We start from the raw sequence: 112597 nt of genomic DNA on the forward strand, positions 1-112597 counted from the left end.
TCCGCCCTGGTCGATGACAAGGTGCTGGTGGGCGAGCTGATCGGTGTCGACCCGAACCCCTTCACCCAGCGCATCCTGATCGACAAGGGCGAGAAGGACGGCGTGTTCCAGGGCCAGCCGGTGCTCGACGCCAGCGGCCTGATGGGCCAGGTGGTCGAGGTCATGCCCTACACCGCGCGTGTGCTGCTGCTGACCGACACTACTCATAGCATTCCGGTGCAGGTGAACCGCAATGGCCTGCGCGCCATCGCCGTGGGCACCGGCAATCCGGAGCGCCTGGAGCTGCGCTACGTCGCGGACACCGCCGACATCAAGGAAGGCGACCTGCTGGTCAGCTCCGGCCTGGGTCAGCGGTTCCCGGCCGGCTACCCGGTGGCCACCGTCAAGGAGGTGCTGCACGACACTGGCGGGCCATTCGCCACCATTCGTGCGGTGCCCACCGCCAAGATGAACCGCAGCCGCTACGTGCTGCTGGTGTTCACCGACAGCCGTACGCCCGAGCAGCGCGCCACCGACGCCGCTGAGGCCCAGGCCGAGGCGGACCGCAAGGCCGCCGAATCCGCGGCGCCGGCCCAGCCCGGAGCTGCAGCGCCCGCCACGCCGACGCAGAACGCTGCGCACCCAGCCACGCCGGCGGCTCCCGCCGCACAACCGGCACATCCGGCGGCAGCTAATGGCGCCGCGCCTGCCGCACCTGTCGCTCCGGCAGCCCCGGCGGCACCGCACCCCGACGCAAGGAATCGCCGCTGATGGCCACCCAAGGCTCGCGAAACGGCTGGGCGATCTGGCTCAGCTTGCTCCTGGCGCTGCTGCTGTCGGTGGCGCCGATGCCCAGCTTCATGGAAATCGGCCGCCCGCTCTGGCTGGCGATGTTCCTGACCTACTGGGTGCTCTACCTGCCGCACAAGGTCGGCATGCTCAGCGCCTGGGTGCTGGGCCTCGCCGAAGACGTGCTCTACGGCACCCTGCTGGGGCAGAACGCGCTGATCCTCAGCCTGATCATTTTCCTGGTGCTCTCGCTGCACCAGCGTTTGCGGATGTTCCCCATCTGGCAGCAATGCCTGGTGTTGCTGGTGGTGTTCGGCCTGGCGCAACTGGTCCAGCTGTGGATCAGCGCCCTGACCGGCAACCGTCCGCCGACCCTGGTGTTCCTGTTGCCGGCGCTGGTCAGTGGCTTGCTCTGGCCGTGGGTCTATACGCTGCTCCGGGCCCTGCGTCTGCGCCTGAACATCAACTGAGGCCCCGCTGCGGGGCGTTTCGTCGGGTCTGGCGCCAGTCGCGCCGGACCGGCTTCGGGAGTCTCTGATGTCCCAGCTGTACCTCGCTTCCAGCTCGCCGCGTCGCCGTGAGCTGCTGACCCAGATCGGCCTGCCGTTCCATATCGTGCCCGCTTCCATCGACGAGACGCCGCAAGCCGGCGAGTCGGCCGTGGCCTATGTCGAGCGCCTGGCGCGCGAAAAGGCCCTGGCGGGGCTGCATTTCCTGGCGCAGCGGGCGGACGTCTGCGTGCTGGGCGCCGACACCGCCGTCGTACTCGATGGGCGGATTCTCGGCAAGCCCGCCGATCGTGCCGAAGCGCTGGCCATGCTGCAGGCGCTGTCCGGTCGTGAGCATGAGGTGCTGACCGCAGTGGCCGTGGCCAACCGCGACCGCTGCGAGGCGAGGGTGGTGGGCAGCCGCGTGACTTTCCGCAGTGTTTCGATGGAAGAAGCCGAGCGCTACTGGGACACTGGCGAGCCCCATGACAAGGCCGGTGGCTATGCTATCCAGGGGCTCGCGGCGGTATTCGTCAGCCGCGTCGAGGGCAGCTACAGCGCCGTGGTCGGCCTGCCCCTGTGCGAAACTGCGGCATTGCTGGCTGACTTCTCCATCCCATGCTGGCAGTCTTGATCACGAAGTAGCGCTGCACGACTCCGGGCGCGATAAGGAAGGGCGCATGAGCGAAGAGATCCTGATCAATATCACGCCGATGGAATCGCGCGTGGCGGTGGTGGAGAACGGCGTCCTGCAGGAGGTCCATGTCGAGCGCACGCTGCGCCGCGGGATCGTCGGCAACATCTACAAGGGCAAGGTCGTGCGCGTGCTGCCCGGCATGCAGGCGGCCTTCGTCGATATCGGCCTGGAGCGCGCCGCCTTCATTCATGCGGCGGAGATATCCACCCGCGAAGGCAGCGCGGTGGAGAGCATCAGCGCACTGGTGCACGAGGGCCAGAGCCTGGTGGTGCAGGTCACCAAGGACCCCATCGGCACCAAGGGCGCGCGCCTGACCACCCATCTGTCGATCCCGTCGCGCTACCTGGTCTATATGCCGCGCACCAGCCATGTCGGCATTTCCCTGAAGATCGAAGACGAAGTCGAACGCGAGCGCCTCAAGCAGGTGGTGGCCAACTGCGTGGCGGTGGAAGGCATCGTCGAGCAGGGTGGCTTCATCCTGCGCACCGCGGCCGAAGGCGCCGGGGAGGACGAGATCCTCGCCGATATCCGCTACCTGCGCCGCCTGTGGGACCAGATCGACGCACAGATCAAGACCGTCGGCGCGCCGACGATGATCTATGAAGACCTGTCCCTGGCCCTGCGCACCCTGCGCGACCTGGTCAATCCACGAATCGAGAAGATCCGCGTCGATTCCCGGGAGAACTTCCAGAAAATCACGCAGTTTGTCGAAGAACTGATGCCGGAAATCGCCGATCGCCTGGAGCACTACCCGGGCGAACGGCCGATCTTCGACCTCTACGGGGTCGAGGACGAGGTGCAGAAGGCGCTGGAGCGCAAGGTGCTGCTGAAGTCCGGCGGCTACCTGATCATCGACCCGACCGAGGCGATGACCACCATCGACGTGAACACCGGCGCCTTCGTCGGCCATCGCAACCTCGAAGAGACCATCTTCAAGACCAACCTCGAAGCCGCCACCGCCATCGCCCGCCAGCTGCGCCTGCGCAACCTGGGCGGGATCATCATCATCGACTTCATCGACATGGAAGACGAAGAGCACCGCCGCCAGGTCCTGCGGACCCTGGAAAAACAGCTCGAACGCGACCATGCCAAGACCAACATCATCGGCATCACCGAGCTGGGCCTGGTGCAGATGACCCGCAAGCGCACCCGCGAGAGCCTGGTGCAGGTGCTTTGCGAGCCCTGCCCGAGCTGCCAGGGGCGCGGCATGCTGAAGACCGCCGAGACCATCTGCTACGAGATCTTCCGCGAAATCCTCCGCGAAGCCCGCGCCTACCAGGCCAATTCCTACCTGGTGCTGGCTAACCAGAAGGTGGTTGATCGCCTGCTCGACGAGGAGTCGGGCAACGTCGCCGATCTGGAAGTCTTCATCGGCCGCACCATCAAGTTCCAGGTCGAGGCCATGTACTCTCAGGAACAATACGACGTTGTCCTGCTTTGAGAGGCAGGTCCCAATGTCTTGGCTTCACACGAAATGCCGCTCTGGAACGGGCGGTTGCGGAGCTTTCGCTGACGCACACTGTCAGACGGGGTTCGCTACTGCATGGCTGGGAGCCAGCACGATGACCGTTTACCTTCTGCCACGAGCGCCTGACTGACATGGGGCGTCTGTTCACTGCGTCGTTGCGCGTGATCCTGGGGCTGCTGGCCCTGGGATTGGTGCTGCTCGCGCTGTACGTCAGCCTGGGGCGCCAACTGGTGCCGCTGGTGGCCGAGTACCGCGACGAGCTGGCGCAGAAGGCCAGCGCCCAGCTTGGCCTGCCAGTCACCATCGGCGGGCTCGAAGGCCATTGGCAGGACTTCGGCCCGGTCATCGTGGTCCGCGATCTGCAACTGGGCACGGGCGACGATGCGCTGCGCCTGGAGCGCGTGCACCTGACGCCGGATCTCCTCGGCAGTCTCATGACCCGCCAGCCAAGGATCGAAAGCCTTGAACTGCAAGGCCTGCAACTCACCCTGCGGGAAGACGAGCAGGGCCAGTGGCGCGTCGATGGCCTGCCCAGCCACGGCGAGACCGATCCGCGCAAGCTGATCGATCTGCTGCTGGCGCCACGCCGCCTGTCGCTGCTGGATAGTCAGCTGACCGTGCTGCCGCAGGGCGCGGAGCCTTTGTCGCTGAGTTATGTCGGCGTGACGTTGCACAGTGGTTTCCGCCAGCACCTCGACGCGCGCCTGACGCTGCCGGGCGGCCAGCCGGTGGCGGCCCGGCTGGATGCTCGCCTGAATCGCGACGACTGGAAGCAGAGCTCGGTGCAGGCCTACCTGAGCCTGCCGCAGGCGGAGTGGTCGAAGTGGCTGCCCGCGCGCCTGACCGGAGCCTGGAAGCTCTCCGAACTCAAGGCCGGCGGCGAGTTCTGGGCGAATTTCGAGAAGGGCGTGCCGGTGTCGGGTGTCGCGCGCCTCAATGCCCCGTCGATCAAGGCCGGGTTGGGCGAGCAGAAGCCGGTCGGCCTGACTGATCTGGGCGTGAGCCTGTATTTCCAACGCAATGGCGAGGACTTTGACCTGCGCGTTGCCGATCTCGCGGCCAACCTGGGCGATACCCGCTGGGGCGAGGTGGAGCTGTCGCTGACGCGGCGGATGAAGGGCGAGGAGCACTGGCAGCTGCAGGCCGACCGTCTCGACCTGACCCCGCTGGGCCCGATGATCACCGCCCTGGCGCCACTGCCGGACGCCGCCATCACCTGGCTGCAGGGCCTGAAGCCGCATGGCGTGCTGCACAACGTCAATTTCGACTACTGGCCGCAGCGCACCGGCGCCGAACGCATCGCCTATGCCACCAACCTGGAAAAGGTCGGGGTCAGCGCCTTTCACGATGTGCCGGCGGTCGCCAACGTCGACGGCACCTTCAGCGGCAACCTCGAAGGCGGCCAACTGGACGCTTCGGCCCAGGACTTCATGCTGCACCTGGCGACCCTGTTCCCCGAGCCCTGGCGCTACCGTACTGCCCATGCCCGCCTGTTCTTCCAGTTGAACGACGAGGCGTTCACCCTCGGCAGCCACCTGATGAAGGTGGAGGGCGAGGAGGGCACGCTGGCTGGTGACATGCTGATCCGCCTGATGCGCGACCCCGAGCAGGAGGACTACATGGACCTGCGCGTCGGCATGAGCAATGGCGATGCGCGTTTCACCAGCAAGTACCTGCCCACCGTCATCCCCCAGATGAGCAAGGACCTGGCCGCCTGGCTCAAGGGCTCGATCAAGAGCGGGCGCATCGAGCAGGGCTACTTCCAATGGCAGGGTTCGCTGCAGAAGGGGGCGGCGCCCGAGGCCCATTCGATGAGCCTGTATTTCAAGGTCCACGACGGCGTACTCGACTACCAGCCGGGTTGGCCGGGGCTGAGCAAGGCTGAGGGCGAGGTGCGGGTCGAGGACACTGGTGTGAGCATCACCGCGCAATCCGGCCAGATCCTGCAAAGCCAGGTGCGCGATGTGTCGGTGGAGATTCCCCATGTTCCGGATGGCGAGGTTTCCCACCTGCATGTGGACGGCGATATCGACAGCAGCCTCGCTGATGGTCTGAAGATCCTCCAGGACTCGCCCATCGGCGCCCAGCACACCTTCGAGGGCTGGAGCGGAGAGGGCAAGCTCGCCGGTCACCTCAAGTTGGATATCCCGCTTGCCAAGGAGCAGGCCCGGCAGGCGCGGGTGATCGTCGACTTCGCCACTGACTCCGCACGGTTGAAGATCGCCAGACCCGAACTCAATCTCGAGCAACTCAAGGGCAGATTCCGCTACGACACCGACACTGGCCTGAGCGCGCAGAATGTCTCGGCCCAGACGTTGGGAGCGCGAATTACCGGCAGCATCCGCGCTGAAGGTCGCAACGGCGACGCACGCACCCGGGTTCTGGTTGGCGGGCAGATGCCGATGAAGTCGCTGCTGGAATGGGGCAAGGTGCAGAAGCAGTTGCCTGTGGACGGTCGCGTACCCTTCCAGCTCGACGTCCTGTTGGCGGGCAAGGACAGCCAGTTGCGGGTCGTCTCCAACCTGCAGGGCGTCACCATCGATCTGCCAGCGCCGTTCGGCAAGTCCGCCAGCGAGACCCGTGACAGCGAATGGCGCATGACTCTCGATGGCGCCGAGCGGCGTTACTCGGCGACCTATGGCGACCGCGCCAGCCTCGCCTATGCCGCACCGGCGGAGAATCCGCTCGCCGGGCGGGGCGTATTGCGCCTGGGGAGTGATCCGGCGGTGCTGCCGAACTGGAATGGCGTGCAGGTGCGTGGGCGCATCGATGAAGTGGATGCCGATGCCTGGCAGGCGGTCCTGAAGAAGTACACCAACACCGGCGTTGAAGGTGCATCTGGTCTGCTGCGTGGCGCCGATCTGCAGATCGGGCACTTCAAGGGCTTTGGCCAGAGCCTGGATAATCTGGGCGTCAGCCTTGCGCGCGTCGACAGCAGTTGGCAGGTAGGGCTGGTCAGTGCCCTGGTGTCCGGCAAGATCACCTTGCCCGACGGCGGTGCCCGGCCAATCCAGGTCATGCTCGATCGGATCGACCTGCCCAAGGGTGAGGCGATCGACTCGCCGGGTGCGGTGGAAGCGCCTGACCCCATGATCAACATCGACCCGCGCTCGCTGCCGGCGATGGATGTGACGATTCGCCAGGTCAGCAAGGCCGGCAAGCCGGTGGGTGCCTGGAGCTTCAACCTGCGGCCGACGCCGACCGGCACCAGTTTCAACAATGTGGCGCTCGAGCTGCGTGGCCTGGCGCTCAAGGGCACGCTGCGCTGGGACGGCGTGGCAGGTTCTTCGCGCAGCAGCTTCGACGGGCGCCTGGATGGGGAGAACCTCTCCGACGTGCTCAAGGCCTGGGACTTCGCGCCCAGCGTCACCAGTGAGCGCTTCCGCGTCGATATCAATGGTAACTGGCCGGGATCGCCGGCCGCGCTGAATCTGCGGCGCTTCGGCGGCAAGATCGACGCCAGCCTGCGTAAGGGGCAGTTCGTCGAGGTCGAAGGCGGCGCCAACGCCCTGCGCGTGTTCGGCCTGCTCAATTTCAACGCCATCAACCGCCGGCTGCGCCTGGACTTCTCCGACCTGCTGGGCAAGGGCCTGAGCTATGACCGGGTGAAGGGCGTGCTCACGGCCACCGACGGTGTCTACTTCACCCGAGAGCCGCTGCGCCTGGACGGTCCGTCAAGCAATCTGGAGCTGAACGGTACGCTGGACCTGGCCCACGATCAGATCGACGCCAAGCTGTTGGTGACCCTGCCGGTGACCAACAATCTGCCGTTGGCGGCCCTCATCGTCGGTGCGCCCGCAATCGGTGGCGCACTGTTCGTCGTGGACAAGCTGCTGGGCGACAAGGTCTCGCGCTTCGCCAGCGTGCAGTACAGCGTGAAAGGCCCGTGGCAGAGCCCGGCCATCACCTTCGAGAAACCCTTCGAAAAACCCCGTTGAGCAGAGTGTCCAGGGTTCGGTTAGCATGAACCTGGGACACAGCCGGAGTTCTTCATGTCCATCGCAGTCATCCAGATGGTCAGCCAGGACGATGTCCTGGCCAATCTCGCCGCCGCCCGTCGCCTGCTTGAACAGGCTGCCCGTGACGGTGCACGCCTCGCCGTCTTGCCGGAAAACTTCGCTGCCATGGGGCGTCGCGATCTCGCTGTTCTCGGCCGTGCCGAAGCACTGGGCGAAGGTCCGATCCTGCCCTGGTTGAAAAGCACCGCCCGCGACCTCAGGTTGTGGATAGTCGGCGGGACCCTGCCGCTGCCCCCGGCCGGGCAGCCCGAAGCCAAGGCCAATGCCTGCTCGCTGCTGATCGACGATCAGGGTGAGGTGGTGGCGCGCTACGACAAGCTGCACCTGTTCGACGTGGACGTCGCCGACGCCCGCGGCCGCTACCGCGAGTCGGACGACTACGCCTTCGGCCAGCGCGTGGTGGTGGCCGACACGCCGGTCGGCCGCCTGGGGCTGACGGTCTGCTATGACCTGCGCTTCCCCGAGCTCTACACCGCATTGCGCGAAGCCGGCGCGGAACTGATCAGCGCACCGGCGGCCTTCACCGCAGTGACCGGCGCGGCGCACTGGGAAGTGCTGATCCGCGCCCGCGCCATCGAGACCCAGTGCTACCTGCTGGCAGCCGGGCAGGGCGGCACCCACCCCAAAGGTCGGGAAACCTGGGGGCAATCGGCGATAGTCGATCCCTGGGGGCGTATCCTGGCTGAACAGGCCAAGGGCGAGGCCGTACTGTTGGCCGAGCGGGACAGCGAGGAACAGGCGGCGGTCCGGCAGCGTATGCCGATTGCCCGGCACAGACGATTTTTCCCGCCGGTCGATCCACGACCGGCGCGTACGGAGTAGATATGAGCGAACTGTTGTCATCCGTCAGCCAGCACCTGCTGGCCCCCGGTGGTCTGGACATCGAACGGTTGTCTCCGGTGCTGCATGAGCTCAGCGGCCCGGGCATCGATGCGGCCGACCTGTACTTCCAGAGCCAGATCTCCGAGTCCTGGATGCTCGAAGACGGCATCGTCAAGGAAGGCAGCTTCCACATGGATCAGGGCGTCGGTGTGCGCGCGCAGTCCGGAGAGAAGACCGGCTTCGCCTACAGCAACGCGATCACCCACGAGGCACTGATTCAGGCCGCCCGCGCGGCGCGCTCGATCTCTCGCGCCGGGCAGAACGGCAAGGTGCAGGCGTTCAATGCCGTGGTGCCGCAACGCCTGTACGCCGGAGAGAACCCACTGGATGTGCTCAGCCGTGCGGAAAAGGTGGAGCTGCTGCAGAAGATCGATGCCGCAACCCGTGCCCTCGATCCGCGCATCCAGCAGGTCACCGTGAGCCTGGCCGGCGTCTGGGACCAGGTGCTGGTCGCTGCGACGGATGGCTCGCTGGCGGCGGACATCCGTCCGCTGGTGCGCTTCAACGTCAGTGTCATCGTCGAGCAGAACGGCCGCCGCGAGCGCGGCGGTCACGGCGGTGGCGGTCGTACCGACTACCGATACTTCCTGCAGGAAGACCGCGCCATGAGCTACGCCCGTGAGGCGCTGCGCCAGGCGCTGGTCAACCTGGAAGCAGTTCCCGCGCCGGCTGGCAGCCTGCCGGTGGTGATGGGCGCCGGTTGGTCCGGCGTGCTGTTGCACGAGGCGGTGGGGCATGGCCTGGAAGGCGACTTCAACCGCAAGGGCAGCTCGGCCTACAGCGGCCGCATGGGTGAGAAGGTCGCCTCGAGCCTGTGTACCATCGTCGATGATGGCACCCTGGCGGGCCGTCGCGGTTCGTTGTCGGTGGATGACGAAGGGACCCCCACGAACTGCAACGTGCTGATCGAGAACGGGATCCTCAAGGGTTACATGCAGGACAAGCTCAACGCTCGCCTGATGGGCGTGGCGCGCACCGGCAACGGTCGTCGCGAGTCCTACGCGCACCTGCCGATGCCGCGCATGACCAACACCTACATGCTGGCCGGGCAGAGCGAGCCGGAAGAGATCATCGCCAGCGTCGAGCGCGGTATCTACTGCGCGAACCTCGGCGGCGGCCAGGTGGACATCACCAGCGGCAAGTTCGTCTTCGCCACCAGCGAGGCCTACCTGATCGAGAACGGCAAGATCACCCGACCGGTCAAGGGCGCGACCCTGATCGGCAACGGTCCGGAAGTGATGAGCCGGGTGTCCATGGTCGGCAACGACCTGGCACTGGACAGTGGTGTGGGTACCTGCGGCAAGGACGGCCAGTCCGTGCCGGTCGGTGTCGGCCAGCCGACCCTGAAGATCGACGCGATCACCGTCGGCGGCACGGGCGCCTGAGGCCGTTGATGGTCAGGCGGGGATGGGGCGACGCGGCCACTCAACGCAGGCCGCGTTTGACCTCGTCCAGTTCGCGGATGTACTTGAAGATCTTCCGCGCCGCGGCCGGAGGCTTGTTGTGAGCGGCCTCGTGCTGGGCGTGGCGGATCAGTTGGAGCAGATGCTGGCGATCGCTTTCCGGGTATTCGCCGAAGAAAGCGGACAGCGCCGCGTCGCCGCCGGTGATCAGGTGGTCACGCCAGCGCTCCAGCGCGTGGAAGCGTTCGTTGTACTGGCGGGTCGAGGTGTCTACCTGATCCAGCAGCGCGACGATGGCGTCGATGTCCTGGTCGCGCATCAGCTTGCCGATGAACTGCCGGTGGCGTTTCTTGGCAGCGTTGGCCTTGTGCTTGGGTGCTTCTTCCAGTGCGCGGCGCAGCGGATCGGTGAGCGGCATGCGTTCCAGCAGGTCGGGCTTGAGCGTCGTCAGGCGCTCGCCGAGGTCCTGCAGGGCGTGCAGCTCGCGTTTGACTTGCGTCTTGCTCTTCTCTTCGAAGAGCGAGTCGTCATCGTGAATTTCAGCCATGGCGGGGGTCTCGTTGAAAACGCCGCCATGATAACGAGTCGAGGGCCGCTTGTCCGGCCCGGTCGGTCGTCGTCGCCGGAGAGCGATGCCGCCGGCACATGAACAGGAGAGGCAGCTAATGAGTGAACACAACCCGGCGGTCAGCCCGGACGTCCTTCCCGAACTGCGTGAGCAGGTCGAGCGGATCATTGCCGAGGCTTCCCGGCAGGGCGCCAGTGCCTGCGAGGTGGCGGTTTCGGTGGAGCAGGGATTGTCCACCTCGGTACGCCAGGGCGAGGTGGAGACCGTCGAGTTCAACCGCGACCAGGGTTTCGGTATCACCCTGTACGTCGGCCAGCGCAAGGGCTCGGCCAGCACCTCGGCGACCGGCGCCGATGCCATTCGCGAAACCGTGGCGGCGGCGCTGGCTATCGCCAGGCACGCGTCCGAGGACGATTGCGCGGGGCTGGCCGATCCGGCGCTGATGGCCCGCGACCTGCCTGACCTGGACCTGTACCACGGCTGGTCGATCACCCCGGATCAGGCCATCGAGCGCGCACTGGCCTGCGAGGCTGCGGCCTTCGCTACCGACAAGCGCGTCACCAAGGCCGACGGCACTACGTTGAACACCCACCAGGGCTGCCGTGTATACGGCAACAGCCATGGTTTCGTTGGCGGCTACGCCAGCACCCGGCACAGCCTGAGCTGCGTGATGATCGCCGAAGGGCAGGGCCAGATGCAGCGCGACTACTGGTACGACGTCAATCGCCGTGGTGACCTGCTGGCGAGCGCCGAGTCGATCGGTCGTCGCGCCGCCGAGCGTGCCGCCAGCCGTCTGGGCGCGCGTCCGGTGGATACCGCCGAGGTTCCGGTGCTGTTCGCCCCGGAAGTGGCGGTGGGCCTGTTCGGCCACTTCCTCTCGGCGATTTCCGGCGGCAGCCTGTACCGCAAGTCGTCGTTCCTCGAAGGCACCCTGGGGCAGCGCCTGTTCCCCGAGTGGCTGACCCTCGATGAGCGTCCGCTGCTGGCTGGCGCGCTGGGCAGCGCCTCGTTCGATAACGATGGCCTGGCCACCTATGCCAAGCCCTTCGTCGAAGGTGGCGATCTGGTCTCCTACATCCTCGGCACCTATTCCGGCCGCAAGCTGGGCATGCCGAGCACCGCGAATTCCGGCGGCGTGCACAACCTGTTCGTCAGCCATGGCGACGAGGACCAGGCGGCGCTGATCCGTCGCATGGGGCGCGGGCTGCTGGTGACCGAGCTGATGGGGCAGGGCGTGAACCTGGTCACCGGCGACTATTCCCGTGGCGCGGGTGGCTACTGGGTCGAGAATGGCGAGATCCAGTTCCCGGTGCAGGAAGTCACCATCGCGGCGAACCTGCGCGACCTGTTCCGCAACATCGTGGCCATTGGCAATGACGTGGAGTATCGCGGCAACTTGCACACCGGCTCGGTGCTGGTGGAGCGCATGACAGTCGCGGGCAACTGATCCGCCCGCCCATGAAAAAGCCCGCCATCTGGCGGGCTTTTTCATTCAGGGTGAGTCAACGCCGGGCGCTCACTCGCCCTCGTCGAAGTAGTTGTTGATCAGCTCGGACAGTGCGCTCAGCGCCTCGTCTTCCTGCTCGCCTTCGGCAGCGATATGCAGGTTGGTGCCCTTGCCGGCGGCCAGCATCATCACCGCCATGATGCTCTTGCCGTCGACGGTGCTCTCCGGGTTGCGTCCCACGCGAATCTGGCAGGGGAAACGTCCCGCCACGCCGACGAATTTGGCTGCCGCACGGGCGTGCAGACCCAGCTTGTTGATGATGGTGATTTCGAGGGCGGGCATCGCGAGGGGCTGTCCTTTGTTGTGTGTTGCTACTAGCTCAGGTCGCGGTGGCGAATCTGCACGTTGGTGAGGGATTCCTTGAGGGCTTTGCCAACTCGCTCGGCCAGGTAGGTCGAGCGGTGCTGACCACCGGTACAGCCGATGGCGACGGTGACATAGGCCCGGTTGCTCGCGGCGAAGCGCGGCAGCCATTTGTTCAGGTAGCCGATGATGTCCTGGTACATCTCCTCGACGTCGGGTTGTGCGGCCAGGTAGTCCTGGACATCCGCATCGAGTCCGGTGAGTTCGCGCAGTTCCGGTTTCCAGTACGGATTGGGCAGGCAGCGCACGTCGAACACCAGGTCGGCGTCCACCGGCATGCCGCGCTTGAAGCCGAAGGATTCGACCAGGAAGGCGGTGCCCAGTTCGGGCTTGTTCAGCAGGCGCAGTTTGAGCACGTCGCGCAGCTGATAGAGGTTCAGGTGCGTGGTGTTGAGCTTGAGATCGGCGAGGTCTGCGATCGGCGCCAGCAGATGGGCTTCGTCGGCGATGGCTTCGGCCAGCGAGCGACTGTCGCTGGTCAGCGGGTGCCGCCGGCGCGTCTCGGAGAAACGCTTGAGCAGGGTTTCATCATCGGCGTCGAGGTACAGCACGTCGCACTGGATATGCTTGTCGCGGGCTTCCTGCAACAGTTCGGGGAAGCGTTGCAGCTGGCTGGGCAGGTTGCGGGCGTCGATGGAGACGGCAACCTGCGGGTGCAGCAGCTCGGTGTGCAGCAACGCGCGCTGCGCCAGGTCCGGAAGCAGGCTGGCGGGCAGGTTGTCGATGCAGTAGAAGCCGTTGTCCTCGAGCACATTGAGCGCGGTGCTCTTACCCGAGCCGGATCGTCCGCTGATGATGATCAGGCGCATGATCAGTGGCCGTTCTGGAAGTCCACGACGATCCGGTACAGCGCCTCGCCGTTGGCGGCGTGGCGCAGTCGGTCACGGACGTCGGAACGGTCGAGCATGGAAGCGATCTGCCGGAGCAGCTCCAGGTGCTCTTCGGTGGCGGCCTCGGGCACCAGCAGGACGAATACGAGATCGACCGGCGCGCCGTCGAGGGCGTCAAAGTCGACCGGGGCGTCCAGGTGCAGGATGGCACTGATAGGGGATTTGCAGCCGGGAAGGCGGCAGTGCGGAATGGCGATGCCATTGCCGAATCCGGTGGAGCCCAGGCGTTCGCGGGCCACCAGATTTTCGAAAATGTCTTGCGCGTCGAAACCTGGCAGCTCGCGAGCTACCAGGTTTGCGATTTGTTCAAGGACGCGTTTCTTGCTGCCGCCCGGCACGTTCACCAGGGAACGGCCGGGGGTCAGGATTTGCTCGAGTCGAATCATAGGGAGGGGTTAACGAACACCAACACCCTGCTGGCGTTCGAGGTATTTTTCCTTGTGCTTGATCAGTTGGCGGTCGAGCTTGTCGGTGAGCAGGTCAATGGCCGCATACATGTCTTCATGTTCGGCACAGGCCACTACTTCGCCACCTGCGATGTGCAGGGTGGCTTCGATTTTCTGCTTTAGCTTTTCGACCTCCATGATGACCTGAACATTGGTGATCTTGTCGAAATGGCGCTCCAGTCGGCCGAGTTTTTCGCCGACATAGTCGCGCAGGGCGTCGGTCACATCCAGTTGATGTCCACTGATGTTGACTTGCATACCGCTTTCTCCTTATTGCCCGTGTATAAGTGGCAGGTTAGATGGCCTGCCGCCGGAACACTTTGGCGTGGATCAACGTCATACCAGTCGCTTGCGTTCGCTGGAGGGAGCAATCCCCAAGGACTCCCGGTACTTGGCGACGGTGCGACGTGCCACTTGAATGCCCTGTGCCTCCAGTAAACCAGCGATCTTGCTGTCACTCAATGGCTTTTTCGGACTTTCCGCCGCGACCAGTTTCTTGATGATCGCGCGGATCGCCGTGGACGAGCATTCGCCACCCTCGGAGGTGCTGACGTGGCTGGAGAAGAAGTACTTCAGCTCGAAGATGCCACGTGGGGTGTGCATGAATTTCTGCGTGGTGACACGCGAGATGGTCGACTCGTGCATGCCCACGGCTTCGGCGATGTCGTGCAGGACCAGGGGCTTCATCGCCTCTTCGCCGTATTCGAGGAAGCCGCGCTGGTGTTCGACGATCTGGGTCGCCACCTTCATCAGCGTCTCGTTGCGGCTCTGCAGGCTCTTGATGAACCAGCGCGCTTCCTGCAGCTGGTTGCGCATGAAGGTGTTGTCGGCACTGGAGTCGGCGCGGCGCACCAGGCCCGCGTATTGCGAGTTGACGCGCAGGCGCGGCACGGCTTCCTGGTTCAGCTCCACCAGCCAGCGTTCGTTATGTTTCCGGACGATGACATCCGGCACCACGTATTCGGCTTCACCGGACTCGATTTGCGAGCCGGGGCGCGGATGCAGCGACTGGATCAGTTCGATGGTTTCGCGCAGCTCGTCTTCCTTGAGCTTCATGCGCCGCATCAGCTGGCTGTAGTCGCGGCTGCCGAGCAGGTCGAGGTGGTCGGCGACCAGCTTCTGCGCCTCGGCCAGCAGGTAGGTGTTGGCCGGCATCTGGCGCAATTGCAGGAGCAGGCATTCGCGCAGGTTGCGCGCGCCGACGCCGGCCGGCTCCATCTGCTGCACGCGGCGCAGGACGACTTCCACTTCGTCCATCTCCACGCCCAGTTCGGGGTCGATGGAGGCGAGGATGTCGTCGAGGGATTCTTCGAGGTAACCGTCGTCGTTGATGCCGTCGATGATGCTCAGTGCGATCAGGCGGTCGGTATCGGACATCGGTGCCAGGTTGAGCTGCCAGAGCAGGTGGCTCTGCAGGCTTTCACCCGCGGAGGTGCGGGAGGTGAAGTCCCACTCGTCGTCATCGTTGCTGGGCAGGCTGCTGGCGCTGGTCTGGTAGATGTCTTCCCAGGCGGTGTCGACCGGCAGCTCGTTGGGGATGCGCTCGGCCCATTGGTCCTCATCGAGGCTGTCAGCACTGGGCGTGGTGCTTTCCTGGAAGCTGTCCTGGGAGCTGCTGGTGGCGCCGTTGGCGCCCGACTCGGCGCCGTCCGCCATGGGGTCGCTGTTGTCGTAATCCTCGCCCTCTTCCTGGCGCTCCAGCATCGGGTTGGACTCCAGGGCTTCCTGGATTTCCTGTTGGAGGTCCAGCGTGGAGAGCTGGAGCAGTCGGATGGCCTGTTGCAGCTGCGGAGTCATCGTCAGCTGCTGGCCCATCTTGAGGACGAGCGATGGTTTCATGGCTGGAACTAGGCACCTTGTTCGCTGGCGCAGCAAGCGCCATATCCACGACTACGGACGCCGGGGCGCCGCGAGGAAGCAAATTATATGCCTGAGTCTGGACGCTTTGCCTAGGGGCTGTCGACCTTTCGTTACAACCTGATTATCAGGCAACTACGAGACAGCCCGACGCGCGGCGCCGGATGCAGGTCCGGGCCGTCGGCGGAGGGAGGAGGAGCGCCGCCGGGAGGGCGGTCACCGGGTCAGAGACGGAACTCGTGGCCCAGGTAGACTTCCTTCACCAGATCGTTGGCGAGGATGGTCTCGGCGCTGCCTTCGGCGATCAGTTGACCGTCGTTGACGATGTAGGCGGTTTCGCAGATATCCAGTGTCTCGCGCACGTTGTGGTCGGTGATCAGCACACCGATGCCCTTGGCCTTGAGGTGATGGATGATCTGCTTGATGTCGCCCACGGAGATCGGGTCGACGCCGGCGAAGGGTTCGTCCAGCAGGATGAACTTCGGCGCACTGGCCAGGGCGCGGGCGATTTCCACGCGGCGCCGCTCACCACCGGACAGGCTCATGCCGAGGTTGTCGCGGATGTGGTGGATGTGGAATTCCTCGAGCAGGCCCTCCAGGGCTTCCTGGCGGCCGCTGCGATCCAGGTCGCTGCGGGTTTCGAGGATCGCGCGGATGTTATCCGCCACCGAGAGCTTGCGGAAGATCGAGGCTTCCTGCGGCAGGTAGCCGATGCCGGCGCGCGCTCGGCCGTGCATCGGCAGGTGGGTCACATCCTGATTGTCGATGCGGACCACGCCCTGGTCGGCGCGGACAAGACCGACGATCATGTAGAAGCAGGTGGTCTTGCCCGCTCCGTTGGGGCCGAGCAGGCCGACGATCTGGCCGCTGTCGATGCTCATGCTGACATCGCGGACCACTTGCCGGCTCTTGTAGCTCTTGGCGAGGTGCTGGGCGGTGAGCGTAGCCATTACTGCGCTTGATCCTGCTTTTTCTTGGGCTGGATGACCATGTCGATACGCGGGCGCGGGGTGGTTACCTGGGCGCCGGTGGCGCGGCCTGCATTGACGATCTGGCGCTGGGTGTCATAGACGATCTTCTCGCCTTCGAAGGTGTTGCCTTCCTGGATCACCTTGGCCTGGTCGATCAGTATGACGCGGTTCTGGGTGACGAAGTATTGGATCGTCAGGCCGTAGGCCTTGGTGATCTCTTTCTCCGGCGCGGGCTTCTGCTCGAAGTAGGCGGGCTTGCCCACCGAGGTCACGACCTCGATATCGCCGTTCTTGTTCTGCTTGAGCGTGACGGTATTGCCGGTCAGCTTCATGCTGCCCTGGGTTACCACCACGTCGCCACGGTAGACGGCAACGCCTTGCTTGTCGTCCAGTTCAGCGCTGTCGGCCTGGACGCGGATGGGCTGCTCCCGGTCGGTGGGAAGCGCCCATGCAGCGGAGCTGCCGATGGCGGCGGCGAGGCTGAAGAGAAGGGGGAGGGTGTTAACGAGCCTCATGCTGACCTCTTACGTTGGACAGCAGGAGCATCCGGCTGTCTTTCAGATACGCTTTCATGCCAACGGCCGTGGTCACACCGTTGGGTTCGGTGATTTTCACGGGCTGGTCAGTCTGCGCATAGTCCTTGTCCGGGAAAACCGTCATCCGGGTGGTGTTGAGCAGCAGCGTGCGCTGTTGCGCATCGGTGCGCGCCACGCGCACGTCGTCGATCAGCTCGACCTGCTTGCCCTCGGGGCCCACTTCGGCGCGAATGCTCTGGACGTGCCACGGCAGCGGCTCCTGTACGCGGTAGAAGTACAGGTCGGGCGTGGTCACCAGGGTCACGTCGGTCGCTTTCAGGTGTTCCAATTTGTCTGCGGTCATCTCGTAGGCGAGCGTTCCGTCGACGCGGTACTGCACGCTGTGGGCGTTGACCGCGTAGAAATCGATGGCGTCGTTGGTCTGCGACTTGAGCTGGCGCTCGTTGAAGTCCAGGCGGACGTTCCAGTAATAGCCGAGCGCGATCAGCAGGACGGCGAGCAGGGCGAACAACAGCTTCTGGCGGAGTGTCTTGGGCATGTTCGGCTCTAGAGGTACGCGTTCTGGGCGGCTTCGAGATTGCCCTGGGCGCGCAGGATCAGCTCGCAGAACTCGCGGGCCGCACCTTCGCCGCCGCGTGCCTGGGTGACGCCGTCGGCATGCTGGCGGACGAACGCGTCGGCGCTGGCCACCGCCATGCCCAGGCCCGCCTTGCGGATGGCTGGCAGGTCGGGCAGGTCATCGCCCAGGTAGGCGACTTCCTCATAGCCTAGACCGAGTTCGGCGAGCAGTTCGTCGAGGGCGACCAGCTTGTCTTCGCGGCCCTGGAACAAGTGGGTGATGCCCAGGTTCTTCGCCCGGCGCTCGACCACGGGGCTGGAGCGGCCGGTGATGATCGCGGTGCGCACGCCGGAGGCCATGAGCATCTTGATACCGTGGCCGTCCAGGGTGTTGAAGGTCTTGAATTCGCTGCCGTCGGGCAGGAAATAGAGCTTGCCGTCGGTCAGTACGCCATCGACGTCGAAGACCGCCAGGCGAACGGCCTTGGCGCGCAGCAGCAGGTCGGCGCTCATTCAGATCACTCCCGCGCGGGTCAGGTCGTGGATGTGCAGGACGCCCACCGGACGGTCCTGTTCGTCGACCACGACGAGGACGCTGATCTTGTGGTCATCCATGATCTTCAGGGCTTCGGCGGCGAGCATGTCCGGACGGGCGGTCTTGCCGTGCACGGTCATCACCTGGTCGATGGTCACCTGGCGCACGTCCAGGCCCTTGTCCAGGGTGCGGCGCAGGTCGCCGTCGGTGAAGAGACCGGCCAGCGTGCCCGCATCGTTCAGGACGATGGTCATGCCCAGGCCCTTGCGGGTCATTTCCAGCAGCGCGCCGCTGAGCGAGGTGCCGAGCAGTACCTGCGGCAGTTCTTCGCCAACGTGCATCACGTTTTCGACCTTGAGCAGCAGGCGACGGCCCAGCGCACCACCGGGGTGCGAGAAGGCGAAGTCCTCGGCAGTGAAGCCGCGGGCCTCCAGCAGGGCGATGGCCAGCGCGTCGCCGAGTACCAGCGACACCGTGGTCGACGAGGTGGGGGCGAGGTTCAGCGGGCAGGCTTCCTGCTCGACGCTGGCATCCAGGTTGACGACCGCGGCCTTGGCCAGCGGCGACTCCGGATTACCGGTCATGCTGATCAGGGTGATGCCCAGGCGCTTGATCAGGGGCAGCAGGGTGACGATTTCAGCGGTCGACCCGGAGTTGGACAGCGCGATGACCACGTCGTCCCGGGTGATCATGCCCATGTCGCCGTGGCTGGCTTCGGCCGGGTGTACGAAGAACGCGGGCGTGCCGGTACTGGCCAGGGTGGCGGCTATCTTGTTGCCGACGTGCCCGGACTTGCCCATGCCGACCACCACCACGCGTCCCTTGCAGGCCAGCAGCAGCTCGCAGGCGTGCGTGAAGTTCGCGCCGATGCGCTCCAGCAGTGAGTCCACGGCATCGCGCTCGAGGCGGATGGTACGTTGTGCCGAGTGGATGAAATCGTGTTTCTGGCTCATGTTCGAAAAGGCGTGGAGCGAAGTGAAGGGCGAGATTATAACGGGAAAAGCGCCAAAGGCTCATCACACACATTCTTAATGTGAACGTATTTTGCTGAACATTCCCTTAACGACCCCGGGGCGGGCCTTGGGGCGGCGCTTGCCGGAGTGCTATAGTTCGCGGCCGTTCGGCCTGTCGCGCCGCGCCGTACTCTTTGTTGGGGCGGGCCAAAGGGACAGTGCCGTGATGCAAGGAGTTCTATGAGCACGAACGACCAATACGCTGTCGAGTTGAAGGGGCTGACCTTCAAGCGCGGCCAGCGTGCGATTTTCGATAACGTGGATATCCGCATCCCGCGCGGCAAGGTCACCGGGATCATGGGCCCCTCGGGTTGCGGCAAGACTACCCTGCTGCGGCTGATTGCCGCCCAGCTGCGCCCGTCCAGCGGCGAGGTGTGGGTCAACGGGCAGAATCTCCCCACCCTGGGGCGCGGCGACCTGTTCGACATGCGCAAGCAGTTCGGCGTGCTGTTCCAGAGTGGTGCGCTGTTCACCGACCTGGATGTCTTCGAGAACGTCGCCTTCCCGCTGCGGGTGCATACCCAGCTCCCTGACGAGATGATCCGGGACATCGTCCTGATGAAGCTGCAGGCCGTGGGCCTGCGTGGGGCGGTCGAACTGATGCCGGACGAACTGTCCGGCGGCATGAAGCGCCGTGTGGCGCTGGCCCGCGCCATTGCGCTGGACCCGCAGATCCTCATGTACGACGAGCCGTTCGTGGGGCAGGACCCGATCGCCATGGGTGTTCTGGTGCGCCTGATCCGCCTGCTCAATGATGCGCTGGGCATCACCAGCATCGTGGTCTCCCACGACCTGGCGGAGACCGCCAGCATCGCCGACTACATCTATATCGTCGGTGACGGCCGCGTGCTCGGGCACGGTACGCCGGATCAGCTGCAGCAGCTCGACGATGCGCGTGTACGCCAGTTCATGAAGGGCATCCCCGACGGCCCCGTGCCGTTCCATTATCCTGCCCGCGATTATCGCGTCGATCTGCTGGGAGAACGCTGATGCGCAAGACTTCACCGCTCGAGCGAATTCGTCTGCTCGGGCGTGCAGGCCTCGATGTCCTCGAGTCGCTCGGCCGTTCCAGCTTGTTCCTGGTGCACGCCATCTTCGGTCGCGGCGTTCACAGCGGGGCCTTCCAGCTGCTGGTCAAGCAGCTTTATTCGGTGGGCGTGCTGTCGCTGGCGATCATCGTGGTGTCCGGGCTGTTCATCGGCATGGTGCTGGCCCTGCAGGGCTACAACATCCTGGTGAGCTATGGTTCCGAGCAGGCCGTCGGCCAGATGGTGGCACTGACTTTGCTGCGTGAACTGGGGCCGGTGGTGACAGGTCTGTTGTTCGCGGGCCGTGCCGGTTCGGCGCTGACCGCTGAAATCGGCAACATGAAGTCCACTGAACAGCTGTCGAGCCTGGAGATGATTGGCGTCGATCCGCTCAAGTACATCATTGCGCCGCGCCTGTGGGCCGGTTTCATTTCCATGCCTCTGCTGGCGACTATCTTCAGTGTCGTCGGCATCTGGGGCGGGGCGATGGTCGCGGTGGACTGGCTGGGCGTGTACGACGGCTCCTACTGGTCGAACATGCAGAACAGCGTGGTGTTCACCAAGGACATCCTCAATGGTGTGATCAAGAGCGTGGTGTTCGCCTTCGTGGTGACATGGATCGCCGTCTTCCAGGGCTATGACTGCGAGCCCACCTCGGAAGGTATCAGCCGCGCAACGACGCGCACCGTAGTCTATGCCTCCCTGGCCGTGCTGGGGTTGGACTTCATCCTGACCGCTTTGATGTTTGGAGACTTCTGATGCAAACCCGCACCCTGGAGATTGGTGTAGGCCTGTTCATTCTGGCCGGTCTGCTGGCCCTGCTGCTGTTGGCCCTGCGGGTCAGCGGCCTGACTATCGGCAATTCGGGCGACACCTACAGACTGTATGCCTATTTCGACAATATTTCCGGTGTCACCGTGCGCGGCAAGGTGACCATGGCGGGTGTGACCATCGGCAAGGTCACCGCTATCGATCTGGATCACGATACCTACCGCGGGCGCGTGACCATGGAGATCAATCGTCAGGTGAACAACCTGCCGGACGACTCCACCGCTTCCATCCTCACCGCCGGCCTGCTGGGTGAGAAGTACATCGGTATCAGCGTCGGCGGCGACGAAGAGTTGCTCAAGGATGGCGATACCATCAAGGACACCCAGTCCGCCCTGGTGCTCGAAGACCTGATCGGCAAATTCCTGCTGAATTCAGTCAACAAAGACGACTCGAAGAAATGAGGACTCATTCCATGTTGAAAACCCTGCGTCGTGGCCTTCTGGTCGTGCTCGCCATGCTGCCGCTGTTCGCTCAGGCCGAGCAGACCGCACAGCAAGTGGTACAGCAGACCGTCGACAGCCTGTTGAGTGACCTGAAAACCAACAAGGCCAACTACAAGGCCAATCCCCAGGCGTTCTACGACACCCTGAACCGCATTCTCGGTCCGGTGGTTGACTCCGAGGGCATCGCCAAGGGTGTGATGACCGTCAAGTATTCGCGCGGCGCCACTCCGGAGCAGATCAAGCGCTTCGAGGAAACCTTCAAGGGCAGCCTGTTCCAGTTCTACGGCAACGCCCTGCTCGAGTACGACAACCAGACCATCCGCGTGCTGCCGTCCACTGGCAAGCAGGACCCGGAACGTGCTGCGGTGAACATGGAAGTGGTCGGTACCAACGGTGCCGTCTATCCGGTGCAGTACACCATGGTCAACCAGGGCGGCAACTGGCGTCTGCGTAACGTGATCATCAACGGTATCAACATCGGCAAGCTGTTCCGCGACCAGTTCGCCGACTCCATGCAGAAGAACGGCAATGACCTGGAGAAGACCATTGCGGGTTGGGGTCAGGTAGTTGCCCACGCGCAGGAATCGGCCAAGGGCCAGAAGCCGGAAGGCGGCGCCCAATGAGCCAAGGCAGCGTCACGCAGCGCGCCGACGGTGAGCTTGCGCTGGCCGGTGTGCTGGACTACAGCACCGGCCCTGCGTTGCGCACGCAGGGCGGTTGCCTGATCGCCGCGAGCAAGGCCAGCGCAGTGCGTCTGGATTGCTCGGCGGTGGAGCGCTCCAGCAGCGTCGGATTGTCGCTGCTGCTGTCCTTCACCCGTGATGCGCGCAAGGCCGGTAAAACGCTGCAGATCGTTGGGATGCCCAAGGACATGCAGGAAATCGCCAAGGTTGGCGGTCTCCTGGAGATCCTGCCGTTACAGCATTGAAACATTGAGAAAGCCCTCCGTCCGCGACTTCCCCTGCCGGGGTTCGCAGGCGGGGGGCTTTTTTGTATCATGGCCGACCCGCGCGCGTAGGGCGCCGAACGAGGTTGAGCATGCAGGCCGTAGAAGTCAAAAACTTCCTGGAAGAGAAACTGCCAGGTACCCAGGTTGAAGTGGAAGGTGAAGGCTGCAACTTCCAGTTGAACCTGATCAGCGACGAGCTGGCCGGCCTGAGCCCGGTCAAGCGCCAGCAGCAGATCTATGCCCACCTGAACGAGTGGATCGCCTCGGGCGCCATCCATGCCGTCACCATGAAATTCTTCAGCCGCGCCGCCTGGGCCGAGCGTTCCTGAGCCCACGGGGAATATTGCAATGGATAAACTGATCATTACCGGCGGCACTCGTCTCGATGGCGAGATCCGCATCTCCGGCGCCAAGAACTCCGCGCTGCCGATCCTCGCCGCAACCCTGCTGGCGGACACCCCGGTGACCGTCTGCAACCTGCCGCACCTGCACGACATCACCACCATGATCGAGCTGTTCGGCCGCATGGGCGTACAGCCGATCATCGATGAGAAGCTCAACGTCGAAGTCGACGCCAGCACCATCAAGACCCTGGTGGCGCCCTACGAGCTGGTGAAGACCATGCGCGCGTCGATCCTGGTGCTCGGCCCGATGGTTGCCCGCTTCGGCGAAGCCGAAGTCGCGCTGCCCGGCGGTTGCGCCATCGGTTCGCGTCCGGTGGACCTGCACATCCGTGGCCTCGAAGCCATGGGCGCGCAGATCACCGTCGAAGGTGGCTACATCAAGGCCAAGGCTCCGGCCGGCGGCCTGGTTGGCGCGCACTTCTTCTTCGATACCGTCAGCGTGACAGGTACCGAGAACATCATGATGGCCGCCGCGCTGGCCAATGGCCGCTCCGTGCTGGAAAACGCCGCGCGCGAGCCCGAGGTCGTCGACCTGGCCAACTTCATCAACGCCATGGGCGGTGATGTCCAGGGTGCCGGCACCGACACCATCGTGATCAACGGTGTAAAAAGCCTGGGTGGCGGCGCCAAGTACAGCGTCATGCCCGACCGCATCGAGACCGGCACCTACCTGGCCGCCGCTGCCGCCACCGGTGGCCGCGTCAAGCTCAAGGACACCGATCCGACCATCCTCGAGGCCGTGCTGGCCAAGCTGGTCGAAGCCGGCGCACACATCACCACCGGCAGCAACTGGATCGAGCTGGACATGAAGGGCAACCGGCCGAAGGCGGTGAATATCCGCACTGCGCCGTACCCGGCATTCCCCACCGACATGCAGGCGCAGTTCATCTCCATGAACGCCATCGCCGAAGGTACCGGAGCGGTCATCGAGACCGTGTTCGAGAACCGCTTCATGCATGTCTACGAAATGAACCGCATGGGTGCGCAGATCCTGGTCGAAGGCAACACCGCCATCGTCACCGGCGTTCCGCAGCTCAAGGGCGCACCGGTCATGGCGACCGACCTGCGTGCTTCTGCCAGCCTGGTGATCGCCGCCCTGGTGGCCGAAGGCGACACCATGATCGACCGCATCTACCACATCGACCGTGGTTACGAGTGCATCGAAGAGAAACTGCAACTGCTCGGGGCGAAGATTCGCCGCGTGCCGGGCTAGGGCTGAGCCAGACCATGCTGACGATTGCCCTGTCCAAGGGCCGCATCCTCGACGACACCCTGCCGCTGCTCGCAGCGGCAGGCATCGTGCCGACCGAGAATCCGGACAAGAGCCGCAAGCTGATCATCCCCACCACCCTCGATGACGTGCGCCTGCTGATCGTGCGCGCCACCGACGTGCCGACCTACGTCGAGCACGGTGCCGCCGACCTCGGCGTGGCGGGCAAGGACGTACTCATGGAATACGGTGGCCAGGGCCTGTACGAGCCGCTGGACCTGAAGATCGCCAACTGCAAGCTGATGACCGCCGGCGCGGTCGGCGCGCCGGAACCCAAGGGGCGCCTGCGCGTGGCCACCAAGTTCGTCAACGTCGCCAAGCGCTACTATGCCGAACAGGGCCGTCAGGTCGACGTGATCAAGCTGTACGGCTCGATGGAGCTGGCACCGCTGGTCGGCCTCGCCGACAAGATCATCGACGTGGTCGACACCGGTAATACCCTGCGCGCGAACGGCCTGGAGCCCCAGGAACTGATCGCGCACATCAGCTCGCGCCTGGTCGTGAACAAGGCTTCGATGAAGATGCAGCACGCGCGCATCCAGGCCCTGATCGACACCCTGCGCGAAGCGGTAGAGTCTCGACACCGGGCGTAATTCCTAGCGCGGCTATCTGCCGCGCCCGCCTATCCGTGTCATAGCCAAATTTTCTCGGGTGCCCGCACGGTAGGCTTGGTAGTCTTGCGGCGCCCGAGAACCTGTCCCTGATCTACTGCACTCGATCAGGCGGCGTTGAAAACAGCCTCGGAATGCTCATTCACAGCACGTGAACTCCGCTTCCTCGCCTGTTTTCGCCTTGCCTGATCTTCGCTCGCGACGACCAGGGACAGGTCCTAATCACGCCAATTAAAGAGGCCAGCTATGACCGCACCCTTCGCCATCCGTCGACTCAACGCCGCCGATCCGGACTTCGCGCGTCATCTGGACCATCTGCTCTCCTGGGAAAGCGTGTCCGACGATGCGGTGAACCAGCGCGTGCTGGACATCATCGCCGACGTGCGCAGCCGTGGTGACGCTGCCGTTGTGGAGTTCACCCAGCGCTTCGACGGAGTCGACGCCAAGTCCATGGCCGACCTGATCCTGCCGCGCGAGCGCCTGGAGCTGGCCCTGACCCGCATCACCCCGGCCCAGCGCGAAGCGCTGGAAACCGCCGCCAATCGCGTGCGCAGCTACCACGAGAAGCAGAAGCAGGACTCCTGGCGCTACACCGAAGCCGACGGCACCGTGCTCGGCCAGCAGGTCACCCCGCTGGATCGCGCCGGCCTGTACGTGCCCGGCGGCAAGGCGTCCTATCCGTCGTCCGTGCTGATGAACGCCATTCCGGCCAAGGTCGCCGGCGTCGCCGAAGTGGTGATGGTGGTGCCGACTCCGCGCGGCGAGATCAACGAAATCGTCCTGGCCGCCGCCTGCATCGCCGGCGTCGACCGCGTCTTCACCATCGGTGGCGCCCAGGCCGTGGCTGCGCTGGCCTACGGCACCGAGAGCGTGCCGCAGGTGGACAAGATCGTCGGCCCGGGCAACATCTATGTCGCCACCGCCAAGCGCCACGTGTTCGGCCAGGTCGGCATCGACATGATCGCCGGCCCCTCCGAAATCCTCGTGGTCTGCGACGGCGGCACCGATCCCGACTGGATCGCCATGGACCTGTTCTCCCAGGCCGAGCACGACGAGGATGCCCAGGCCATCCTGGTCAGCCCGGACGCCAAATTCCTGGACAAGGTCGCCGCCAGCATCGAGAAGCTGCTGCCGACCATGGAGCGCGCCGAGATCATCCGCACTTCGCTGACCAATCGCGGTGCACTGATCCTGGTCGCCGACCAGGCGCGTGCCTGCGAGGTCGCCAACCGTATCGCTCCGGAGCACCTGGAGCTTTCCGTGGCCGACCCGGAAAGCTGGCTGCCGAAGATCCGCCACGCCGGCGCCATCTTCATGGGCCGCTACACCGCCGAGGCGCTGGGCGACTACTGCGCCGGTCCGAACCATGTGCTGCCGACTTCCGGTACTGCGCGCTTCTCCTCACCGCTGGGCGTGTACGACTTCCAGAAGCGCTCCTCGATCATCTTCTGCTCCGCGTCGGGTGCTTCCGAGCTGGGCAAGACCGCTTCGATCCTGGCCCGTGGCGAGTCGCTGACCGCCCACGCGCGCAGCGCCGAATTCCGCATCCTTGACGACAAGAGTGAGTAACGCATGAGCAAATTCTGGAGTCCCTTCGTCAAGGAACTGGTGCCCTACGTTCCGGGCGAGCAGCCGAAGCTGGCCAAGCTGATCAAGCTGAACACCAACGAGAACCCCTATGGCCCATCGCCGAAGGTGGTTGCGGCAATCCAGGCCGAGCTGAACGACACGCTGCGCCTGTACCCGGACCCGAACGCTGACCGCCTGAAGCAGACCATCGCCGAGTACCACGGCGTGAAGACCTCCCAGCTCTTCGTCGGCAACGGGTCGGACGAGGTCCTGGCTCATGCCTTCCACGCATTGTTCCAGCACGGCAAGCCGCTGCTGTTCCCCGACGTGACCTACAGCTTCTACCCGGTCTACTGCGGCCTCTACGGCATCGACTTCGAAGCGCTGCCGCTGGACGAGCAGTTCCAGATTCGCGTCGAGGATTACGCGCGCCCCAACGGCGGCATCATCTTCCCCAACCCCAACGCGCCCACTGGTTGCCTGCTGCCGCTGGAGGCCATCGAGCGCCTGCTGCAGGCCAGCCCGGACAGCGTGGTGCTGGTGGACGAAGCCTACGTCGATTTCGGTGGCGAGACTGCGATTTCCCTGGTCAATCGCTACCCGAACCTGCTGGTGGCGCAGACCCTGTCCAAGTCGCGCTCGCTGGCGGGCCTGCGGGTCGGCTTCGCAGTCGGCCACGAGGACCTGATCGAAGCGCTGGAGCGGGTGAAGAACAGCTTCAACTCCTATCCGCTGGACCGCCTGGCCCTGGCCGGCGCGGTGGCGTCCTTCGAGGACCAGGCCTATTTCGAGCAGACCTGCAACGCGGTTATCCACAGCCGCGAGAAGCTGGTCGCCGAGCTCAAGACCCTGGGCTTCGACGTGCTGCCGTCGGCGGCGAACTTCATCTTCGCCCGTCATCCGCAGCGTGATGGCGCCGAGCTGGCCGCAGCCCTGCGTGAGGAAGGCGTGATCGTGCGTCACTTCAAGCAGCCGCGGATCAACCAGTTCCTGCGCATCAGCATCGGCACCGAGGAGCAGAACCAGGCGCTGGTGGATGCGCTGCGTCTGAAGCTGTAAGGCTTTCGCAGTAAACGAAAACGGCGCCCTCGGGCGCCGTTTTCGTTTTCGGGTTCTGGCCTCAGCCGCCGTTAGGAGTCGGCGGCGGGCGCAGGCCGACTTCGGCGTTGAGCGTCACCGGTTTGCCATTGCGCAGCACCTGGATCTCGATCTTCTCGCCCGGCTTGGTGCGCGCCACCTGGTTCATCGAGCGGCGGCCATCGCCGGCGACCTCCCCATCGATGCTGAGGATGATGTCGCCCGGCAGCAGGCCGGCCTTGGCGGCAGGGCCGTCGCGATAGACGCCGGCGACGACGATGCCGGCCTTGTCCTTGAGGTCGAAGGATTCCGCCAGTTCCGGGGTCAGCGGCTGGACTTCCACGCCGAGCCAGCCGCGGATCACCTGGCCGTGCTCGATGATCGACTGCATGACTTCCAGGGCCAGCTTGGTCGGGATGGCGAAGCCGATGCCCTGGGAACCGCCGGACTTGGAGAAGATCGCGGTGTTGATGCCGATCAGGTTGCCGTTGGCATCCACCAGTGCGCCACCGGAGTTGCCCGGGTTGATTGCCGCGTCGGTCTGGATGAAGTCTTCGTAGGTGTTCAGGCCCAGCTGGTTGCGGCCGGTGGCGCTGATGATGCCCATGGTCACGGTCTGGCCGACGCCGAAGGGGTTGCCGATGGCCAGGCAGACGTCGCCGGTGTGGATACCGTCGGAACGGCCGAGCATGATCGACGGCAGGTCCTTGAGATCGATCTTCAGCACCGCGAGGTCGGTCTCGGGATCGCTGCCCACCAGCCGGGCGATGGTCTCGCGGCCGTCGCGCAGGGCCACGACGATCTGGTCGGCGCCGGCGGTCACGTGGTTGTTGGTCAGCAGGTAGCCTTCCGGGCTCATGATCACCGCCGAACCCAGGCTCGACTCCATGCGCTTCTGCTGCGGCAGGTTATCGCCGAAGAAGCGACGGAACAGCGGATCGTCGAGCATCGAGTTGTTCGGTTTGCTGACCATCTTGGTGGTGTACAGGTTGGCCACCGCGGGCGAGGAACGGGTCACGGCGTCGGCGTAGCTGACCGGGCCCTGCTGGAGACGGCTGAGCAGGGGCGCTTGCTGCAGATGCACTTCCTGTTGCGGTAGGCCGACCCACTGGGGGTTATGCTGGATGATCAGTAGCGCCAAGAGGACGCCAACCAGCACGGGCCAGCCGAGGAAACGCAGGGCCTTCAGCATCGAAGAAAATCCTTGGGGTTGCTTGGCCGGGGGATGGCCGATAGGGTGGCGGCCATTATACGGGCGGCGGGCCAAGAAAATAGACGTTCGCCGCCGTTGTTGGAGGAATTTCGATGGCTATCGCACTGAGTACGCTGGTCGAGGAAGCGGACCGTTTTCTCGATGCGGCGAAGATCCAGGATTACTGCCCCAACGGCCTGCAGGTCGAGGGGCGCCCACAGGTGCGCCGCATCTTGTCCGGCGTGACCGCCAGCCAGGCGCTGCTGGATGCCGCCGTGGAAGCCGACGCCGATGTGGTGCTGGTGCATCACGGCTATTTCTGGAAGGGCGAGAACCCTTGCGTGGTCGGCATGAAGCAGCGGCGCCTGAAGACCCTGCTGAACCGCGACATCAGCCTGCTGGCCTATCACTTGCCGCTGGACCTGCACCCCGAGGTGGGCAACAACGTGCAGCTCGGCCGCCAGCTCGGCTTTGAGATCGAGGGGCCGCTGGAGCCGGGCAATCCGCGCTCCATCGTGCTGGTCGGCTCGCTGCCCGAGCCCATGTTGCCGAGCGATCTGGCGATCCACGTGCGCGACGTGCTGGGGCGCGAACCGCTGTTGGTGGAAGGCGAGCGGCCGATCCGCCGCATCGCCTGGTGCACCGGCGGTGCCCAGGGCTATATCGACCAGGCGATCGCTGCCGGCGTGGACGCCTACCTGACCGGCGAGGTTTCCGAGCAGACCGTGCACAGCGCTCGGGAAAACGGCATCAGCTTCATTGCCGCCGGCCACCACGCCACCGAGCGATACGGCGTGCAGGCGCTGGGGGATTACCTCGCCAGGCGCTTCGCCGTTGAGCATCTGTTCATCGATTGCCCGAATCCCGCCTGAGAGCCTGATTACGATCTGCTGCGCGTCGGCACAACTGCGTTAAAAACAGGCTCGGAATGCTCATTTACAGCTCGTAAACTCCGCGTCCTCGCCTGTTTTTGCCTTGTTCTGCTCTAGCTCGCGAGATCGTAATCAAGCTCTAGGGCCGGCACGGCCGGCCTCGGCCGGAACGCTTACGGCGTCGTCGCGTAGCGCTGGCGCGCCTGGCCTACGGCCTTGCCCAGTTCCCACACGGCCATGGCGTAGTGGGTGCTGTGGTTGTAGCGGGTGATCACGAAGAAGTTCGGCAGGCCGTACCAGTACTGGTAGTTGCTGCCCATGTCCAGGCGCAGCAGGCTGGCCTGCTGGTGGCCGTTGAGCGAGCCCTGCGGGCGCAGGCCGACGGCGGACAGGGTGGCGACCGGGTACAGGGTCTGGAAGCCATTCTCCAGCGATGGCGCCTGGCCGCTGGCGGGCACCGCCACCATGTCGCCACTGATCCAGCCGTGCTGCTTGAAGTAGTTGGCCACGCTGCCGATGGCGTCGCGCGGGTTCCACAGGTCGATATGACCGTCGCCGTCGAAGTCCACCGCGTACTGGGTGAAGGATGAGGGCATGAACTGCCCGTAGCCCATGGCGCCGGCATAGGAGCCGCGCAGTGCCAGCGGGTCGTCGCCCTCCTTGCGTGCCTGCAGCAGGAACTGCTCCAGTTCGCCGCTGAAGAACTCGGCGCGGCGCGGGTAGGAGAAGGACAGGGTGGCCAGCGCATCGATGATCCGCGTCTTGCCCATCACGCGACCCCAGCGGGTTTCCACGCCGATGATGCCGACGATGATTTCCGGCGGTACGCCATAGGTACGGTAGGCGCGCATCAGGTCGCCCTCGTACTGGTTCCAGAACTGCACGCCATTTTGCACGTTGCCCGGAGTGATGAACTTCTTCCGGTAGCGCAGCCAGGCGCCGTTCGGCCCGCTGGGCGGCGTGTAGGTCGGTGCCTGGCGGTCCATCAGGCGGATTACCCAGTCCAGTTCCTGGGTCTGGGCGAACAGGTCATGCAGGTCCTGCCGGTTGAAGCCGTGCTTGCTCACCATCATGTCGATGAAGCGATTGGCATTGGCATTGTTGGCGTAATCGCCGCGCAGCGGGGTGATCGGCTGCACCGAGCCGAACGTCGGATGGGCGCTCGGGCTGATGAGCGTGGGGGCTTGCGGCTTGGCGGCGGCCTGTGGAGCGGGTGTGGGTTTGCTGCTGCACGCTGAAATCAGGACAAGCAAAGGCAGAGCGAAAGCGATGCGGCGCATGGGAAATCTTCTGGGGCGGGTAAAAGTGCTCGCTATGCTAGCGCAGCGCGCTTTCCAGGCAAGCGCAAGTCGCGAAGTACTGGCTCTCAATCTGTTGCAGGAAGCGTTTTCCGGATGATCGGCAGGGCGTATTCGAGGAGTCATTCGCGGCGCGTTCGGAGCTTCGTATCCCAGGTGCTGGAATGCCATGCAGGCCGGCAATCCCGCGGGCTTCACCAGTGAGCGCGGACGGCTATATGTGTATATTTTTTCGGTATAAAAGGCGCGCCGGTTAGAGTCTCGCGCTGTGTTAGAGTGCGCCCTCGTCTACGGCCCGAAGGCCGTCCATAAGCAATTCCGTGAGTAGCCATGGTCGACAAACTGACGCATCTGAAACAGCTGGAAGCGGAGAGCATCCACATCATCCGCGAGGTGGCCGCCGAGTTCGATAACCCGGTGATGCTGTACTCGATCGGCAAGGACAGCGCGGTGATGCTGCATCTCGCGCGCAAGGCCTTCTTCCCCGGCAAGCTGCCGTTCCCGGTGATGCACGTCGACACTCGCTGGAAATTCCAGGAGATGTACAGCTTCCGCGACAAGATGGTCAGTGACCTGGGCCTGGACCTGATCACCCACATCAACCCCGATGGCGTGGCGCAGGACATCAACCCCTTCACCCACGGCAGCGCCAAGCACACCGACATCATGAAGACCGAAGGCCTCAAGCAGGCCCTCGACAAGTACGGCTTCGATGCCGCCTTCGGTGGTGCCCGCCGCGACGAGGAGAAGTCCCGCGCCAAGGAGCGCGTCTACTCCTTCCGCGACAGCAAGCACCGCTGGGACCCGAAGAACCAGCGTCCCGAGCTGTGGAACGTCTACAACGGCAAGGTGAAGAAGGGCGAGTCGATCCGCGTCTTCCCGCTGTCGAACTGGACCGAGCTGGACATCTGGCAATACATCTACCTGGAACAGATCCCGATCGTGCCGCTGTACTTCGCCGCCGAGCGCGAAGTCATCGAGATGAATGGCGCGCTGATCATGATCGACGACGAGCGCATCCTCGAGCACCTCACGCCCGAGCAGAAGGCCAGCATCCAGAAGAAGATGGTGCGCTTCCGCACCCTGGGCTGCTACCCGCTGACCGGCGCGGTGGAGTCCACCGCCACCACGCTGCCGGAAATCATCCAGGAAATGCTGCTGACGCGGACTTCCGAACGCCAGGGCCGGGTCATCGACCACGATGCCGCAGGTTCGATGGAAGAAAAGAAACGTCAGGGCTACTTCTAAGGTTCTCGCACCATGTCGCATCAATCCGATCTGATCAGCGAGGACATCCTCGCCTACCTGGCCCAGCACGAGCGCAAGGAACTGCTGCGCTTCCTCACCTGCGGCAATGTCGACGACGGCAAGAGCACCCTGATCGGGCGCCTGCTGCATGACTCCAAGATGATCTACGAGGACCACCTCGAGGCCATCACCCGCGATTCGAAGAAAGTCGGCACCACCGGCGATGACGTCGACCTGGCGCTGCTGGTGGACGGCCTGCAGGCCGAGCGCGAGCAGGGCATCACCATTGATGTGGCGTACCGCTACTTCAGCACCGCCAAGCGCAAGTTCATCATCGCCGACACTCCCGGCCATGAGCAGTACACCCGCAACATGGCCACCGGCGCGTCCACCTGCGACCTGGCCATCATCCTGATCGACGCCCGCTACGGCGTGCAGACCCAGACCCGCCGGCACAGCTTCATCGCCTCGCTGCTGGGCATCAAGCACATCGTCGTTGCCATCAACAAGATGGACCTCAAGGACTTCGACCAGGGCGTCTTCGAGCAGATCAAGGCCGACTACCTGCAGTTCGCCGACAAGATCAACCTCAAGACCAATTCCCTGCACTTCGTGCCGATGTCGGCGCTGAAGGGCGACAACGTGGTCAACAAGTCCGAGCGCTCGCCGTGGTACACCGGCCAGTCGCTGATGGAGATCCTCGAGTCGGTCGAGATCGCCGGTGACCGTAACCTCGACGACATGCGCTTCCCGGTGCAGTACGTCAACCGTCCGAACCTGAACTTCCGTGGCTTCGCCGGTACCCTGGCCAGCGGCATCGTGCGCAAGGGCGACGAAGTCGTGGCCCTGCCGTCGGGCAAGGGCAGCAAGGTCAAGTCCATCGTCACCTTCGAGGGTGAGCTGGAGCAGGCCGGTCCCGGCCAGGCCATCACCCTGACCCTGGAAGACGAGATCGACGTTTCCCGCGGCGACATGCTGGTGCACGCCGACAATCGTCCGCTGGTGACCGACGGCTTCGACGCCATGCTGGTGTGGATGGCCGAAGAGCCGATGCTGCCGGGCAAGAAGTACGACATCAAGCGCGCCACCAGCTACGTGCCGGGCTCCATTCCGAGCATCGCCCACAAGGTGGACGTGAATACTCTGGAAGAGACTGCCGCCAGCGAACTCAAGCTCAACGAGATCGCCCGCGTGAAGGTCAGCCTGGATGCGCCGATTGCGCTGGACGGCTACGGTCAGAATCGCACCACCGGCGCCTTCATCGTCATCGACCGCCTGACCAACGGCACCGTCGGTGCGGGCATGATCATCGCCGCGCCGCAGGCGGGCCATGGCACTTCCACCCACCACGGTGCCAACGCCCACGTCGCTCGTGAAGAACGCGCTGCACGCTTCGGCCAGCAACCGGCCACCGTGCTGTTCAGCGGCCTCTCCGGCGCTGGCAAGAGCACCCTGGCCTACGCCGTGGAGCGCAAGCTGTTCGACATGGGCCGCGCGGTCTATGTGCTGGATGGCCAGAACCTGCGCCATGACCTGAACAAGGGACTGCCGCAGGATCGCGCCGGCCGCACCGAAAACTGGCTGCGCACTGCTCACGTGGCCAAGCAGTTCAACGAAGCCGGGCTGCTCAGCCTGTGCGCCTTCGTCGCCCCGAGCGCCGAAGGCCGCGAGCGCGCCAAGTCCCTGATCGGAGCGGAGCGCCTGATCACCGTCTACGTCCAGGCGTCTCCGCAGATCTGCCGCGAGCGTGATCCGCAGGGCCTGTATGCCGCCGGCCAGGACAACATCCCGGGCGAGTCCTTCCCCTACGACGTGCCGCTGGATGCCGATCTGGTGATCGACACCCAGACCCAGTCGGTGGAAGACGGCGTCAAGGCAGTCCTCGACCTGCTCCGCCAGCGCGGCGCGATCTGATCGCATGGCGCTGAACTGAAAAAGCCCCGCACCTGCGGGGCTTTTTCTTTGGTGATGCCCAACTTTTCCTCTGCGTAGTACGGAAGGGGCTGCTTTCGTAGGAGCGGACCTTGTCCGCGAAATCCGTCCATCCCACACGAGGATGTCCGGCTATGTCCCATCCTGCTTTTCCCTATGTGCCTGGCAACCGCGCTTTGCGCAAAGGGCGTTCGTCGATTCCAGGCAGTGTGTACCTCATTACAGTCACCACTGAGCATCGAGCTGCTGTCTTTATCGACTTCAATCGTGCCTGCGTCGCTTCATCGTCGTTTACACGACCGTCGGTGCTCGGCCGAAACAGGCTGCTCGCCTGGGTTTTGATGCCGGATCACGTCCACTGGCTGCTTCAGCTGGGCAATGGCGAGGACTTGGCCAAATCGGTTGGACGAATGAAGGCTGTCAGTGCGCGAGAGGTGCGCCGCAAGCGGGGATGGCAGGACGCCGTATGGGCGTCCGCTTTCCATGACCGGACGCTACGAAGGGAAGAGGATTTAGTCGCGATTGCACGATATGTCGTAGCCAATCCGTTGCGTGCGGGATTGGTCAGAGCGGTGAGGGAGTATCCCTTTTGGGATGCGGTGTGGTTGTGAGGATTTCGCGGACAAGGTCCGCTCCTACAAGAGCGCTGGCCACGATGCACAAAAAAGCCCCGCAAATGCGGGGCTTTTTCTACGGAACGGAGACTCAGTACTTGCCTTTCAGCCCATATGTCTCGTCCAGCGTGCCCGGGCCTTCACTCGGCTTGGGCGCGTAGTCGCGCGGTGCTTCGTTGTTCGCCGGCGGGGTCAGGCGCTCGCGGCGCTCGGGGTATTCGTCGGCGTGCAGGGCGGCCAGCAGGCGCTGCTTGGTCTGCTCGTCCAGGGCCAGACGTTCGGCGCCCTCGGACAGGTGATCCTGAACGTCCTGATAGCTCTGGGTGAGCTTCTTCATCAGGCTGGCGGAGGTGTTGAAGTGGGTCACCACTTCGCGCTGGTAACTATCGAAACGATCCTGCATGTCATCCACCTGGCGCTGCAGCTTGTTCGGCGCGGCGTTGGGGAGCAGGCGGGCGATCAGGAAGCCGATGGCGCCCCCGACGATCAGGGCGAGTAGCGGCAGCAACCAGGTGGTGAGGGACTGTTCCACGCGAATCCTTCCTCTATAGACGGCTTTGCTTTACGTTAGCGGCTTGCACCTGTGCTTGTATACCGTGGCGAACGCTTCGCCGCCTGCGCAGGTATTGTGCTAGACGAGACGACCCGCCACGGGGTCACGGAGTTGTTGTTTGACCACCCGCGAAATCCCTCTGTTCCTCGATGGCCCCGACGGCCAGCTGGAAGCCCTGCACCTCGCCACAGCTGACGCCAACGGCGTCGCGCTGATCTGTCATCCGCACCCGCTGTTCGCCGGCACCATGCAGAACAAGGTGGTCGCTACCTTGCAGCGCGCCGCACGGGATGCAGGATACGCCACGCTTCGTTTCAATTTTCGGGGCGTGGGTCAGAGCGGCGGCAGTTATGCCGAAGGCCGTGGCGAGATCGATGACGCACTGGCTGCCGCGCGCTGGCTGGCCGAACAGCATCCGGGCCTGCCGCTGACGCTGATGGGCTTTTCCTTCGGCTCCTGCGTGGCTGGCAACGCCGCCGAGCGCCTGGAAGAGGAGGGCGCCGCGCTGACGCAACTGTTCATGCTGGCGCCGCCGGTGGAGCGTTTCGATGTCGACCTGCCCGAACGCTGCCCGCTCACGGTGATCCAGCCGGAGGCCGACGAAGTGGTCACGCCCGAGCGTGTCTACGCCTGGAGTGCCGAGCTGAGCAAGCCGCACGAACTGATCCGCATCCCCGAGTGCAGCCATTTCTTCCACGGCAAGCTGATCGAGCTCAAGGACCTGATACAGGCCCGGCTCGCCTAGGCCGCCGAGCCGCGTTACCATCCGGCCCGCCATTTCATTTGTGTTGATTCCTGGATTCCCATGACGACCCGTATCCTGACCGGCATCACCACCACCGGTACTCCGCACCTGGGCAACTACGCCGGCGCCATTCGCCCGGCCATCGTCGCCAGCCGCGATCCGCAGGCAGATTCCTTCTATTTCCTGGCCGACTACCACGCGCTGATCAAGTGCGATGACCCGGCGCGCATCCAGCGTTCGCGCCTGGAGATCGCCGCCACCTGGCTGGCCTGCGGCCTGGATGCTGACAAGGCGACCTTCTATCGCCAGTCCGACATTCCCGAAATCCCCGAACTGACCTGGCTGCTCACCTGCGTCAGCGCCAAGGGCCTGCTCAACCGCGCCCACGCCTATAAGGCCTCGGTGGACAAGAACGTCGAGGCCGGCGAAGACCCGGATGCCGGCGTCACCATGGGCCTGTACAGCTACCCGGTGCTGATGGCCGCGGACATCCTGATGTTCAACGCGCACAAGGTGCCGGTCGGCCGCGACCAGATCCAGCACGTGGAAATGGCCCGCGACATCGGCCAGCGCTTCAACCACCTGTTCGGCAACGGCAAGGAACTGTTCACCCTGCCCGAGGTGGTGATCGAGGAAGACGTGGCGACCCTGCCGGGCCTGGACGGTCGCAAGATGTCCAAGAGCTACGACAACACCATCCCGCTGTTCGGCAGCGCCAAGCAACTCAAGGACGCCGTGGCCCGCATCGTCACCGACTCCCGCGCGCCGGGCGAGCCGAAGGACCCGGACAACTCGCACCTGTTCACGCTCTACCAGGCCTTCTCCACCCACGAGCAACAGGCGGCGTTCCGCGCCGAGCTGCTCGGCGGCCTGGCCTGGGGCGAAGCCAAGCAGCGCCTGTTCGAGCTGCTCGACAACGAGCTGGGCGAGGCCCGTGAGCGTTACCACGCGCTGATCACCCGTCCGGCTGATCTGGAAGACATCCTCCTGGCCGGCGCCGCCAAGGCCCGCCGCATCGCCACCCCGTTCCTCGGCGAACTGCGCGAGGCCGTCGGCCTGCGTTCGTTCCGCGAGCAGGTGCAGGTGGCGACCGAAGGCAAGAAGAAAGCCGCCAAGGCCGCGCGTTTCGTCAGCTTCCGCGAGGACGACGGCTTCCGCTTCCGCCTGCTGGATGCCGCGGGCGAGCAGCTACTGCTGTCCATCGCCTTCGCCGATGGCAAGGCCGCGGGCCAAGTGACCAAGCGCCTGCAATCCGAGGCGCTTGACCTGCACGCCGAGCTGAATGCCTTCAGCGTGCGCCTGGATGGCAAAGCCGTGGCCTACAGCCCGGAATTCTCCACCGACGCGGAGCGCGACGCCGCCATGCAGCGTCTGCGCGAGGCCCTCGCTCCCCAGGAGTGACGGCTCTGGCAGGCCGGTCCGACTACCGGCTAATTGCCAAGCAACGGGGGCGCCGCTAAAGTGTGCGCCCCCGTTTTCGTTACCTTGCTACCGATCATGACGCCTCTTCAGCGCTACCAGGAAGATCTGAAACGCCCCGATTTCTTCCACGACGCCGCGCAAGCGAACGCCGTGAAGCATCTGCAACGCCTCTATGACGATCTGGTCGCCGCCGAAAAAGGCAAGACCGGGCTGTTCGGCAGATTGCTGGGCAAGAAATCCCAGGAGCCGGTGAAGGGCCTGTATTTCTGGGGCGGCGTCGGCCGTGGCAAGACCTACCTGGTGGATACCTTCTTCGAAGCGCTGCCGTTCAAGCAGAAGATGCGCACGCACTTCCACCGCTTCATGAAGCGCGTCCACGAGGAAATGAAGACCCTCAAGGGCGAGAAGAACCCGCTGACCATCATCGGCAAGCGTTTCGCCGACGAGGCCCGGGTGATCTGCTTCGACGAATTCTTCGTCTCCGACATCACCGACGCGATGATCCTCGCGACCCTGCTGGAAGAGCTGTTCAAGAACGGCGTCAGCCTGGTGGCGACCTCCAATATCGTGCCGGACGGCCTGTACAAGGACGGCCTGCAGCGCGCCCGCTTCCTGCCGGCCATCGCCCTCGTCAAGCAGTACACCGAAGTGGTCAACGTCGACAGCGGCGTGGACTACCGCCTGCGCGCCCTGGAGCAGGCCGAGCTGTACCATTGGCCGCTGTCCGAGCAGGCCGAACAGGCCATGACCCGCGACTTCAAGGCGCTGACCCCGGAATGTGCCGCGGCGACCCGCGATGACGCGCTGATGATCGAGAATCGCGAGATCCGCGCGCGCATCACCTGCGACGACGTGGCCTGGTTCGAATTCCGCGAGCTGTGCGACGGTCCGCGCAGCCAGAACGACTACATCGAGCTGGCGAAGATCTTCCACGCCATCCTGATTTCCAACGTCGAGCAGATGAACGTGGCCAAGGACGACATGGCCCGCCGCTTCATCAACCTGGTGGACGAGTTCTACGACCGCAACGTCAAGCTGATCCTCTCCGCCGAAGTGGAGCTCAAGGACCTGTACACCGGCGGCCGCCTGGAGTTCGAATTCCAGCGCACGCTCAGCCGTCTGCTGGAAATGCAGTCCCACGAATACCTGAGCCGCCCGCACCGTCCCTGACGGTTCTGCGAACGAAAAAGGCTGCCCGAGGGCAGCCTTTTTTGTTTTGGGAAATGCTGGGCGCTGCCTGTAGGAGCGAGCTTGCTCGCGAACCGCCCAGCGCCGGAGTTGGCGGGGAGATGTTCGCGAGCAAGCTCGCTCCTACGAAAAGCCCTCCGGCGTGGATGGTAGCGATCAGCGCTGCGCCATCTCCTGCTGCGCCTTCTTCAGCAATTGCTGGGCATGGGCGACTTCCAGCGCCTCCATGGCGTTGATCGGCTGGATCGCCACGGCTTTCTTCAGCTGCTCCAGCGCCTTCTGATCCTCATCTTCTCCGTACACATAGGTCAGCGCGTTGGCATATTCGTAGTGCCCGATCGGCAAGTCGCTGGCGGCACGGAAGGAGCGGGCGAAGTACTGCTCCATCTGGTCCGCGCTGACCCCGTAGGTCATCTTGCCCACCAGCTTGCCGACCTTGCGGATCACACCGGCTTCGTAGCCACCATAGAGCGCCAGGGCGAACGGTTGGTTGGGCTGCTTGGCCAGCAGTGCATCCAGCTCCTTGGGAATCTGGCCGGTGTAACCGCGCTTGAGCACCACTGGCACGGGCAGGTCTTCGGCCAGGCGAGCCTTGGCGTAGGCGCGGCCAAACTGGGCGATGGGGTCGGCATTGAGCAGCGGGCCGGCCTGGTCGGTGTAGCTGATCACTTCTTCCAGCAGGCGCTGTTTCTCTTCCTGGTTCGGCGCCAGGAACAGGGCGTAGAGGGTCTGGGCGAACATCGCCGGTACCTGGCCGCCGACGTCCAGCGCCAGACCGTCCTTCTTGGCCTGGGCGAAGTCGCCGCGGAACACCTTGCGCCACACGTCCTGCAGCTTTTCTGCGTAGACCTGGGCTTCCTCCGGCTTGCCGCTGAAACCGGTGCCGGCGGCCACGGTTTTCTCCAGGGCGTCGGGATGCCGGGTGGCCATGGTCACCACCCAGTCGGCATCGGGGAAGGGGTAGTTGCCGAAGCCGCGGGTCAGCTTCGGCCAGGCGGCGCGCAGCTTGTCGCCGCTGTAATCGAAGGCGCTCTGGTCATAAGGGAAAGGTTTCCAGGTGTCGTCCGCCACAGCGGTGAGGCTGAAGGCGGCCAGCAGGGCAAGCAGAAAGCGGCGCATGGCGATATCCCGTCGGGTTCTTGTTGTCGAAACTGCTCTTGAGCGAGTCAGCCGATCATAGGACGCACCCCACGTCCGCGAACCCATCCTAGGAATGGCGTGTTTCAGCCTTCCTTCTGTTCGTACTGGCGTCGGTAATGGTTCGGAGACAGCCCGGTGTGCTGGCGGAACAGGCGAGCGAAAAAGCTGGCGTCGTCGTAGCCGACTTCGTAGCTGATGGTCTTGATGCTCTTGCGGGTGGTCGACAGCAGGTTGCGCGCAGTCTCGATGCGCAGGCGCTGCAGGTAATGCAGCGGCTTGTCGCCGGTAGCCGCCTGGAAGCGCCGCATGAAGTTGCGGATGCTCATGCCGTGATCGCGGGCCACGTCCTCGAAGCGGAACTTGTCGCAGAAGTGTTCTTCCAGCCAGTGCTGGATCTGCAGGATCGTCGGGTCATGATGCAGTTTCTGCCCGCCGAAGCCCAGGCGCCCCGGCGTGTAGGTGCGCTGCACCTCGTAGAGGATGTCGCGGGCAACGCCCTGGGCGACGGTGGCGCCGCAGAAGTGCTCGATCAGATAGATGTACAGGTCGCGCACCGAGGTCAGGCCGCCAGCGCTGTAGATGTTGTCGGCGTCGACGATGTGCTTGTCCTGGTTCAGCAGCACCTTGGGGTAGCGCTCGGCGAATTCGCGGAAGAAGCGCCAGTAGGTGGTCGCTTCCTTGCCATCGAGCAGGCCGGCCTCGGCCAGCCAGAACACGCCGGACACCTCGCCGCAGAGCACGCTGCCGGCAGCGTGGCGTTCACGCAGCCAGGGCAGTACTTCCGGGTAACGGCTGAAGAGTTCGTCGAAGTCGCCCCAGAAGGCGGGAAGGATCACCAGCTCCGGTTCGTCCAGCGCGCCCTGCACCGGCAGTGTGTCGCCGCTGAAGCTGATCACGGGCTTGCCGTCCGGGCTGATGATGCGGATTTCGAAGCCGGGTTGCAGGCCCAGGCCTTGCTGACGGCCGTGACGCAGGCTGGCCATGTGGAAGAAGTCCTTGGCCTGCATCAGCGTGGAGCCGAAGACCCCATGGGTGGCGAGGATGCTGACGCGGCGCAGCACGCTGGAAGCTGGAGTGGGCATCGATTCTTGTGCTTCTTATGGATGTCTTGGCATGACGCTAAAGTGGTCATGATGCGGCGGGATCGTCTTATTTTTTGGCGAAAGTGTCCAGTGCAGAGCGGTTCGCGCTGGCCTACAGTCGGCCTTCCAATAATTCCTACAACCGATCCGCAGGTGCGCCGCATGATTCCAAGAACCCTGTTCAGTTCCGACCACGAGCTGTTTCGCGACAGCGTCCGCAAGTTCCTCGAACAGGAGGCGGTGCCCTTTCATGCCCAGTGGGAAAAGGACGGTCATGTCGACCGTCAGCTGTGGAACAAGGCCGGCGAGGCGGGGATGCTTTGCTCGCACCTGCCCGAGGCCTACGGCGGCATGGCAGCGGATTTTCTCTACAGTGCCGTGGTGATTGAGGAGATCGGTCGTCTGGGGCTGACCGGTATCGGCTTCTCCCTGCATTCGGACATCGTCGCGCCCTACATCCTTCACTACGGCAGCGAAGAGCTGAAGCAGCGCTACCTGCCCAGACTGATCTCCGGTGAAATGGTCTCGGCCATCGCCATGACCGAGCCGGGCGCCGGCTCCGACCTGCAGGGCGTGAAAACCACCGCCGTGCTGGATGGCGACGAGTACGTGATCAACGGTTCCAAAACCTTCATCACCAACGGTTGGCTGGCCGACCTGGTGATCGTGGTCGCCAAGACCGATCCCAAGGCCGGCGCCAAGGGCACCAGCCTGTTCCTGGTGGAGGCGGGGACGCCGGGCTTCTCCAAGGGCAAGCGCCTGGAAAAGGTCGGCATGAAGGCCCAGGACACCTCCGAGCTGTTCTTCCAGGACGTGCGCATTCCCAAGGAAAACTTGCTGGGCAAGGAAGGGCAGGGCTTCATCTACCTGATGCAGGAGCTGCCCCAGGAGCGCCTGACCGTGGCCCTCGGCGCACTGGCGTCGGCTGAGGCGGCGTTGAAGTGGACGCTGGATTACACCCGCGAGCGCAAGGCTTTCGGCAAGTCCGTCGCGGACTTCCAGAACACGCGCTTCAAGCTGGCGGAAATGGCCACCGAGATCCAGGTGGGTCGCGTCTTCGTCGACCGCTGCCTGGAGCAGCACCTGGAGGGCAAGCTGGACGTGCCTACCGCGGCGATGGCCAAGTATTGGACCACCGACCTGCAGTGCAAGGTGCTCGACGAGTGCGTGCAACTGCACGGTGGCTACGGCTTCATGTGGGAATACCCGATCGCCCGCGCCTGGGCGGATGCGCGGGTGCAGCGCATCTATGCCGGCACCAACGAGATCATGAAGGAGATCATCGCCCGCGCGCTGTGACCGGCGTGGATGAAAAAAGCCCGGCATTGCCGGGCTTTTTCGTTTCGCAGGAGCGATCAGGGGGCCGGGTTCGGCTGGTCCTTGTGGATCGCCTCGATGCCGGCCAGCACCTCATCGGAGAGCTTCAGTTCGAAGCTGCCGAGGTTGGCTTCCAGTTGTTCGAGGTTGGTGGCGCCGATGATGTTGCTGGTCACGAACGGCTGGCGGGTGACGAAGGCCAGGGCCATCTGCGCCGGGTCCAGGCCGTGCTCGCGGGCCAGGGTCACATAGCGGTCGCTGGCGCTCTCGCTCTGCGGGTTGGTATAGCGGGTGAAGCGATTGAACAGGGTGATCCGCGCATTGGCTGGGCGCGCGCCGCCGAAGTACTTGCCCGAGAGCATGCCAAAGGCCATCGGCGAGTAGGCCAGCAGGCCGATCTGCTCGCGGATGGCGATCTCTGCCAGGCCCACTTCGAAGCTGCGGTTGAGCAGGTTGTAGGGGTTCTGGATCGACACGGCCCGGGGCCAGCCGCGCTCCTGGGCGATCTGCAGGAAACGCATGGTGCCCCAGGGCGTCTCGTTGGACAGGCCGATGTGGCGGATCTTGCCGGCGCGCACCTGCTCGTCGAGCGCTTCCAGGGTGTCTTCCAGCGCCGTGAAGCTCTCATCCTTGTGCTGGTAGCCCAGTTGGCCGAAGAAGTTGGTGCTGCGCTCGGGCCAGTGCAACTGGTACAGGTCGATCCAGTCGGTCTGCAGGCGCTTGAGGCTGCCGTCGAGCGCTTCGACGATGTTCCGGCGATCGTGCTTGAGCTGGCCGTCGCGGATATGGCTGATGGCGTTGCCAGGGCCGGCGATCTTGCTGGCGAGAATCCAGTCGGCGCGATCTCCGCGCTGGCGGAACCAGTTGCCGATGATCTGCTCGGTGCGGGTGTAGGTTTCCGCGCGCGGCGGAACCGGGTACATCTCGGCGGTATCGATGAAATTCAGACCGGCGGCCTTGGCCCGTTCGATCTGGGCGAAGGCTTCGTCTTGCGTATTCTGTTCGCCCCAGGTCATGGTCCCCAGGCAGAGCGCGCTGACGTTCAGATCGGTGCGGCCGAGCGGACGGTACTCCATGCAGGTCTCCTCATGAAAACAAGTGCGTGACACAGTTGAAAATTCTGCCGGAATCTGCATAATTCCGCAGCCTTTCATCGGTGGGGGATGCCAAGCCTGCCGATCGATACATCTAGTCGTTACGGACGCACACCGACCCGAGCCCCAATTCGTGTCTGTCTTCGGCTGTCCTTGACTTGTCAAGGCAACCACTGTCCAGTAAGATTCGCCGTCTTATTTTCAGGCGGCCCCTGAGGCTATAACGAATGAAAACTTATACCGCGAAACCAGAAACTGTTAAGCGCGACTGGTTCGTCGTCGACGCTGCTGGCCTGACCCTGGGTCGTCTGGCTACCGAGATTGCTACCCGCCTGCGCGGCAAGCACAAGCCGGAATACACCCCGCACGTTGACACCGGCGACTACATCGTCGTGATCAACGCCGAGCAGGTTCGTGTCACTGGCGCCAAAGCTACCGACAAGATGTACTACCATCACTCGGGCTTCCCGGGCGGTATCAAGTCGATCAACTTCGAGAAGCTGATCGCCAAGGCTCCTGAGCGTGTTATCGAGACTGCCGTAAAAGGCATGCTGCCGAAGAACCCGCTGGGCCGCGACATGTACCGCAAGCTGAAAGTGTACAAGGGTGCCAACCACCCGCACACCGCTCAGCAGCCTCAAGAACTGAAGATTTAACGGGATAGCTCATTATGTCGGCGACTCAAAATTACGGCACTGGCCGTCGTAAGACCGCTACCGCTCGCGTCTTCCTGCGTCCGGGCACTGGCAAGATCTCCATCAACAACCGCAGCATCGAGCAGTTCTTCGGTCGTGAGACCGCTCGCATGGTTGTCCGTCAGCCGCTCGAGCTGACCGAGAACACCGAGAAGTTCGATATCTACGTTACCGTCGTTGGCGGTGGTGTGAGCGGTCAGGCTGGTGCGATCCGTCACGGTATCACCCGCGCTCTGATCGAATACGACGAGACCCTGCGCAGCCCGCTGCGTAAGGCCGGCTACGTAACTCGCGATGCTCGCGAAGTTGAACGTAAGAAAGTCGGTCTGCGTAAAGCGCGTAAGCGTCCGCAGTACTCCAAGCGTTAATACGACGCTTCGAAAAAACGCCCAGATCCTTTGGACTGGGCGTTTTTTTATGTCTGTAATTTGTTCGTGCGGCAAGGTGTCGCATCCGTGTGAGCCCCGTCGTGCAAGGCTTTCGCTAACTTCGTATCTGGCTATTACCTTGTCAGCACAAGGGCTTTTCTTTACCATTTGGCGAATTTTTTGCGCGGCTCGAATTTTTACTTAAAAGCCTGAACTGAACAGGCTTGAAGCTGATGGGAGACGACTGAATGAGTAATGACGGCGTGAATGCAGGCCGGCGTCGCTTCCTTGTCGCGGCCACCTCGGTGGTTGGTGCGGCAGGAGCGGTCGGAGCTGCGGTCCCGTTCGTGGGGTCATGGTTCCCCAGTGCCAAGGCGAAGGCTGCTGGCGCGCCGGTGAAGGTCAACGTAGGGAAGATCGAGCCGGGCCAGCAGGTTATCGCTGAGTGGCGCGGCAAGCCGGTGTTCCTGGTGCATCGCACCAAGGAAATGCTGGCTGCCCTGCCGACCCTCAACGGCCAACTGGCTGACCCCGAGTCCAAGGCTTCGGATCAGCCGGCGTACGTCGATCCCCAGCTGCGTTCGATCAAGCCGGAACTGGCCGTGATCGTCGGCATCTGCACCCACCTGGGCTGCTCGCCGACCTTCCGCCCGGAAGTCGCTCCCGCGGACCTCGGTCCGGACTGGAAGGGGGGCTACTTCTGCCCTTGCCACGGCTCTCACTACGACCTCGCCGGCCGCGTTTACAAGGGGCAGCCCGCTCCGATGAACCTGCCGATTCCGCCCTATACGCTGGATGGTGACGAGCTGACCATCGGTGTGGACCAGGAGAAAGCCTGATGAACAAGTTCATGGCTTGGGTCGATGCCCGCTTCCCCGCGACCAAAATGTGGGAAGACCATCTGAGCAAGTACTACGCCCCGAAGAACTTCAACTTCTGGTACTTCTTCGGTTCGCTGGCGCTGCTGGTCCTGGTCAACCAGATCCTCACCGGTATCTGGCTGACCATGAGCTTCACCCCGTCGGCGGAAGAGGCCTTCGCCTCCGTCGAGTACATCATGCGAGATGTGGATTACGGGTGGATTATCCGCCTGATGCACTCCACCGGTGCGTCCGCATTCTTCATCGTGGTCTACCTGCACATGTTCCGCGGCCTGCTCTACGGTTCCTACCAGAAGCCGCGCGAGCTGGTGTGGATCTTCGGCATGCTGATCTACCTCGCCCTGATGGCCGAGGCCTTCATGGGCTACCTGCTGCCCTGGGGCCAGATGTCCTACTGGGGTGCCCAGGTGATCATCTCGCTGTTCGGCGCCATTCCTGTCGTTGGTGAAGACCTGGCCCAGTGGATCCGTGGTGACTTCCTGATTTCCGGCATCACCCTGAACCGCTTCTTCGCCCTGCACGTGATCGCCCTGCCGATCGTCCTGCTCGGCCTGGTCGTGCTGCACATCCTGGCGCTGCACGAAGTCGGCTCGAACAACCCGGACGGCGTGGACATCAAGAAGAAGAAGGACGAGAACGGCGTACCGCTGGACGGCATTGCCTTCCACCCGTACTACACCGTCAAGGACATCGTCGGTGTCGTGGTCTTCCTGTTCATCTTCTGCACCGTGATCTTCTTCTTCCCGGAAATGGGCGGCTACTTCCTCGAGAAGCCCAACTTCGAGATGGCGAACCAGTTCAAGACCCCCGAGCACATCGCTCCGGTGTGGTACTTCACTCCGTTCTACGCCATTCTGCGTGCCGTTCCGGACAAGCTGATGGGTGTCATCGCCATGGGCGCCGCCATCGCCATCCTGTTCGTGCTGCCGTGGCTGGACCGTAGCCCGGTTCGTTCGATCCGCTACAAGGGCTGGCTGAGCAAGATCTGGCTGGTGATCTTCGCGGTGTCCTTCGTGATCCTCGGCTACTACGGCTCGCAAGCGCCGTCGCCGCTGGGTACCACGCTGTCCCGCCTGTGCACCATTCTGTATTTCGCCTTCTTCATCCTGATGCCGTTCTACACCCGGATGGAGAAAACCAAACCGGTTCCGGAAAGGGTGACTGGCTGATGAAAAAGCAATTCGCTGCATTTGTTCTAGCTCTGCTGCCTGTCTTCGGCTTTGCCTCCGAAGGCCATGGACCGGCCCTGGATCGCGTCGATATCGACCTGACCGACAAGGCTGCCATGCAGGATGGCGCACGTACCTTCGCCAACTACTGCATGGGTTGCCACAGCGCCAAGTTCCAGCGTTATGAGCGTGTCGGCCGTGACCTGGGTATCCCGGAAGAGCTGATGATGAGCCACCTGGTGTTCACCGGTGCGAAGATCGGCGACCACATGGATATCGGCATGAAGCCGGCTGACGCCAAGGTATGGTTCGGTGCTGCTCCGCCGGACCTGACCCTGGTCGCCCGCGTTCGCGGTGCTGACTGGCTGTACACCTACCTGCGTTCGTTCTACGAAGATCCCAAGCGTCCGTGGGGCGTGAACAACAAGGTCTTCCCGAACGTCGGCATGCCGAACGTGCTGGTGAGCCTGCAGGGCCGCCAGGTCATCGGTTGCAAGCAGGTTCAGGTCGTCGAGGATGGCAAGAAGCAGTACGATCCGCTGACCGGTACTCCGATCACCCACGAGGCCTGCGACCAGCTGACCATCGTGCCGAAGTCCGGCCAACTGACCGAAGCTCAGTTCGACGAAAAGGTGAAGAACCTGGTGACCTTCCTGTCTTATTCGGCTGACCCGAACAAGCTGGAATCCCACCGCATCGGTACCTACGTCCTGCTGTTCCTGGCCTTCTTCTTCGTGTTCGCCTACCTGCTCAAGCGTGAGTACTGGAAGGACGTGCACTAAGCACTGCCAGCTGTAACAAGCGCGCGCCCTACGGGGCGCGCGCGTCTTTCTACCTCCCACCGCGAGGAGGCGCGCGGCATGGCCGCAATCAATAAGCTCACCTGTTTTTCCGACCCTTCCTGCCATTACAGCCATCGCGTGCGCCTGGTGCTGGCCGAGAAGAGCGTCGTCGCCGACATCATTGACGTACCGGCCGGCAATATCCCGGCCAAGCTCGCCGAAGTGAATCCGTATGGCAGCCTGCCGACCCTGGTGGATCGCGATCTTGCGCTCTACGAGTCGACGGTGGTCATGGAATATCTCGATGAGCGTTATCCGCACCCGCCGCTGCTACCGGTCTATCCGGTGGCTCGTGCCAATAGCCGGCTGCTCATTCACCGCATCCAGCGCGATTGGTGCGCCCTGGTGGATCGTATTCTCGACTCGCGGCAGAAGGACGCCGAGCGTGCCTTGGCGAGAAAGGAATTGCGTGAGAGCCTGACAGGTGTGTCGCCGCTGTTCGCCGACAAGCCGTTCTTCCTCAGCGAAGAATTGAGTCTGGTGGACTGCTGCCTGTTGCCGATTCTCTGGCGGCTACCGGTCCTGGGCATCGAGCTGCCGCGCCCGGCCAAGCCGCTGCTGGATTACATGGAGCGGCAGTTTGCGCGGGAAACTTTCCGTGCAAGCCTGTCCTCTATCGAACGTGATATGCGCTAAGGAGCCTGATGATGAACTCCAGTCGTCCCTACCTCGTGCGAGCCCTCTATGAGTGGATCGTCGATAACGGCTGCACCCCGCATATCCTGGTCAATTCCGAGTATCCGGGCGTACGAGTGCCGCCGGGCTATGCCAGCGACGGCCAGATCGTGCTCAACGTCTCGCCCACGGCGGTGCGTCACCTGCAAATGGACAACGAGGCAGTCAGCTTCGAAGGCCGCTTCGGCGGCGTCGCCCAGAGCCTTTACATCCCGTCCCAGGCCGTGATGGCCATCTATGCGCGGGAGAACGGCCAGGGCATGGTCTTCGACCTGGAGCCGCCGGTGCCGACCGATGACGAGGATCTGCCGGACGATGGCCCGTCCGACGAGCCGCCGCGCCCCAGTGGCCGGCCAAGCCTCAAGGTGGTGAAGTAATAAAAAAGGCGACCCGAGGGTCGCCTTTTTCATGCCTGCAATCCTGCAGTAATTGGCTCGCTCAGTCGATGTACTCGAACAGGCGGACGATCTTCTGCACGCCGTCCACGCCCTGTACCACCTGGGTGGCCAGGTCGCCTTCGCGCTTGGTCACCAGGCCCAGCATGTAGACGATGCCGTTCTCGGTCAGGACCTTGATGCGAGTGGAGGGAACATTGGCATCCGCCAGCATCTGGCTCTTGATCTTGGTGGTCAGCCAGGTGTCGTTACTGCGTGCGGCCAGGGAGGAGGGCTGCAGGATCTGCAGCTCGTTGTGCACGGTCTTGACCTTCTGCGTTTCCCGGGCGGCCTGTTCGGCCTTGTTCTTCAGGTCTGCGCGCGGAGTCTGGCCGGCCAGCAGTACCACGCCGTTGTAGCTGATCACGACGATGTGGGAGTCGCGGTCGAGGGCTGGGTCCGCCTTGGCGATGTTCACCGCCACCTTGGTTTCGATCAGCGAGTCGTCGATCTTGCTGCCAAGGGTGCGGGTGCCCTTGTCATCGTCGATCGGTTTGTCGCGGGTGGCGCTGACGAAACTGGTGCAGCCACCCAGGGCCATGGTCACGGCCAGCATGGCCGCGATCAGAGGGGTACGGGTCATTCTTCACTCCCGAACAGTTGACGGTCGATTAGGTCGCACAGGCAATGGATGACCAGCAGGTGGACTTCCTGGATGCGTGCGGTGACCTTGGCCGGGACGCGGATTTCCACGTCTTCGGGCAGCAGCAGCGATGCCATGTTGCCGCCGTCGCGGCCGGTCAGAGCTACGACAACCATTTCGCGATCATGTGCGGCCTGGATCGCCTGAATGACGTTCGCCGAGTTGCCGCTGGTCGAGATCGCCAGCAGTACGTCACCCGGTTGACCCAGGGCGCGGATCTGCTTGGAGAAGACTTCGTTGTAGCTGTAGTCGTTGGCAATCGAGGTGATGGTGGAGCTGTCGGTGGTCAGGGCGACCGCCGGCAGGCTCGGACGCTCGCGTTCGAAGCGGTTCAGCAGCTCGGAGGAGAAGTGCTGTGCGTCGCCGGCGGAGCCGCCGTTGCCGCAGGAGAGAATCTTGCCCTCGTTCAGCAGGGCGTTGACCATCACCATGCTGGCCTGCTCGATATGCGGGATGAGCACCTCGGTGGCCTGTTGCTTGGTCTCGATGCTGGCATGGAAGAGCTGGCGGATACGGGATTGCATGTCCATCAGGGATGACCTTTCGTCGGGCGTCTGATCAGGTGTCAAAGGCGTTGGGGATCCAGTTCAAATGCCCTGCGGAGCCTGGGGTTCGACGGTCGATGGCGACGATGTCGAACCGGCAGGGGTGTCTGCTCCAGCGGGCGTTCTGTTGCAGGAAGTGTTCGGCGGCGGCGGTCAGGCGCTGACGCTTGCGCGAGTCCACACTTTCCAGCGCTCCTCCCCAGGCATCGTGCCGGCGGGAGCGAACTTCGACGAATACTACTGTATCGCCGTCCAGCATGACCAGATCGAGCTCGCCGCGGCGACACGTCCAGTTCTGCGCCAGCAGGCGCAGTCCATGCTGTTCGAGATGGGCGCGGGCGCTGGCTTCCGCCTCGCGCCCGGCCTTCTGGGAAGGGCTGTTGCCGATCAAATACCGCTGTTCTCCAGCGGTTGCACCTGGCCGTTCTTGAACTCGGCCCAGGGCAGGTGACGCTCGACGCGCTGGCCTGCGTTTACGCTCAGGGTGCCGGTCAGGCCGTCGAGCTGCATGCTCGGCACGGCTTTGAGCTCCGGCAGGCGCGGGGCCAGCTGGTAGGCGTCGGCACCCATGGCGTAGAGGCGACCGAGGCTGCCGTTGGCGGCCGGCCATTGTGCCGCGACCTGTTGGCGCAGCGCGTTGTTCGGCTCCAGCAGCCACGGGGTTTCGCAGAAGCGGATGCCGTTCAGGTCCTGGTCCTGTGCCGGGTTGTTCACGCCGCTGTACAGGTTGGAGGTGGCGTAGACCGGCAGGTCGCCCGCGTACTGGAAGGCCAGGGTCGGCTTGATCTGGCGAGCCTGTTGCGGAGTGGCGGCGAGGAAGATGAAGTCGATGTCCTGGCGGCGCGACGGCTGGGTGTCGACGCTGCTGTCGAGCACGCCCTGCAGGCGCTTGGCGCGCCCTTCGCTCTGGCGCAGTTGCAGCAGGTCGGCGATCTGGCGGGCCAGCTCTACCGGCTGGTCGACGTGTTCGGCGGCGATCAGGGTGCCGCCGGCGGCTTGCCAGTTGCGGCTGAAGGAGGCCAGTACACGGTCGCCCCATTCGCCACGCGGCACCAGGGCCACGGCGCGGCGCATGCCGTCGCTCCAGGCGCGATTGGCGACTTCGCGGGCTTCGTCCTCGGCGGACAGACCGAACTGGAACAATTGGGCCGGGCCTTCCTGGTTGCCGTCGCTGTAGTTCAGGGCGAGGGTGGTGATCGGCAGTTGCTGCTGGCTGTTCAATTGCTTGACCAGGTTCTTCTCCAGCGGGCCTACGACCAGCTGTACGCCGTCGGCCTGGGCCTGGCGGTAGAACTCATCCAGCGAGCGAACCTGGCTGCTGTCGTAGATCTTGATCGCCGGCTGTGCCTGACCGCCTTGCTGGGCCTGATAGTGGGCGGCCAGGAAGCCGTCCTGCAGGGCGCGGGCCACGGAGGCCAGCTGGCCTTGCTGCGGCAGCAGCAGGCCGATGGTGTTCAGCGGCTGGGCGGCCAGGGACTTCAGCTTGGTCAGGGCGTCCGGCAGTTGCTTGGCGGCCGGGTGGTCGGGGTTCTGGGCGACCCACTTGTCGATGTTGGATTGCTGTTCCTTCAACGTCGACGAGGTCTTGGTGATGCGTGCCAGCTCCAGCCAGCCGTTCAGGTCGCCTTCGTTGGCGGTGGGCTGCAATTGCTCGACCGGCAGGCCGGAGACCAGGGTCCAGATGGCTTCGTGGTTGCTCTTGCTGGCTTCGGCGTTGAGCAGCGGGTCGATGAACACGCGCTCGCGGGCAGCGCTCAGGGCCTGGCCGTCGGCGGCCAGTGCGAGGGCCTTGACCATCCCGGCGCGGGCCTGCAGGTCGGTCGGCATTTCACCCAGGCGCTGGAAGTTGGGATTCTCGAAAGCCTTCAGCGCTGCCTTGGGTTTGTTGCGGGCCAGTTCGAGCTGGGCGCGCAGGGTGCTGGCGAAGACCTGCTGGGCCGGCTTCAGGCTGTCCATCGGCGTCTGGTCGAGGATCTGGGTGGAGCGGCCGAAGTCCTTTTGCTTATAGGCAAGGTCTGCTGCGGAAAGACGCAGCACGGCGGCTTCGTCAGGCTTGGCGGTGGAGGCCTGCTGTAGCAGCTGTTCGATGCTGGCATCCGGGGTGCGCGGCAGTTCGCCGAGATTGGACGACGGGGAAGTGGCGCAGGCGGTGAGCAGACCGGCAAGGAACAGAGCGGAAAGCGGACGCAGGCGAGCGATCATATCGGGCTTCTCGTGACGCATTCAAAGAACTGGCGATTGTACCCAAGCGGCGAGGGTGACGCGATGGCGGCAGGCGGAAACGGGATACAATGCGTCTTTTCCGACACTCCCGGCGAGGTTCTCCCGCGTGACCTTCGGCACTCTCTATGTAGTGGCTACCCCCATCGGCAATCTGGACGACATCAGCGCCCGCGCGCTCAAGGTGCTGCGCGACGTGTCGCTGATCGCCGCCGAAGACACCCGTCACTCGGTGCGCCTGCTGCAGCATTTCGGCATCGAAACGCCGCTGGCTGCCTGTCATGAGCACAATGAGCGCGAGCAGGGTGGCCGCTTCCTGACCAGGCTGCAGGCGGGTGATGACGTGGCGCTGATCTCCGATGCGGGCACTCCGCTGATTTCCGATCCGGGTTATCACCTGGTGCGCCAGGCGCGCGCCGCGGGCGTCCAGGTGGTTCCGGTGCCGGGCGCCTGTGCGCTGATCGCCGCGTTGTCCGCAGCCGGGCTGCCGTCGGACCGTTTCGTTTTCGAGGGCTTCCTGCCAGCCAAGGCGGCTGGGCGTCGTGGTCGCCTGGAGGGGCTGCTGGAGGAGCCGCGCACCTTGATCTTCTATGAGGCGCCGCACCGACTGCTGGAATGCATCGAGGACATGGCGTCGATCTTCGGCAGCGAGCGCCCGGCGGTGATGGCGCGTGAGTTGACCAAGACCTTCGAGACCCTGAAGGGGCTGCCGCTGGGCGAGTTGCGCGAGTTCGTCGCCGCCGACAGCAACCAGCAGCGCGGCGAGTGTGTGTTGTTGGTGGCGGGCAAACCGGCGCCAGAGGGGGATGAGGTGGTGGATGCGCAGACATTGCGCGTGCTCGACCTGCTGCTGGCCGAACTGCCGGTGAAGCGTGCGGCAGCGCTGGCGGCGGAGATCACCGGAGCGCGCAAGAACCAGCTGTACCAGATCGCGCTGGAGCGCCAGGGCAAGGCTTGAGCTTGTTCTGCGCCTCGCCAACCGCTAACCTTACGAACTGAGAGTTGGTTGGACAGTCGCTGTTTCGTGGTGTTCCATCACGGGGTGGAGGAAAGTCCGGGCTCCATAGGGCAGAGTGCCAGGTAACGCCTGGGAGGCGCGAGCCTACGGAAAGTGCCACAGAAAATAACCGCCTAAGCGCATCAGCGCCGGTAAGGGTGAAAAGGTGCGGTAAGAGCGCACCGCACGGCTGGCAACAGTTCGTGGCTAGGTAAACCCCACTCGGAGCAAGACCAAATAGGAATCCATTGGCGCGGCCCGCGTTGGATTCGGGTAGGTCGCTTGAGGCATACAGTGATGTATGTCCCAGAGGAATGGCTGTCCTCGACAGAACCCGGCTTACAGACCGACTCTCACCACTTTTCCCCCACTTCTTCCCACCATGACCATTTGTCGCTGATTGGAAGAAGTTACAAACTTAAGAAATCACTTTAAGTGTGAAAGCCCAGTGTTTTGAAAACACTGGGCTTTTCTCGTTCCAGGCGCGTCAAATTTCCTCCCGAAACCTTCCAAAAGCACGCTAAATCTCGGTCCTGTAAGGATTTTTCCCCTCTGGCTCGCCTTGACGGTGGGGAGCGCGGATTTCTATAGTGTGCGGAAGTGGTACGAAGTGGGTAAAAGTGGGATCAACAGGCATGGATAGCCAACCACAGGGGAAGCGCTGACGTGTTTCGCGGAGCTAACGCCATCAGTCTCGACGCCAAAGGGCGCCTCGCGATGCCGAGTCGGTATCGTGACGAGCTCGTTTCGCGTTGCAATGGCCAGCTCATCGTCACCATCGATGCCGTCGACACCTGCCTCACCGTATACCCCCTCCCTGAATGGGAGCTCATCGAAGCCAAGCTGCGTGAACTGCCGTCGCTGCGTGAAGAAACGCGGCGCCTGCAGCGTTTGCTGATTGGCAATGCCGTGGACATCGAGCTGGATAGCGCCGGGCGCTTTCTCGTTCCGCCGCGGCTTCGCGAATACGCCGGCCTGGACAAGCGGGCGATGCTGGTCGGCCAGCTGAACAAGTTCCAGCTGTGGGACGAAGACAAGTGGAATGTGGTTGCCGAGGCCGATCTCGCAGCCATCAAAGAGCCCGGCGGCCTGCCGGATGAACTGCGCGACCTTATTCTGTGAGCCTGCCTGTGACCAGTACCTTCCAACACATCACCGTTCTACTCGAGGAGGCCGTCGAAGCGCTGGCCCCCGTGGCGGACGGCCGCTATGTGGATGGAACCTTCGGAAGGGGAGGGCACAGCCGCGCCTTGCTTGGCAAGCTCGGGCCGGGCGGTCAACTGCTCGGGTTCGACAAGGACCCCCAAGCGATCGCGACGGGAAAAACACTGGCGGCCGAAGACGGCCGCTTCGTCATTGTGCAAAGGTCCTTCGCCGAGATGGCCGAAGAGTTCACCGCGCGCGGCCTGCAAGGCAGCGTGAACGGCGTGCTGCTGGACCTGGGCGTGTCCTCGCCGCAGCTGGATGATCCGGAGCGCGGCTTCAGCTTCCTCAATGACGGCCCGCTGGACATGCGCATGAATCCGGACCAGGGCGTCAGCGCCGCGCAGTGGATCGCCACTGCCGCGGAGGACGAGATCGCCCGTGTGTTCAAGGATTACGGCGAAGAGCGCTTCGCCAAGCGCATGGCGCGCGCCATCGTGCAGCGCCGTGCGGAAAAGCCGTTCGAGCGCACTGCCGACCTGGCTGCCGTGATCACCGAGGCCAATCCGGCCTGGGAGAAAGGCAAGAACCCTGCGACCCGCGCCTTCCAGGGGCTGCGTATCTTCATCAACAACGAGCTGGGCGATCTGGAGCGTGGTCTCGACGCCGCGCTGGAAGGCCTGGCCGTGGGCGGTCGCCTGGTCGTGATCAGCTTCCACTCGCTGGAAGACCGCATCGTCAAGCAGTTCATGCGCAAGCAGGTGAAAGGCGAGGCGGACAACCTGCCGCGCAACCTGCCGATTCAGGTCAAGCCCTTCGAGCCGCGCCTGAAACTGGTCGGCAAGCCGGTCTACGCCTCCGAGGCCGAGCTGAAGGCCAACCCGCGCTCCCGCAGCGCGGTCATGCGCATTGCGGAGAAGCTGAGATGAGCCGCCTCTTCGCCAAGCGCCTGCCGACCGGCAGCTTCTTCATGCTGCTGTTGTTCATCGGCGTGCTGCTGTCGGCGATCTCCGTGTCCTACAGCGCGTACTGGAACCGCCAGTTGCTCAACTCGCTGTACACCGAACTCAACGTGCGCGACAAGGCGCAGGCCGAGTACGGCCGGCTGATCCTCGAACAAAGCACCTGGACCGCGCACAGCCGCATCGAGGCTCTGGCGACTGACCAGCTGAAGATGCGCGTGCCCGATCCGACCGAAGTCATCATGGTGGCGCCATGAAGCATCTGCCCGGAGCCCGCTATCCCTGGCGCTTCCGCGTCGTCATCGGCCTGCTGCTGGCGATGGTGGCGGCCATCGCCTGGCGTATCGTCGACCTGCACGTCATCGACCATGACTTCCTGAAAGGCCAAGGCGATGCGCGCAGCGTGCGCCACATTTCCATTCCCGCGCACCGTGGCCTGATCACCGACCGCAACGGCGAGCCGCTGGCCGTCAGTACCCCGGTCGCCACGCTCTGGGCCAACCCCAAGGAGCTGGTGCTCGAACGCGACAAGTGGGGCTTCCTGGCCGAAGCGCTGGGTCAGCCGCAAGCCGCCCTGGCCGAACGCCTGGATCAGAATGCCGACAAGGAGTTCATCTATCTGGTCCGTGGCCTGACGCCCGAGCAGGGCGAAGCCGTGATGGCCCAGGTGAAAGCCCATCGCATCCCGGGCGTCTACTCGGTCGAGGAATTCCGTCGCTTCTATCCGTCCGGCGAAGTTGCGGCCCAGGTCGTGGGCTTCACCGACGTGGATGATCGTGGTCGTGAAGGCGTTGAACTGGCCTTCGACAGCTGGCTGGCCGGTGTGCCGGGCAAGCGCCAGGTGCTCAAGGATCGCCGCGGTCACCTGATCCGCGACGTGCAGGTGACCCGCAACGCCAAGGCCGGCAAGACCCTCGCCCTGTCCATCGACCTGCGCCTGCAGTACCTCGCCAACCGCGAGCTGCGCAACGCGCTGGTGGAGAACGGCGCCAAGGCCGGCAGCCTGGTGATTCTCGACGTGAAGACCGGCGAAGTGCTGGCCATGGCCAACCAGCCGACCTACAACCCGAACAACCGTCGCAACCTGCAGCCGGCGATGATGCGCAACCGCGCCATGATCGACGTATTCGAGCCGGGTTCGACCATGAAGCCGTTTTCCATGAGCGCGGCGCTGGAAACCGGCCGCTGGAAGCCCACCGACAAGGTCGAGGTCTACCCCGGTACCCTGCAGATCGGCCGCTACACCATTCGCGACGTATCCCGTACCGAAGGCCCGGTGCTGGACCTGACCGGCATCCTGATCCGCTCCAGTAACGTGGGCATGAGCAAGGTCGCCTTCGATATCGGCGGCGAAGCCATTTACACCCTGATGCAGAAGGTCGGCCTCGGCCAGGATACCGGCCTGGGCTTCCCCGGCGAGCGCGTCGGCAACCTGCCGAACTACCGTGAATGGCGCAAGGCCGAGACGGCAACCCTGTCCTATGGCTATGGCCTGTCGGTCACTGCCATCCAGCTGGCCCATGCCTACGCGGCACTGGCAAACAATGGCCGCAGCGTGCCGCTGACCATGGTCCGTGCCGATCGTCCGGCCGATGCTACCCAGGTCATTCCCGAGCCGGTTGCCAAGACCATGCAGGGCATGCTGCAGCAGGTCATCGAAGCGCCCAACGGCGTGTACCGCGCCCAGGTCCCGGGCTATCACGTGGCTGGCAAGTCCGGTACTGCACGTAAGGCACAGGTCGGCACCAAGGGTTATGCCGAGAACTCCTACCGCTCCCTGTTCGCCGGCTTCGCGCCGATGAGCAATCCGCGCTATGTCGCCGTAGTGGTCATCGATGAACCCAGCAAGGCCGGCTACTTCGGTGGCCTGGTGTCCGCGCCGGTGTTCAGCAAGGTGATGTCCGGCACGCTGCGCCTGATGAATGTGCCGCCAGACAATCTGCCTCCGGCGGCTCCACAGCAGCAAGCCGATGCTGCGCCCGCTACCAAAGGAGGGCGTGGCTGATGCCGATGAGCCTGAACCAACTGCTGCCGCAAGCTGAAAGCGGCGAGCTGATCCGCGAGCTGACCCTGGATAGCCGCACCGTGAAGCCGGGTGACCTGTTCCTGGCCGTGCCGGGTGGTCGCCAGGATGGCCGCGCGCACATTGCCGCTGCGCTCACGCAGGGTGCCGCTGCCGTCGCTTACGAGGCCGAAGGCGCTGCAGATCTGCCGCCCAGCGATGTGCCGATGATCGCCATCAAGGGCCTGGCCAGGCAGCTCTCCGCCATCGCCGGGCGCTTCTATGGCGAGCCGAGCCGCGGCGTCGACCTAGTCGGCGTGACCGGAACCAACGGCAAGACCAGCGTCAGCCAGCTGGTTGCCCAGGCGCTGGACCTGCTGGGCGAGCGCTGCGGCATCGTCGGCACCCTCGGCACCGGTTTCTACGGCGCGCTGGAAAGCGGCCGTCATACCACCCCGGACCCGCTTGCGGTGCAGGCGACCCTGGCGCGCCTGAAGCAGGGCGGTGCCAAGGCGGTGGCCATGGAAGTGTCGTCCCACGGCCTGGAGCAGGGGCGCGTCGCCGCGCTGGGCTTCGACGTGGCGGTGTTCACCAACCTGTCCCGCGACCATCTGGACTACCACGGTTCGATGGAAGCCTACGGCAACGCCAAGGCCAGGCTGTTCACCTGGGAAGGCCTGCGCTGCCGGGTGATCAACCTGGACGACGACTTCGGTCGTCAACTGGCCGCCCAGTCTCACGAATCCCGCCTGATGGGCTACAGCCTGGTCGACCCGTCGGCCTACATCTATTGCCGCGAAGCCACGTTCAGCGATGCGGGCGTACAGGCGCAGATCGTCACTCCGCAAGGCGAGGGCCTGCTGCGCAGCTCGCTGCTGGGCAAGTTCAACCTGAGCAACCTGCTGGCTGTGGTCGGCGCGCTGCTGGGCCTGGATTACCCGCTGGGCGAAGTGCTCAAGGTGCTGCCGCAACTGGAAGGCCCGATCGGCCGCATGCAGCGCCTGGGTGGCGGCGAGAAGCCGCTGGTGGTGGTCGATTACGCCCACACCCCGGATGCCCTGGAGAAGGTCCTGCTGGCCCTGCGCCCGCACGTGCACGGCCAACTGCTCTGCCTGTTCGGCTGTGGCGGCGACCGTGACAGCGGCAAGCGCCCGATCATGGCGCAGATCGCCGAGCAGCATGCCGACCGCGTGCTGGTGACCGACGACAACCCGCGCACCGAGAAGAGCGACGCGATCATCGCCGACATTCGCGCCGGTTTCGCTAAGCCCGAGTCTGTCGAGTTCGTTCCTGGTCGTGGCGACGCGATTGCTCGCCTGATCGCCTCCGCCGGCGTCGATGACGTCGTGCTGCTGGCCGGCAAGGGCCATGAGGATTACCAGGAGATCGACGGTGTTCGCCATCCGTTCTCCGATCTGGATCAAGCCGCCAAGGCGCTGGCTGCCTGGGAGGTGAAGCGTGCTTAAGCCCCTGTCGCTCAACGAAGTCGCCGGCGCGCTCGAAGGCCGTGTGGTTGGCGCGGACGTCGCCTTCGACGCCGTGAGCACCGACAGCCGTGCCATCGTGCCGGGCCAGCTGTTCATCGCCCTGACCGGTCCGCGATTCGACGGCCATGACTACCTGGCCGACGTCGCCACCAAGGGTGCCGTTGCCGCGCTGGTGGAACGTGAAGTGGCTGGTGCGCCGCTGCCGCAGCTGGTCGTGAAAGACACCCGTATCGCGCTGGGTCGACTGGGCGCGCTGAATCGCGATGCCTTCACCGGCCGCGTCGCCGCCGTCACTGGTTCCAGCGGCAAGACCACCGTGAAGGAAATGCTCGCCAGCATCCTGCGTACCCAGGGCGATGTCCTGGCAACCCGGGGCAACCTGAACAATGACCTCGGCGCGCCGCTGACCCTGCTGCAGCTGGCACCCGAGCACAGGAGTGCAGTCATCGAGCTGGGTGCTAATCGTGTCGGCGAGATCGCCTACACGGTCGCGCTGACCCGTCCTCAGGTTGCCATCATCACCAATGCCGGCACCGCCCACGTGGGCGAGTTCGGCGGGCAGGACAAGATCGTCCTGGCCAAGGGCGAGATTCTCGAAGGGCTGGCCACCGACGGCGTGGCCATCCTCAATCGCGACGACAAGGCCTTCGACACCTGGCAGGCCCGCGCCGCCGGTCGCCGCGTTTCCAGCTTCGGCCTGCACGACGTCCGCGCCGACTTCCGCGCCAGCGACGTGCAGCGCGATGCCCGTGGTTGCCCGGGCTTCACCCTGCACGGCCCGGCGGGCGAGGCGCACATCCAGCTGAATCTGCTGGGTGAGCACAATGTCACCAATGCCCTGGCCGCCATCGCTGCCGCCCACGCCCTTGGCGTGCCGCTGGTCGGGATGGTTTCCGGCCTGCAGAACCTGCAGCCGGTCAAAGGCCGCGCCGTAGCCCAACTGGCGACGAACGGCATGCGTGTGATCGACGACAGCTACAACGCCAACCCGGCTTCAATCTGCGCAGCGATTGATATACTCGCCGGCTTTTCCGGCCGGACCGTCCTGGTCCTTGGGGACATGGGCGAGCTGGGGGCTTGGGCAGAGTCTTCCCACCGTGAAGTGGGGGCTTATGCCCTGGGCAAAGTCACCGCGCTCTACGCCGTCGGACCGCTGATGAGCCACGCCGTGCAGGCGTTCGGTTCCGCGGGCCGGCACTTCGCCGATCAGGCCAGCCTGATCAGCGCCCTGGCCGACGAGGCCTCGACAACCACCATTCTGATCAAGGGTTCCCGCAGCGCGGCGATGGACAAGGTCGTCGCGGCGCTGTGCGGTTCCTCCGAGGAGAGTCACTAAATGCTGCTGCTGCTCGCCGAGTACCTGCAACAGTTCCACAAGGGCTTCGGCGTCTTCCAGTACCTGACCCTGCGCGGCATCCTGAGCGTGCTGACCGCGCTCGTCCTGTCGCTGTGGCTGGGGCCGTGGATGATCCGCACCCTGCAGATCCGCCAGATCGGCCAGGCCGTTCGCAACGACGGTCCGCAATCGCACCTGTCGAAGAAGGGCACCCCGACCATGGGTGGGGCGCTGATCCTCACCGCCATCGCCATCAGTACCCTGCTGTGGGCTGACTGGTCGAATCGCTACGTCTGGGTCGTGCTGGCCGTGACCCTGCTGTTCGGCGCCATCGGCTGGGTGGATGACTACCGCAAGGTGATCGAGAAGAACTCCCGCGGCCTGCCGAGTCGCTGGAAGTATTTCTGGCAGTCGGTATTCGGCCTGGGTGCTGCGATCTTCCTTTATATGACGGCCGAGACGCCGGTCGAGACCACCCTGATCGTGCCGCTGCTGAAGAACATCGAGATCCCGCTGGGCATCTTCTTCGTGGTGCTGACCTACTTCGTGATCGTCGGCTCCAGCAACGCGGTGAACCTGACCGACGGCCTCGACGGCCTGGCCATCATGCCCACCGTGATGGTCGGCGGCGCGCTGGGCATCTTCTGCTATCTGTCGGGCAACATCAAATTCGCCGAATACCTGCTGATCCCCAGCGTTCCGGGGGCGGGCGAGCTGATCATCTTCTGCGCCGCCATCGTCGGCGCGGGCCTGGGCTTCCTCTGGTTCAACACCTACCCGGCGCAGGTCTTCATGGGTGACGTCGGCGCTCTGGCGCTTGGCGCCGCGCTGGGCACCATCGCCGTGATCGTCCGCCAGGAAATCGTGCTGTTCATCATGGGCGGCGTGTTCGTCATGGAAACCCTGTCGGTGGTGATCCAGGTCGCCTCCTTCAAGTTGACCGGCAAGCGGGTGTTCCGCATGGCGCCGATCCACCACCACTTCGAACTCAAGGGCTGGCCTGAGCCGCGCGTGATCGTGCGCTTCTGGATCATCACGGTGATTCTCGTGCTGATCGGCCTGGCCACGTTGAAACTGCGTTGAGGACTGATCGAGCATGAGCCTGATCGCTTCCGACCAATTCCGCATCGTTGTCGGCCTCGGCAAGAGCGGCATGTCCCTGGTGCGCTACCTGGCGCGCCAGGGTGTGTCCTTTGCCGTGGCCGATACGCGCGCGAATCCGCCGGAGCTGGCGACCCTGCGCGAGCAGTACCCGCAGGTCGAGGTGCGCTGCGGCGACCTCGACGCCGATTTCCTCTGCCGCGCCTCGGAGCTCTACGTGAGCCCGGGCCTGTCGCTGCGCGTCCCGGCGCTGGTGGAAGCCGCCGCCCGTGGCGTGCGCATGTCCGGCGACGTCGACCTGTTCGCGCGTCACGCGAAGGCGCCGATCGTCGCGATCACCGGTTCCAACGCCAAGAGCACCGTCACCACCCTGGTGGGCGACATGGCCAAGGCGGCCGGCAAGCGTGTCGCCGTCGGCGGCAACCTTGGCACCCCGGCGCTGGACCTGCTGGCCGACGACGTCGAGTTGTACGTGGTGGAGCTGTCCAGCTTCCAGCTGGAAACCTGCGAGCGCCTGGACGCCGAAGTCGCCACCTGCCTGAACGTCAGCGAAGACCACATGGATCGCTACGACGGCATGGCCGACTACCACCTGGCCAAGCACCGCATCTTCCGCGGCGCCAGGCAGGTCGTGGTGAACCGTGCCGACGCTCTGAGCCGTCCGCTGATCGCCGACAACGTGCCGTGCTGGACCTTCGGCATCAACAAGCCTGACTTCAAGGCCTTCGGCCTGATCGAAGAAGACGGCGAGAAGTGGCTGGCCTTCCAGTTCGACAAGCTGATGCCGGCCCGTGAGCTGAAGATTCGCGGTGCGCACAACCAGTCCAACGCCCTGGCTGCGCTGGCGCTCGGCCATGCCATTGGCCTGCCGTTCGAGCCGATGCTGCAGACCCTGCGCGAGTTCGCCGGTCTCGCCCACCGCTGCCAGTGGGTGCGCGAGCGCAACGGCGTGAATTACTACGACGACTCCAAGGCCACCAACGTCGGTGCGGCCCTGGCCGCCATCGAAGGCCTGGGTGCCGATATCGACGGCAAGCTGGTGCTGATCGCCGGTGGCGATGGCAAGGGTGCCGACTTCAGTGACCTGCGCAGCCCCGTGGAACAGCATTGCCGTGCGGTGGTGCTGCTGGGCCGTGATGCCGAACGGGTCGGTGCGGCCATCGGCAATGCCGTGCCCAAGGTTCGCGTGAATACCCTGGACGAAGCCGTCGAGCATGCCGCCGACCTGGCGCTGCCGGGCGATGCCGTGCTGCTATCGCCGGCCTGCGCGAGCCTGGACATGTTCAAGAACTACGAAGAGCGCGGCCGTCTGTTCGCCAAGGCCGTGGAGGAGCTCGCCTGATGTTCTCCTTCCTGCGCCCCTATCCGTCCCCGCTGATCAGCCGCCATGGCATCGACATCGATTTCCCGCTGCTGGCGGGTTGCCTGGCGTTGCTCGGCCTGGGGCTGGTGATGGTCACTTCGGCGTCGTCCGAGGTGGCGGCGGCGCAGTCCGGCAACCCGCTGTACTTCTCGGTCCGTCACCTGATCTACCTGGCCATCGGCTTCGTCGCCTGCGGCCTGACCATGATGGTCCCGATGGAAACCTGGCAGCGCCTGGGCTGGAAGCTGCTGGCCATCGCCTTCGGGTTGCTGGTGCTGGTAATCACCCCCGGCATCGGCCGCGAGGTGAACGGCTCGATGCGCTGGATCGGCTTCGGCCTGTTCAACATTCAGCCCTCGGAGATCGCCAAGGTCTTCGTGGTGATCTTCATGGCTGGTTATCTGGTGCGCCGCCAGGAAGAAGTACGCGAAAGCTGGCTCGGGTTCTTCAAGCCCTTCGTGGTGCTGCTGCCGATGGCCGGCCTGCTGCTGCGCGAGCCCGACTTCGGTGCCACCGTGGTGATGATGGGCGCCGCTGCCGCCATGCTGTTCCTCGGCGGTGTCGGGCTGTTCCGCTTTGGCCTGATGGTGGCCCTGGCCATCGGTGCGGTGGTGCTGCTGATCCAGACCCAGCCCTACCGGATGGCGCGCCTGACCAACTTCACCGACCCCTGGGCCGACCAGTTCGGCGCTGGCTACCAGCTCAGCCAGGCGCTGATCGCCTTCGGCCGCGGTGGCTGGACCGGCATGGGCCTGGGCAACAGCATCCAGAAGCAGTTCTACCTGCCCGAGGCGCACACCGACTTCGTGTTCGCCGTGCTCGCGGAGGAGCTCGGCATCGTCGGTGCCATGGCCACCGTGGCGCTGTTCGTCTTCGTCAGCCTGCGCGCGCTGTACATCGGCATCTGGGCCGAACAGTCGAAACAGTACTTCTCCGCCTACGTGGCCTACGGCCTGGCCTTCCTGTGGATCGGCCAGTTCCTGATCAACGTGGGCGTGAACGTCGGCCTGCTGCCGACCAAGGGCCTGACCCTGCCGTTCCTCAGCTACGGCGGCAGCTCGCTGGTGATCTGCTGCGCCCAGCTGGGAATGCTGCTGCGCATCGAATGGGAACGTCGCACCGTGATGGGTAGCGAGGAATATGAATTCAGCGAAGAGGACTTTGCCGATGAAAGGTAACGTCCTGATCATGGCAGGCGGCACCGGCGGGCATGTGTTCCCGGCCCTGGCCTGCGCCCGCGAGTTCCAGGCGCGCGGTTACAGCGTGCACTGGCTGGGCACGCCGCGTGGTATCGAAAATGACCTGGTACCCAAGGCCGGCCTGCCGCTGCACCTGATCAACGTCAGCGGCCTGCGTGGCAAGGGCCTGAAGTCCCTGCTGCGTGCGCCGTTCGACCTGCTCAAGTCGCTGTTCCAGGCCATCGGCGTAGTTCGTCAGTTGAAGCCGGTCTGCGTGCTCGGCCTGGGTGGCTACGTCACCGGTCCGGGCGGCCTGGCCGCCAAACTGTCCGGTGTGCCGCTGGTGATCCATGAGCAGAACGCCGTTGCCGGCACCGCCAACCGCAGCCTCGCGCCGCTGGCCAAGCGGGTCTGCGAAGCCTTCCCGGACACCTTCGACGCCAGCGCCAAGCGCCTGACCACCGGCAACCCGGTGCGCGCCGAACTGTTCCTGGAAGAGGGCGCCCGCGCGCCGCTGCCGGGGCGCCGCGTCAATCTGCTGGTGCTGGGCGGCAGCCTGGGCGCCGAGCCGTTGAACAAACTGATCCCCGAAGCGCTGGCGCAGATTCCCGCCGACGCTCGTCCGGCGATTCGCCATCAGGCCGGTCGTCAGCATGACCAGGTCACTGCGGAGCGTTATCGCACCGCGGGTGTCGAAGCCGACGTCGCTCCATTCATTGCCGACATGGCCGCCGCCTATGCCTGGGCTGATCTGGTGATCTGCCGCGCGGGTGCGCTGACCGTCAGTGAGTTGACCGCCGCCGGCCTGCCGTCCTTCCTGGTGCCGCTGCCCCACGCGATCGACGACCACCAGACCAAGAACGCCGAATTCCTGGTGCGGGAGGGCGCTGCCCACCTGCTGCCACAGAAATCTACCAGCGCCGCCGACCTGGCCGCGCAGTTGTCCGAGGTATTGATGCATCCCGATTCCCTGACCCGCATGGCCGACCGCGCACGCAGCCTGGCCAAGCCCGAGGCTACCCGTACGGTAGTCGATGCCTGCCTGGAGGTGGCCCGTGGTTAAAGAACCCACCGGCGTTACCCGCACCATGCGGCGCATCCGTCGTATCCACTTCGTCGGCATCGGCGGTGTGGGCATGTGCGGCATCGCGGAAGTGTTGCTGAACCTCGGTTACGAAGTCTCCGGTTCCGACCTCAAGGCTTCGCCCGTGACCGAACGCCTGGAGAAGTTCGGCGCCGAAATCTTCATCGGCCACCGTGCGGAAAACTCCGACGGCGCCGACGTGCTGGTGGTTTCCAGCGCGGTGAACAAGGCCAACCCGGAAGTCGCCGCAGCGCTGGATCGCCGCGTGCCGGTCGTGCCCCGCGCCGAGATGCTCGCCGAGCTGATGCGCTACCGCCACGGCATCGCCGTTGCCGGTACCCACGGCAAGACCACCACCACCAGCCTGATCGCCTCGGTATTCGCCGCCGGTGGCCTGGACCCGACCTTCGTCATCGGCGGCCGCCTGAACGCCGCCGGCACCAACGCGCAGCTGGGCACCAGCCGCTACCTGGTCGCCGAGGCCGACGAGAGCGACGCCAGCTTCCTGCACCTACAGCCGATGGTCTCGGTGGTCACCAACATCGACGCCGACCACATGAGCACCTACGGCGGCGACTTCAACAAACTCAAGCGTACCTTCGTAGATTTCCTGCACAACCTGCCGTTCTACGGTCTGGCCGTGCTCTGCGTGGACGACCCGGTGGTGCGCGAGATCCTGCCGCAGGTCGCCCGTCCGACCGTGACCTACGGCCTGAGCGAGGACGCCGACGTCCGCGCCATCAACATCCGCCAGGAAGGCATGCGCACCTGGTTCACCGTGCTGCGCCCCGAGCGCGAGCCGCTGGACGTTTCGGTGAACATGCCCGGCCTGCACAACGTGCTGAACTCCCTGGCGACCATCGTCATCGCCACCGACGAGGGCATCTCCGACGAAGCCATCGTCCAGGGCCTGTCCGGCTTCCAGGGCGTGGGCCGGCGCTTCCAGGTCTATGGCGACCTGCAGGTGGAAGGCGGCAGCGTGATGCTGGTCGACGACTATGGCCACCACCCGCGCGAAGTCGCCGCGGTGATCAAGGCCGTGCGCGGCGGCTGGCCGGAGCGCCGTCTGGTGATGGTCTACCAGCCGCACCGCTACACCCGCACCCGCGACCTGTACGACGACTTCGTGCAGGTGCTGGGCGAAGCCAACGTGCTGATGCTGATGGAGGTCTACCCGGCCGGCGAGGAGCCGATCCCCGGTGCCGACAGCCGTCACCTGTGCCACAGCATCCGCCAGCGCGGCCAGTTGGACCCGATCTACCTGGAGCGCGGTGGCGACCTCGCTTCGCTGCTGGGGCCGCTGCTGCGTCCCGGCGACATCCTGCTCTGCCAGGGGGCCGGCGATATCGGCGGCCTGGCGCCGCAACTGATCAAGAATCCGATGTTCGGTGCCGCCGATGCCGGCGCCGAGGGGAAGAAGCCATGAGTGACATCCTCAAATCCGCCCTCGAACCCAGCGCCTTCGGTCGCGTCGCCGTGCTCTACGGCGGCAAGAGCGCCGAGCGCGAGGTGTCGCTGAAGTCCGGCGCCATGGTCCTGCAAGCGCTGCAGGCCGCTGGCGTGGATGCCTTCGGCATCGATGTGGGCGATGACCTGCTGCAGCGCCTGATCAGCGAGAAGATCGACCGCGCCTTCATCATCCTCCACGGCCGTGGCGGTGAGGACGGCAGCATGCAGGGCCTGCTGGAAGTCGCTGGCATTCCCTACACCGGTAGCGGCGTGCTGGCCTCTGCGCTGGCCATGGACAAGCTGCGCACCAAGCGCGTGTGGCTGAGCCTCGGCCTGCCGACGCCCCAATACGCCGTGCTCAGCAGCGAGGCCGATTGCCGTGCCGCCGCTGCGGAACTGGGCTTCCCGCTGATCGTCAAACCGGCCCATGAAGGTTCCAGCATCGGCATGGCCAAGGTGAATGGCGTGGAAGAACTGATCACCGCCTGGGAGGGTGCCGCGAAGTACGACTCGCAGGTGCTCGTCGAGCAGTGGATCAGCGGCCCCGAATTCACCATCGCCGTCCTGCGTGGCCAGGTGCTGCCGCCCATTCGCCTGGGCACCCCGCACACCTTCTACGACTACGACGCCAAGTACCTGGCCAGCGATACCCAGTACCAGATTCCCTGCGGCCTCGACGCCGCCAAGGAAGAAGAGCTCAAGGACCTGACCGCGCGCGCCTGCGATGCCCTCGGCATCCAGGGCTGGGGCCGGGCCGACGTGATGCAGGACGCCCAAGGGCGTTTCTGGCTGTTGGAAGTGAACACCGCACCGGGCATGACCGACCACAGCCTGGTGCCCATGGCCGCGCGCGCGGCCGGCCTGGATTTCCAGCAACTGGTGCTGGCGATCCTCGCCGACAGCGTCGAGGCAAGGGGGTAAGCCATGAACGGCGCTCAGCTTCGTCATCAGCAACCTGGTATCGGCCGTGTGCCCGCACGCAAGCCGGCGGCCCGTGGCGCAAGTCGCCTGGTGGCCAAGGAGCCGCTGAGCGCGCGCATGCCCAAGCCGAGCTTCGGCTTCCTCAAGGTACTGCTGTGGCCGCTGGTACTGGGCGTACTGGGCGTTGGCACCTATTACGGCGCGCAATACGCGCTGCCCTATGCGGACCGCCCGATCGCCAAGGTCAGCGTGGAAGGTGACCTGAGCTACATCAGCCAGCAGGCGGTGCAGCAGCGGATCAGCTCCTACGTTTCGGCGAGCTTCTTCACCATCGACCTGGCCGGCATGCGCCAGGAGCTGGAGCAGATGCCCTGGATCGCCCATGCCGAAGTGCGTCGCGTATGGCCCGACCAGGTGGTGATCCGCCTGGACGAGCAACTGCCGATCGCCCGCTGGGGCAACGAAGCGCTGCTGAACAACCAGGGCCAGGCCTTCGCCCCGCGCGAAGTGGCCAACTACGAGCACCTGCCGCGCCTGTCCGGCCCGCAGCGTGCTCAGCAACAAGTGATGCAGCAGTACCAGATTCTCAGCCAGATGCTCCGTCCGCTGGGCTTCACCATCGCCAGCCTGGACATGAGTTCGCGCGGCGCCTGGACCCTGGGTACCGCGCAGGGCGTGGAGATCATGCTGGGCCGCGATCACGCGGTAGAACAGATTCGCCGGTTCGTGACCATCTACGACAAGGCGCTGAAAGATCAGATTTCGAAAATTGCGCGCATCGACATGCGCTACCCCAACGGCCTGGCCGTGGCGTGGCGCGATCCGGTGCCGGAAGCGACGGTGGCACAGACCACCGCCGTGCAGTGAGTTGAGGAGACTTCGATAAACATGGCAAGCGTGCAGAGCGGCAAAATGGTCGTCGGCCTGGACATCGGCACCTCCAAGGTGGTGGCGCTGGTGGGTGAGGTGGCGGCCGATGGCAAGCTGGAAATCGTCGGTATCGGGACGCACCCGTCGCGCGGCCTGAAGAAGGGCGTGGTGGTGAACATCGAGTCCACCGTCCAGTCCATCCAGCGTGCTATCGACGAGGCCCAGCAGATGGCGGGCTGCCGTATCCACTCGGCCTTCGTCGGCATCGCCGGCAACCATATCCGCAGCCTGAATTCCCACGGCATCGTGGCGATTCGCGACCGCGAAGTCAGCGGTGCGGACATCGAGCGCGTGCTGGACGCGGCCCAGGCCGTGGCCATCCCGGCTGACCAGCGTGTGCTGCACACCCTGGCCCAGGACTACGTGATCGACAACCAGGAAGGCGTGCGCGAGCCGCTGGGCATGTCCGGCGTGCGCCTGGAAGCCAAGGTGCACGTGGTGACCTGTGCGGTGAACGCCGCGCAGAACATCGAGAAGTGCGTGCGTCGCTGCGGCCTGGAAGTGGACGACATCATCCTCGAGCAACTGGCTTCGGCCTACTCCGTGCTCACCGAGGACGAAAAGGAGCTGGGCGTGTGCCTGGTGGACATCGGCGGCGGCACCACCGACATCGCCATCTTCACCGAAGGCGCCATCCGCCATACGGCAGTGATCCCGATCGCCGGCGATCAGGTCACCAACGACATCGCCATGGCGCTGCGTACCCCGACTCAATATGCCGAAGAGATCAAGATTCGATATGCTTGTGCCCTAGCCAAACTGGCCGGTGCGGGCGAAACCATCAAGGTGCCCAGCGTAGGGGACCGGCCGCCGCGGGAACTGTCGCGCCAAGCGCTTGCCGAAGTGGTCGAGCCTCGTTACGACGAGCTGTTCACTCTGGTTCAGGCGGAATTGCGCCGCAGTGGCTACGAGGACCTGATTCCTGCGGGAATCGTCCTGACCGGTGGCACTTCCAAGATGGAAGGCGCGGTCGAGCTGGCCGAAGAGATCTTTCACATGCCGGTGCGCCTGGGCGTACCTCACAGCGTCAAAGGACTGACCGACGTCGTGCGCAATCCAATCTACTCCACGGGCGTGGGCCTGCTCATGTACGGGCTGCAGAAGCAGTCCGACGGCATTTCCATGTCCGGCAGCAGCTTCAGCAGCGACGAACCCAAGACACCGGTACTGGAAAAGCTTAAACGCTGGGTCCAGGGCAATTTCTGATTTACCACCGCGGTAAACGTAGGCGACACAACTAGAAAGGAAGGAGAGGGGAAATGTTTGAATTGGTAGATAACGTCCCGCAAACAGCAGTCATCAAGGTTATCGGCGTAGGTGGCGGCGGCGGCAACGCCGTGAACCACATGGCCAAGAACAACGTTGATGGCGTCGAATTCATTTGCGCCAACACCGATGCGCAGGCGCTGAAGAACATCGCCGCGCGCACCGTGCTGCAACTCGGCCCGGGCGTGACCAAGGGCCTGGGCGCTGGCGCCAACCCTGAAGTAGGCCGCCAGGCCGCCATCGAGGACCGCGAGCGCATCGCCGAAGTCCTGGAAGGCGCCGACATGGTCTTCATCACCACCGGCATGGGTGGCGGTACCGGTACCGGTGCTGCGCCGATCATTGCCGAGGTTGCCAAGGAAATGGGCATCCTCACCGTGGCCGTGGTCACCCGTCCGTTCCCGTTCGAAGGTCGCAAGCGCATGCAGATCGCCGACGAAGGCATCCGCTCGCTGGCGGAAAGCGTCGACTCGCTGATCACCATCCCGAACGAAAAACTGCTGACCATCCTGGGCAAGGACGCGAGCCTGCTGGCCGCCTTCGCCAAGGCCGACGATGTACTGGCCGGTGCCGTTCGCGGTATCTCCGACATCATCAAGCGCCCGGGCATGATCAACGTCGACTTCGCCGACGTGAAGACCGTCATGAGCGAAATGGGCATGGCCATGATGGGTACCGGCTGCGCCAGCGGCCCGAACCGCGCTCGCGAGGCAACCGAAGCCGCGATCCGCAACCCGCTGCTGGAAGACGTCAACCTGCAGGGCGCCCGCGGCATCCTGGTGAACATCACCGCAGGTCCCGACCTGTCCCTGGGCGAGTACTCCGACGTGGGTAACATCATCGAACAGTTCGCTTCCGAGCACGCCACCGTGAAGGTGGGCACCGTGATCGATCCGGACATGCGCGACGAGCTGCACGTCACCGTGGTCGCCACCGGTCTGGGCGCTCGCCTGGAGAAGCCGGTGAAGGTCGTCGACAACACCGTGCAGACCCAGGCTGTCAGCACCCAGGCTCCGGTTCAGCGCGAGCAGCAGTCGGTGAACTACCGTGACCTGGACCGTCCGACCGTCATGCGCAACCAGTCCCACGGCGGCGCTGCCACCGCGGCCAAGCTGAATCCGCAGGACGATCTGGACTACCTGGACATCCCGGCCTTCCTGCGTCGTCAGGCCGATTGAGTCGATTTATCAGGAGTATGAATGTGATTGGTGTTCAGCAAAGGGCGGTTCTGCTATCATCGCCGCCCATTGTTGAAAACAGTTCGCAACTTGCGCGAAAGCGGCCAAAGCCATGATCAGACAACGCACCTTGAAGAACATCATCCGGGCGACCGGTGTCGGCCTGCATTCCGGGGAGAAGGTTTACCTGACCCTGAAGCCGGCTCCCGTCGATACTGGCATCGTGTTCTGCCGGACCGATCTCGACCCGGTAGTGGAAATCCCCGCTCGAGCTTCGAACGTGGGTGAAACCACCATGTCGACCACCCTGATCAAGGGTGACGTCAAGGTGGATACCGTGGAGCATCTGCTGTCGGCCATGGCTGGCCTGGGTATCGACAACGCCTATGTCGAGCTGTCCGCATCGGAAGTACCGATCATGGACGGCAGCGCGGGTCCCTTTGTATTCCTGATCCAGTCCGCTGGCCTGCAAGAGCAGGAAGCGGCGAAGAAGTTCATCCGCATCAAGCGCGAAGTGAGCGTGGAAGAGGGCGACAAGCGCGCCACCTTCGTTCCCTTCGATGGCTTCAAGGTGAGCTTCGAGATCGACTTCGATCACCCGGTTTTCCGTGGTCGCACCCAGAAGGCCGTTGTGGACTTCTCCAGCACTTCCTTCGTCAAGGAAGTCAGCCGCGCCCGTACCTTCGGGTTCATGCGCGACATCGAGATGCTGCGTTCGCAGAACCTGGCGCTCGGTGGCAGTGTGGAGAACGCCATCGTGGTCGACGAGTATCGTGTGCTCAACGAAGATGGTCTTCGTTATGAGGACGAGTTCGTCAAGCACAAGATCCTGGACGCCATCGGAGACCTGTACCTGTTGGGTAACAGCCTCATCGGCGAGTTCATCGGCTACAAGTCCGGTCACGCCCTGAACAATCGTCTGCTGCGTACCCTCATCGCAGACAAGGACGCTTGGGAAGTGGTGACCTTCGAGGACGCCAAGACCGCGCCGATCTCCTATATGCGACCCGCTGCGGCCGTATAAAGGAACCTCCTTCCTTCAGTAATAACTTCAAAGGCCACCCCAGGGTGGCCTTTTTTTTATGCCAGCAGTTTTGCGCCCCTGGATTATTCCTTCGGCTTGCGGCTGCGGCTGGCAAGGCGCTCCAGGGCGGCCTTGAGCTGCGGATTGTCGATGCCTTCGGCGGCTTCATGGAGTGTAGCGGCGGCCGACTCCGTCAGCGTGACGGTGCGCGCCGGGGCGCTGGCCTGGCTGAGCGGCTGCACCTTGAACAGGATGCGCGCAAGCCCGCGGAACTCCTCATAGGCAGCGAGTTGCCGAAGCAGGCGATTCTGCTGGTAGCGCAACCGGGTGGCCCAGTGGCCGTCGGTGACGATCAGCAGCAGGCTGCCTTCGCGCCAGGAGGCGATGCGGCAATAGGGGCGTGCGGCGGGCTGCAGCTGCGAGTCGAGCAACTCTTGCAGGTGCGAGAGACGCTGGGCCTCGGCGAACAGCGATTGCAGGGGCTTGGCTTCGCGCAGCAGCTTGGTCGATGCCTGGGCGGGCAGGGGGCGGAAGGCCATGGTGAAAACCCGAGGGTGAATAAAGGGCGATGGTAGCAGATGGAGGATTCATCCGGTTGCAGGATGCTTGTCGCGGCGCAACCTTGAAGTTGCGCGTCTGCGTCACCATATCAACCACACGGATTAAAAGTTATTCGTCCACGCATTGCCCGAAATGTCATGGAGTGCGAAGCTTCCAAGGATGACTTCGGCACTTTTTTCATACACGTTTCCGGGTAGAATGCCCGCTTCGTTGCCGTTCCGCGCCGCGGCCAGCCAGTCGGGCAGCCCTCCAATTCTCCAGTTCGGATGACCCAGTCGATATGTTTGCGCCTTTGTTGAAAAAACTCTTTGGAAGCAAGAACGAGCGTGAAGTAAAGCGCATGGTCAAGCAGGTCCAGGCCATCAATGCGCTCGAGCCCCAGATGGTGGCGCTTTCCGATGAGCAACTGAAGGCCAAGACCGAGGAGTTCAAGGCGCGCGTCGCCAAGGGCGAAACCCTCGACCAGATCCTCCCCGAAGCCTTCGCCGTGGCCCGTGAGGCCGGCAAGCGCGTAATGGGCATGCGCCACTTCGACGTCCAGTTGATCGGCGGCATGACCCTGCACGAAGGCAAGATCGCCGAGATGCGTACCGGTGAGGGCAAGACCCTCGTGGGTACCCTGGCCGTTTACCTGAACGCCCTGGCTGGCAAAGGCGTGCACGTGGTCACCGTGAACGACTACCTGGCCCGCCGCGACGCCAACTGGATGCGTCCGCTGTATGAGTTCCTCGGCCTGTCCGTCGGCATCGTCAGCCCGTTCCAGCCGCCGGAAGAGAAGCGCGCCGCCTACGCGTCCGACATCACCTACGGTACCAACAACGAATTCGGTTTCGACTATCTGCGCGACAACATGGCGTTCAGCCTGGAAGACAAGTTCCAGCGCGAGCTGAACTTCGCCGTGGTCGACGAAGTGGACTCCATCCTCATCGACGAAGCGCGGACTCCGCTGATCATCTCCGGCCAGGCCGAAGACAGCTCCGAGCTGTACATCAAGATCAACAAGCTGATCCCGCGCCTGAAGCGTCACATCGAGGAAGTCGAAGGCCAGGTGACCCAGCAGGGCCACTACAGCATCGACGAGAAGACCCGCCAGGTCGAACTCAACGAGCAGGGCCACGCCTACGTCGAGGAACTGCTGACCCAGAACGGCCTGCTGGCCGAGGGCGAGAGCCTCTACTCGGCGCACAACCTCAGCCTGCTGACCCACGTCTACGCAGCGCTGCGCGCCCACACCCTGTTCCACCGCAACGTGGAATACATCGTTCAGGGCGACCAGGTCCTGCTGATCGACGAGCACACCGGTCGTACCATGCCGGGCCGCCGCCTCTCCGAGGGCCTGCACCAGGCCATCGAGGCGAAGGAAAACCTGCCGATCCAGGCCGAGAGCCAGACCCTGGCCTCGACCACCTTCCAGAACTACTTCCGCCTCTACACCAAGCTGGCCGGCATGACCGGTACCGCCGACACCGAGGCCTTCGAATTCCGCCAGACCTACGGCCTGGACGTGGTGGTGATCCCGACCCACCGTCCGGTCGCCCGTAAGGACTTCAACGACCTGGTCTACCTGACCCAGGACGAGAAGTACGCCGCCATCATCACCGACGTGCAGCAGTGCCAGGCACTGGGCCGTCCGATCCTGGTCGGTACCGCTTCGGTCGAAACCTCCGAATACGTCTCGCAGCTGCTGCAGAAGGCCGGCATCGAGCACAAGGTACTGAACGCCAAGTACCACGAGAAGGAAGCCGAGATCATCGCCCAGGCCGGTCGTCCGGGCTCGGTCACCATCGCCACCAACATGGCCGGTCGTGGTACCGACATCCTGCTGGGCGGCAACTGGGAAGTGGAAGTCGCCGCGCTGGAGAACCCCACCGACGAGCAGGTCGCGCAGATCAAGGCCGACTGGCAGAAACGCCACCAGCAGGTCATCGAAGCGGGCGGCCTGCACGTGATCGCTTCCGAGCGTCACGAATCCCGCCGTATCGACAACCAGCTGCGCGGCCGTGCCGGCCGCCAGGGCGACCCGGGCTCCAGCCGCTTCTACCTGTCGCTGGAAGACCACCTGATGCGCATCTTCGCCTCCGACCGGGTGAAGAACTTCATGAAGGCCCTGGGCATGCAGCCGGGCGAGGCGATCGAGCACCGCATGGTGACCAACGCCATCGAAAAGGCGCAGCGCAAGGTCGAAGGCCGCAACTTCGACATCCGTAAGCAACTGCTGGAGTTCGACGACGTCGCCAACGAGCAGCGCAAGGTGATCTACCACATGCGCAACAGCCTGCTGGCGGCCGACAACATCGGCGACACCATCGTCGAGTTCCGCGAGGAAACCCTGGCCAACACCATCAGCCAGCACATCCCGCCGCAGTCGCTGCCGGAGCAGTGGGACATCGCCGGCCTGGAAGCTGCCCTGTACAGCGACTTCGCCCTGAAACTGCCGATTCAGCAGTGGCTGGACGAGGACGAGAAACTCTACGAAGAAACCCTGCGCGAGAAGATCCTCGCCGAGCTGGTGGCCGCCTACAACGAGAAGGAAGACCTCGCCGGCGAAGAAGCCCTGCGCACCTTCGAGAAGCAGATGCTGCTGCGCGTGCTGGACGACCTGTGGAAGGACCACCTGTCCACCATGGATCACCTGCGCCACGGCATCCACCTGCGCGGCTATGCGCAGAAGAACCCGAAGCAGGAATACAAGCGCGAGTCCTTCAACCTGTTCCAGGAGCTGCTGGACTCGGTCAAGCGCGACACCATCCGCGTGCTGTCCTTCGTTCAGGTCCGCCGCGAGGACCCGGCCGAGGAAGAGGCCCGTCTGCGCCGCGAAGCCGAGGAAATGGCCAAGCGCATGCAGTTCCAGCATGCCGCCGCGCCGTCCATGGATCAGGCCACCGACGAGCCGGAGGAAGACGGCGAACAACCGCCGATCCCCGCCAACGTGGTGCCGATGGAGCCTGTTCGCAACGAGCCGAAGATCGGCCGCAACGAGCCGTGCCCCTGCGGTTCGGGCAAGAAATACAAGCACTGCCACGGTCAGGTGGAATAACCTCCTCCGACCCTGACACCAACGCCGCGACCGGCCCAGCCGCTCGCGGCGTTTTTCTCATCTGATCCACTGACTTGATAGGAGCGCGTCACATGGCTGTTGGTCTCGGCCCCATGTCCACCCTGCACCCGGTCCCCGGTTTCGAACTCGGCATCGCCTCTGCCGGCATCAAGCGACCCGGCCGCAAGGACATCGTGGTGATGCGATGTGCCGAGGGCTCCACCGTGGCCGGCGTGTTCACCACCAACGCCTTCTGCGCAGCGCCGGTGATCCTGGCGCGCAAACGTTTCCTGGGTCCGGTGCGCTACCTGCTGACCAACACCGGCAATGCCAACGCCGGCACCGGTGAGCCGGGCCTGGTCAACGCCACCCGCACCTGCGCCAAGCTGGCCGAGCTGGCCGGTGTGCCGGAAAACGCGGTGCTGCCGTACTCCACCGGCGTGATCGGCGAGCCGCTGCCGGTCGAGAAGATCGAAGCTGCGCTGCCCGCCGCGCTGGCCAACCTGTCCGTGGACAACTGGGCCGATGCCGCCGCCGGCATCATGACCACCGACACCCTGCCCAAGGGCGCCAGCCGCCAGTTCCAGCACGACGGCGTGACCATCACCGTCACCGGCATCAGCAAGGGCGCCGGCATGATCAAGCCGAACATGGCCACCATGCTTGGCTACATCGCCACCGACGCCAAGGTCGCCCAGGGCGTGCTGCAGGACCTGCTGCGCGATGCCGCGAACAAGTCCTTCAACCGCATCACCATCGACGGCGATACCTCCACCAACGACTGCTGCATGCTGGTCGCTACCGGCCAGGCCGCGCTGCCGGAAATCACCGCCGCCTCCGGCGCGCTGTTCGCCGCGCTGAAGCAAGCCGTGCTGGATGTCTCCATGGAGCTGGCCCAGGCCATCGTCCGTGATGGCGAAGGCGCTACCAAGTTCGTCACCGTGCAGGTGAACGGCGGCGCGACTCACCAGGAGTGCCTGGATGTCGGCTATGCCGTCTCCCACTCGCCGCTGATCAAGACCGCGCTGTTCGCCTCCGACCCGAACTGGGGCCGCATCCTCGCCGCCGTCGGCCGTGCCGGCGTGCCGGACCTGGACGTGAGCCTGATCGACGTGTACCTGGACGACGTCTGCATCGCCAGCCGTGGTTGCCGCGCCGCCAGCTATACCGAGGACCAGGGCGCCAAGGTCATGGCCCAGGAAGAGATCACCATCCGTATCGATCTCGGTCGCGGCACCTGCAGCGAGACCATCTGGACCACCGACCTGTCCCACGAGTACGTGAAGATCAACGCGGAATACCGCACTTGATCGTACTGTAGGGCTCTGGGCCGGCCTCGCGCCGGCCCCTCGCTTCACTCGGATTCCCGATTTTCATCGATGGATGAAAATCGGGAATTTGTTTTCATGGCTCCCGCGCTCTAAGGTCTCCTGACTGACCTTCAAGAGCATTCGCACCATGTCCCTCACCCTGGTAATCGGCAGCAAGAACATCTCGTCCTGGTCCCTGCGCGGCTGGCTGGCCATGCAGCTCACCGGTGCCGACTTCGAGGAAATCCTGATTCCCCTGGGCGGCGTGGATACCGCGCGACGCATCCGTGAGCATTCGCCCACCGGCAAGGTGCCGGCGCTCAAGTGCGAGCATGGGGTGATCTGGGACTCCCTGGCGATCGCCGAATACCTCGCCGAACGCTTCCCGGAGGCCCATCTCTGGCCCCGTGGCGAGGCTGCTCGCGCCCTGGCGCGCTCGGTCTGCGCGGAGATGCACAGCGGCTTCATGGCACTGCGTTCGCACATGCCGATGGACATCCAGCGCAACCAGCCGCTGGCGCAAGTGCCGGAAGCGGTCGAGGCGGACATCGCCCGCGTCGTCGAACTCTGGGCCCTGTGCCGCAAACAGTTCGGCCAGGATGGTCCCTTCCTGTTCGGGCACGCCAGCATCGCCGATGCCTTCTACGCGCCCGTGGCCACGCGCCTGCGCAGCTACTGCGTGACGCTGCCCGTCGAAGCGCAGAACTATGTCGATGCAATCTACGCCTGGCCGGCCTTCCGTCCCTGGCTGGAGGCGGCGATGGTCGAACGTGCTTGATCCTGACGGTAGAATGCCCCTCTGCGCGGGCCCTGCCTGAATCGGATTGAGGAGTAGCACTGTGAAACGAGTACATGTCGCCGCCGCCGTGATTCGCGGACTCGATGGCCGGGTTCTGATCGCCCGCCGTCCGGACGACAAGCACCAGGGCGGTCTCTGGGAGTTTCCCGGTGGCAAGGTGGAAGAGGGCGAAGCGGTGCAGGTCGCCCTGGCCCGTGAGCTGAAAGAAGAACTGGGCATCGAGGTCAAGCAGGCGCGCCCGCTGATCCGTGTGCAGCACGACTACAGCGACAAGCATGTGTTGTTGGATGTCTGGGAAGTCTCCGCTTTTTCTGGCGAGCCCCACGGCGCCGAAGGCCAGCCGCTGGCCTGGGTCGCCCCGCGCGACCTGCCGGACTATGAGTTCCCGGCAGCCAACGAGCCCATCGTGCATGCCGCACGCCTGCCGGATCGCTACCTGATCACGCCGGATGGCCTGGAGATCCCGCAGCTGGTGCAGGGCGTGCGCGCTGCCGTCGCCAACGGTATCCGTCTGATCCAGCTGCGCGCGCCGAACATGTACAGCCCCGAGTACCGCGACCTCGCCGTCGATGTGCAGGGTCTGTGCGCCGGCAAGGCGCAGTTGATGCTCAAGGGCCCGCTGGAGTGGCTGGGTGACTTCCCGGCGGCCGGTTGGCACCTGACTTCCGAGCAACTGCGCAAGTACGCGCCCAATGGCCGCCCTTTCCCGCGTGAACGCCTGCTGGCGGCTTCCTGCCACAGTGCCGAGGAGCTGGAACTGGCGAGCCGCATGGGCGTGGATTTCGTCACCCTGTCGCCGGTGCAGCCGACCGAGAGCCATCCGGGCGAACCGGCGCTGGGCTGGGAGGCTGCGGCTGAGTTGATCGACGGCTTCAATCAGCCGGTATTCCTGCTCGGCGGTGTCGGCCCGCAGGACGTGGAACGTGCCTGGCAAGCGGGTGCGCAGGGCGTGGCAGGGATTCGCGCGTTCTGGCCGAAAGCCGAGGGCTGATCGGGGCTTGTGCGTGGGGCTGCGATGGGTATCGCTTCGCTCCACGCCATCCTGCGAAAGACGTTTCTCGGCCAGCGTAGGAGCGTACTTGTCCGCGATCAGCCTCGCTGCGGAATCTATCGCGGACGGAGTCCGCTCCTACAACGCCGACGTTCCTCTGTAGGAGCGGGCGATGCGCGCGATCGCACGCGTGGCGTGCATCTACAGGTCCGGTTCTGGTCGCTCAGACGGGCTTTTCCGCCGCCTGCCAGAGAATCTCATCCACACCCTGGCGCCGGGCTATGAAGCGCGCGGCGACGAACAGCAGGTCGGATAGCCGGTTCAGGTAGCGCAGGCCGGCGCCTTCCAGCGGCTCCTCGGCATTGAGCTGCTGGCAGCGCCGCTCGGCGTTGCGCGCCTGGGCGCGGCACAAGTGGGCCAGCGCCACCAGGCGCGAGCCACCGGGCAGGATGAAGTTCTTCAGCGGCCCGAGTTCTTCGTTCCAGCGGTCGATCACCTGCTCCAGGCGCTCCACTTCGGCGTCGTTCAACGCGCGGTACTCCGGCATGGCCAGCTCGCCGCCAAGGTCGAACAGACGATGCTGGATCGGCGCCAGCACGCCGATCACTTCCTCCAGCGCGCTGCTGCGGGCTTCGTTCAGCCCCGCGAGCAGCAGGCCGAGGTGGCTGTTCAGCTCGTCTACCGCGCCCATGGCTTCCACCCGCGGATGGTGCTTGGGTACCCGGCGGCCATCGGCCAGGCCGGTTTCGCCGTTGTCGCCGGTGCGGGTGTAGATCTTCGATAACCGGTTGCCCATGACTCAGTGCTCCTTATCGCCGCCCTCCAACAGGGGCGTGGGGGAAGTGACTTCGGCGCCCAGGGGCAGCCGCAGGGTGAAGCAGGTGCCCTGGCCGAGTTCGGACTGCACCTCCATCTGCCCCTTGTGGTTGTTGGTGATGATGAAGTACGACACCGACAGGCCCAGCCCGGTGCCCTGGCCGACCTCCTTGGTGGTGAAGAACGGCTCGAAGATGCGCTTGCGGACCTTCTCCGGCATGCCGCAGCCGTTGTCTTCCACCTGGATTTCCGCCCACGGCGGGTTCAGCCGGGTGCGCAGGGTGATGCGGCCGAGCTCGCCTTCTTCCTCGTCGTCGCGCTGGTGGATGGCCTGGGCGGCGTTCTTCAGCAGATTGAGCAGGACCTGCTCCACCTCGTTGGCGATCACTGGCACCGGCCCCAGGCGCGCATCGAACTCGTGGACGATATGAAGCGACTTGAAGTCGAAGCCGCCGGTGAGGTCGAAATCGTTGCCGGCGATCTCCACCGCCTGCTCCAGCAGCGCCGGCAGTTCGCAGGCGGTCATCTGGCGATGGCTGCGACGGCTGAAGGAGAGCATGTGGCTGACGATCTTCGCCGCCCTGGAGCCTGCGTACTGGATGCCGTCCATCAGCTTGGGAATTTCCCGCGCTTCCAGGTAGTGGTTGAGATCCCCCAGGTGCACGCCGACTTCCCCGGCGACCTCCAGGTTCTTCGGCAGGTCCGGCGACAGGCGCCGGCGGATGTTCTGTACATTGTGCAGGATGGCGCCCAGCGGGTTGTTGATCTCGTGGGCCATGCCGGCGGCCAGGCCGCCGACGGAGAGCATCTTTTCCGACTGCACCATCATCTCTTCCATCCCCAGGCGATCGGTGATGTCGTCGATGCGGATCACCGCGCCGCGCCCGGTGCCGCCCATCAGCGGGTAGAAGGTCAGGGCGTAGTGGCGCGGGGCGTCGGTGAGCGCCCAGGTGACCCGCTCGACGCGCTCGACCTTGTGTTGTTCGGCGGCGCGGGTGAGTTGTGGCAGGAAGTGCTTGAGCGAGGGGAAGGCGAGGAATACCGGCTGGTTCACCGCGTCATCCAGGCTGGTGCCCGAGAGCCGGCTGGCCTCCTGGTTCCACTGGGTGACGTAGAGCTGTTCGTCCACCGCGATCAGCGCCGAGGGCATCGAGTCGATGATGCTGTTGAGGTAGTGCTGGAAGCCGGTGAGCTTCTTCTCGATCTTGCTGCGGACCTGGACTTCCAGCTCCAGCTTGCGGTTCGAGCGGCGGGTTTCCTCGGCCAGTGACTGCGCCTGTTCCACCGCTTCCTGGGCGTCGTCGCGGGCGCGCTTGAGCTGCTGTTCGCGGGCCTCGATGCGGGTCAGCATGGTGTTGAAGGCGTCGGCCAGGCGGCCGATCTCGTCGGCGTTGCCGCGCTCGGCGCGCAGGGCGTAGTTCTCCTCGCGGGTGACCTGCCGGGACAGTTCTTCCAGGCTGCGGATCGGCCGGGTGATCAGGCGGCGGATCTGCTGGGCGATGAGCAGCCAGAGCAGCACGGAAACGGCGAGGATCACCAGGCTGGCGGTGAGGGTGCCGGTGTAGAAGGCGCCGGGCAGCTCGCTGCTGGCCACCAGCAGCAGAAAGCCGCGGCTGCCGTCGGGCTGGGGCAGTTCGAAGAGGGCGTTGAGGCGGTACTCGTGCTCCCGCCAGCGCTCCAGGTGGTCCAGCCGCTCGGGCAGGGCGACGGGGCCGTCCGCGGGTGTCTGGGCGATGCGCTCGCCGTCCTTGTCATAGAGCGCGGCCGCGCGCAGCGGCTGGTAGTCGTCGAGCTGGCGCAGCAAGACCTGAGCCTGGGTAGGGGAGGTCAGTGCCGGCGCGCTGAGTGCCGGGTTGGCGATCAGCCGGCCGATGGTCTGCAGGGCCTGGGGCGCCACGCTGTCCTGGGAAATCCAGTAGGCCGCGCTGATGAAGGCCAGGTTGGCCACCAGCATGACGGTGGCCAATAGAACCAGCAGGGCGGCGAGGACCTTCTGGCCGACCGGCAGGTCTTCCAGGCGCTTGCGCAGGTTCAGGGGTGAAGGCATGGGCGGAACCGCAGTGAAACAGGGAGGCGGGCAGGGTAGCCCGCCATCAGGTGTCGGGCAATCCGCGCGCGCGCAGATACTCGCGTAGCCGCTCGTGCAGCGCGCGCAGTTGCGGCAGGGCCAGGTGCAGACGGTCGCCCTCGCGGCAGGCATGGCCGAGCAGGTAGGCGATTTCGCTACGCCGGCCGTTGGCGACGTCCTGGTACATGGAGGAAAAATTCGCGGCGGTGGCGGCGATCACTCGCTCGACGTCGCCCTGCAGTTCCCGGGCGGCGCCTGCGAAGCCGCTGGCGTGCAGTAACTGGCCCAGTTCGTCGCAGAGCCCGGCCACTTCCGCCGGATGGGCCGCCAGCTCGCCGTTGCGGCACTGGTGCAGCACGGTGAGCGGATTGATCGCGCAGTTCAGTGCCAGTTTGCGCCACAGGCGTTCGAGGATTTCCCCGCTCCACTGCGCGGGAATCTGCGCGCTGTGCAGCTCCGTCAGCCATTCCGGCTCGGGGCCGCCGAGTTCGTCGCCCAGCCAGGTCTGCCCCTTGCCGGCGAACACCACGCGAAAGTCCGAGGCGCGGAACGCACCTTCGGTGCTGGAGGCGTACAGGCAGCGGGCGCGGGGCAGGTGGGCGGCGACCGCCTGCTGACTGCCCAGGCCGTTCTGCAACAGGATCAGTTCGGCGCCCGGGGCCAGCCGGGAGGCGATGCTGGCGGCGGCAGGCTCTGCGTCGTAGGCCTTGCAGGCGAGCAGCAGGCGCTGGATCGGCCCGCCCTGGGCGACGGTTTCCGCTGGAATCGGATAGAGGCTTTCCTGGCCGTCTTCCACCAGGGTGACGCCACCCAGGGCGCGGTAGGCGTTGAGTCGCTGGCGGTCGCGCAGCAGCAGGCGCACCGGCAGGCCGGCGCGGGAGAGGCGGGCGGCCCACAGGCAGCCGAGACTGCCGGCGCCGAGGATGTACCAGGTCATGGGGAGGACTTCGCGAACGTCGGGGGCTTACTGCGAAGTTTAGCGCAGCCCGGTCAGGCGACTGGCGTTGATTCGTCCGCTGGCGTAGGCATCGGGCAGCAGCGCACGGGCCTGCTGCATCAACTGCTCGGCATCCACCGGCAGCGCCTTGGCGTCCAGGCCCACCAGGCCGATGCCGGCCTTGAGGGTGATGAAACCTTCGCTGGTCTTGAACGCCTTGAGGTTGAGGCCGTCGTGCAGGCGGCGGAAGCTGCTCGGCGAGCATTCCTGCAAATCTTCGAGCAGGGTGATCAGGGCGAAGTGCTGGTCGTCCACGCGCGTCAGCACGTCGAGTGGGCGTACCAGTTGTTGCAGTCGGCGGGCGACGCCGTGCAGCAGTTCGCCATGGAACGCCGGGCCGTGCTGGTGACCCAGGGCGGCCAGCTCCGGAATGCCGATCAGCATGTAGCACACCGCGCCGCCGCGCGATTCCACCTGGCGGATGCTGTCGGCCAGCTTCTGCCGCAGGTAGCGCAGGTTGCCAAGGCCGGTGGCGCTGTCTACCAGGTTGCGTTCTTCCAGGATGGTGATGTTCTCGGTGAGCAGGCGCTTTTCCATCAGCAGGCGCAGCAGGGTGTTGCTCAGGCGGTCGGCGGCCAGGACGCGGGGCACCAGCTGTTCGTTCATCGCCGATTTGCTGACGAAGTCGTCCACCCCACGGTCGAAGGCCTCGGCCAGGGCGTTGTCGCCTTCCTTGCCGGTGAGCAGGATGATGTAGGTGTAGTGGTCGCCGCTCTCGTCGAGCTGGCGCACCCGGGCGGTGAGTTCCAGGCCGTCCATTTCGGGCATCAGCCAGTCGGCGAGGAGGATGCTCACCGGTTCCTTCTCCAGCAGTTGCAGGGCTTCGCTGGCGCTGCTGGCGAAGCGCACGTTCTGGTAGCCGGCCTGGCTCAGCGCGCGGCCGATCATGGCGCTGGAGAACTTGGCATCGTCGACCACCAGGATGCTGAGATGGCTAGTAGGCATTGAAGGGCTCGCAAGCGGGTGGGAAATGCCGACTCTCTCTGTCGGAACCTGTTTACGATCTGCTGCGCGTCGGCATAACTGCGTTGAAATCGATCTCGGGATGCTCATTTACTGCAAGTAAACTCCGCTCCCTCAACCGATTCCGCCTTGTTCTGCTCTAGCTCGCGAGATCGTAAACAGGTTCTCAGAGGTCGGGCGCGGTCTTGTCTGTCAGTTATAATGACCGCGCATTTTTATCGTCAAGCCAGGTGCGATCACGTCTGTGAACCGGGTCGCGCCGTCCATCTGGAGAGATGTCATGCCTTCGTTCGACGTGGTGTCCGAACTGGACAAACACGAACTGACCAACGCCCTGGACAACGCCGCCAAGGAACTGGACCGCCGTTTCGACCTGAAGGGCAAATGCAGTTTCGAGTCCAAGGACAAGTCCGTCACCCTGACCGCCGAGGCGGAGTTCATGCTCGAGCAGATGCTCGACATCCTTCGCGCCAGCCTGATCAAGCGCAAGATCGACAGCCAGTGCATGGAGATCAAGGATGCCTTCCCGTCCGGCAAGGTGGTCAAGCAGGAAGTGAACTTCCGCGAGGGCATCGACAAGGACCTGGCGAAGAAGATCGTCGCCCTGATCAAGGACAAGAAGCTCAAGGTCCAGGCCGCCATCCAGGGCGAGCAGGTGCGTGTCACCGGCAAGAAGCGCGACGACCTGCAGGAAGCCATCGCGCTGCTGCGCGGCGAGTCGCTAGGGATGCCGCTGCAGTTCAACAACTTCCGCGACTGACGCGAAGGGAACCCGACACGGGATTGCGTCGTCTCAGGTTACGGCGCAATACCGGTTCAAGCCGCCATGGCCCAGGCCATGGCGGTTTCGTTTCCGGTAGTCGGATATCGGCCGGCGCCTTGCCGGCCAATTGAAAAAGGGGAATCAATCCATGGATATGAATTACGACACTCTGGTGAAGTCGGCCGAGGCCTGGCTGCCGGTGGTGCTCGCCTACAGCGGACAGATCGTCCTGGCGCTGCTCACGCTGCTGATCGGCTGGTGGCTGATCAATACCCTGACCACCCGCGTCGGCGGCCTGCTCGCCACCCGCCACGTCGACCGCACGCTGCGCGGCTTCGTCGGCAGCCTGGTGAACATCATCCTGAAGGTGCTGCTGCTGGTCAGCGTGGCCTCGATGATCGGCATCCAGACCACCAGTTTCGTCGCCGCCATCGGCGCCGCCGGCCTGGCCATCGGCCTGGCGCTGCAGGGCAGTCTGTCGAACTTTGCCGGCGGGGTGCTGATCCTGTTGTTCCGCCCGTTCAAGGTGGGCGACACCATCGAGGCCCAGGGTGTCACCGGCACCGTCGACACCATCCTGATCTTCCACACCGTGCTGCGCACCGGCGACAACAAGCGGGTGATCGTGCCCAACGGCGCGCTGTCCAACGGCACCATTACCAACTATTCCGCCGAGCCGACCCGCAAGGTGGTGTTCGATGTTGGCGTCGATTACGAGGCGGATCTCAAGCGTGCCCAGTCGGTCCTCCTGGAACTGGCCGACGACCCGCGTGTGCTGCGTGATCCGGCACCGGTGGCGGTGGTGAGCACGTTGGGCGAGAGCGCCATCACCTTGTCCCTGCGCGTATGGGTGAAGAACGCCGATTACTGGGATGTGATGTTCCTGTTCAACGAAACCGCTCGCGACGCACTGGGCAAGCACGGTATCGGTATTCCCTTCCCGCACCGCGTGGTGAAGGTGGTGAAGGGCGAGATGGTCGGCATCGACTGAGTCTTCCTGCGTTCCATGAAAAAGGCCGGCATTCGCCGGCCTTTTTCATGGTGCCTGGTGACGCTCCGCGCTGGGTTGCGCCTGGGGCTCCGGCGGCTGCTCAGGCGCGCCGTTGGTCATGTCGCCGCGATTGCGCAGCCAGAGCCAGCCGATCAGCAGCAGGGTCGGTACACCGAGCAGGGCGGTGAAGAAGAAGAACCGCTCGTAGCCCATGCCTTCGACCATGGTCCCCGAGTAGCCACCGATGAAGCGCGGCAGCAGCAGCATGGTGGAGCTGAGCATGGCGTACTGGGTGGCGGAGAACTTGAGGTTGGTCAGGCTCGACAGGTAGGCGACGAAGGCCGAGGTGGCCAGGCCGCCGCTGAAGTTGTCGAGCATGATGGTCACCACCAGCATGGTGACGTGGGGTTCGAGTACCTTGAGCAGGGCGAATACGTTCTGCCCCATCAGGTGCGGATCATCGATCGCCCCCATCTGCGCCAGCATGGCGAACAGCAGGTTGGTCGCCGCCGAGGCGGCACCGCCGACGAACAGGATGGGCAGGATGCTGAAGCGGGCGATCAGCACGCCGCCGGCGGCGGCGCCGACCAGTGTCATGACCACGCCGAACAGCTTGCTCACCGTGGCGATGGTGTCCTTGGTGAAGCCCATGTCGATGTAGAACACGCTGGCCATGGTGCCCATGACGGTGTCCGACATCCGGTAGGTGGAGATCAGGCCCAGCAGCAGCAGCGCCTGCCAGCGATAGCGGCGGACGAACTCGGTGATCGGCGTGAGCACCGGCGCCATCAGCAGGCGACCCGGTGCCGAGATGCAGCTCAGGGAAATCAGCAGGTACAGCGAGGCGAGCCACCACTTGCCGGCGCTGGCCATAGCGTAGAACGCGGTGCTGGTCACCAGCAGGATGATCAGCACCATCACCGACACCGCCTGGTGGACGAAGTCGAACTGCGGCAGACCCTTGCCATGCACGGCGAGCAGCAGTGGGCGGCGTACCTTCGACAGCAGCTCGCGCACCGGACGGATCTGCCGGCGGCCGTGGGGAGTCATGCAGATGCCGATGAAGATGGCGTAGAGCGCGGCGCGCGGCCAGGCCTGGTTGGTCAGCGCGGTGAGCATCGCCGGCACCGAGATCAGCAGCACCAGCAACTGCAGCACCGAGAGCAGCTGGTGGTTGAAGGCGAACGCCGAACTTCCGGCCTGCGGCTGTACGTTCACCGGAGGCTCGCTCATCAGCAGGGTGGTGATCAGGCCGGGCAGGATCAGCAGGGCGCACAGCCCGTAGGTCAGCCCCCAGGCCGCCTGGCTGTAGTGCAGCGCACTGGAGCCGGCCCATTCGGCGAAGAACAGCACGCCGGCGGTGGCCGTCAGCACGGCGACCCGGTAGCCGGTCATGTAGCAGGCGGCGAGGGCGGCCTGGCGGGTGTTCTCGGCGATCTCCAGGCGATAGGCATCGATGGCGATGTCCTGGGTGGCGGAACCGAATGCCACCACCATGGCCAGGCAGATCAGCCAGTTCAGGTGCGCTTGCGGGTTGCACAGGGCCATGCCGAGCAGGCCCAGGGCGATCAGCCCCTGGCAGAACACCAGCCAGGAGCGGCGGCGTCCGAGGCGGCCGATGATGGGCAGGCGCCACTGGTCGAGCATGGGCGACCACACCCATTTGAAGGCGTAGACCAGGCCGATCCAGCTGGCGAAGCCGATGGTTTCCCGAGCGACACCTGCCTCACGCAGCCATACCGAGAGCGTCGAAAGCACCAGCATGTACGGAAGGCCGGCGGCGAATCCCAGAAGCAAAAGCGCGAGGCTGGCGGGAGACTTGTAGGCAATCCATGCCTCTCGCCAGGAATGCTCTTTCATGGGGGTTGTATTCCAGCAGATCGAAAATTACGCGAACTCTACTAGGACTGCTCGCTGCTAGGCCAGCCGTGCCGACGTATGTCCACCCTATCGTTATGGATTCTGACACCCTCCGCACGCAATCGTGCGCGCTGCTCGTTTCCCGACGGGGTACCTTGCGCAAGGCTGATGCGCCCACCAGCGGCGATCACCCGGTGCCAGGGCAGGCGGGTATCGGCCGGCAACTGCCCGAGGATGCGTCCGACCAGGCGTGCCGCACGCCCCAGGCCGGCGAGGCGGGCCAGTTCGCCGTAGCTGACGACGCAGCCCTCGGGCACCTGGGCGAGTACCAGGAAGATCGCCTCGCGGCGCACCTGCAGGCTTTCCAGGCCGAGATCGGCGGGGGGAGCGGGGGAATCGGTCTTGCGCTTGGGCATGGTGTGCTCACGTTTCGCGGCTTACCGGGAGCATATCGGTATGTCGGCGGCGGGCAAATCATCGCGGGCTCGAAGACCCATCTGTCAGTGCGGATGAACTTCCCCGCGCAGGGGCCGGTCAGTCGTTGCTCAAGCGTCGGGTAACTGGATAATGCCCGGCTTTTTTGCCCACTGAGCCCGTTGAACCTGACTCATGCTGTCCAGAAACCTGCTGTTCGTTGCACTTGCCAGTTGTTCCATTTCCGCCGTTGCCGACACCGTCTGGCTGAAGAACGGCGACCGCCTCACCGGCACGATCAAACTCTATGACGGCGGCAAATTGCTGCTCAATACCGACTATGGCGGCGAGATCACCCTGAAGGGGGATCAGATCGCCACCCTGGAGACCGAGCAGAACCTCCTGGTCAAATACGACGAGGAAACCGGCGAGCATTCCAAGGGCCTCAAGGCCTCCGAACCCGGCAAGGTCACCCTGGTCAACGGTTCGCCGCGCACGGTGGACGTCGCCAGTATCGAACAGATGATGCCGCCCAAGCCGATCCTCGAAGACTGGGTGTGGACCGGCAACGTCGACTTCTCCCTCGACCACAAACAGGCCGAGAACGATGTCGAGGACTACGACATCGACTTCAAGACCAACGCCCGTCATGGTCGCTGGCGGCACAACCTGCAAGGCGAATACAACCGCGAGAAGAAGGACGACTCGGTCAGCACCAACAACTACTCGGCCGAGTACGCGCTGGACCGTTTCCTCGACGAACACTGGTTCTGGCAGGGGCAGGCACAGTACAAGCGCGACTGGGTCGAGGACCTGCAGAAGAAGCGAACCGTCGGTACCGGCCCCGGCTACCAGTTCTGGGATAACGAGTTGGGCGCGTTCTCCCTGGCCACCCTGATCAACCGCAACGACTACGAATTCACCGATAACGAGAAGGATCACTTCTATTCCAGCAGCCTGAAGTGGGACTACAACCGCTTCCTGCTGGCCAAGAAGTTCGAGCTGTTCACCAACGGCGAGGTCAGCAAGCCGCTGGAGTCGAATGTGGAATATGAGCTCGATAGCGAGGCGGGGGTGCGCTACAAGCTGACTTCCTGGGCCTCCCTGAGCATGAAGGCGGAATGGGACAAGCTCAGCGGCCATGACGGTGACGTCAACGAGCGGCGTTACACGCTGGGGCTGGGTGTCGGCTGGTAACGCCGTCTCCCGGCTGAGGTGGTGCGGGCGGGCTTCAACTCCGGCACGGGATGCTTTCGTAGGAGCGGAGCTTCTCCGCGAAATCCCGGCGAAGCCGGGACGGACGTTGTGGCCGGCCTTGCGGCCGGATCGCGGATAAGATCCGCTCCTACGGGAGCTGAAAACAAAAAGCCCCGCGCTTGGCGGGGCTTTTATTGGCAGGGCGGATTACAGACGCAGACCGCCGTCCAGCTCCAGCACACGTCCGGTGTAGTAGTCGTTCTCGAGGATGTAGGCCACCGAGTGAGCGATTTCCATCGGCTTGCCCAGGCGCTTGAGCGGAATGCCGGAGGTCATCTTCTCCAGGGCCTCGGGCTTCATGCTGGCGACCATGTCGGTCTCGATGAAGCCGGGCGCAACGCCCGCCACGCGGATGCCGTAGCGCGCCAGCTCCTTCGCCCACACCACGGTGTCGGCGGCGACGCCGGCCTTGGCCGCGGAGTAGTTGGCCTGGCCCATGTTGCCGGCACGGGAGATGGAGGAAATGTTGACGATGGCGCCTTCGTTCTTCAGCTCGATCATCTTCGCGGCGACTTCGCGGGTGCAGAGGAACACGCCGGTCAGGTTCACGTCGATCACCGCCTGCCACTGCGCCAGGCTCATCTTGCTCAGCTCGCCGTCCTTGACCTTGATGGTCAGGCCGTCGCGCAGGATACCGGCGTTGTTGACCAGGCCATTGATGGCGCCGAAGTCGCTGGCGACCTGGGCCACCATGTGGGTAACCTGTTCCTCATTGGCGACGTTGCACAGGTAGGCACGGGCGTCACCGCCGGCGGCCTTGCAGGCGGCCACCGCTTCGTCCAGTTTTTCGGCGTTGAGGTCAACCAGCGCCAGACGGGCGCCCTTGGCGGCGAGGTACTCGCCCATGGCGCGCCCCAGGCCCTGGCAGCCGCCGGTGATGATGATGACCTTGTCTTTCAATTGCATCTGAAGAACCCCACGAGCAGTTTCTGGTGAGAGGCCTCGCCGGCGGCTGAGAACAGAGTCATCCTGCCCGTCCGTTTGGTGACGGATTCTTTGCGAGGAGTCATAAAGGTGAGCGTGAAAGCCGCTAAGAATGCCCGAGAATTGCTGCTCAAGGAATACCGGGCAGTCCTCTCCACCCACTCGAAAAAGTGGCCGGGATTCCCCTTCGGCTCGGTGGTGCCGTATTGCCTGGACCAGGCGGGCCGGCCGCTGATCCTGATCAGCCGCATCGCCCAGCACACCCACAACCTGCAACAGGACGGCAAATGCTCGCTGCTGATCGGCGAGCGCAGCGCCGCCGACATCCAGGCCGCCGGCCGCCTGACCCTGCTGGCCGAGGCGCGGCTGATCGAGGACGTCGATGCCATCGCCGACGCCGCCGAGCGCTACTACCGCTATTTCCCCGGCTCGCAGGACTACGACATCGTCCATGACTTCGATTTCTGGGTCCTGGAGCCGGTGCAATGGCGCTACATCGGCGGTTTTGGCGACATCCACTGGCTGGGCGCCGACAGCGTGCCGCTGGCCAATCCCTTCGTCGGCGAGGTGGAGCGCAGCATGGTCGGGCACATGAACAGCGACCATGCCAATGCCATCGCGCACTATGTCGAACTGGCCGGACTGCCGGGCGAGGCGACGCCGGAGCTGGCGGGAATTGATACAGAAGGTTTCCACCTGCGCATCGGCCAGGTCCTGCACTGGCTGCCGTTCCCCGCGCCGTGCGGCGAGCCTGGCGAGGTCCGCCAGGCGCTGGTGCAGCTGGCGCGGGCGGAAGCCTGGCCGGGCAATGAAGTGATCCAGGCCTGAGCCATCCCTTGAGCTTATCCCTTGAGCCATCCCTTGAAATCGGGGCGGGGCGTCGCCACCTAGCCTTTACCCGGGCAATTGTCCCGCCAAGGATTCACCGATGCGAGTTCCCCTGTTCCTGATTCTGTTGTTCCCGCTGATCGAGCTGGCCGTGATGATCAAGGTCGGTAGCGTGATCGGCGTGGGCTGGACCCTGCTTTTGATCATCGCTGGCGCCTTCATCGGTGCCGCGGTGCTGCGCGTGGCTGGCTTCGCCACCGCGATGCGCGCCCGTGAGCGCCTGAGCCGCGGCGAGCTGCCCGAGCAGGAAATGCTCGAAGGCCTGGTCATCGCCGTTGGTGGCGGCCTGCTGATGCTGCCGGGCTTCATCAGCGACATCATCGGTCTCCTCTGCCTGATTCCCTTCACCCGTCACCTGATGCTCAGTCGCGTGCGCCAGCGCATGCAGGAGCAGGCTATGCGCCGGCGTGCCTTCGCCGACGACCCCGCTGCCCAGCAGCGTGGCGGTCCGAACGTGATCGAAGGGGAATACCAGCGTCGCGAGGAAGACCGCGACCGTCTGCGTTGAGCCTTGGGTGGCCCTGGCTGCCCAAGACAGCCGTCCGAGCAAAAATTTTTTCTTCACACCCTTGAAATGCCTTGCAGCGACCTTATGTTCCGGACACCGCAAGGTCCCTGTCACACGGACAGGCTGCTCTTTACGCGACTCGCCAACCGGGTCGCAAACCGGCACCGCCGGATTCAACAAAACCTGCCGGGCATCGATCCGGCCGTTGGAAATCACTGTTTGGGAGAGTTACGACTATGAAGCTTCGTCCTCTGCATGACCGCGTCGTCATCCGTCGCAGCGAGGAAGAGACCAAGACCGCAGGCGGCATCGTGCTGCCGGGTTCCGCCGCCGAGAAGCCGAACCGCGGTGAAGTGGTCGCCGTCGGTACCGGCCGCGTGCTGGACAGCGGCGAAGTTCGCGCTCTGGCAGTGAAAGTGGGTGACAAGGTGGTCTTCGGCCCGTACTCGGGCAGCAATGCCATCAAGGTTGACGGTGAAGAACTGCTGGTGATGGGCGAGTCCGAGATCCTCGCCGTCCTGGAAGACTGATCCAGTCCGTCCCCCAACCCACTGAATTCGATTTAGAGGAAAGAGAACATGGCTGCCAAAGAAGTTAAGTTCGGCGATTCCGCTCGCAAGAAAATGCTGGTCGGCGTAAACGTCCTGGCCGACGCTGTCAAAGCTACCCTCGGCCCGAAAGGCCGTAACGTCATCCTGGACAAGAGCTTCGGTGCTCCGACCATCACCAAGGACGGCGTTTCCGTTGCCAAGGAAATCGAACTCAAAGACAAGTTCGAGAACATGGGCGCCCAGCTGGTGAAAGACGTTGCCTCCAAGGCCAACGACGCTGCCGGTGACGGCACCACCACCGCTACCGTTCTGGCTCAGGCCATCGTCAACGAAGGCCTGAAGGCCGTCGCTGCCGGCATGAACCCGATGGATCTGAAGCGCGGCATCGACAAGGCCACCGTGGCCATCGTTGCCCAGCTGAAAGACCTGGCCAAGCCGTGCGCCGACACCAAGGCCATCGCCCAGGTCGGCACCATCTCCGCCAACTCCGACGAGTCCATCGGCAACATCATTGCCGAAGCCATGGAAAAAGTTGGTAAAGAAGGCGTGATCACCGTTGAAGAAGGCTCGGGCCTGGAAAACGAACTGTCCGTCGTAGAAGGCATGCAGTTCGACCGTGGCTACCTGTCCCCCTACTTCATCAACAAGCCGGACACCATGGTTGCCGAGCTTGATGGCCCGCTGCTGCTGCTGGTCGACAAGAAGATCTCCAACATCCGCGAAATGCTGCCGGTGCTGGAAGCCGTTGCCAAAGCTGGCCGTCCGCTGCTGATCGTGGCTGAAGACGTCGAAGGCGAAGCCCTGGCTACCCTGGTCGTCAACAACATGCGTGGCATCGTCAAAGTCGCGGCCGTCAAGGCTCCGGGCTTCGGCGACCGTCGCAAGGCCATGCTGCAGGACATCGCCATCCTGACCGGCGGTACCGTCATCTCCGAAGAAGTCGGTCTGAGCCTGGAAGGCGCCACCCTGGAGCACCTGGGCAACGCCAAGCGCGTCGTCCTGAGCAAGGAAAACACCACCATCATCGATGGCGCTGGCGCTCAAGCCGACATCGAAGCGCGTGTCCTGCAGATCCGCAAGCAGGTCGAAGAGACTTCCTCGGACTACGACCGTGAGAAGCTGCAAGAGCGTCTGGCCAAGCTGGCCGGCGGTGTTGCCGTGATCAAGGTCGGTGCTGCCACCGAAGTCGAGATGAAAGAGAAGAAAGCCCGCGTTGAAGACGCCCTGCACGCTACCCGCGCTGCTGTGGAAGAAGGCGTGGTTCCTGGCGGCGGCGTCGCTCTGGTTCGTGCTCTGCAAGCCATCGAAGGCCTGAAGGGCGACAACGAAGACCAGAACGTCGGTATCGCTCTGCTGCGTCGCGCCGTTGAAGCTCCGCTGCGCCAGATCGTTGCCAACTCCGGCGACGAGCCGAGCGTGGTGGTCGACAAGGTCAAGCAAGGTTCGGGCAACTTCGGCTACAACGCTGCTACCGGCGTGTACGGCGACATGATCGAGATGGGTATCCTCGATCCGGCCAAGGTCACCCGTTCGGCCCTGCAGGCTGCTGCTTCCATCGGCGGCCTGATGGTCACCACCGAGGCCATGGTTGCCGAAGTGGTCGACGACAAAGCCGCTCCGGCCATGCCGGACATGGGCGGCATGGGCGGCATGGGCGGCATGATGTAAGCCACCCGGCACCTGCTGTAAGAAAAAGCCCCGCTTAGGCGGGGCTTTTTCATGCGTGAGGGTTATGCCAGACTGCGCCGCAGGAGATGGCATTCCTCCTTCAACCGCCCTCGTGGCTGATGATGCCTACGCATAGACCTGGAAAGGCGCGTAGGCGCTCGCCTGCAGCCTGTCCCAGACACCCCTTCCCAGGACAGGATCATGTGGAAATCCATTCTCGCCGTATCCCTCGGAGCCGCCCTCGGCGCCTTGCTGCGCTGGGTGCTCGGGCTCAAACTCAATACGCTGTTGCCATCCATGCCGCCGGGCACGGTGGTCGCCAACCTGGTCGGCGGCTACATCATCGGCGCGGCCATCGCTTTCTTCGCCAATACCCCGGGCCTGGCGCCAGAATGGCGTTTACTGATCATTACCGGCTTCTGTGGCGGCCTGACCACCTTTTCGACCTTTTCGGCCGAGGTCGTGGTACTGCTGCAGCAGGGCCGTCTGGTCTGGGCGCTGGGCGCAATCGCCACGCACCTGGCGGGTTCGCTGCTGATGACCGTGCTGGGACTGCTGTCGGTCCATTGGCTGATGGGGCGATGAGGTCGGGGAGGTCGCAATGAACGGTTTCCAGCTGAAGTTCTTCACCCAGCAGGATCGCAAGCATGCCGGTCTGCCGGTGGCCCAGTGGCTGCTGGAGGAGGCGCGGCGCCAAGGCGTGCGTGGCGCGACCCTGATGACCGCGAGCGAAGGATTCGGCAAGACCGGGAAGATCCACTACACGCATTTCTTCGAACTGGCCGACCAGCCGCAGGAGGTCACCATGGCGGTGACCGCCGAGGAGTCCGAGCGGATCTTCGCGGTGATCCGCCAGGCCGGGGTCAAGCTGTTCTACGTGAAGACGCCGATCGAGTTCGGCGTGGTCGGCGAGAACGAGTGAGCCGCGCTCAGCGGCTGTCCGCTACCGTCAGCCCGTCGCCAGGCGCGGGATTTGCCTGCGTCGCCGGCCGATACAGCATCAGGGCATAGAGGCCCAGGCAGATCAGCCAGTCCAGCAGTGCCGTCCAGATATTGTGCGAGAGGAAATGCGCCCCCTGCAGCATGCGCGAAACGGAGAACAGGCTGCCCAGGCCCAGGGCGAACCAGAAGGCATAGCGGGCCAGGCGCGGTTTGCGGTCGCGCAGCGCGAAGTACAGGGCGAACAGCACGAATCCCGAGGAGGCATGGCCGCCCGGCCAGCAGCGCCCCGGATGCTCGGTCGGCGGGCGCGGGCTGAGCAGCGAGCTGTAGGTTTCCTTGCCGCCGAACTGCGTCAGGTCCCAGGGGCATTGCACGGTGGTGAGCGCCTTCAGCGGCGTGACGATGCTCGCCGCGAGGACCATGGCCAGGGCCAGGAAACCCAGCGTCCGGCGGTAAGGGCGCAGCGATGCGTAGAAGAAACCGGCCCCCCAGGCGATCAGGGCTGCCGCGCAGAGCAGGATGACCGATTGCTTGGCGCGGTCGTGCAGGACGTTTTCCAGGAACCAGCTATGGCGTCCGATGAAGCCCTCACCGGGGTGATACATCCACTGGGCGAGCGTCAGGTCGACGGTTACCGGTTCGAAAGTCAGCAGCAGGGCGGCCAGCGCCAGCGGCAGGGCCAGCACCAGCCAGAGATTCAGCGGGCGAGAGCGGGGCAGGGTGGTCGGGGCGGACATCGGGGCTCCAGGAAGGTTGTGCGGCTCACGGCGTCCTGCAGCTGGATGACGTCGCGATACGGCGCGGCGGCCGACATGGTCGACTCGCCGGCGTTACCTTGCCGTCATCCAAATGTGAAATTTGTGTCAAACCCGTTTAAGTTCCATTTAAGGAAGATAGGCTAGGGTGCACTTCGGAGGAGAGTTCATGCGCATTCTGTTGGTTGAAGACAATCGGGACATTCTGGCGAATATGGCCGACTACCTCGGGCTCAAGGGGTATACGGTGGATTGCGCGCAGGATGGGCTTTCCGGGCTGCATCTGGCGGCAACATCCCACTATGACCTGATTGTGCTCGACGTCATGCTGCCGGGGCTGGACGGCTTCACGCTGTGCCGCCGGCTGCGCGAGGACGCCCGGCGCGACACCCCGGTGATCATGCTCACCGCCCGCGACCAACTGGATGACCGCCTGCAGGGCTTTCGTTCCGGCGCCGATGATTACCTGTTGAAACCCTTCGCCCTGTCGGAGCTGGCGGCCCGTATCGAGGCCGTGCTGCGCCGCAGCCAGGGCGGCGGACGCCGCGAGCTGCAGGTCGGCGACCTGAGCTACAACCTCGACACGCTGGAAGTGAACCGCAGCGGCAAGCCGCTCAAACTCAACCCCATCGGCCTGAAGCTGTTGGCCGTTCTGATGCAGAAAAGCCCCCACGTGGTGCGCCGCGACGTACTGGAAGAAGCGGTCTGGGGCGACGACTGCCCCGACAGCGACAGCCTGCGCAGCCACGTCCATCAACTTCGCCAGGTGATCGACAAGCCTTTCGATTCGTCGCTGCTGCACACCGTGCATGGCGTCGGCTACCGCCTGGCGGAGGAAGCGAATGGAGTATAAGCAGAGCCTTTCCCGACGGATTGTCTTTGCCTTCGTACTCATGACCGCCGCGGTCGGCGGGCTCTTCTCGGTGGGGATCGTCGGCGTCGTCCACGTCGTCGAGGAGCGGCTGATCTCCCATGACCTGGGTGGCGAGCTCGACCGGATTCTCCAGGCCGACCTGGCGCTCGGCCAGGCCCCGAAGCTCGACCCCGGCATGCGTTTCTTCATCAGCGACGGCCAGGGCGTGTATGCCATGCCGCCGGCGTTACGCCGCCTGGACGAGGGGTTCCACGAAGTCTTCGACGGTGAGCTGTCGTTCCATGCGCTGGTGCGTGACGAGGGTGGCCGGCGCTTCGTACTGCTGCAGGACCAGAGCGATTTCGAGGCGCGCGAGCAGGTTCTCTATGCCTCCGTGGTCACCGGCTATGTGCTCAGCCTGACGCTGGCTGGCCTGCTCGGCTGGCTGCTTTCGCGCAAGGTCATGGAGCCGGTGGCCCGCCTGGCTCGCCAGGTACGTCACCGCGACCAGTTGCTGGAGCTGGCGCCGCCGATGGCGCCCGACTATGCCCGCGACGAGGTGGGCGAGTTGGCGGCCGCCTTCGATTACGCCATGGGGCGGCTGCACGACGTGCTGACCCGGGAGAAGCTTTTCACCAGCGACGTCAGCCACGAGTTGCGCACGCCGCTGATGGTGATCGCCACCAGCTGCGAGCTGTTGGCCGAGGAGCCTGGCTTGAGCGACAGGGCGCGCAACCAGCTGGCGCGCATGAACAGCGCCTGCGAGGAGATGCGTGACCTGGTGCAGACCTTCCTGCTGCTGGCGCGTGCGCAGCGCAAGGACATGGGCATCGTCCCCCAGGCAGGTTTACGGCAGATCGCCGAGGAGCTGGTCGCGCAGTGGCGAGGACCTATCGAGGCGAAGGGATTGCAGCTGGAGTTCGTGGGCGTGGAGGCCATGCCCGGCCAGTTCAACGCTCCGTTCCTGCGCTCGGTAATGAGCAATTTACTGCGCAATGCGATGCATTACACCGAAAGTGGCAGCATCCGCTTACAACTTTCCGCGACAGGTTTCTGGGTCGAGGACACGGGCGCGGGAATCCCCGAGGAGCAGCGCGAGCGCGTGTTCCAGCCGTTCGTCCGTGGCATGAACCCGCGTGGCGAGGGGCTTGGGCTGGGGTTGTCGCTGGTCAAGCGTATCTGCGCCTCGGAGAGCTGGGATGTCAGCCTCCATCCGGTCGATCCGCACGGCTGTCGCTTCGAAGTTTGCCTAGCCGTGGCTTGACGAAATCTTCACAAGTGGGTGACCGGGCTGTGACAGGCTGGTCGGTATTGTTCGACCTTAAATAGGGACAGGTAACCATCCGATGAGTGACAAACCCGTCGATCTGGAGTTTTCCCAGAAGTACGACCGCGAGCACGCCGAGCGCTATCTGCGTAAGCACCAGGCCGGGCTGTCGCGGAAACTTTCCCACTGGCGGGATGTCCAAGTCGCCCGCCAGGCACTCAAGCTCGCCGGTCAGCCCAATCTGGTGCTCGACCTGCCGTGCGGTGCCGGGCGCTTCTGGCCGATGCTGGCCGAAAAGGAAAATCGCGTGATCATCGGCGCCGACAACTCGCCGGACATGATCGCGGTTGCCTGCGCCGGCCAGCCGGAAGAGGTTGTAAAACGCGTCCGTCCTTTGCAGACTTCGGCGTTTGCCATCGATCTGCCGGACAACGCCGTCGACAGCATCTTCTCGATGCGCCTGATGCACCACATCGGCGAAGTGGACGATCGACTGACCATGCTGCGCGAGTTCCACCGTGTCACCCGTGACTCGGTGATCCTCTCGATGTGGGTGGATGGCAACTTCAAGTCCTGGAAACGTGCGCGCGCCGAAGCTTCCCGCAAGAAGCACGCCTACCAGAACCGTTTCGTGATTCCGGCCAAGACCATCGAGGCGGAGTTCCGCCAAGCGGGGTTCAAGGTTCAGGACCACATTGATTTCGTCCCGCTCATCCACATGTGGCGGGTCTACATTCTGCGTAAGGAATAACAATGGCCGCTGATCTGGCATCTCTGCAGCAAATTTCCGGTGAAAACGCTATCGATCGCTGGTTGCAGATTCCCGGCAAATGGGTAGAGGAACCGAATCGGCGGCGCGGCGGCGAAAGCGGTGTGCAGCGCGTCCTGACAGCCGATGGGCGCCTGCTGTACCGCAAGCAGCAGATGGGGCACATCTACCGCGATCTGCTGCATCCCTTCGGTTACCCCACCGCCATTCGCGAGCGCGATGCGCTGAAGGCCGCCGAAGCCCTGGGCGTGAAGGTGCCGACCCTGGTCTATGCCGGTTGCCGCAAGGTCAATGGCGAATGGCAGGCGCTGCTGGTCACCGAGTCCCTCGACGGTTTCTCCAGCCTGGAAGACTGCTACGCCCGTGGCGACCGCGAACGCTGGGGCGAAACGCTGCACCAACGCATTCTGCAACAATACGGTAGTACCCTCGCCAAACTTAACGCTGGTCACTGGCAGCACGGCTGCCTGTACCTCAAGCACGTCTTCGTGCGGGTGGACGGCGACAAGATTGAAGTGGCGCTGATCGACATGGAGAAGGCCCGCCGACGTTTCAGCGCCCAGCGCGCTGCCCGTCATGACCTTCGCCAGGTGAAACGCCGTTCGTCGTGGACAGAGGCGCAGTGGAAGGCCTTTGTCTATGGTTACCAAGCGGCGTTTGGCAGCGCCATCAAAGGGTTGCAGACATGAAATTAGAAGTTACGCGAAGTTTGCTCCTGCTCGGCGCGCTCGGGGTGGCAACCCTGGCGGCGGCAGCCTGGCATGAACCCTCCCCTTCGGTCATTTCCAGCAGGGCGAATCAGGATGAATGCCCGATTCCGCCCAACATGCGAGCAAAACAGGATGCCCGTCCGGACCAGGACCTGTTGCTCTTCGTGTTTGGCATGTCGCAGGGCGCAGTCGCGCAATCGCGCTGAGCTTCGCGTATCTCACAGGAACCCCGCTTCGGCGGGGTTTTTTGTGGGCGACGGGTTTAGACTGCCGATTCGAAGCCTGCAACGAGACGAGCATGAGCGACAGCGTATTTTCCCGACGGATCGTGCAGAACCTGCTGGATACCGACTTCTACAAGCTGAGCATGATGCAGGCGGTGCTGCACAACTATCCCAACGCCGAGGTGGAGTGGGAGTTTCGCTGCCGCAACGAGGAAGACCTGCGCGCCTACCTGGACCCGGTGCGCGAGCAGGTCGAGTACCTGTCGGAGCTGTCCTTTGCGCCCCAGGAGCTGGCCTTCCTCGAACGCATTCCGTTCTTCAAGCCGGATTTCATCCGCTTTCTCGGCCTGTTCCGCTTCAATCCCTGCTATGTGCAGATGGGCGTCGAAAACGGCGAATTCTTCCTGCGCCTCAAGGGGCCCTGGTTGCACGTGATCCTGTTCGAGGTGCCGTTGCTGGCGACCATCAGCGAGGTGCGCAACCGCCACCGTTATCCAGGTGCCTCGCTGACGGCGGTGCGCGAGCGCCTGCAGGAGAAGCTCCACTGGTTGCGCGGCGAGGCCAGCGCCGAGGAACTGGCCGGTTTCAAGATGGCCGATTTCGGTACCCGCCGGCGCTTTTCCTACCCGGTACAGGAGGCGGTGGTGCGCGATTTGCGCGACGGCTTCCCCGGTCACTTCGTCGGCACCAGCAATGTGCATCTGGCGCGCATGCTGGGGGTGAAGCCGCTGGGCACCATGGCCCACGAATGGTTGATGGCGCACCAGCAGCTTGGCCCGCGGCTGATCGACAGCCAGGCCGCGGCGCTGGATTGCTGGGTTCGCGAGTACCGTGGCCAGTTGGGTATTGCCTTGACCGACTGCATCACCATGGATGCCTTCCTGGCCGATTTCGACCTGTTCTTCGCCAAGCTCTTCGACGGCTTGCGGCATGACTCGGGCGATCCGCTGGCCTGGGCGGAAAAGGCCATCCGTCATTACGAGCGCCTGGGCATCGATCCGCGCGGCAAGACCCTGGTGTTCTCCGATGGCCTGAACCTGCCGCGTGCGCTGGAAATCTACCGGGCGCTGCGCGGTCGTATCGATGTCAGCTTCGGCATCGGCACCCAATTCACCTGTGATGTGCCCGGCGCCACGCCGATGAACATCGTGTTGAAGATGACGGCCTGCAACGGGCACCCGGTGGCGAAGATTTCCGACACGCCGGGCAAGACCCAATGCAAGGACGAGAACTTCCTCCACTATCTCAAACACGTCTTCAAGGTCTGAGCGCACCGGTTTGCGCGGCACGCCGCGACGCGCCAATCTTGCTGGACGACCCCTCGCGCCTATCCATTCAGAGGAATGACGGATGCCAGCAACGAACGAACTGATCATTGGTGCAGGTCCGGACGGCCAGCCGGTCGGCCAGGCCTGGAAGCTCGCCAACCGCCACGGCCTGATCGCCGGCGCCACCGGCACCGGCAAGACGGTGACCCTGCAACGCCTGGCCGAGTCCTTCAGCGATGCCGGCATCGCGGTCTTCGCCGCCGACATCAAGGGTGACCTGTGCGGCATCGCCGCCGCCGGCAACCCGCAGGGCAAGGTGGCCGAGCGCATCGCCAGCATGCCCTGGCTGAACTACAGCCCCAAGGCTTACCCGGTGAGCCTGTGGGACGTGGCCGGCAAGACCGGGCATCCGCTGCGCACCACGCTGTCGGAGATGGGGCCGCTGCTGCTGGCCAACCTGCTGGAGTTGACCGAGAGCCAGCAGGCGGCGCTGTTCGCCGCATTCAAGGTGGCGGATCGCGAAGGTCTGCTGCTGCTCGACCTGAAGGACCTCAAGGCGCTGCTCAATCACTTCAAGGAGCACCCGGATATCCTCGGCGAAGACCGCGCGCTGTTCACCCCGGCGTCTTCCCAGGCGCTCCTGCGCCGTCTCGCGTTGCTGGAGCAACAGGGCGCCGAGGCGTTCTTCGGCGAGCCGGCCTTGCAGCTGGAAGACCTGCTGCGCCCCGAGGCCGACGGGCGCGGGCGCATCCACCTGCTGGATGCCAGCAAGCTGGTGCATGAAGCGCCCAAGGTGTATGCCACCTTCCTGCTCTGGCTGCTGGCCGAGCTGTTCGAGCAGTTGCCCGAGCGTGGCGATGCCGACAAGCCGATCCTCGCGCTGTTCTTCGACGAAGCGCACCTGCTGTTCAACGGCACGCCCAAGGCGCTGCAGGATCGTCTGGAGCAGGTGGTGCGACTGATCCGCTCCAAGGGTGTGGGCGTCTACTTCGTCACCCAGTCGCCGGGCGACCTGCCGGACGACGTCCTGGCCCAGCTTGGCTTGCGCATCCAGCATGGCCTGCGCGCCTTCACTGCCAAGGAGCAGAAGTCCCTGCGCGCGGTGGCCGACGGCTTCCGCCCCAATCCTGCGCTCGACACGCTCAAGGTGCTGACCGAACTGGGCATTGGCGAGGCGCTGGTGGGGACGCTGGAGGAGAAGGGTACGCCGGCCATGGTCCAGCGCGTTGCCGTGGCGCCGCCGCAATCGCGTATCGGCCCGCTGAGCGAGGCCGAGCGCGCGGACATCATCCGCCGCTCGCCGCTGGCCGGCCGTTACGATCAGCCGATCGATCGTGAGTCCGCCTACGAGAAGCTGACCGGCCGCGCCGACGACAAGATGGCGCCGACCCAGGAGAAGGAAGAAAAGGGCCTGGGTAGCGACCTGGGCGGCCTTGCCGGCGAGCTGCTCGGCACACTGGCCAGCCAGACCGCCAAGACCGTGGTGCGTCAGGCGGCCAACCAGATTGGCCGGCAGTTGGTGCGCGGGTTGATGGGCGCGCTGCTGGGTGGCAGCAAGCGACGCTGAAGTTTTTCCTGTAGGAGCGGGCCATGCCCGCGATCGCGCGCATGGCGCGCTCCTACAGGTGTACCCATGAAAAAGGCGCCCTCGGGCGCCTTTTTCGTTTCCAGCGGAATCAGATGCGGAAGCTGTCCACCAACTGACGCAGACGCCCGGCCTGGTTCTCCAGGTCGGCGCAGGCGCGCAGGGTGGCCTGGAGGTTTTCCACGCCTTCCTGGTTCAGCGTGTTGATCTCGGTGATGTCCATGTTCAGCGAGTCGACCACGGCGGTCTGCTCTTCGGTGGCGGTGGCCACCGACTGGTTCATCGAGTCGATCTCGCCGATGCGGTGGGTGACGCTGGCCAGGCGCTCGCCGGCGCGATTGGCGATCTCCACGCTTTCCAGGCTGTAGCGCTGGCTTTCGGTCATGGTGTCCACGGCCTCGCGGGCGCCGACCTGCAGCTCCTCGATCATCTTCTGGATCTGCTGCGCCGATTCCTGGGCGCGGTGGGCGAGGTTGCGTACCTCATCCGCCACCACGGCGAAACCACGGCCGGCTTCCCCGGCGCGGGCGGCTTCGATGGCGGCGTTCAGGGCCAGCAGGTTGGTCTGCTCGGAAATGCCTTTGATCACCTCCAGAATCTGCCCGATGTTCACCGTGCGGCTGTTCAGCGCCTCGATGTTGGCGCAGGCCGAGCTGATCTTGTCGGACAGCTGGTTCATCGCGCTGATGGTCTGCTCGACCACCTGGCGGCCATCGCCGGCCTGGTGCGAGGCATCGGTGGCATGGTGCGAGGCGTCGGCGGCGTTGCGGGCGATTTCCTGGGCGGCGGCGCCCAGTTCGTTGATCGCGGCGGCGACGCTGTTGGTGCGGTTGGCCTGCTCGTCGGAGTTGCTCATCGACGAGTTGGAGGCGTTGACCACCAGTTGCGAAACGTCATGCAGGCTGCGGGCGGTGGAGGCCACTTCGCGGATGGATTCGTGGATGCGCTCGACGAAGCGGTTGAAGGCGTTGGCTACTACACCGAATTCGTCGTTGCTGGCCACTTTCAGGCGCTGGGTGAGGTCGCCGTCGCCCTGGGCGATGTCCTGCATGGCGCGGCCCATGTCGGTCAGCGGCGCCATCAGTACACGGATCAGCATGCCCAGCAGGAACAGGATGGCGACGATGGCGATGGCCGCAGCGATGATGGCCGACGCGCGGAACTTGCTGAGCATCGCATAGGCCGCGTCCTTGTCGATGGACAGGCCGATGTACCAGTTCACCGACGGCAGACCTTTCACCTGGGTGAAGCTGAGGATGCGGGTCTGGCCATCGAGCTCGGCTTCGCTGAAACCGCTGCCGATCTTCGGCGTGTTCTGCGGATAGACCTCGGCCAGGGTTTTCATCACTAGGTTCTTGTCCGGGTGCACGAGGATCTTGCCGTCGCCGCTGACCAGGAAGGCGTAGCCCATGCCGCTGAAGTTCAGCGAGTTGATGATCTGCACCAGGGTCTGCAGGCCGAGGTCGCCACCGACCACGCCGACGGTCCTGCCGCCGTTGCGGGCCGGAGTGGCAATGGTGATGACCAGCTGCTGGGTTGCCGCGTCGATGTACGGCTCGGTCAGGGTGGTGCCGCCGGCGGCCAGGGCATCCTTGTACCAGGGGCGGGTACGCGGATCGTAGCCGTCGGGCATGGCATCGTTCGGGCGCATGGTGAAGGTGCCGTCTTCCTGCCCCAGGTAGGTGTAGTTGAACGTGCTGCGCAGGGTGTTCTGCTCCAGCAGGGCGGCGAGCTTGTCCGGCGCGCTGTCGCGGGCGATGGTCTGCGCGGTGCTCTCGACCAGCAGTATCCGGCCGCTCAGCCAGTTCTGGATATTGCTGGCGGTCACCGTGCCCATTTCCCGCTGGTAGTCTTCGAGATCGTCGCGGATCGCGTTGCGCTGCAGGTAGTCGTTGTAGAGGGTGAAGAGGGCGAAAGCGGAGAAAACCACAAGCGAGGCGGCCAGGAGGATCTTATGGCTGAATTTCAGGCTCTTGATCATGCTGCGTCGAGTCCGGAAGTAGTGGGATGCCAGAACGGCGTGGGTCCGGGCGACAGATCCGATGTCGCCAGGGTGCGCCCGTCCGTATGGTGACGGAGCGGACGAAGCCGGCGCGGCGGATAGCCGGGCGGGCGGGGCCGGCACTCCCATGTGCCAGTGGTGGTTTCGGGTCCGCCTGCATTCGTTGTTCTCGCGGACCTTCATCTTTGCTGTCGGCCGCTTGTCGAAAAGCTTGAGGCAGGGGGACGAACGGTAGGGGCAGACGCCGATATTCCCTTGCAGGAGCGGGCCATGCCCGCGATCGCGCGCGTGGCGCGCTCCTACAGGTGAGCACCAACAAAAAAGGCGCCCTGAGGCGCCTTTTTCACGGCAACCACGATCAGATGCGGAAGCTGTCCACCAACTGACGCAGACGTCCGGCCTGGTTCTCCAGGTCGGCACAGGCACGCAGGGTGGCCTGGAGGTTTTCCACGCCTTCCTGGTTCAGCATGTTGATCTCGGTGATGTCCATGTTCAGCGAGTCGACCACGGCGGTCTGCTCTTCGGTGGCAGTGGCCACCGACTGGTTCATCGAGTCGATCTCTCCGATGCGGTGGGTGACGCTGGCCAGGCGCTCGCCGGCGCGGTTGGCGATCTCCACGCTTTCCAGGCTGTAGCGCTGGCTCTCGGTCATGGTGTCCACGGCTTCGCGGGCGCCGACCTGCAGCTCCTCGATCATCTTCTGGATTTCCTGGGCGGACTCCTGGGCGCGGTGGGCCAGGTTGCGCACCTCGTCGGCGACCACGGCGAAACCACGGCCGGCTTCCCCGGCGCGGGCCGCTTCGATGGCGGCGTTGAGGGCCAGCAGGTTGGTCTGCTCGGAGATGCCTTTGATCACTTCGAGGATCTGTCCGATGTTCACCGTGCGGCTGTTCAGCGCCTCGATGTTGGCGCAGGCCGAGCTGATCTTGTCCGACAGCAGGTTCATCGCGCTGATGGTCTGCTCGACGACCTGGCGGCCATCGCCGGCCTGGTGCGAGGCATCGGTGGCGTGGTGCGAAGCGTCGGCGGCGTTGCGGGCGATTTCCTGGGCGGCGGCGCCCAGTTCGTTGATCGCGGCGGCCACGCTGTTGGTGCGGTTGGCCTGCTCGTCGGAGTTGCTCATGGACGAGTTGGAGGCGTTGACCACCAGCTGCGAAACGTCATGCAGGCTGCGGGCGGTGGAGGCCACTTCGCGGATGGACTCGTGAATGCGCTCGACGAAATGGTTGAAGGCGTTGGCCAGCACGCCGAATTCGTCGTTGCTGGCGACCTTCAGGCGCTGGGTGAGGTCGCCGTCGCCCTGGGCGATGTCCTGCATGGCGCGGCCCATGTCGGTCAGCGGCGCCATCAGCACGCGGATCAGCATGCCCAGCAGGAACAGGATGGCGACGATGGCGATGACCGTGGCGATGACCGCCGAGGTACGGAAGTCGCTGAGCATGGCGTAGGCCGCGCTCTTGTCCAGCACCAGGGCGACGTACCAGGTTACGCCCGGCAGGCCCTTCACCGGGGACATGGACACCAGTTGCTCGTCACCGTTGAGGCTGACCTCCTGCACACCGGCCCGCACTTGCGGCGCGCCCTGCGGATAGATGTCGGAGAGGTTCTTGAAGATCTGCTGGCTGTCCGGGTGCAGCAGGATCTTGCCGCTGTCGTTGACCAGGAAGGCATAGCCGTTACCGTCGAACTTCAGCGAGTTGATGATGGCGGTGATGGTTTCCAGCTTCATGTCGCCGGCGGCGACGCCGACCAGTTGGCCGTTGCGCATCACCGGCATGGACATGGCGAGGATCTGCTCGTTGGTGCCGGCATCCAGGAAGGGCTCGGTGACGATCAGGCGGCCGGCGGCCACCGCATCCTTGTACCAGCCGCGCTGGCGCGGGTCATAGCCGTCGGGCATCGGTGCGTAGGGGCGCATGGTGAACACGCCGCTGGCCGCCTCGCCCAGGTAGACCGATTCGAAGTTCTTCTTGAACACCGCCTGCTCCAGCACGTGCTGGATGTGCTCAGGCGTCGGCTCCTGGTCCGCCAGCTGCGCGGCTTCGCTTTCCACCAGCTGGATGCGGCCTTCCAGCCAGCTCTGGATGTTGCTGGCCGTCAGGCTGCCGACTTCGGCGAGCTTGGATTCGGTGGCGTCGTGGATCGCCTCGCGCTGGCGGAAGTCATTGAAGAGGATGAAGCAGGCGAAGGCGAAGATGACCACGAGGGAGGCCGCCAGAAGAATCTTCTTGGCGAAGGACAGCGAGCGAAGCATGGGTAGAGCATCCTGCAGGTGGAACGAAGGGGTAGGCAGGATGTGTCGGCGGGATGGCGGAAGACTTTAATTTGAAAATGGAATGGACCCGGCCACCATTCATGGCGGCCGGGGCGAGGCTTTCTAGTGACGCTGCGCAGGCGCGATTTCCGGTTACGGTGCAGTCCCGGTCGGTAGCGAGGTGCCGATATCGGTGAACATGTTGCTGATATCAGTTCCGAGGATTCGTGCCCCGGCAATGATGACCACCCCGATAAGCCCGGCGATAACCGCATATTCAATCGCAGTTGCCCCTTCCTTGTCGGCTGCGAATGCCTTGGCCTTGCAATAGAACTTCAGAGTCAGCTCTTTGATGTTCAGGTTCATCGCGGTTGCTCCTGGCGGCACCTCCGGGGCGGCGCCCCGACTTCACCGTCAGGCTAGGCTCAGTATGGCGGAATGCAATTGCTCAAATAGCGCTAATACCAAAGTTATAGTCATGGAGAAGTAGAGCTAACTGAGGATTGGAATTTTCTCGTGGCCATTTGACGCTATTACCGCAGCAACTAAATTCTGCTTTGGAACAAGCAGAAACTAATTATGAGGAATGCTTCTTATCGAACTTCCTCGCCGGGCCGAAACAACAATAAGGGTCTGAAGGGCGTATACCGGAACAGCCGGTGTTGTGACTTCCGATCAGGCTGTGGACCGCCAGGTTCACTTACCCGATGACGCCAAGGATGTGGACATGAATAGCAAGGTGCTGATGGTGTTCGCCGGGCTGTTGCTGTTGTGCGCCGGGGTTGTGGGTTATCTGGGATTGTCGGTGGGAAAACCGGTGGCGCCGGTCGCCGGTGCCGTGCAGGAGGTCGCGCCCGCTGCGTTGGCCGAGGCTGACAAACTGCAACGTACGCCTGTGGTGGTGGCGCGCCGCGATCTTGCGGCACTGGCGGTGATTGCCAAGGACGATCTTGCCATCGAGTTGCTGCACACCGCCCCGGCGGGAAGTTACCCCAAGCTCGAGGCGCTGATCGGGCAGCGCGTCTGGGTCGCGGTGCCGGCCGGCAGCATTCTTTCCGCCGCGCTGATGGAGCCCGGCGGCCCGCTGGCGCGGACCATTCGCCCGGATGAACGGGCCATGGCCATCGCGGTGGACGAGGTCATCGGCGGCGGGGGCTTCGTGCTGCCGGGGGATTACGTCGACGTGATGCTCTTCGTCAAGGATCAGCAAGGCACCGACCGTGTCGTCAGTGCCCAGGTGGTGCTGCCCGGGGTCCGGGTTCTCACCTATGGCGAGCAGATCGCCGTCGCCAGCGATGGGCAGGTCCGCAACGGCGGCGACCCGAAGGACAAGACCCCGCGCCCACCGCGTACCGCGGTGCTGGCCGTGCCGGCCGAGGCTGCCTCGCGCCTGATGCTGGCCAGCCAGGCCGGCTCGTTGCGCCTGGCGGTGCGCAGCAAGGACGAGAACCTGTACGAGAAGGACCAGCAGGGGCGCTACCTCCAGGCCTCGCTGAATGCTCCGGGCAGCCAGCCGATCACCCTCGAGCAACTGCTTGGCAAGGCCCGCCCTGCGCCGGCCGCGCGCCAGGTTTCGGCGCCGGAGGTGAGTGCGGGCGTCGTGGTCTACCGCGGTACCACCGTCACCCGTGAAGCACATTGAGCAAGGAGTGCATCGATGTCCAAGCGCTTCATCCTGTCGCTGGCTGCACTTCTGGCCTGTGCCGTCCACTCCGCTGCGCAGGCGGTGCCGAGCGCCTGCGCCGGATTCGCCGGGCGGCAGTTGAACCTCGATATCCAGCAGGGCGCCCAGGTCGACCAGCAATTGCCGGTACCGATCAAGCGCCTGGCCATCGGTGATCCGGCCATTGCCGACGTGCAGGTGGTCGACAAGCGTGACTTCCTTGTTACCGGTAAGGCCGAGGGCCTGACCAGCCTGCTGATCTGGACTCCGTGCAGCGACCAGCCGATGAGCAGTGTGGTGCGGGTCGGCTCACGGGCGATCGCCGACGCGGGCGGAATCACCGGCAATCTGGCCGCCGGGATATCCAACCAGGTGCAGACCGACATCCGCTTCGTCGAGGTCAGCCGCAGCAAGCTCAAGCAGGCCAGTACGTCGCTGGTTCGCCAGGGCTCCAATACCTTTATTCTGGGCTCTCCAGGCAGCCTGGGCGGACTGAAGATCGGTCTCGATGGCAGCCTGGGGCCCGATAGCACCTTCGGCAATGCCAATGGCGGTTTCAACATCATCTGGGGCGGCGGCAGCAGCAAGTGGCTGGGCTTCATCAATGCCCTGGAGGGCAGTGGCTTTGCCTACACCCTGGCGCGCCCCAGCCTGGTGGCGACCAGCGGGCAGAGTGCCTCCTTCCTGGCCGGTGGCGAGTTTCCGATTCCCGTGCCAAACGGCGATAACGACACCATCACCATCCAGTACAAGGAGTTCGGTGTGCGCCTGACCCTGACGCCCACGGTGATGAGCGACAAGCGCATCGCCCTGAAGGTGGCGCCGGAAGTCAGCGAACTGGACTTCAGCAGCGGCATCCGCACCAACGACATCGCGGTGCCGGCCCTGACCGTGCGGCGCACCGACACCAGCGTGATGCTGGCCGACGGCGAGAGCTTCGTGATCAGCGGGTTGATCAGCAGCAGCACCATCAGCAACGTCGACAAGTTTCCCTTCCTCGGCAACCTCCCGGTGATCGGTGCGCTGTTCCGCTCCTCCAGCCTGGACAAGGACGACCGCGAGCTGTTGATGATCGTCACCCCGCACCTAGTCCAGCCGCTGGCGGCGAATGCCGCCTTGCCGACGCTGCCGGGCGAGGGACTGCGCAAGTACGACCCCGGCTTCGGCGAGTTCTACTTCCTCGAGGACGGCCGCTTCGATCAGCGCAAGGCCAGCAGCGGGATGTCGCGCTGATGGACACCTATGACGCGGCATCCCGCCAGAAAGCGGGCCGCAGGGAACGGGAAGGGGGCGGCAGCATGAGTCAGACATTCGTCGCGCTGGTTCAGCATCCCGGCGAGCAGGAGTGGCTGCAGAACAGCCTGGCCAACTGCGGGCAGGTGGTGGTGGCCAACAGTGGAACCCTGGAAGAGCTGCTGTCGCTGCTCGACGTCACCGGGGCCCATGTCCTGTTCACCAGCCTGAACAAGGCCAACGTGGTTGCGCAGAGCTCGCTGATCGAGGGGCTGGTGTCGGCGCGGCCGCTGCTGTCGGTGGTGGCCGTGGGCGATGGCCTGGACAACCAGCTGGTACTGGCGGCGATGCGCGCCGGCGCCCGCGACTTCGTCACCTACGGTGCCCGCGCCAGTGAGCTGAACGGCCTGATCCGGCGCCTTGGCGGGCGCCTGCCCAGCGTGCCGGTGAGCGCCGCGCGGCAGGGCGAACTGGTGAGCCTGGTGAGTGCCCGGCCGGACGCCGATGGCGCCTTCGTGGCGCTGCACCTGGCGCTGGCGCTGCAACGCCAGGCCGACAACCGGGTACTGCTGGTGGATATCGGCCAGCCCTCCGGTGAGGCGCTGGCGATTCTCGGCATGGAGTCGGCCTTCAGTTTCGCCGATGCCATGCGCAACCTGCGCCGCCTCGACCAGACCCTGATCGACAGTGCCTTCACCCGCCACGAGTCTGGGTTGCGCATCCTCAGCCTGTCGGACGAGCCCGGCATCCTGGAGCGGGTCACCACCGCCGAAATCTACCTGTTGCTGGGCAACCTGCGCAGTGCGTTCAGCCATGTGCTGATCAACCTTACCGGCGTCGCCGAGGGCGAGCTCAGCGGCCAGTTGCTGGCACAGGCCAACCGCGTCCTGTGGCTGGTGGACCAGAGCGTGCCGTCCTGCAAGAAGGGCCTGGAACGCCTGCGCCGGCTGCGCGAGCGCAGCCCCACGCTGCCGCGAATCGAGTTGCTGATCGAACGCTACTGGCCATCGGTGCCGCCGGATTCGGCCGCATTGGGCAAGATGTTCGGCCTGGAACTGTTCGGCGTATTGCCGGCATCGCCCGAGGCGCGCCTGCGGGCGAAGAACATCGGCCAGAGCCTGTTCGACCTGTCGCCGCGCGACCCGCTGACGGTCAAGCTGCGCGACCTGGCGGACAACCTCGGGGCGAACGTCGGTGAACGGCCACGGCGCTTCGCCTGGCTGGGATGGCCGAAGGCGGTGCGCTCATGAGTTACGGCAGCGGAAACGGCTTCCTCGGCCAGCACGACCAGGACATGCAGGCGCTGAAGATGCGCCTGCACCGCTACATCATCGACGAGATCGACGAAGACGGCATGAACCTGCTGGAGGGCGCGCGCCCGGCAGTGGCCCAGTACGTCTCGGAGAAGGTCTGCGAATACGCCGCGCGCCGCCAACTGGCGATTTCCCGTTACGAGCTCGACCGCCTCGCCGAAGAGGTGGTGGACGAGCTGACCGGTTTCGGCCCGCTGGAAATCTTGCTGCGTGACCCGGGCATCTCGGAAATCCTGGTCAATGGTCCCGACCGGGTGTTCGTCGAACATGAGGGGCGGCTCTACCAGAGCGACCTGCGCTTCATCGATGACCATCACGTGCAGCGCGTGATCCAGCGCATCCTCGCGCCGCTGGGCCGGCGCCTGGACGAGTCCAGCCCGATGGTCGATGCGCGCCTGCCGGACGGCAGCCGGGTCAACGCGATCATTCCGCCGGTGGCGCTGGACGGGCCCTGCCTGTCGATCCGCAAATTCAGCAAGGAACTGCTCAAGAGCGCCGACCTGCTGGGTTACCAGAGCGTCGACGAACCGATGCTGGCGTTCCTGCGCGAGGCGGTGGAAAGCCGCTGCAACATCCTCATCAGCGGCGGCACCGGCACTGGCAAGACCACGCTGCTCAACGTGATGAGCAGCTTCATCGACGAGAGCGAGCGCATCGTCACCATCGAGGACACCGCCGAGCTGCAACTGGGCCACAACCACGTGGTGCGCCTGGAAACCCGGCCGCCGAACGCCGAAGGCTTCGGCGAGGTGACCGCCCGCGAGCTGATCCGCAACGCCCTGCGGATGCGCCCGGACCGCATCATCCTCGGCGAGATCCGTGGGGTGGAGGTGCTCGACGTACTGCAGGCGATGAACACCGGCCACGATGGCTCGATGAGCACCGTGCACGCCAACTCCGCCATGGACTCGCTGCTGCGCCTGGAGATGCTGGTCGGCCTCACCGGCCAGCGGGTGCCGGAGCAGACCTTGCGGCAGATGCTCTGCTCGGCGCTGGACATCGTCGTGCAGATCACCCGCCTGGCTAGCGGCCGGCGCTGCATCAGCGAGATCATCGAAGTGCTGGAGGTGCGTGACGGGGTATATGTCACCAACTCCCTGTTCAAGCTCGACCGCCGTGGCAGCGGGCAGTTCGTCCGCACCGCCCAGCCGGGCGGGCTGAAATTCCGCCAGGGACTGGTATGAGCGGCCCGCTGCTGCTGGCCGCGGTCAGCCTGGTGCTGGGTCTCTTCGGCGTACTGACCGGCATTTCGGCCTGGCGCACCCGGCACAACGAGCAGGTGCTGCAACGCCTGAGTGGCGGTGATGCGCTGCCGGCCGGGGCTGCACGTGGCCGCAGCAGCCACTGGCTGGCCCGCCGCATGCGCCGCGCGGGTGTCACCGACATGCGCCGCTGGCTGCTGTGCTTCGGCGCGGCGGCACTGGCGATGGGGCTGCTTGGCGCCCGCGCGGGCGGCGTGCTGGGCGCCGTGGCAGCCCTGGCCTTGGCGCTGGCCGGGGGACATGTCCTGCTCAATGTGCTGTACCAGCGCCGCCTGCAACGAATGATCCGGCAGATGCCCAACTTCCTCGACCAGGTGGTTCGCAGCCTGCATTCCGGACGCACCCTGGGCGACTCCATCGCCCAGGCGGTGACCGCTTCGGACAATCCGTTGCGGGAGATTCTCGGTCAGGCGAACAGCCATGTGCAGCTCGGCATCAGCCTGCCGGACGCCCTGCAGGAGGTGGCGGAGCTGTATGACGTGGAGGAACTTCACGTGTTCTCCCTCGGCGTGGCGGTGAACCATCGCTACGGCGGCAACACCACCGACCTGCTGGAGAACATCATCAAGGTCATCCACGAGCGGGAGAAGCTCAGCCGCCAGCTGCGCGCAATGACCGGCGAGACCCGGCTCAGCGCCCTGGTCCTGGCGGTCCTGCCGATCAGCCTGGGGGGCTACATCCTGTTCACCAACCCGGGCTACCTGATGAACATGTGGCTCGACGGCAGCGGGCGCTGGCTGCTGCTGACCTCCCTCGGGCTGCAGGTGCTGGGGTGCTACGCGCTCTGGCGCATGCTCAAGAGCGTCTAGGAGGCCGACGATGCCGATGACCTACGGGCTGCTGGTGGTGATCCTGGTATTGGCCGCCGTGCTGCTGGGGCTCTCGCAGAGCCGCGCCGCCGGACGCGAGCAGCGCCTGATCGAGCAACGCCTGGGCGGCGGCTCTCTGCCGCGCAGCGGCGGGCGGCGTCTGGCCGGCTTGCTGGAACGGGTGGGCGGCAGTGGGCTGGCGCGACGTCTGCAACTGCGCGATGACGAGGTGCGCCTGCTGCTGGAGCAGGCCGGTTGGGGCGGAAGCACACCGCGCAGCATCTACCTCATGGCCCTGCTGCTCTGTCCGCTGCTGCTGGCGGGGCTGGCGCTGGGCGACAGTCTGGCGCCCAAGCCGTTGTTCGAGTCGTCGCTGCTGCCAGTGGCCTTCGCCGCCGGAATCGGATTCCTCCTGCCCAAGCGCGTGCTGGCGCATTTCGCCGGCAAGCGCCGCGCGCGCCTGGCGGAGGAGGTGATCGTGTTCATCCAGCTGATCCGCATCCTGTTCGACTCCGGCCTGACGGTGGAGCAAAGCCTGCGGGTGGTGCGCCAGGAGGGACAGAACATCGTGCCGGTGCTGGCCGAAGAGCTGGAGACGGTGCTTGTGCACATCGACAGCGGCCTGGACCTGGCCGACGAACTGGATCAGCTCAACAAGCGTCTGTCCGTGGGCGAGCTCAGTGACTGCTGCACCGTATTGCGCCAGATGGTGCGCCAGGGCGGCAGCGCGCGCAGCTCACTGCAGACGCTCAAGCAACTGTTCGAGGACCGCCGGCTGACCCGCATGCAGGAAAAGGTCAGCAAGCTGTCGGCGAAGATGAGCCTGGTGATGATGCTGCTGTTGTTCCCGGCGCTGCTGATCATCCTTGCCGGGCCGGGGTTCATCGCGATTACCAAGGCATTGGGGGGCATAAGATGAGAAACGCAATGGCCATCGGCCTGCTGAGCCTGACGCTTGGCGGCTGCGCCAATCTCGGCGTGCCAGGGCTGGGCAACAGCGCGGTCGGCCAGGCATGCAGCGAGCGTCTGGCGCAACCGGTGGAGCTGCAGCTCAACCTGACGCGGGAAATGCTCGACCAGGGCCGCGCCCACGCCGCCCTGGCCAACCTGGAAACCCTGCCGCAGGATTCGCTGGAGGTGCGTGAAAGCAAGGCGCTGGCGCTGCGGCGCATCGGCAGCCCGCTGGCGCGCACCGAGTACCAGCGGTTGCTGGGCACCTGCAAGGCCGGCGAAGCGCACCACGGGCTGGGGCTGATCGCCATGCGCAACGGCAACCGCATCGAGGCCGAGCGCGAACTGCGCGAAGCGGCGCGCCTGCAGCCGACCGACAGCGACTTTCGCAACGACCTGGGCGTCGTGCTGCTGGAGCGTGGTGACCGCAGCGGCGCGCGCTTCGAGTTCATTACCGCGCTGGAGCTCAGCGAAGGCGGCAAGCTGCCGGCCACCAACCTGCTCAGCCTGATGTACCTGGAAGGCGAGAACACCCAGGCGGAGGGGCTGATCCAGCGCACCGGCCTGTCCGTCGACGAGGTACGCGAAGCCCACGAGCGCGCCGATGCGTTGCGGATGCCGAGCGCCTCG

At 64.5% G+C, this 112597-nt stretch carries 109 protein-coding genes, 1 other RNA gene, 1 pseudogene and 1 riboswitch (2 of these 112 cut by a window edge); of the genes and pseudogenes, 78 read left to right on the forward strand and 33 right to left on the reverse strand.

The genetic code is table 11. From position 1 onward, the window contains the following. From mreC to tldD, 7 genes are all read left to right on the forward strand, one after another. Positions 1–750 carry the 3' portion of a rod shape-determining protein MreC gene (mreC, locus tag J5M67_RS04215; protein WP_207884152.1) on the forward strand. 321 nt of this gene lie to the left of the window's left edge, so 750 of the gene's 1071 nt are visible here — the last part of the coding sequence; the start codon falls outside the window, past its left edge; the stop codon is at positions 748–750. Then, positions 750–1238, forward strand: a complete 489-nt coding sequence (gene mreD / locus J5M67_RS04220) for a rod shape-determining protein MreD (protein ID WP_207883617.1) — start codon at positions 750–752, stop codon at positions 1236–1238. The genes mreC and mreD overlap by 1 nt, the downstream gene beginning before the upstream one ends. Before the next feature lie 67 nt (positions 1239–1305). Beyond that, positions 1306–1890 carry a nucleoside triphosphate pyrophosphatase gene (locus J5M67_RS04225; protein ID WP_207883619.1) on the forward strand — a complete coding sequence of 195 codons (585 nt, stop codon included), beginning with the start codon at positions 1306–1308 and terminating at the stop codon, positions 1888–1890. 46 nt (positions 1891–1936) lie between these two features. Then, on the forward strand, positions 1937–3394 hold the full coding sequence (rng, locus tag J5M67_RS04230) for a ribonuclease G (protein WP_207883621.1): 1458 nt from the start codon (positions 1937–1939) through the stop codon (positions 3392–3394). A gap of 158 nt (positions 3395–3552) precedes the next feature. After that, positions 3553–7359: a YhdP family protein gene (locus tag J5M67_RS04235; RefSeq protein WP_207883623.1), complete on the forward strand. Its 3807-nt coding sequence runs from the start codon at positions 3553–3555 to the stop codon at positions 7357–7359. A 54-nt stretch (positions 7360–7413) separates the two neighbouring features. Then, positions 7414–8262, forward strand: a complete 849-nt coding sequence (locus tag J5M67_RS04240) for a carbon-nitrogen hydrolase family protein (RefSeq protein WP_207883625.1) — start codon at positions 7414–7416, stop codon at positions 8260–8262. Positions 8263–8264: 2 nt separating this feature from the next. Beyond that, complete coding sequence (tldD, locus tag J5M67_RS04245) at positions 8265–9707, forward strand: metalloprotease TldD (RefSeq protein ID WP_207883628.1); 1443 nt, start codon at positions 8265–8267, stop codon at positions 9705–9707. Between the two features lie 40 nt (positions 9708–9747). Here tldD and yjgA read toward each other — a convergent pair whose 3' ends face one another. Beyond that, positions 9748–10272 (reverse strand): ribosome biogenesis factor YjgA, encoded by a 525-nt coding sequence (yjgA, locus tag J5M67_RS04250; RefSeq protein ID WP_243434481.1) that lies wholly within the window; start codon positions 10270–10272, stop codon positions 9748–9750. 118 nt (positions 10273–10390) lie between these two features. Between yjgA and pmbA the strand changes: the two genes are divergently transcribed. Then, positions 10391–11740, forward strand: a complete 1350-nt coding sequence (gene pmbA, locus J5M67_RS04255) for a metalloprotease PmbA (RefSeq protein ID WP_207883630.1) — start codon at positions 10391–10393, stop codon at positions 11738–11740. Between the two features lie 69 nt (positions 11741–11809). Here the strand turns inward: pmbA and J5M67_RS04260 are convergent, their stop codons facing one another. The 10 genes from J5M67_RS04260 to J5M67_RS04305 all read right to left on the reverse strand — a co-directional run bounded on the left by J5M67_RS04260 (position 11810) and on the right by J5M67_RS04305 (position 18909). Further along, positions 11810–12082, reverse strand: coding sequence for an HPr family phosphocarrier protein (locus J5M67_RS04260; RefSeq protein ID WP_207883633.1), 273 nt, complete (start codon positions 12080–12082; stop codon positions 11810–11812). A gap of 32 nt (positions 12083–12114) precedes the next feature. Then, positions 12115–12972 (reverse strand): RNase adapter RapZ, encoded by an 858-nt coding sequence (gene rapZ, locus J5M67_RS04265; RefSeq protein ID WP_207883635.1) that lies wholly within the window; start codon positions 12970–12972, stop codon positions 12115–12117. A 2-nt stretch (positions 12973–12974) separates the two neighbouring features. Beyond that, positions 12975–13439 carry a PTS IIA-like nitrogen regulatory protein PtsN gene (gene ptsN, locus J5M67_RS04270; RefSeq protein WP_207883637.1) on the reverse strand — a complete coding sequence of 155 codons (465 nt, stop codon included), beginning with the start codon at positions 13437–13439 and terminating at the stop codon, positions 12975–12977. Between the two features lie 9 nt (positions 13440–13448). After that, entirely contained in the window at positions 13449–13757 is a 309-nt protein-coding gene (gene raiA / locus J5M67_RS04275) for a ribosome-associated translation inhibitor RaiA (RefSeq protein WP_017518151.1), read from the reverse strand. 78 nt (positions 13758–13835) lie between these two features. Then, entirely contained in the window at positions 13836–15338 is a 1503-nt protein-coding gene (locus J5M67_RS04280; RefSeq protein WP_207883639.1) for an RNA polymerase factor sigma-54, read from the reverse strand. Positions 15339–15580: 242 nt separating this feature from the next. Then, positions 15581–16306, reverse strand: a complete 726-nt coding sequence (gene lptB, locus J5M67_RS04285; protein ID WP_207883641.1) for an LPS export ABC transporter ATP-binding protein — start codon at positions 16304–16306, stop codon at positions 15581–15583. Next, on the reverse strand, positions 16306–16842 hold the full coding sequence (gene lptA / locus J5M67_RS04290; RefSeq protein ID WP_207883643.1) for a lipopolysaccharide transport periplasmic protein LptA: 537 nt from the start codon (positions 16840–16842) through the stop codon (positions 16306–16308). The genes lptB and lptA overlap by 1 nt, the downstream gene beginning before the upstream one ends. Next, positions 16829–17401, reverse strand: a complete 573-nt coding sequence (gene lptC / locus J5M67_RS04295) for an LPS export ABC transporter periplasmic protein LptC (RefSeq protein WP_207883645.1) — start codon at positions 17399–17401, stop codon at positions 16829–16831. Before lptC ends, lptA begins: the two co-directional genes overlap by 14 nt. Before the next feature lie 8 nt (positions 17402–17409). Then, positions 17410–17934: an HAD family hydrolase gene (locus J5M67_RS04300; RefSeq protein ID WP_207883647.1), complete on the reverse strand. Its 525-nt coding sequence runs from the start codon at positions 17932–17934 to the stop codon at positions 17410–17412. Continuing rightward, positions 17935–18909: a KpsF/GutQ family sugar-phosphate isomerase gene (locus tag J5M67_RS04305; protein ID WP_207883649.1), complete on the reverse strand. Its 975-nt coding sequence runs from the start codon at positions 18907–18909 to the stop codon at positions 17935–17937. Between the two features lie 240 nt (positions 18910–19149). Here J5M67_RS04305 and J5M67_RS04310 point away from each other — a divergent pair, with 240 nt between their 5' ends. The 10 genes from J5M67_RS04310 (at position 19150) to hisC (ending at position 27133) form a co-directional block, all read left to right on the forward strand. Continuing rightward, complete coding sequence (locus J5M67_RS04310; RefSeq protein ID WP_207883652.1) at positions 19150–19959, forward strand: ATP-binding cassette domain-containing protein; 810 nt, start codon at positions 19150–19152, stop codon at positions 19957–19959. Next, positions 19959–20756 carry a lipid asymmetry maintenance ABC transporter permease subunit MlaE gene (gene mlaE / locus J5M67_RS04315; RefSeq protein WP_207883654.1) on the forward strand — a complete coding sequence of 266 codons (798 nt, stop codon included), beginning with the start codon at positions 19959–19961 and terminating at the stop codon, positions 20754–20756. Before J5M67_RS04310 ends, mlaE begins: the two co-directional genes overlap by 1 nt. Next, positions 20756–21229 (forward strand): outer membrane lipid asymmetry maintenance protein MlaD, encoded by a 474-nt coding sequence (gene mlaD / locus J5M67_RS04320; protein ID WP_207883657.1) that lies wholly within the window; start codon positions 20756–20758, stop codon positions 21227–21229. Before mlaE ends, mlaD begins: the two co-directional genes overlap by 1 nt. 11 nt (positions 21230–21240) lie before the next feature. Next, a complete protein-coding gene (locus J5M67_RS04325; RefSeq protein WP_207883665.1) occupies positions 21241–21894 on the forward strand; it encodes an ABC transporter substrate-binding protein in 654 nt (217 codons plus the stop codon). Beyond that, positions 21891–22199, forward strand: coding sequence for a lipid asymmetry maintenance protein MlaB (locus J5M67_RS04330; protein ID WP_207883667.1), 309 nt, complete (start codon positions 21891–21893; stop codon positions 22197–22199). The genes J5M67_RS04325 and J5M67_RS04330 overlap by 4 nt, the downstream gene beginning before the upstream one ends. 110 nt (positions 22200–22309) lie before the next feature. Then, on the forward strand, positions 22310–22549 hold the full coding sequence (locus J5M67_RS04335; protein ID WP_207883669.1) for a BolA family protein: 240 nt from the start codon (positions 22310–22312) through the stop codon (positions 22547–22549). A gap of 19 nt (positions 22550–22568) precedes the next feature. Beyond that, the gene (gene murA, locus J5M67_RS04340) at positions 22569–23837 is read left to right on the forward strand and encodes a UDP-N-acetylglucosamine 1-carboxyvinyltransferase (protein ID WP_207883675.1); all 1269 of its coding nucleotides are present in this window, start codon (positions 22569–22571) and stop codon (positions 23835–23837) included. Positions 23838–23851: 14 nt separating this feature from the next. Further along, complete coding sequence (gene hisG, locus J5M67_RS04345; RefSeq protein ID WP_017518137.1) at positions 23852–24487, forward strand: ATP phosphoribosyltransferase; 636 nt, start codon at positions 23852–23854, stop codon at positions 24485–24487. Positions 24488–24751: 264 nt separating this feature from the next. Continuing rightward, a complete protein-coding gene (gene hisD / locus J5M67_RS04350) occupies positions 24752–26074 on the forward strand; it encodes a histidinol dehydrogenase (RefSeq protein ID WP_207883677.1) in 1323 nt (440 codons plus the stop codon). Between the two features lie 3 nt (positions 26075–26077). Further along, entirely contained in the window at positions 26078–27133 is a 1056-nt protein-coding gene (gene hisC, locus J5M67_RS04355) for a histidinol-phosphate transaminase (protein WP_207883679.1), read from the forward strand. A gap of 61 nt (positions 27134–27194) precedes the next feature. Here hisC and algW read toward each other — a convergent pair whose 3' ends face one another. Further along, positions 27195–28343, reverse strand: a complete 1149-nt coding sequence (algW, locus tag J5M67_RS04360) for a Do family serine endopeptidase AlgW (protein ID WP_207883681.1) — start codon at positions 28341–28343, stop codon at positions 27195–27197. A 113-nt stretch (positions 28344–28456) separates the two neighbouring features. On the opposite strand from algW, the gene J5M67_RS04365 reads away from it, so the two are divergent. Continuing rightward, positions 28457–29215, forward strand: a complete 759-nt coding sequence (locus J5M67_RS04365) for a Nif3-like dinuclear metal center hexameric protein (protein WP_207883684.1) — start codon at positions 28457–28459, stop codon at positions 29213–29215. Positions 29216–29388: 173 nt separating this feature from the next. On the opposite strand, the gene mltB is transcribed toward J5M67_RS04365, so the two are convergent. Continuing rightward, on the reverse strand, positions 29389–30495 hold the full coding sequence (gene mltB / locus J5M67_RS04370) for a lytic murein transglycosylase B (protein WP_207883686.1): 1107 nt from the start codon (positions 30493–30495) through the stop codon (positions 29389–29391). A gap of 348 nt (positions 30496–30843) precedes the next feature. On the opposite strand from mltB, the gene cysD reads away from it, so the two are divergent. The 3 genes from cysD to J5M67_RS04385 all read left to right on the forward strand — a co-directional run bounded on the left by cysD (position 30844) and on the right by J5M67_RS04385 (position 34304). Beyond that, positions 30844–31761, forward strand: a complete 918-nt coding sequence (cysD, locus tag J5M67_RS04375; protein WP_207883688.1) for a sulfate adenylyltransferase subunit CysD — start codon at positions 30844–30846, stop codon at positions 31759–31761. A gap of 12 nt (positions 31762–31773) precedes the next feature. Next, a complete protein-coding gene (gene cysN / locus J5M67_RS04380; RefSeq protein WP_207883695.1) occupies positions 31774–33675 on the forward strand; it encodes a sulfate adenylyltransferase subunit CysN in 1902 nt (633 codons plus the stop codon). 152 nt (positions 33676–33827) lie between these two features. Further along, positions 33828–34304, forward strand: a complete 477-nt coding sequence (locus tag J5M67_RS04385; RefSeq protein ID WP_207883697.1) for a transposase — start codon at positions 33828–33830, stop codon at positions 34302–34304. A gap of 94 nt (positions 34305–34398) precedes the next feature. On the opposite strand, the gene J5M67_RS04390 is transcribed toward J5M67_RS04385, so the two are convergent. Further along, the gene (locus J5M67_RS04390; RefSeq protein WP_207883698.1) at positions 34399–34839 is read right to left on the reverse strand and encodes a YhcB family protein; all 441 of its coding nucleotides are present in this window, start codon (positions 34837–34839) and stop codon (positions 34399–34401) included. 139 nt (positions 34840–34978) lie between these two features. Between J5M67_RS04390 and J5M67_RS04395 the strand changes: the two genes are divergently transcribed. The 3 genes from J5M67_RS04395 to zapE all read left to right on the forward strand — a co-directional run bounded on the left by J5M67_RS04395 (position 34979) and on the right by zapE (position 38197). Beyond that, a complete protein-coding gene (locus J5M67_RS04395) occupies positions 34979–35605 on the forward strand; it encodes an alpha/beta hydrolase (RefSeq protein WP_207883699.1) in 627 nt (208 codons plus the stop codon). Positions 35606–35665: 60 nt separating this feature from the next. After that, on the forward strand, positions 35666–37006 hold the full coding sequence (locus J5M67_RS04400) for a tryptophan--tRNA ligase (protein ID WP_207883700.1): 1341 nt from the start codon (positions 35666–35668) through the stop codon (positions 37004–37006). Between the two features lie 96 nt (positions 37007–37102). After that, positions 37103–38197 carry a cell division protein ZapE gene (zapE, locus tag J5M67_RS04405; protein ID WP_207883702.1) on the forward strand — a complete coding sequence of 365 codons (1095 nt, stop codon included), beginning with the start codon at positions 37103–37105 and terminating at the stop codon, positions 38195–38197. Between the two features lie 174 nt (positions 38198–38371). Here zapE and J5M67_RS04410 read toward each other — a convergent pair whose 3' ends face one another. Further along, positions 38372–39334 (reverse strand): hypothetical protein, encoded by a 963-nt coding sequence (locus J5M67_RS04410; protein WP_207883704.1) that lies wholly within the window; start codon positions 39332–39334, stop codon positions 38372–38374. A 104-nt stretch (positions 39335–39438) separates the two neighbouring features. Then, positions 39439–40338 carry a GlxA family transcriptional regulator gene (locus J5M67_RS04415; RefSeq protein ID WP_207884156.1) on the reverse strand — a complete coding sequence of 300 codons (900 nt, stop codon included), beginning with the start codon at positions 40336–40338 and terminating at the stop codon, positions 39439–39441. A 252-nt stretch (positions 40339–40590) separates the two neighbouring features. On the opposite strand from J5M67_RS04415, the gene J5M67_RS04420 reads away from it, so the two are divergent. Further along, a complete protein-coding gene (locus J5M67_RS04420) occupies positions 40591–41736 on the forward strand; it encodes an acyl-CoA dehydrogenase family protein (RefSeq protein ID WP_207883712.1) in 1146 nt (381 codons plus the stop codon). 56 nt (positions 41737–41792) lie between these two features. Here J5M67_RS04420 and J5M67_RS04425 read toward each other — a convergent pair whose 3' ends face one another. Continuing rightward, positions 41793–42830, reverse strand: a complete 1038-nt coding sequence (locus J5M67_RS04425) for an NADP(H)-dependent aldo-keto reductase (protein ID WP_207883722.1) — start codon at positions 42828–42830, stop codon at positions 41793–41795. Between the two features lie 245 nt (positions 42831–43075). Between J5M67_RS04425 and rplM the strand changes: the two genes are divergently transcribed. The 7 genes from rplM (at position 43076) to J5M67_RS04460 (ending at position 47855) form a co-directional block, all read left to right on the forward strand. Further along, the gene (gene rplM / locus J5M67_RS04430) at positions 43076–43504 is read left to right on the forward strand and encodes a 50S ribosomal protein L13 (RefSeq protein ID WP_015475857.1); all 429 of its coding nucleotides are present in this window, start codon (positions 43076–43078) and stop codon (positions 43502–43504) included. Between the two features lie 14 nt (positions 43505–43518). Continuing rightward, positions 43519–43911, forward strand: a complete 393-nt coding sequence (rpsI, locus tag J5M67_RS04435) for a 30S ribosomal protein S9 (protein WP_017518120.1) — start codon at positions 43519–43521, stop codon at positions 43909–43911. A gap of 248 nt (positions 43912–44159) precedes the next feature. Further along, positions 44160–44750 carry a ubiquinol-cytochrome c reductase iron-sulfur subunit gene (gene petA, locus J5M67_RS04440; protein WP_207883724.1) on the forward strand — a complete coding sequence of 197 codons (591 nt, stop codon included), beginning with the start codon at positions 44160–44162 and terminating at the stop codon, positions 44748–44750. Continuing rightward, positions 44750–45961: a cytochrome bc complex cytochrome b subunit gene (locus tag J5M67_RS04445; RefSeq protein ID WP_207883726.1), complete on the forward strand. Its 1212-nt coding sequence runs from the start codon at positions 44750–44752 to the stop codon at positions 45959–45961. The genes petA and J5M67_RS04445 overlap by 1 nt, the downstream gene beginning before the upstream one ends. Continuing rightward, positions 45961–46743 carry a cytochrome c1 gene (locus J5M67_RS04450; RefSeq protein ID WP_207883728.1) on the forward strand — a complete coding sequence of 261 codons (783 nt, stop codon included), beginning with the start codon at positions 45961–45963 and terminating at the stop codon, positions 46741–46743. Before J5M67_RS04445 ends, J5M67_RS04450 begins: the two co-directional genes overlap by 1 nt. Before the next feature lie 78 nt (positions 46744–46821). Next, positions 46822–47439 (forward strand): glutathione S-transferase N-terminal domain-containing protein, encoded by a 618-nt coding sequence (locus J5M67_RS04455; RefSeq protein ID WP_207883730.1) that lies wholly within the window; start codon positions 46822–46824, stop codon positions 47437–47439. 11 nt (positions 47440–47450) lie between these two features. After that, on the forward strand, positions 47451–47855 hold the full coding sequence (locus tag J5M67_RS04460) for a ClpXP protease specificity-enhancing factor (protein ID WP_207883732.1): 405 nt from the start codon (positions 47451–47453) through the stop codon (positions 47853–47855). Between the two features lie 61 nt (positions 47856–47916). Here J5M67_RS04460 and J5M67_RS04465 read toward each other — a convergent pair whose 3' ends face one another. From J5M67_RS04465 to J5M67_RS04480, 4 genes are read right to left on the reverse strand one after another with little or no spacing between them, the layout of a single operon-like run. Beyond that, a complete protein-coding gene (locus tag J5M67_RS04465; protein WP_207883740.1) occupies positions 47917–48495 on the reverse strand; it encodes a BON domain-containing protein in 579 nt (192 codons plus the stop codon). Beyond that, positions 48492–49085: a phosphoheptose isomerase gene (locus tag J5M67_RS04470; RefSeq protein WP_017518113.1), complete on the reverse strand. Its 594-nt coding sequence runs from the start codon at positions 49083–49085 to the stop codon at positions 48492–48494. The genes J5M67_RS04465 and J5M67_RS04470 overlap by 4 nt, the downstream gene beginning before the upstream one ends. A 28-nt stretch (positions 49086–49113) precedes the next feature. Further along, positions 49114–49491: a YraN family protein gene (locus tag J5M67_RS04475; protein ID WP_207883743.1), complete on the reverse strand. Its 378-nt coding sequence runs from the start codon at positions 49489–49491 to the stop codon at positions 49114–49116. Next, the gene (locus J5M67_RS04480; protein ID WP_207883745.1) at positions 49488–51302 is read right to left on the reverse strand and encodes a penicillin-binding protein activator; all 1815 of its coding nucleotides are present in this window, start codon (positions 51300–51302) and stop codon (positions 49488–49490) included. Before J5M67_RS04480 ends, J5M67_RS04475 begins: the two co-directional genes overlap by 4 nt. Before the next feature lie 127 nt (positions 51303–51429). Between J5M67_RS04480 and rsmI the strand changes: the two genes are divergently transcribed. From rsmI to lpxC, 18 genes are all read left to right on the forward strand, one after another. Further along, positions 51430–52278 carry a 16S rRNA (cytidine(1402)-2'-O)-methyltransferase gene (rsmI, locus tag J5M67_RS04485; RefSeq protein WP_207883747.1) on the forward strand — a complete coding sequence of 283 codons (849 nt, stop codon included), beginning with the start codon at positions 51430–51432 and terminating at the stop codon, positions 52276–52278. Positions 52279–52318: 40 nt separating this feature from the next. Beyond that, positions 52319–52675, forward strand: an RNA gene (rnpB, locus tag J5M67_RS04490) — RNase P RNA component class A. Between the two features lie 308 nt (positions 52676–52983). Continuing rightward, positions 52984–53439, forward strand: a complete 456-nt coding sequence (gene mraZ, locus J5M67_RS04495; RefSeq protein ID WP_207883749.1) for a division/cell wall cluster transcriptional repressor MraZ — start codon at positions 52984–52986, stop codon at positions 53437–53439. 8 nt (positions 53440–53447) lie between these two features. Further along, complete coding sequence (gene rsmH, locus J5M67_RS04500) at positions 53448–54389, forward strand: 16S rRNA (cytosine(1402)-N(4))-methyltransferase RsmH (protein WP_207883751.1); 942 nt, start codon at positions 53448–53450, stop codon at positions 54387–54389. Then, positions 54386–54679, forward strand: coding sequence for a cell division protein FtsL (ftsL, locus tag J5M67_RS04505; protein ID WP_207883761.1), 294 nt, complete (start codon positions 54386–54388; stop codon positions 54677–54679). The genes rsmH and ftsL overlap by 4 nt, the downstream gene beginning before the upstream one ends. After that, positions 54676–56427, forward strand: coding sequence for a penicillin-binding protein 2 (locus J5M67_RS04510; protein ID WP_207883763.1), 1752 nt, complete (start codon positions 54676–54678; stop codon positions 56425–56427). The genes ftsL and J5M67_RS04510 overlap by 4 nt, the downstream gene beginning before the upstream one ends. Next, on the forward strand, positions 56427–57890 hold the full coding sequence (locus J5M67_RS04515) for a UDP-N-acetylmuramoyl-L-alanyl-D-glutamate--2,6-diaminopimelate ligase (protein WP_207883765.1): 1464 nt from the start codon (positions 56427–56429) through the stop codon (positions 57888–57890). Before J5M67_RS04510 ends, J5M67_RS04515 begins: the two co-directional genes overlap by 1 nt. Continuing rightward, entirely contained in the window at positions 57883–59247 is a 1365-nt protein-coding gene (gene murF / locus J5M67_RS04520; protein ID WP_207883767.1) for a UDP-N-acetylmuramoyl-tripeptide--D-alanyl-D-alanine ligase, read from the forward strand. Before J5M67_RS04515 ends, murF begins: the two co-directional genes overlap by 8 nt. Further along, entirely contained in the window at positions 59248–60330 is a 1083-nt protein-coding gene (gene mraY / locus J5M67_RS04525; RefSeq protein WP_207883769.1) for a phospho-N-acetylmuramoyl-pentapeptide-transferase, read from the forward strand. Between the two features lie 13 nt (positions 60331–60343). Beyond that, positions 60344–61690, forward strand: a complete 1347-nt coding sequence (gene murD / locus J5M67_RS04530) for a UDP-N-acetylmuramoyl-L-alanine--D-glutamate ligase (protein ID WP_207883771.1) — start codon at positions 60344–60346, stop codon at positions 61688–61690. Further along, positions 61690–62889: a putative lipid II flippase FtsW gene (gene ftsW, locus J5M67_RS04535; protein ID WP_207883773.1), complete on the forward strand. Its 1200-nt coding sequence runs from the start codon at positions 61690–61692 to the stop codon at positions 62887–62889. Before murD ends, ftsW begins: the two co-directional genes overlap by 1 nt. Continuing rightward, positions 62879–63952: an undecaprenyldiphospho-muramoylpentapeptide beta-N-acetylglucosaminyltransferase gene (gene murG, locus J5M67_RS04540; RefSeq protein ID WP_207883775.1), complete on the forward strand. Its 1074-nt coding sequence runs from the start codon at positions 62879–62881 to the stop codon at positions 63950–63952. The genes ftsW and murG overlap by 11 nt, the downstream gene beginning before the upstream one ends. After that, entirely contained in the window at positions 63945–65399 is a 1455-nt protein-coding gene (gene murC / locus J5M67_RS04545; RefSeq protein WP_207883777.1) for a UDP-N-acetylmuramate--L-alanine ligase, read from the forward strand. Before murG ends, murC begins: the two co-directional genes overlap by 8 nt. Beyond that, positions 65396–66343, forward strand: coding sequence for a D-alanine--D-alanine ligase (locus tag J5M67_RS04550; RefSeq protein WP_207883779.1), 948 nt, complete (start codon positions 65396–65398; stop codon positions 66341–66343). Before murC ends, J5M67_RS04550 begins: the two co-directional genes overlap by 4 nt. A gap of 3 nt (positions 66344–66346) precedes the next feature. Continuing rightward, on the forward strand, positions 66347–67210 hold the full coding sequence (locus J5M67_RS04555) for a cell division protein FtsQ/DivIB (RefSeq protein WP_207883781.1): 864 nt from the start codon (positions 66347–66349) through the stop codon (positions 67208–67210). Between the two features lie 21 nt (positions 67211–67231). Then, positions 67232–68479: a cell division protein FtsA gene (ftsA, locus tag J5M67_RS04560; RefSeq protein ID WP_207883783.1), complete on the forward strand. Its 1248-nt coding sequence runs from the start codon at positions 67232–67234 to the stop codon at positions 68477–68479. Between the two features lie 53 nt (positions 68480–68532). Beyond that, positions 68533–69717, forward strand: a complete 1185-nt coding sequence (ftsZ, locus tag J5M67_RS04565; protein WP_045209631.1) for a cell division protein FtsZ — start codon at positions 68533–68535, stop codon at positions 69715–69717. A gap of 112 nt (positions 69718–69829) precedes the next feature. Continuing rightward, the gene (lpxC, locus tag J5M67_RS04570; protein WP_207883785.1) at positions 69830–70741 is read left to right on the forward strand and encodes a UDP-3-O-acyl-N-acetylglucosamine deacetylase; all 912 of its coding nucleotides are present in this window, start codon (positions 69830–69832) and stop codon (positions 70739–70741) included. An 83-nt stretch (positions 70742–70824) separates the two neighbouring features. Here the strand turns inward: lpxC and J5M67_RS04575 are convergent, their stop codons facing one another. Further along, entirely contained in the window at positions 70825–71280 is a 456-nt protein-coding gene (locus J5M67_RS04575; protein WP_207883787.1) for a DUF721 domain-containing protein, read from the reverse strand. Positions 71281–71582: 302 nt separating this feature from the next. On the opposite strand from J5M67_RS04575, the gene secA reads away from it, so the two are divergent. The 4 genes from secA to J5M67_RS04595 all read left to right on the forward strand — a co-directional run bounded on the left by secA (position 71583) and on the right by J5M67_RS04595 (position 77439). Then, positions 71583–74339 carry a preprotein translocase subunit SecA gene (gene secA / locus J5M67_RS04580; protein WP_207883789.1) on the forward strand — a complete coding sequence of 919 codons (2757 nt, stop codon included), beginning with the start codon at positions 71583–71585 and terminating at the stop codon, positions 74337–74339. 92 nt (positions 74340–74431) lie between these two features. Next, positions 74432–75649, forward strand: coding sequence for a bifunctional glutamate N-acetyltransferase/amino-acid acetyltransferase ArgJ (argJ, locus tag J5M67_RS04585; RefSeq protein WP_207883791.1), 1218 nt, complete (start codon positions 74432–74434; stop codon positions 75647–75649). 148 nt (positions 75650–75797) lie between these two features. Continuing rightward, the gene (locus J5M67_RS04590; protein WP_207883793.1) at positions 75798–76427 is read left to right on the forward strand and encodes a glutathione S-transferase family protein; all 630 of its coding nucleotides are present in this window, start codon (positions 75798–75800) and stop codon (positions 76425–76427) included. A 61-nt stretch (positions 76428–76488) separates the two neighbouring features. Beyond that, positions 76489–77439 (forward strand): Nudix family hydrolase, encoded by a 951-nt coding sequence (locus J5M67_RS04595; RefSeq protein WP_207883795.1) that lies wholly within the window; start codon positions 76489–76491, stop codon positions 77437–77439. A 223-nt stretch (positions 77440–77662) separates the two neighbouring features. On the opposite strand, the gene J5M67_RS04600 is transcribed toward J5M67_RS04595, so the two are convergent. From J5M67_RS04600 to J5M67_RS04615, 4 genes and pseudogenes are all read right to left on the reverse strand, one after another. After that, on the reverse strand, positions 77663–78235 hold the full coding sequence (locus tag J5M67_RS04600; protein WP_207883804.1) for a cob(I)yrinic acid a,c-diamide adenosyltransferase: 573 nt from the start codon (positions 78233–78235) through the stop codon (positions 77663–77665). Positions 78236–78238: 3 nt separating this feature from the next. Beyond that, positions 78239–80290, reverse strand: coding sequence for an ATP-binding protein (locus tag J5M67_RS04605; RefSeq protein ID WP_207884164.1), 2052 nt, complete (start codon positions 80288–80290; stop codon positions 78239–78241). A 58-nt stretch (positions 80291–80348) separates the two neighbouring features. Then, complete coding sequence (locus tag J5M67_RS04610) at positions 80349–81260, reverse strand: putative 2-dehydropantoate 2-reductase (protein ID WP_207883806.1); 912 nt, start codon at positions 81258–81260, stop codon at positions 80349–80351. A 39-nt stretch (positions 81261–81299) separates the two neighbouring features. Next, positions 81300–82283 (reverse strand): annotated as a pseudogene (locus tag J5M67_RS04615) (response regulator); the annotation flags it as partial. A gap of 280 nt (positions 82284–82563) precedes the next feature. On the opposite strand from J5M67_RS04615, the gene J5M67_RS04620 reads away from it, so the two are divergent. After that, positions 82564–83043, forward strand: a complete 480-nt coding sequence (locus J5M67_RS04620; protein ID WP_207883810.1) for a YajQ family cyclic di-GMP-binding protein — start codon at positions 82564–82566, stop codon at positions 83041–83043. A 151-nt stretch (positions 83044–83194) separates the two neighbouring features. Next, a complete protein-coding gene (locus J5M67_RS04625) occupies positions 83195–84037 on the forward strand; it encodes a mechanosensitive ion channel family protein (protein WP_207883820.1) in 843 nt (280 codons plus the stop codon). A 45-nt stretch (positions 84038–84082) separates the two neighbouring features. Here J5M67_RS04625 and J5M67_RS04630 read toward each other — a convergent pair whose 3' ends face one another. Both J5M67_RS04630 and J5M67_RS04635 read right to left on the reverse strand, forming a co-directional pair. Continuing rightward, the gene (locus tag J5M67_RS04630) at positions 84083–85897 is read right to left on the reverse strand and encodes an AmpG family muropeptide MFS transporter (RefSeq protein WP_207883821.1); all 1815 of its coding nucleotides are present in this window, start codon (positions 85895–85897) and stop codon (positions 84083–84085) included. A gap of 41 nt (positions 85898–85938) precedes the next feature. Further along, positions 85939–86313 carry an MGMT family protein gene (locus tag J5M67_RS04635; protein WP_207883823.1) on the reverse strand — a complete coding sequence of 125 codons (375 nt, stop codon included), beginning with the start codon at positions 86311–86313 and terminating at the stop codon, positions 85939–85941. A gap of 193 nt (positions 86314–86506) precedes the next feature. On the opposite strand from J5M67_RS04635, the gene J5M67_RS04640 reads away from it, so the two are divergent. Then, on the forward strand, positions 86507–87508 hold the full coding sequence (locus tag J5M67_RS04640; protein ID WP_207883825.1) for a DUF481 domain-containing protein: 1002 nt from the start codon (positions 86507–86509) through the stop codon (positions 87506–87508). 207 nt (positions 87509–87715) lie between these two features. On the opposite strand, the gene J5M67_RS04645 is transcribed toward J5M67_RS04640, so the two are convergent. Then, complete coding sequence (locus J5M67_RS04645) at positions 87716–88474, reverse strand: SDR family oxidoreductase (RefSeq protein ID WP_207883827.1); 759 nt, start codon at positions 88472–88474, stop codon at positions 87716–87718. A gap of 108 nt (positions 88475–88582) precedes the next feature. Here J5M67_RS04645 and J5M67_RS04650 point away from each other — a divergent pair, with 108 nt between their 5' ends. From J5M67_RS04650 to J5M67_RS04675, 6 genes are all read left to right on the forward strand, one after another. Beyond that, positions 88583–89320: a HugZ family protein gene (locus J5M67_RS04650; protein ID WP_207883829.1), complete on the forward strand. Its 738-nt coding sequence runs from the start codon at positions 88583–88585 to the stop codon at positions 89318–89320. Between the two features lie 100 nt (positions 89321–89420). Beyond that, on the forward strand, positions 89421–89888 hold the full coding sequence (locus J5M67_RS04655) for an FxsA family protein (RefSeq protein ID WP_207883831.1): 468 nt from the start codon (positions 89421–89423) through the stop codon (positions 89886–89888). 236 nt (positions 89889–90124) lie between these two features. Then, positions 90125–90418 carry a co-chaperone GroES gene (locus J5M67_RS04660; protein WP_207883833.1) on the forward strand — a complete coding sequence of 98 codons (294 nt, stop codon included), beginning with the start codon at positions 90125–90127 and terminating at the stop codon, positions 90416–90418. Between the two features lie 48 nt (positions 90419–90466). Next, positions 90467–92107 (forward strand): chaperonin GroEL, encoded by a 1641-nt coding sequence (gene groL, locus J5M67_RS04665; RefSeq protein WP_207883835.1) that lies wholly within the window; start codon positions 90467–90469, stop codon positions 92105–92107. 73 nt (positions 92108–92180) lie between these two features. Continuing rightward, positions 92181–92243: riboswitch (Fluoride riboswitch) on the forward strand. A gap of 65 nt (positions 92244–92308) precedes the next feature. Further along, on the forward strand, positions 92309–92692 hold the full coding sequence (gene crcB / locus J5M67_RS04670; RefSeq protein ID WP_207883837.1) for a fluoride efflux transporter CrcB: 384 nt from the start codon (positions 92309–92311) through the stop codon (positions 92690–92692). Between the two features lie 16 nt (positions 92693–92708). Next, positions 92709–93029, forward strand: coding sequence for a DUF190 domain-containing protein (locus J5M67_RS04675; RefSeq protein ID WP_207883839.1), 321 nt, complete (start codon positions 92709–92711; stop codon positions 93027–93029). A 7-nt stretch (positions 93030–93036) separates the two neighbouring features. Here J5M67_RS04675 and J5M67_RS04680 read toward each other — a convergent pair whose 3' ends face one another. After that, positions 93037–93786 carry a phosphatase PAP2 family protein gene (locus J5M67_RS04680; protein WP_207883847.1) on the reverse strand — a complete coding sequence of 250 codons (750 nt, stop codon included), beginning with the start codon at positions 93784–93786 and terminating at the stop codon, positions 93037–93039. A gap of 187 nt (positions 93787–93973) precedes the next feature. Between J5M67_RS04680 and J5M67_RS04685 the strand changes: the two genes are divergently transcribed. The 7 genes from J5M67_RS04685 to J5M67_RS04715 all read left to right on the forward strand — a co-directional run bounded on the left by J5M67_RS04685 (position 93974) and on the right by J5M67_RS04715 (position 100462). Further along, entirely contained in the window at positions 93974–94657 is a 684-nt protein-coding gene (locus tag J5M67_RS04685; protein WP_207883849.1) for a response regulator transcription factor, read from the forward strand. After that, positions 94647–95921: a HAMP domain-containing sensor histidine kinase gene (locus J5M67_RS04690; RefSeq protein WP_207883852.1), complete on the forward strand. Its 1275-nt coding sequence runs from the start codon at positions 94647–94649 to the stop codon at positions 95919–95921. Before J5M67_RS04685 ends, J5M67_RS04690 begins: the two co-directional genes overlap by 11 nt. Positions 95922–96003: 82 nt before the next feature. Next, positions 96004–96675, forward strand: coding sequence for a class I SAM-dependent methyltransferase (locus tag J5M67_RS04695; RefSeq protein ID WP_207883854.1), 672 nt, complete (start codon positions 96004–96006; stop codon positions 96673–96675). Between the two features lie 2 nt (positions 96676–96677). After that, entirely contained in the window at positions 96678–97382 is a 705-nt protein-coding gene (locus J5M67_RS04700) for a lipopolysaccharide kinase InaA family protein (RefSeq protein ID WP_207883856.1), read from the forward strand. Next, entirely contained in the window at positions 97379–97609 is a 231-nt protein-coding gene (locus J5M67_RS04705) for a hypothetical protein (protein ID WP_207883858.1), read from the forward strand. The genes J5M67_RS04700 and J5M67_RS04705 overlap by 4 nt, the downstream gene beginning before the upstream one ends. A 92-nt stretch (positions 97610–97701) precedes the next feature. Then, positions 97702–98895: a nicotinate phosphoribosyltransferase gene (gene pncB / locus J5M67_RS04710; protein ID WP_207883866.1), complete on the forward strand. Its 1194-nt coding sequence runs from the start codon at positions 97702–97704 to the stop codon at positions 98893–98895. Positions 98896–98977: 82 nt separating this feature from the next. After that, positions 98978–100462 (forward strand): helicase HerA-like domain-containing protein, encoded by a 1485-nt coding sequence (locus tag J5M67_RS04715; RefSeq protein ID WP_207883875.1) that lies wholly within the window; start codon positions 98978–98980, stop codon positions 100460–100462. A gap of 109 nt (positions 100463–100571) precedes the next feature. Here J5M67_RS04715 and J5M67_RS04720 read toward each other — a convergent pair whose 3' ends face one another. The 3 genes from J5M67_RS04720 to J5M67_RS04730 form a co-directional block, all read right to left on the reverse strand. Then, positions 100572–102461 carry a methyl-accepting chemotaxis protein gene (locus J5M67_RS04720; protein ID WP_207883877.1) on the reverse strand — a complete coding sequence of 630 codons (1890 nt, stop codon included), beginning with the start codon at positions 102459–102461 and terminating at the stop codon, positions 100572–100574. A gap of 379 nt (positions 102462–102840) precedes the next feature. Beyond that, the gene (locus J5M67_RS04725; RefSeq protein ID WP_207883879.1) at positions 102841–104736 is read right to left on the reverse strand and encodes a methyl-accepting chemotaxis protein; all 1896 of its coding nucleotides are present in this window, start codon (positions 104734–104736) and stop codon (positions 102841–102843) included. A gap of 153 nt (positions 104737–104889) precedes the next feature. Next, positions 104890–105090, reverse strand: coding sequence for a Flp family type IVb pilin (locus J5M67_RS04730; RefSeq protein WP_207884166.1), 201 nt, complete (start codon positions 105088–105090; stop codon positions 104890–104892). Positions 105091–105463: 373 nt separating this feature from the next. Here J5M67_RS04730 and cpaB point away from each other — a divergent pair, with 373 nt between their 5' ends. The 7 genes from cpaB to J5M67_RS04765 form a co-directional block, all read left to right on the forward strand. Then, on the forward strand, positions 105464–106378 hold the full coding sequence (gene cpaB / locus J5M67_RS04735; protein WP_207883881.1) for a Flp pilus assembly protein CpaB: 915 nt from the start codon (positions 105464–105466) through the stop codon (positions 106376–106378). Between the two features lie 15 nt (positions 106379–106393). Continuing rightward, the gene (locus J5M67_RS04740) at positions 106394–107632 is read left to right on the forward strand and encodes a type II and III secretion system protein family protein (RefSeq protein ID WP_207883883.1); all 1239 of its coding nucleotides are present in this window, start codon (positions 106394–106396) and stop codon (positions 107630–107632) included. A 65-nt stretch (positions 107633–107697) separates the two neighbouring features. Then, entirely contained in the window at positions 107698–108882 is a 1185-nt protein-coding gene (gene tadZ / locus J5M67_RS04745) for a type 4b pilus Flp biogenesis protein TadZ (RefSeq protein ID WP_207883896.1), read from the forward strand. Continuing rightward, a complete protein-coding gene (gene tadA, locus J5M67_RS04750) occupies positions 108879–110129 on the forward strand; it encodes a type 4b pilus Flp biogenesis ATPase TadA (protein WP_207883904.1) in 1251 nt (416 codons plus the stop codon). The genes tadZ and tadA overlap by 4 nt, the downstream gene beginning before the upstream one ends. Beyond that, positions 110126–111016: a type II secretion system F family protein gene (locus J5M67_RS04755; RefSeq protein ID WP_207883906.1), complete on the forward strand. Its 891-nt coding sequence runs from the start codon at positions 110126–110128 to the stop codon at positions 111014–111016. Before tadA ends, J5M67_RS04755 begins: the two co-directional genes overlap by 4 nt. A 10-nt stretch (positions 111017–111026) precedes the next feature. Next, a complete protein-coding gene (locus tag J5M67_RS04760; protein ID WP_207883909.1) occupies positions 111027–111935 on the forward strand; it encodes a type II secretion system F family protein in 909 nt (302 codons plus the stop codon). Beyond that, positions 111932–112597 carry the 5' portion of a hypothetical protein gene (locus J5M67_RS04765; protein WP_207883911.1) on the forward strand. The gene runs 165 nt beyond the window's last position, so 666 of the gene's 831 nt are visible here — the first part of the coding sequence; its start codon is at positions 111932–111934; its stop codon lies beyond the right edge, outside the window. Before J5M67_RS04760 ends, J5M67_RS04765 begins: the two co-directional genes overlap by 4 nt.

The sequence above is a fragment of the Pseudomonas sp. 30_B genome (assembly GCF_017491605.1).
Lineage (GTDB): Bacteria > Pseudomonadota > Gammaproteobacteria > Pseudomonadales > Pseudomonadaceae > Pseudomonas.

Coding starts and splice junctions, on each gene's coding strand:
- ftsA (WP_207883783.1), top strand. CDS start 67,232: ATGGCAAGCGTGCAGAGCGGCAAAATGGTCGTCGGCCTGGACATCGGC.
- crcB (WP_207883837.1), top strand. CDS start 92,309: ATGTGGAAATCCATTCTCGCCGTATCCCTCGGAGCCGCCCTCGGCGCC.
- pmbA (WP_207883630.1), top strand. CDS start 10,391: ATGAGTGAACACAACCCGGCGGTCAGCCCGGACGTCCTTCCCGAACTG.
- J5M67_RS04620 (WP_207883810.1), top strand. CDS start 82,564: ATGCCTTCGTTCGACGTGGTGTCCGAACTGGACAAACACGAACTGACC.
- J5M67_RS04305 (WP_207883649.1), bottom strand. CDS start 18,909: ATGAGCCAGAAACACGATTTCATCCACTCGGCACAACGTACCATCCGC.
- mlaE (WP_207883654.1), top strand. CDS start 19,959: ATGCGCAAGACTTCACCGCTCGAGCGAATTCGTCTGCTCGGGCGTGCA.
- zapE (WP_207883702.1), top strand. CDS start 37,103: ATGACGCCTCTTCAGCGCTACCAGGAAGATCTGAAACGCCCCGATTTC.
- J5M67_RS04510 (WP_207883763.1), top strand. CDS start 54,676: ATGAAGCATCTGCCCGGAGCCCGCTATCCCTGGCGCTTCCGCGTCGTC.
- J5M67_RS04515 (WP_207883765.1), top strand. CDS start 56,427: ATGCCGATGAGCCTGAACCAACTGCTGCCGCAAGCTGAAAGCGGCGAG.
- J5M67_RS04655 (WP_207883831.1), top strand. CDS start 89,421: ATGCGAGTTCCCCTGTTCCTGATTCTGTTGTTCCCGCTGATCGAGCTG.
- tadA (WP_207883904.1), top strand. CDS start 108,879: ATGAGTTACGGCAGCGGAAACGGCTTCCTCGGCCAGCACGACCAGGAC.
- lpxC (WP_207883785.1), top strand. CDS start 69,830: ATGATCAGACAACGCACCTTGAAGAACATCATCCGGGCGACCGGTGTC.
- lptB (WP_207883641.1), bottom strand. CDS start 16,306: ATGGCTACGCTCACCGCCCAGCACCTCGCCAAGAGCTACAAGAGCCGG.
- lptA (WP_207883643.1), bottom strand. CDS start 16,842: ATGAGGCTCGTTAACACCCTCCCCCTTCTCTTCAGCCTCGCCGCCGCC.
- mlaD (WP_207883657.1), top strand. CDS start 20,756: ATGCAAACCCGCACCCTGGAGATTGGTGTAGGCCTGTTCATTCTGGCC.
- J5M67_RS04225 (WP_207883619.1), top strand. CDS start 1,306: ATGTCCCAGCTGTACCTCGCTTCCAGCTCGCCGCGTCGCCGTGAGCTG.
- J5M67_RS04725 (WP_207883879.1), bottom strand. CDS start 104,736: ATGCTTCGCTCGCTGTCCTTCGCCAAGAAGATTCTTCTGGCGGCCTCC.
- J5M67_RS04675 (WP_207883839.1), top strand. CDS start 92,709: ATGAACGGTTTCCAGCTGAAGTTCTTCACCCAGCAGGATCGCAAGCAT.
- J5M67_RS04415 (WP_207884156.1), bottom strand. CDS start 40,338: ATGGCCAGCCTGCGTCACGGCCGTCAGCAAGGCCTGGGCCTGCAACCC.
- ftsW (WP_207883773.1), top strand. CDS start 61,690: ATGTTCTCCTTCCTGCGCCCCTATCCGTCCCCGCTGATCAGCCGCCAT.
- murD (WP_207883771.1), top strand. CDS start 60,344: ATGAGCCTGATCGCTTCCGACCAATTCCGCATCGTTGTCGGCCTCGGC.
- J5M67_RS04660 (WP_207883833.1), top strand. CDS start 90,125: ATGAAGCTTCGTCCTCTGCATGACCGCGTCGTCATCCGTCGCAGCGAG.
- J5M67_RS04325 (WP_207883665.1), top strand. CDS start 21,241: ATGTTGAAAACCCTGCGTCGTGGCCTTCTGGTCGTGCTCGCCATGCTG.
- ftsZ (WP_045209631.1), top strand. CDS start 68,533: ATGTTTGAATTGGTAGATAACGTCCCGCAAACAGCAGTCATCAAGGTT.
- petA (WP_207883724.1), top strand. CDS start 44,160: ATGAGTAATGACGGCGTGAATGCAGGCCGGCGTCGCTTCCTTGTCGCG.
- J5M67_RS04720 (WP_207883877.1), bottom strand. CDS start 102,461: ATGATCAAGAGCCTGAAATTCAGCCATAAGATCCTCCTGGCCGCCTCG.
- J5M67_RS04550 (WP_207883779.1), top strand. CDS start 65,396: ATGAGTGACATCCTCAAATCCGCCCTCGAACCCAGCGCCTTCGGTCGC.
- J5M67_RS04460 (WP_207883732.1), top strand. CDS start 47,451: ATGAACTCCAGTCGTCCCTACCTCGTGCGAGCCCTCTATGAGTGGATC.
- J5M67_RS04575 (WP_207883787.1), bottom strand. CDS start 71,280: ATGGCCTTCCGCCCCCTGCCCGCCCAGGCATCGACCAAGCTGCTGCGC.
- rapZ (WP_207883635.1), bottom strand. CDS start 12,972: ATGCGCCTGATCATCATCAGCGGACGATCCGGCTCGGGTAAGAGCACC.
- J5M67_RS04590 (WP_207883793.1), top strand. CDS start 75,798: ATGTCCCTCACCCTGGTAATCGGCAGCAAGAACATCTCGTCCTGGTCC.
- J5M67_RS04680 (WP_207883847.1), bottom strand. CDS start 93,786: ATGTCCGCCCCGACCACCCTGCCCCGCTCTCGCCCGCTGAATCTCTGG.
- cysD (WP_207883688.1), top strand. CDS start 30,844: ATGGTCGACAAACTGACGCATCTGAAACAGCTGGAAGCGGAGAGCATC.
- hisC (WP_207883679.1), top strand. CDS start 26,078: ATGAGCAAATTCTGGAGTCCCTTCGTCAAGGAACTGGTGCCCTACGTT.
- J5M67_RS04365 (WP_207883684.1), top strand. CDS start 28,457: ATGGCTATCGCACTGAGTACGCTGGTCGAGGAAGCGGACCGTTTTCTC.
- murG (WP_207883775.1), top strand. CDS start 62,879: ATGAAAGGTAACGTCCTGATCATGGCAGGCGGCACCGGCGGGCATGTG.
- J5M67_RS04425 (WP_207883722.1), bottom strand. CDS start 42,830: ATGGAGTACCGTCCGCTCGGCCGCACCGATCTGAACGTCAGCGCGCTC.
- J5M67_RS04445 (WP_207883726.1), top strand. CDS start 44,750: ATGAACAAGTTCATGGCTTGGGTCGATGCCCGCTTCCCCGCGACCAAA.
- rpsI (WP_017518120.1), top strand. CDS start 43,519: ATGTCGGCGACTCAAAATTACGGCACTGGCCGTCGTAAGACCGCTACC.
- J5M67_RS04335 (WP_207883669.1), top strand. CDS start 22,310: ATGCAGGCCGTAGAAGTCAAAAACTTCCTGGAAGAGAAACTGCCAGGT.
- J5M67_RS04555 (WP_207883781.1), top strand. CDS start 66,347: ATGAACGGCGCTCAGCTTCGTCATCAGCAACCTGGTATCGGCCGTGTG.
- raiA (WP_017518151.1), bottom strand. CDS start 13,757: ATGCAAGTCAACATCAGTGGACATCAACTGGATGTGACCGACGCCCTG.
- J5M67_RS04740 (WP_207883883.1), top strand. CDS start 106,394: ATGTCCAAGCGCTTCATCCTGTCGCTGGCTGCACTTCTGGCCTGTGCC.
- J5M67_RS04465 (WP_207883740.1), bottom strand. CDS start 48,495: ATGACCCGTACCCCTCTGATCGCGGCCATGCTGGCCGTGACCATGGCC.
- J5M67_RS04235 (WP_207883623.1), top strand. CDS start 3,553: ATGGGGCGTCTGTTCACTGCGTCGTTGCGCGTGATCCTGGGGCTGCTG.
- J5M67_RS04300 (WP_207883647.1), bottom strand. CDS start 17,934: ATGAGCGCCGACCTGCTGCTGCGCGCCAAGGCCGTTCGCCTGGCGGTC.
- rng (WP_207883621.1), top strand. CDS start 1,937: ATGAGCGAAGAGATCCTGATCAATATCACGCCGATGGAATCGCGCGTG.
- J5M67_RS04625 (WP_207883820.1), top strand. CDS start 83,195: ATGGATATGAATTACGACACTCTGGTGAAGTCGGCCGAGGCCTGGCTG.
- hisG (WP_017518137.1), top strand. CDS start 23,852: ATGCTGACGATTGCCCTGTCCAAGGGCCGCATCCTCGACGACACCCTG.
- mreD (WP_207883617.1), top strand. CDS start 750: ATGGCCACCCAAGGCTCGCGAAACGGCTGGGCGATCTGGCTCAGCTTG.
- J5M67_RS04685 (WP_207883849.1), top strand. CDS start 93,974: ATGCGCATTCTGTTGGTTGAAGACAATCGGGACATTCTGGCGAATATG.
- J5M67_RS04760 (WP_207883909.1), top strand. CDS start 111,027: ATGCCGATGACCTACGGGCTGCTGGTGGTGATCCTGGTATTGGCCGCC.
- J5M67_RS04450 (WP_207883728.1), top strand. CDS start 45,961: ATGAAAAAGCAATTCGCTGCATTTGTTCTAGCTCTGCTGCCTGTCTTC.
- J5M67_RS04635 (WP_207883823.1), bottom strand. CDS start 86,313: ATGCCCAAGCGCAAGACCGATTCCCCCGCTCCCCCCGCCGATCTCGGC.
- algW (WP_207883681.1), bottom strand. CDS start 28,343: ATGCTGAAGGCCCTGCGTTTCCTCGGCTGGCCCGTGCTGGTTGGCGTC.
- J5M67_RS04470 (WP_017518113.1), bottom strand. CDS start 49,085: ATGGACATGCAATCCCGTATCCGCCAGCTCTTCCATGCCAGCATCGAG.
- J5M67_RS04310 (WP_207883652.1), top strand. CDS start 19,150: ATGAGCACGAACGACCAATACGCTGTCGAGTTGAAGGGGCTGACCTTC.
- J5M67_RS04410 (WP_207883704.1), bottom strand. CDS start 39,334: ATGCGCCGCTTTCTGCTTGCCCTGCTGGCCGCCTTCAGCCTCACCGCT.
- J5M67_RS04755 (WP_207883906.1), top strand. CDS start 110,126: ATGAGCGGCCCGCTGCTGCTGGCCGCGGTCAGCCTGGTGCTGGGTCTC.
- J5M67_RS04240 (WP_207883625.1), top strand. CDS start 7,414: ATGTCCATCGCAGTCATCCAGATGGTCAGCCAGGACGATGTCCTGGCC.
- tadZ (WP_207883896.1), top strand. CDS start 107,698: ATGAGTCAGACATTCGTCGCGCTGGTTCAGCATCCCGGCGAGCAGGAG.
- ptsN (WP_207883637.1), bottom strand. CDS start 13,439: ATGATTCGACTCGAGCAAATCCTGACCCCCGGCCGTTCCCTGGTGAAC.
- yjgA (WP_243434481.1), bottom strand. CDS start 10,272: ATGGCTGAAATTCACGATGACGACTCGCTCTTCGAAGAGAAGAGCAAG.
- J5M67_RS04690 (WP_207883852.1), top strand. CDS start 94,647: ATGGAGTATAAGCAGAGCCTTTCCCGACGGATTGTCTTTGCCTTCGTA.
- cysN (WP_207883695.1), top strand. CDS start 31,774: ATGTCGCATCAATCCGATCTGATCAGCGAGGACATCCTCGCCTACCTG.
- J5M67_RS04480 (WP_207883745.1), bottom strand. CDS start 51,302: ATGATCGCTCGCCTGCGTCCGCTTTCCGCTCTGTTCCTTGCCGGTCTG.
- J5M67_RS04700 (WP_207883856.1), top strand. CDS start 96,678: ATGGCCGCTGATCTGGCATCTCTGCAGCAAATTTCCGGTGAAAACGCT.
- J5M67_RS04455 (WP_207883730.1), top strand. CDS start 46,822: ATGGCCGCAATCAATAAGCTCACCTGTTTTTCCGACCCTTCCTGCCAT.
- J5M67_RS04280 (WP_207883639.1), bottom strand. CDS start 15,338: ATGAAACCATCGCTCGTCCTCAAGATGGGCCAGCAGCTGACGATGACT.
- tldD (WP_207883628.1), top strand. CDS start 8,265: ATGAGCGAACTGTTGTCATCCGTCAGCCAGCACCTGCTGGCCCCCGGT.
- J5M67_RS04645 (WP_207883827.1), bottom strand. CDS start 88,474: ATGCAATTGAAAGACAAGGTCATCATCATCACCGGCGGCTGCCAGGGC.
- J5M67_RS04640 (WP_207883825.1), top strand. CDS start 86,507: ATGCTGTCCAGAAACCTGCTGTTCGTTGCACTTGCCAGTTGTTCCATT.
- mraY (WP_207883769.1), top strand. CDS start 59,248: ATGCTGCTGCTGCTCGCCGAGTACCTGCAACAGTTCCACAAGGGCTTC.
- J5M67_RS04715 (WP_207883875.1), top strand. CDS start 98,978: ATGCCAGCAACGAACGAACTGATCATTGGTGCAGGTCCGGACGGCCAG.
- J5M67_RS04385 (WP_207883697.1), top strand. CDS start 33,828: ATGTCCCATCCTGCTTTTCCCTATGTGCCTGGCAACCGCGCTTTGCGC.
- J5M67_RS04705 (WP_207883858.1), top strand. CDS start 97,379: ATGAAATTAGAAGTTACGCGAAGTTTGCTCCTGCTCGGCGCGCTCGGG.
- pncB (WP_207883866.1), top strand. CDS start 97,702: ATGAGCGACAGCGTATTTTCCCGACGGATCGTGCAGAACCTGCTGGAT.
- groL (WP_207883835.1), top strand. CDS start 90,467: ATGGCTGCCAAAGAAGTTAAGTTCGGCGATTCCGCTCGCAAGAAAATG.
- J5M67_RS04695 (WP_207883854.1), top strand. CDS start 96,004: ATGAGTGACAAACCCGTCGATCTGGAGTTTTCCCAGAAGTACGACCGC.
- J5M67_RS04630 (WP_207883821.1), bottom strand. CDS start 85,897: ATGAAAGAGCATTCCTGGCGAGAGGCATGGATTGCCTACAAGTCTCCC.
- J5M67_RS04610 (WP_207883806.1), bottom strand. CDS start 81,260: ATGACCTGGTACATCCTCGGCGCCGGCAGTCTCGGCTGCCTGTGGGCC.
- J5M67_RS04600 (WP_207883804.1), bottom strand. CDS start 78,235: ATGGGCAACCGGTTATCGAAGATCTACACCCGCACCGGCGACAACGGC.
- ftsL (WP_207883761.1), top strand. CDS start 54,386: ATGAGCCGCCTCTTCGCCAAGCGCCTGCCGACCGGCAGCTTCTTCATG.
- J5M67_RS04330 (WP_207883667.1), top strand. CDS start 21,891: ATGAGCCAAGGCAGCGTCACGCAGCGCGCCGACGGTGAGCTTGCGCTG.
- argJ (WP_207883791.1), top strand. CDS start 74,432: ATGGCTGTTGGTCTCGGCCCCATGTCCACCCTGCACCCGGTCCCCGGT.
- hisD (WP_207883677.1), top strand. CDS start 24,752: ATGACCGCACCCTTCGCCATCCGTCGACTCAACGCCGCCGATCCGGAC.
- murA (WP_207883675.1), top strand. CDS start 22,569: ATGGATAAACTGATCATTACCGGCGGCACTCGTCTCGATGGCGAGATC.
- rplM (WP_015475857.1), top strand. CDS start 43,076: ATGAAAACTTATACCGCGAAACCAGAAACTGTTAAGCGCGACTGGTTC.
- cpaB (WP_207883881.1), top strand. CDS start 105,464: ATGAATAGCAAGGTGCTGATGGTGTTCGCCGGGCTGTTGCTGTTGTGC.
- J5M67_RS04400 (WP_207883700.1), top strand. CDS start 35,666: ATGACGACCCGTATCCTGACCGGCATCACCACCACCGGTACTCCGCAC.
- mltB (WP_207883686.1), bottom strand. CDS start 30,495: ATGCGCCGCATCGCTTTCGCTCTGCCTTTGCTTGTCCTGATTTCAGCG.
- lptC (WP_207883645.1), bottom strand. CDS start 17,401: ATGCCCAAGACACTCCGCCAGAAGCTGTTGTTCGCCCTGCTCGCCGTC.
- secA (WP_207883789.1), top strand. CDS start 71,583: ATGTTTGCGCCTTTGTTGAAAAAACTCTTTGGAAGCAAGAACGAGCGT.
- J5M67_RS04260 (WP_207883633.1), bottom strand. CDS start 12,082: ATGCCCGCCCTCGAAATCACCATCATCAACAAGCTGGGTCTGCACGCC.